At 72.9% G+C, this 88,061-nt stretch carries 86 protein-coding genes and 1 tRNA gene (1 of these 87 only partly in view); 43 read left to right on the top strand and 44 right to left on the bottom strand.

Annotated elements, in window-relative coordinates:
- Positions 1 to 167: the 5' portion of a MerR family transcriptional regulator gene (locus BLT76_RS22505; protein ID WP_090860555.1), read on the bottom strand. It extends 646 nt beyond the left edge of the window; the window shows 167 of its 813 coding nt (coding positions 1-167); its start codon is at positions 165 to 167; its stop codon lies beyond the left edge, outside the window.
- 80 nt (positions 168 to 247) lie between these two features.
- Here BLT76_RS22505 and BLT76_RS22510 point away from each other — a divergent pair, with 80 nt between their 5' ends.
- Both BLT76_RS22510 and BLT76_RS22515 read left to right on the top strand, forming a co-directional pair.
- A complete protein-coding gene (locus tag BLT76_RS22510; RefSeq protein WP_090860556.1) occupies positions 248 to 604 on the top strand; it encodes a nuclear transport factor 2 family protein in 357 nt (118 codons plus the stop codon).
- A 133-nt stretch (positions 605 to 737) separates the two neighbouring features.
- Positions 738 to 1,523 carry an SDR family oxidoreductase gene (locus BLT76_RS22515; protein ID WP_090860557.1) on the top strand — a complete coding sequence of 262 codons (786 nt, stop codon included), beginning with the start codon at positions 738 to 740 and terminating at the stop codon, positions 1,521 to 1,523.
- A gap of 290 nt (positions 1,524 to 1,813) precedes the next feature.
- Here the strand turns inward: BLT76_RS22515 and BLT76_RS22520 are convergent, their stop codons facing one another.
- Positions 1,814 to 2,623 carry an NAD(P)H-binding protein gene (locus BLT76_RS22520; RefSeq protein WP_090860558.1) on the bottom strand — a complete coding sequence of 270 codons (810 nt, stop codon included), beginning with the start codon at positions 2,621 to 2,623 and terminating at the stop codon, positions 1,814 to 1,816.
- Positions 2,624 to 2,797: 174 nt separating this feature from the next.
- Complete coding sequence (locus BLT76_RS22525) at positions 2,798 to 3,136, bottom strand: DUF1801 domain-containing protein (protein WP_090860559.1); 339 nt, start codon at positions 3,134 to 3,136, stop codon at positions 2,798 to 2,800.
- 53 nt (positions 3,137 to 3,189) lie between these two features.
- Between BLT76_RS22525 and BLT76_RS22530 the strand changes: the two genes are divergently transcribed.
- Entirely contained in the window at positions 3,190 to 3,888 is a 699-nt protein-coding gene (locus BLT76_RS22530; RefSeq protein WP_090860560.1) for an SDR family oxidoreductase, read from the top strand.
- On the opposite strand, the gene BLT76_RS22535 is transcribed toward BLT76_RS22530, so the two are convergent.
- The 4 genes from BLT76_RS22535 to BLT76_RS22550 form a co-directional block, all read right to left on the bottom strand.
- Entirely contained in the window at positions 3,841 to 4,581 is a 741-nt protein-coding gene (locus BLT76_RS22535) for a hypothetical protein (RefSeq protein WP_090860561.1), read from the bottom strand. The two genes, BLT76_RS22530 and BLT76_RS22535, sit on opposite strands and share 48 nt — an antisense overlap.
- Before the next feature lie 100 nt (positions 4,582 to 4,681).
- Positions 4,682 to 5,614, bottom strand: coding sequence for an oxidoreductase (locus BLT76_RS22540; RefSeq protein ID WP_090860562.1), 933 nt, complete (start codon positions 5,612 to 5,614; stop codon positions 4,682 to 4,684).
- Positions 5,611 to 6,417 carry a maleylpyruvate isomerase family mycothiol-dependent enzyme gene (locus BLT76_RS22545; RefSeq protein ID WP_090860563.1) on the bottom strand — a complete coding sequence of 269 codons (807 nt, stop codon included), beginning with the start codon at positions 6,415 to 6,417 and terminating at the stop codon, positions 5,611 to 5,613. The genes BLT76_RS22540 and BLT76_RS22545 overlap by 4 nt, the downstream gene beginning before the upstream one ends.
- A 26-nt stretch (positions 6,418 to 6,443) precedes the next feature.
- Positions 6,444 to 7,046: a LysE/ArgO family amino acid transporter gene (locus tag BLT76_RS22550; RefSeq protein WP_090860564.1), complete on the bottom strand. Its 603-nt coding sequence runs from the start codon at positions 7,044 to 7,046 to the stop codon at positions 6,444 to 6,446.
- A 70-nt stretch (positions 7,047 to 7,116) separates the two neighbouring features.
- Here BLT76_RS22550 and BLT76_RS22555 point away from each other — a divergent pair, with 70 nt between their 5' ends.
- Positions 7,117 to 7,992: a LysR family transcriptional regulator ArgP gene (locus BLT76_RS22555; RefSeq protein WP_090860565.1), complete on the top strand. Its 876-nt coding sequence runs from the start codon at positions 7,117 to 7,119 to the stop codon at positions 7,990 to 7,992.
- A gap of 253 nt (positions 7,993 to 8,245) precedes the next feature.
- On the opposite strand, the gene BLT76_RS22560 is transcribed toward BLT76_RS22555, so the two are convergent.
- Positions 8,246 to 10,105, bottom strand: coding sequence for an acyl-CoA dehydrogenase (locus BLT76_RS22560; protein ID WP_090860566.1), 1,860 nt, complete (start codon positions 10,103 to 10,105; stop codon positions 8,246 to 8,248).
- A gap of 197 nt (positions 10,106 to 10,302) precedes the next feature.
- Here BLT76_RS22560 and BLT76_RS22565 point away from each other — a divergent pair, with 197 nt between their 5' ends.
- Together BLT76_RS22565 and BLT76_RS22570 are read left to right on the top strand one after the other, a co-directional pair.
- Positions 10,303 to 11,199: a sulfite exporter TauE/SafE family protein gene (locus BLT76_RS22565; protein WP_090860567.1), complete on the top strand. Its 897-nt coding sequence runs from the start codon at positions 10,303 to 10,305 to the stop codon at positions 11,197 to 11,199.
- A 49-nt stretch (positions 11,200 to 11,248) separates the two neighbouring features.
- A complete protein-coding gene (locus BLT76_RS22570; RefSeq protein WP_090860568.1) occupies positions 11,249 to 11,707 on the top strand; it encodes an RrF2 family transcriptional regulator in 459 nt (152 codons plus the stop codon).
- Positions 11,708 to 11,719: 12 nt separating this feature from the next.
- Here the strand turns inward: BLT76_RS22570 and BLT76_RS22575 are convergent, their stop codons facing one another.
- Positions 11,720 to 12,637 carry a hypothetical protein gene (locus tag BLT76_RS22575; RefSeq protein WP_090860569.1) on the bottom strand — a complete coding sequence of 306 codons (918 nt, stop codon included), beginning with the start codon at positions 12,635 to 12,637 and terminating at the stop codon, positions 11,720 to 11,722.
- 106 nt (positions 12,638 to 12,743) lie between these two features.
- Here BLT76_RS22575 and BLT76_RS22580 point away from each other — a divergent pair, with 106 nt between their 5' ends.
- Positions 12,744 to 13,196, top strand: a complete 453-nt coding sequence (locus BLT76_RS22580) for a nuclear transport factor 2 family protein (protein ID WP_090860570.1) — start codon at positions 12,744 to 12,746, stop codon at positions 13,194 to 13,196.
- Here BLT76_RS22580 and BLT76_RS22585 read toward each other — a convergent pair.
- The 7 genes from BLT76_RS22585 to BLT76_RS22615 form a co-directional block, all read right to left on the bottom strand.
- Positions 13,183 to 13,602 carry an SRPBCC family protein gene (locus BLT76_RS22585; RefSeq protein WP_090860634.1) on the bottom strand — a complete coding sequence of 140 codons (420 nt, stop codon included), beginning with the start codon at positions 13,600 to 13,602 and terminating at the stop codon, positions 13,183 to 13,185. The genes BLT76_RS22580 and BLT76_RS22585 overlap by 14 nt on opposite strands.
- A gap of 10 nt (positions 13,603 to 13,612) precedes the next feature.
- A complete protein-coding gene (locus BLT76_RS22590) occupies positions 13,613 to 14,338 on the bottom strand; it encodes a helix-turn-helix domain-containing protein (protein ID WP_090860571.1) in 726 nt (241 codons plus the stop codon).
- Between the two features lie 7 nt (positions 14,339 to 14,345).
- Positions 14,346 to 14,978 carry a DUF2461 domain-containing protein gene (locus tag BLT76_RS22595; RefSeq protein ID WP_090860572.1) on the bottom strand — a complete coding sequence of 211 codons (633 nt, stop codon included), beginning with the start codon at positions 14,976 to 14,978 and terminating at the stop codon, positions 14,346 to 14,348.
- 21 nt (positions 14,979 to 14,999) lie between these two features.
- Complete coding sequence (locus tag BLT76_RS22600; RefSeq protein ID WP_090860573.1) at positions 15,000 to 15,995, bottom strand: hypothetical protein; 996 nt, start codon at positions 15,993 to 15,995, stop codon at positions 15,000 to 15,002.
- On the bottom strand, positions 15,995 to 17,182 hold the full coding sequence (locus tag BLT76_RS22605; RefSeq protein ID WP_090860574.1) for a C39 family peptidase: 1,188 nt from the start codon (positions 17,180 to 17,182) through the stop codon (positions 15,995 to 15,997). Before BLT76_RS22605 ends, BLT76_RS22600 begins: the two co-directional genes overlap by 1 nt.
- Before the next feature lie 286 nt (positions 17,183 to 17,468).
- A tRNA-Gly gene (locus BLT76_RS22610) sits at positions 17,469 to 17,544 on the bottom strand.
- A 27-nt stretch (positions 17,545 to 17,571) separates the two neighbouring features.
- Complete coding sequence (locus BLT76_RS22615; protein WP_090860575.1) at positions 17,572 to 18,339, bottom strand: SGNH/GDSL hydrolase family protein; 768 nt, start codon at positions 18,337 to 18,339, stop codon at positions 17,572 to 17,574.
- A 79-nt stretch (positions 18,340 to 18,418) separates the two neighbouring features.
- Here BLT76_RS22615 and BLT76_RS22620 point away from each other — a divergent pair, with 79 nt between their 5' ends.
- The 4 genes from BLT76_RS22620 to BLT76_RS22635 are packed head-to-tail and all read left to right on the top strand — an operon-like array spanning position 18,419 to position 21,495.
- A complete protein-coding gene (locus BLT76_RS22620) occupies positions 18,419 to 18,907 on the top strand; it encodes a SigE family RNA polymerase sigma factor (protein WP_170867211.1) in 489 nt (162 codons plus the stop codon).
- Entirely contained in the window at positions 18,900 to 19,895 is a 996-nt protein-coding gene (locus tag BLT76_RS22625) for a hypothetical protein (protein WP_090860577.1), read from the top strand. Before BLT76_RS22620 ends, BLT76_RS22625 begins: the two co-directional genes overlap by 8 nt.
- Positions 19,896 to 19,904: 9 nt before the next feature.
- On the top strand, positions 19,905 to 20,480 hold the full coding sequence (gene dcd / locus BLT76_RS22630; protein WP_090860578.1) for a dCTP deaminase: 576 nt from the start codon (positions 19,905 to 19,907) through the stop codon (positions 20,478 to 20,480).
- 58 nt (positions 20,481 to 20,538) lie between these two features.
- Positions 20,539 to 21,495 carry a siderophore-interacting protein gene (locus BLT76_RS22635; protein WP_244509530.1) on the top strand — a complete coding sequence of 319 codons (957 nt, stop codon included), beginning with the start codon at positions 20,539 to 20,541 and terminating at the stop codon, positions 21,493 to 21,495.
- A gap of 45 nt (positions 21,496 to 21,540) precedes the next feature.
- Here the strand turns inward: BLT76_RS22635 and BLT76_RS25980 are convergent, their stop codons facing one another.
- From BLT76_RS25980 to BLT76_RS22645, 3 genes are all read right to left on the bottom strand, one after another.
- Complete coding sequence (locus BLT76_RS25980) at positions 21,541 to 21,702, bottom strand: hypothetical protein (protein WP_170867212.1); 162 nt, start codon at positions 21,700 to 21,702, stop codon at positions 21,541 to 21,543.
- Positions 21,699 to 22,529, bottom strand: a complete 831-nt coding sequence (locus tag BLT76_RS22640) for a DUF4097 family beta strand repeat-containing protein (RefSeq protein ID WP_090860579.1) — start codon at positions 22,527 to 22,529, stop codon at positions 21,699 to 21,701. The genes BLT76_RS25980 and BLT76_RS22640 overlap by 4 nt, the downstream gene beginning before the upstream one ends.
- A gap of 81 nt (positions 22,530 to 22,610) precedes the next feature.
- Positions 22,611 to 23,156, bottom strand: a complete 546-nt coding sequence (locus BLT76_RS22645) for a toxin-antitoxin system HicB family antitoxin (RefSeq protein ID WP_139175810.1) — start codon at positions 23,154 to 23,156, stop codon at positions 22,611 to 22,613.
- Between the two features lie 158 nt (positions 23,157 to 23,314).
- Between BLT76_RS22645 and BLT76_RS22650 the strand changes: the two genes are divergently transcribed.
- The 3 genes from BLT76_RS22650 (at position 23,315) to BLT76_RS22660 (ending at position 26,001) form a co-directional block, all read left to right on the top strand.
- On the top strand, positions 23,315 to 25,048 hold the full coding sequence (locus BLT76_RS22650) for a sodium:solute symporter family protein (protein ID WP_090860580.1): 1,734 nt from the start codon (positions 23,315 to 23,317) through the stop codon (positions 25,046 to 25,048).
- A gap of 10 nt (positions 25,049 to 25,058) precedes the next feature.
- Positions 25,059 to 25,349 (top strand): hypothetical protein, encoded by a 291-nt coding sequence (locus tag BLT76_RS22655; RefSeq protein ID WP_090860581.1) that lies wholly within the window; start codon positions 25,059 to 25,061, stop codon positions 25,347 to 25,349.
- 70 nt (positions 25,350 to 25,419) lie between these two features.
- Entirely contained in the window at positions 25,420 to 26,001 is a 582-nt protein-coding gene (locus BLT76_RS22660; RefSeq protein ID WP_139175812.1) for a hypothetical protein, read from the top strand.
- A gap of 119 nt (positions 26,002 to 26,120) precedes the next feature.
- Here the strand turns inward: BLT76_RS22660 and BLT76_RS22665 are convergent, their stop codons facing one another.
- From BLT76_RS22665 to BLT76_RS22700, 8 genes are all read right to left on the bottom strand, one after another.
- Positions 26,121 to 29,939 (bottom strand): (Fe-S)-binding protein, encoded by a 3,819-nt coding sequence (locus BLT76_RS22665; RefSeq protein WP_211753170.1) that lies wholly within the window; start codon positions 29,937 to 29,939, stop codon positions 26,121 to 26,123.
- A gap of 348 nt (positions 29,940 to 30,287) precedes the next feature.
- Positions 30,288 to 32,354 carry an RCC1 domain-containing protein gene (locus tag BLT76_RS22670; RefSeq protein ID WP_090860583.1) on the bottom strand — a complete coding sequence of 689 codons (2,067 nt, stop codon included), beginning with the start codon at positions 32,352 to 32,354 and terminating at the stop codon, positions 30,288 to 30,290.
- An 81-nt stretch (positions 32,355 to 32,435) separates the two neighbouring features.
- Positions 32,436 to 34,901 carry an amidohydrolase family protein gene (locus BLT76_RS22675; protein WP_090860584.1) on the bottom strand — a complete coding sequence of 822 codons (2,466 nt, stop codon included), beginning with the start codon at positions 34,899 to 34,901 and terminating at the stop codon, positions 32,436 to 32,438.
- Positions 34,902 to 34,955: 54 nt separating this feature from the next.
- Positions 34,956 to 35,891: a DMT family transporter gene (locus tag BLT76_RS22680; RefSeq protein WP_090860585.1), complete on the bottom strand. Its 936-nt coding sequence runs from the start codon at positions 35,889 to 35,891 to the stop codon at positions 34,956 to 34,958.
- A 202-nt stretch (positions 35,892 to 36,093) separates the two neighbouring features.
- Positions 36,094 to 36,846 (bottom strand): IclR family transcriptional regulator, encoded by a 753-nt coding sequence (locus tag BLT76_RS22685; RefSeq protein WP_090860586.1) that lies wholly within the window; start codon positions 36,844 to 36,846, stop codon positions 36,094 to 36,096.
- 9 nt (positions 36,847 to 36,855) lie between these two features.
- Positions 36,856 to 37,230 (bottom strand): hypothetical protein, encoded by a 375-nt coding sequence (locus BLT76_RS22690; RefSeq protein ID WP_090860587.1) that lies wholly within the window; start codon positions 37,228 to 37,230, stop codon positions 36,856 to 36,858.
- 49 nt (positions 37,231 to 37,279) lie between these two features.
- Positions 37,280 to 38,455, bottom strand: coding sequence for an MFS transporter (locus BLT76_RS22695; protein WP_244509531.1), 1,176 nt, complete (start codon positions 38,453 to 38,455; stop codon positions 37,280 to 37,282).
- A 126-nt stretch (positions 38,456 to 38,581) separates the two neighbouring features.
- Entirely contained in the window at positions 38,582 to 39,880 is a 1,299-nt protein-coding gene (locus BLT76_RS22700) for a choice-of-anchor P family protein (RefSeq protein WP_090860588.1), read from the bottom strand.
- A 212-nt stretch (positions 39,881 to 40,092) separates the two neighbouring features.
- Between BLT76_RS22700 and hutH the strand changes: the two genes are divergently transcribed.
- The gene (gene hutH / locus BLT76_RS22705) at positions 40,093 to 41,664 is read left to right on the top strand and encodes a histidine ammonia-lyase (protein WP_090860589.1); all 1,572 of its coding nucleotides are present in this window, start codon (positions 40,093 to 40,095) and stop codon (positions 41,662 to 41,664) included.
- Positions 41,661 to 43,304 (top strand): urocanate hydratase, encoded by a 1,644-nt coding sequence (hutU, locus tag BLT76_RS22710; RefSeq protein ID WP_090860590.1) that lies wholly within the window; start codon positions 41,661 to 41,663, stop codon positions 43,302 to 43,304. The genes hutH and hutU overlap by 4 nt, the downstream gene beginning before the upstream one ends.
- A gap of 7 nt (positions 43,305 to 43,311) precedes the next feature.
- Here the strand turns inward: hutU and BLT76_RS22715 are convergent, their stop codons facing one another.
- Entirely contained in the window at positions 43,312 to 44,532 is a 1,221-nt protein-coding gene (locus tag BLT76_RS22715; RefSeq protein ID WP_090860591.1) for a hypothetical protein, read from the bottom strand.
- Between the two features lie 214 nt (positions 44,533 to 44,746).
- Here BLT76_RS22715 and BLT76_RS22720 point away from each other — a divergent pair, with 214 nt between their 5' ends.
- Positions 44,747 to 45,775: a M48 family metallopeptidase gene (locus BLT76_RS22720; RefSeq protein ID WP_170867213.1), complete on the top strand. Its 1,029-nt coding sequence runs from the start codon at positions 44,747 to 44,749 to the stop codon at positions 45,773 to 45,775.
- Entirely contained in the window at positions 45,772 to 46,038 is a 267-nt protein-coding gene (locus BLT76_RS22725) for a hypothetical protein (RefSeq protein WP_090860593.1), read from the top strand. Before BLT76_RS22720 ends, BLT76_RS22725 begins: the two co-directional genes overlap by 4 nt.
- Positions 46,039 to 46,053: 15 nt before the next feature.
- Here the strand turns inward: BLT76_RS22725 and BLT76_RS22730 are convergent, their stop codons facing one another.
- Positions 46,054 to 46,653, bottom strand: coding sequence for a TetR/AcrR family transcriptional regulator (locus BLT76_RS22730; protein WP_090860594.1), 600 nt, complete (start codon positions 46,651 to 46,653; stop codon positions 46,054 to 46,056).
- A gap of 106 nt (positions 46,654 to 46,759) precedes the next feature.
- Here BLT76_RS22730 and BLT76_RS22735 point away from each other — a divergent pair, with 106 nt between their 5' ends.
- The 3 genes from BLT76_RS22735 (at position 46,760) to BLT76_RS22745 (ending at position 49,104) form a co-directional block, all read left to right on the top strand.
- On the top strand, positions 46,760 to 47,527 hold the full coding sequence (locus BLT76_RS22735) for an SDR family NAD(P)-dependent oxidoreductase (RefSeq protein WP_170867214.1): 768 nt from the start codon (positions 46,760 to 46,762) through the stop codon (positions 47,525 to 47,527).
- Between the two features lie 67 nt (positions 47,528 to 47,594).
- Entirely contained in the window at positions 47,595 to 47,885 is a 291-nt protein-coding gene (locus BLT76_RS22740; RefSeq protein ID WP_090860596.1) for a DUF1330 domain-containing protein, read from the top strand.
- 58 nt (positions 47,886 to 47,943) lie between these two features.
- Complete coding sequence (locus BLT76_RS22745) at positions 47,944 to 49,104, top strand: glycosyltransferase (RefSeq protein WP_090860597.1); 1,161 nt, start codon at positions 47,944 to 47,946, stop codon at positions 49,102 to 49,104.
- Here BLT76_RS22745 and BLT76_RS22750 read toward each other — a convergent pair.
- The 7 genes from BLT76_RS22750 to BLT76_RS22780 all read right to left on the bottom strand — a co-directional run bounded on the left by BLT76_RS22750 (position 49,101) and on the right by BLT76_RS22780 (position 55,746).
- A complete protein-coding gene (locus tag BLT76_RS22750; protein ID WP_090860598.1) occupies positions 49,101 to 49,967 on the bottom strand; it encodes an HpcH/HpaI aldolase/citrate lyase family protein in 867 nt (288 codons plus the stop codon). The genes BLT76_RS22745 and BLT76_RS22750 overlap by 4 nt on opposite strands.
- Before the next feature lies 1 nt (position 49,968).
- Positions 49,969 to 51,069 (bottom strand): HpcH/HpaI aldolase/citrate lyase family protein, encoded by a 1,101-nt coding sequence (locus BLT76_RS22755; protein WP_090860599.1) that lies wholly within the window; start codon positions 51,067 to 51,069, stop codon positions 49,969 to 49,971.
- A 24-nt stretch (positions 51,070 to 51,093) separates the two neighbouring features.
- Positions 51,094 to 51,480: a cyclic nucleotide-binding domain-containing protein gene (locus BLT76_RS22760; RefSeq protein ID WP_090860600.1), complete on the bottom strand. Its 387-nt coding sequence runs from the start codon at positions 51,478 to 51,480 to the stop codon at positions 51,094 to 51,096.
- A 190-nt stretch (positions 51,481 to 51,670) separates the two neighbouring features.
- Positions 51,671 to 52,177, bottom strand: coding sequence for a DnaJ family domain-containing protein (locus BLT76_RS22765; protein ID WP_090860601.1), 507 nt, complete (start codon positions 52,175 to 52,177; stop codon positions 51,671 to 51,673).
- Between the two features lie 82 nt (positions 52,178 to 52,259).
- The gene (locus BLT76_RS22770) at positions 52,260 to 53,717 is read right to left on the bottom strand and encodes an MFS transporter (protein ID WP_090860602.1); all 1,458 of its coding nucleotides are present in this window, start codon (positions 53,715 to 53,717) and stop codon (positions 52,260 to 52,262) included.
- On the bottom strand, positions 53,714 to 55,030 hold the full coding sequence (locus BLT76_RS22775; protein WP_090860603.1) for a M20 family peptidase: 1,317 nt from the start codon (positions 55,028 to 55,030) through the stop codon (positions 53,714 to 53,716). Before BLT76_RS22775 ends, BLT76_RS22770 begins: the two co-directional genes overlap by 4 nt.
- Positions 55,031 to 55,140: 110 nt before the next feature.
- A complete protein-coding gene (locus tag BLT76_RS22780; protein WP_090860604.1) occupies positions 55,141 to 55,746 on the bottom strand; it encodes a nitroreductase family protein in 606 nt (201 codons plus the stop codon).
- A 10-nt stretch (positions 55,747 to 55,756) separates the two neighbouring features.
- On the opposite strand from BLT76_RS22780, the gene BLT76_RS22785 reads away from it, so the two are divergent.
- The 7 genes from BLT76_RS22785 to BLT76_RS22810 all read left to right on the top strand — a co-directional run bounded on the left by BLT76_RS22785 (position 55,757) and on the right by BLT76_RS22810 (position 64,240).
- Positions 55,757 to 56,983 (top strand): allantoate amidohydrolase, encoded by a 1,227-nt coding sequence (locus tag BLT76_RS22785; RefSeq protein ID WP_244509532.1) that lies wholly within the window; start codon positions 55,757 to 55,759, stop codon positions 56,981 to 56,983.
- On the top strand, positions 56,980 to 58,296 hold the full coding sequence (locus tag BLT76_RS22790; RefSeq protein WP_090860606.1) for a formimidoylglutamate deiminase: 1,317 nt from the start codon (positions 56,980 to 56,982) through the stop codon (positions 58,294 to 58,296). Before BLT76_RS22785 ends, BLT76_RS22790 begins: the two co-directional genes overlap by 4 nt.
- On the top strand, positions 58,293 to 59,477 hold the full coding sequence (gene hutI, locus BLT76_RS22795; RefSeq protein ID WP_090860607.1) for an imidazolonepropionase: 1,185 nt from the start codon (positions 58,293 to 58,295) through the stop codon (positions 59,475 to 59,477). The genes BLT76_RS22790 and hutI overlap by 4 nt, the downstream gene beginning before the upstream one ends.
- Positions 59,478 to 59,548: 71 nt before the next feature.
- Complete coding sequence (locus BLT76_RS25985) at positions 59,549 to 59,692, top strand: hypothetical protein (RefSeq protein ID WP_170867215.1); 144 nt, start codon at positions 59,549 to 59,551, stop codon at positions 59,690 to 59,692.
- Between the two features lie 44 nt (positions 59,693 to 59,736).
- Positions 59,737 to 62,661: a helix-turn-helix transcriptional regulator gene (locus tag BLT76_RS22800; protein WP_170867216.1), complete on the top strand. Its 2,925-nt coding sequence runs from the start codon at positions 59,737 to 59,739 to the stop codon at positions 62,659 to 62,661.
- A gap of 4 nt (positions 62,662 to 62,665) precedes the next feature.
- Complete coding sequence (locus BLT76_RS22805) at positions 62,666 to 63,457, top strand: ferredoxin family protein (RefSeq protein WP_170867217.1); 792 nt, start codon at positions 62,666 to 62,668, stop codon at positions 63,455 to 63,457.
- Positions 63,458 to 63,535: 78 nt separating this feature from the next.
- Positions 63,536 to 64,240 carry a DUF4232 domain-containing protein gene (locus BLT76_RS22810; RefSeq protein ID WP_090860610.1) on the top strand — a complete coding sequence of 235 codons (705 nt, stop codon included), beginning with the start codon at positions 63,536 to 63,538 and terminating at the stop codon, positions 64,238 to 64,240.
- 3 nt (positions 64,241 to 64,243) lie between these two features.
- Here the strand turns inward: BLT76_RS22810 and BLT76_RS22815 are convergent, their stop codons facing one another.
- Positions 64,244 to 64,960 carry an SDR family NAD(P)-dependent oxidoreductase gene (locus BLT76_RS22815; RefSeq protein ID WP_090860611.1) on the bottom strand — a complete coding sequence of 239 codons (717 nt, stop codon included), beginning with the start codon at positions 64,958 to 64,960 and terminating at the stop codon, positions 64,244 to 64,246.
- A 60-nt stretch (positions 64,961 to 65,020) separates the two neighbouring features.
- Between BLT76_RS22815 and BLT76_RS22820 the strand changes: the two genes are divergently transcribed.
- The 3 genes from BLT76_RS22820 to BLT76_RS22830 are packed head-to-tail and all read left to right on the top strand — an operon-like array spanning position 65,021 to position 67,868.
- A complete protein-coding gene (locus BLT76_RS22820; protein ID WP_090860612.1) occupies positions 65,021 to 66,349 on the top strand; it encodes a flavin-containing monooxygenase in 1,329 nt (442 codons plus the stop codon).
- Positions 66,346 to 66,972: a TetR/AcrR family transcriptional regulator gene (locus BLT76_RS22825; protein ID WP_090860613.1), complete on the top strand. Its 627-nt coding sequence runs from the start codon at positions 66,346 to 66,348 to the stop codon at positions 66,970 to 66,972. The genes BLT76_RS22820 and BLT76_RS22825 overlap by 4 nt, the downstream gene beginning before the upstream one ends.
- Entirely contained in the window at positions 66,969 to 67,868 is a 900-nt protein-coding gene (locus BLT76_RS22830; RefSeq protein WP_090860614.1) for an alpha/beta hydrolase, read from the top strand. Before BLT76_RS22825 ends, BLT76_RS22830 begins: the two co-directional genes overlap by 4 nt.
- A gap of 43 nt (positions 67,869 to 67,911) precedes the next feature.
- On the opposite strand, the gene BLT76_RS22835 is transcribed toward BLT76_RS22830, so the two are convergent.
- Together BLT76_RS22835 and BLT76_RS22840 are read right to left on the bottom strand one after the other, a co-directional pair.
- On the bottom strand, positions 67,912 to 68,373 hold the full coding sequence (locus BLT76_RS22835) for a type III secretion system chaperone family protein (RefSeq protein ID WP_090860615.1): 462 nt from the start codon (positions 68,371 to 68,373) through the stop codon (positions 67,912 to 67,914).
- A 13-nt stretch (positions 68,374 to 68,386) separates the two neighbouring features.
- On the bottom strand, positions 68,387 to 69,238 hold the full coding sequence (locus BLT76_RS22840; RefSeq protein WP_090860616.1) for a hypothetical protein: 852 nt from the start codon (positions 69,236 to 69,238) through the stop codon (positions 68,387 to 68,389).
- 142 nt (positions 69,239 to 69,380) lie between these two features.
- Between BLT76_RS22840 and BLT76_RS22845 the strand changes: the two genes are divergently transcribed.
- The gene (locus BLT76_RS22845) at positions 69,381 to 70,793 is read left to right on the top strand and encodes a cytochrome P450 (RefSeq protein ID WP_090860638.1); all 1,413 of its coding nucleotides are present in this window, start codon (positions 69,381 to 69,383) and stop codon (positions 70,791 to 70,793) included.
- Here the strand turns inward: BLT76_RS22845 and BLT76_RS22850 are convergent.
- Both BLT76_RS22850 and BLT76_RS22855 read right to left on the bottom strand, forming a co-directional pair.
- The gene (locus BLT76_RS22850; protein ID WP_090860617.1) at positions 70,777 to 71,901 is read right to left on the bottom strand and encodes a glycerate kinase; all 1,125 of its coding nucleotides are present in this window, start codon (positions 71,899 to 71,901) and stop codon (positions 70,777 to 70,779) included. The genes BLT76_RS22845 and BLT76_RS22850 overlap by 17 nt on opposite strands.
- A complete protein-coding gene (locus BLT76_RS22855) occupies positions 71,898 to 72,929 on the bottom strand; it encodes a LacI family DNA-binding transcriptional regulator (protein ID WP_090860618.1) in 1,032 nt (343 codons plus the stop codon). The genes BLT76_RS22850 and BLT76_RS22855 overlap by 4 nt, the downstream gene beginning before the upstream one ends.
- A 111-nt stretch (positions 72,930 to 73,040) precedes the next feature.
- Here BLT76_RS22855 and BLT76_RS22860 point away from each other — a divergent pair, with 111 nt between their 5' ends.
- The 10 genes from BLT76_RS22860 (at position 73,041) to BLT76_RS22905 (ending at position 84,160) form a co-directional block, all read left to right on the top strand.
- The gene (locus BLT76_RS22860) at positions 73,041 to 74,276 is read left to right on the top strand and encodes an amino acid ABC transporter substrate-binding protein (RefSeq protein ID WP_090860619.1); all 1,236 of its coding nucleotides are present in this window, start codon (positions 73,041 to 73,043) and stop codon (positions 74,274 to 74,276) included.
- Between the two features lie 6 nt (positions 74,277 to 74,282).
- Positions 74,283 to 75,167, top strand: coding sequence for a branched-chain amino acid ABC transporter permease (locus tag BLT76_RS22865; protein WP_090860620.1), 885 nt, complete (start codon positions 74,283 to 74,285; stop codon positions 75,165 to 75,167).
- Complete coding sequence (locus BLT76_RS22870; protein WP_244509533.1) at positions 75,151 to 76,242, top strand: branched-chain amino acid ABC transporter permease; 1,092 nt, start codon at positions 75,151 to 75,153, stop codon at positions 76,240 to 76,242. The genes BLT76_RS22865 and BLT76_RS22870 overlap by 17 nt, the downstream gene beginning before the upstream one ends.
- Complete coding sequence (locus BLT76_RS22875; protein ID WP_090860621.1) at positions 76,239 to 76,997, top strand: ABC transporter ATP-binding protein; 759 nt, start codon at positions 76,239 to 76,241, stop codon at positions 76,995 to 76,997. The genes BLT76_RS22870 and BLT76_RS22875 overlap by 4 nt, the downstream gene beginning before the upstream one ends.
- The gene (locus BLT76_RS22880; RefSeq protein WP_090860622.1) at positions 76,987 to 77,748 is read left to right on the top strand and encodes an ABC transporter ATP-binding protein; all 762 of its coding nucleotides are present in this window, start codon (positions 76,987 to 76,989) and stop codon (positions 77,746 to 77,748) included. Before BLT76_RS22875 ends, BLT76_RS22880 begins: the two co-directional genes overlap by 11 nt.
- 27 nt (positions 77,749 to 77,775) lie before the next feature.
- A complete protein-coding gene (locus BLT76_RS22885) occupies positions 77,776 to 78,924 on the top strand; it encodes a Gfo/Idh/MocA family protein (RefSeq protein ID WP_170867218.1) in 1,149 nt (382 codons plus the stop codon).
- Positions 78,921 to 80,096: a dihydrodipicolinate synthase family protein gene (locus tag BLT76_RS22890; protein WP_244509534.1), complete on the top strand. Its 1,176-nt coding sequence runs from the start codon at positions 78,921 to 78,923 to the stop codon at positions 80,094 to 80,096. Before BLT76_RS22885 ends, BLT76_RS22890 begins: the two co-directional genes overlap by 4 nt.
- Complete coding sequence (locus BLT76_RS22895; RefSeq protein ID WP_090860623.1) at positions 80,093 to 80,938, top strand: sugar phosphate isomerase/epimerase family protein; 846 nt, start codon at positions 80,093 to 80,095, stop codon at positions 80,936 to 80,938. Before BLT76_RS22890 ends, BLT76_RS22895 begins: the two co-directional genes overlap by 4 nt.
- Before the next feature lie 46 nt (positions 80,939 to 80,984).
- Positions 80,985 to 81,695 carry a hypothetical protein gene (locus BLT76_RS22900; protein WP_090860624.1) on the top strand — a complete coding sequence of 237 codons (711 nt, stop codon included), beginning with the start codon at positions 80,985 to 80,987 and terminating at the stop codon, positions 81,693 to 81,695.
- 137 nt (positions 81,696 to 81,832) lie between these two features.
- Complete coding sequence (locus BLT76_RS22905) at positions 81,833 to 84,160, top strand: PQQ-dependent sugar dehydrogenase (protein WP_090860625.1); 2,328 nt, start codon at positions 81,833 to 81,835, stop codon at positions 84,158 to 84,160.
- 69 nt (positions 84,161 to 84,229) lie between these two features.
- Here the strand turns inward: BLT76_RS22905 and BLT76_RS22910 are convergent, their stop codons facing one another.
- Entirely contained in the window at positions 84,230 to 84,709 is a 480-nt protein-coding gene (locus BLT76_RS22910; RefSeq protein ID WP_090860626.1) for an anthrone oxygenase family protein, read from the bottom strand.
- An 81-nt stretch (positions 84,710 to 84,790) separates the two neighbouring features.
- Between BLT76_RS22910 and BLT76_RS22915 the strand changes: the two genes are divergently transcribed.
- Entirely contained in the window at positions 84,791 to 85,774 is a 984-nt protein-coding gene (locus BLT76_RS22915; RefSeq protein WP_090860627.1) for an AraC family transcriptional regulator, read from the top strand.
- Here BLT76_RS22915 and BLT76_RS22920 read toward each other — a convergent pair.
- Both BLT76_RS22920 and BLT76_RS22925 read right to left on the bottom strand, forming a co-directional pair.
- Complete coding sequence (locus tag BLT76_RS22920; RefSeq protein WP_090860628.1) at positions 85,714 to 86,157, bottom strand: hypothetical protein; 444 nt, start codon at positions 86,155 to 86,157, stop codon at positions 85,714 to 85,716. The genes BLT76_RS22915 and BLT76_RS22920 overlap by 61 nt on opposite strands.
- A gap of 385 nt (positions 86,158 to 86,542) precedes the next feature.
- Entirely contained in the window at positions 86,543 to 87,796 is a 1,254-nt protein-coding gene (locus tag BLT76_RS22925) for an HNH endonuclease signature motif containing protein (protein WP_090860629.1), read from the bottom strand.
- Positions 87,797 to 88,061 lie beyond the last annotated feature (265 nt).

The raw sequence follows: 88,061 nt of genomic DNA on the forward strand, positions 1-88,061 counted from the left end.
CGCAGCCGGTGGATCACCTGCGCCGCGGGGATCTGGTCGGGCGAGTAGTAGCGGTAGCCGCTGGACGCATCCACCAGTTCGGGCTCGAGCAGACCTCCCTCGTGGTAGCGCCGCAGCGTGCGGATGCTGAGGTGCGTCAAGCGCGAGAACTCACCGATCGCCAACATGGGGTGAAGTCTGGACTCTCCCCCGGGGGGAGACACCAGTCCTTGACCCTCGCGCGGCCCGAGTGCCCAGGCTCGGACACATGGACACCAACACCCACCCCAACACCCCCCAGCTGCCCACCACGATCCGCACCTACCTGGACGCCCAGGAGTCGCGCGACGCCGACGCCGCTCTGGCCGTGCTGAGCCCCGGAGCCGTCATCTCCGACGTCGGAGAGTCCTTCAGCGGCGAGGACGACCTGCGTCGTTTCGTCACCGAGGCGGGGGCGGAGTTCACCGTCACCACCGAGGTCACCGGCGTACACCGCGACGGCGAGACCTGGGTGGTCGGCCACCACCTCGAGGGCGACTTCCCGGGCGGGACCGTGGACCTGGACTACCGGTTCGAGCTCGCCGGCGAGCGCATCGAGCGCGTCGACATCGTCGTCGCGCCGTGACCGCCGAGGAACCCGACGTCGCGCCGCAGCCACCGCCGCCGTTCGACCCGGAGCGCGCCCCCGGTGGTCGAGGTGCTTCGTCCCCGCCTGACACCCGTTCCGCACCGACATCACGCACGACGAGGAGGCACCCATGACGCACGAGAATCGCGACCGCCTCGACGGCCGCCGAGCACTGGTCACCGGAGGCTCGAAGGGCGCCGGCCGGGCCGTGGTCGAGCGGCTCCGCGAGATGGGCGCCGACGTCTGGACGTCCGCCCGGACCATGCCCACCGGGTACGACCGCCCCGACCGATTCATCGAGGCGGACACATCGACAGCCGGGGGCGCGGAGACCGTCGCCGCCCGCGTCGGCGAGGACGGAGCTCTGGACATCCTGGTCCACGTGGTCGGCGGCTCCTCGACACCGCCCGGCGGGTACGCCGTGATCACCGACGAGCAGTGGCTGGTCGAGCTGAACCTGAACCTCCTCGGGGCGGTGCGGCTCGACCGAGCGCTCCTCCCCGCGATGGTCGAGTCCGGGTCGGCGGTCGTCCTGCACGTCGGATCGATCCAGCGCGAGATGCCCCTCTACGAGGCGTCGCTGCCCTACGCGTCGGCGAAGGCCGCGCTGCGGACCTACAGCAAGGGTCTCGCGAACGAGCTGGCGCCCCGCGGCGTGCGGGTGAACACCATCAGCCCGGGAGGGATCCAGACGGAGGCCTACGAGAGCTTCGTGGACACCATCGCGAACGGTAGTGCCATGACGCGCGACGAGGCCCGGCAGAGCATCTTCGACGCCCTCGGCGGGGTTCCGTTGGGGAGGTTCGCCAGCACCGAGGAGATCGCCGACCTGGTCGGCTTCCTGGTCTCCGATCGTGCTTCGGCCATCGTGGGTGCCGAGTACGTGATCGACGGAGGGACCGTCCCGACCGTCTGAGGGTGGCACCCTCCCCACCTCACTGATCAGACCCGGTCGGACCCTTCCGGGACCAGCTCAGCACGAGAGTCGACACGGCTACGACCACCGCCACGACCACCGCCACGACCGCGGCCGCGGCGAAGGTGAGCCAGGCTGTGCGGGAGTGTCGGCGAGGCGACGCGTCCGGGGTGCCCGTGCCGTAAGTGGGGGCGGCTCGGGCGTCGCCGCTGGAGGTCCGCACTGCTCTGTCTCCGCTGATCGACGGACCGCATGCCCGCCCTCGTCAGCAGAGTCACGAAGACATGCGGTCAGAGCCCCTCGGAAGCGAAACCCTCGAGGGACCGGGCCCGTCGTCCAGTCACCTGCTCGACGGTGTCGGTGACCTCGGTGAAGCTGCCCCGACGTACCCGCTCGAAGGTCAGCACCGTCAGCTCGCGCTCGAAGCCCTGCAGCCCCTCGACCGCCTCGTCGATCGTGGTCTCCCGGTGGACCACCTCACGCCCGACGGCGTGCGAGAGCAGCTCGGCGGTGCGGGGGAGCGAGAGCGACTCGGGGCCGGTCAGCTCCAGGACCCGGCCGACGAGGTCGTCGTCGAGCAGCGCCCGCTCGGCGACGGCGGCGATGTCGCGGGCGTCGATCCAGGCCAGCTCGGCCCCGCCGCTCGGGAACGTGAGACTGCCCGCGCGGATCTCGTCGAGGTAGAACCGCGGGTCGGAGAACACCTGCAGGAACCAGCCGGGCCGCAGGATGGTCCAGTCGTGGCCGCTGCTGCGGACCACCTCCTCCGAGCGCACCGACCAGGCGATCTCGTCCGCGTTGCGCTCCGACAGCAGGACCACGCGGGTCCCCGGCGCCAGGTCGGCCAGCAGTCGGCCGATCAGCTCGGGCGCGTCCTCACGGTCCGGGCGTACGACGTACACCGCGTCGACGTCGGTCGTCGCCGCCGGCCAGCCGGCCGGGTCGTCCCACGAGAACGCGACCGGGGTGACGCCGTCGATCGTCACCGTGGTCGGGTCGCTGCTGCCGCCCCACACCTCGACCTCCGGTCGGGCGGCCAGCAGCTCGGCCAGTGGTACGCCGGTCTTGCCGCGGACGCCGGTCACCAGCACGCGGGTCATGTCTCCTCCAGGGGGCTCGGGGGCGGGTCGCTCCCAGCCAAGCAGGCGGGTCCCAGCGCGGGGCCGGCGTCCTACTTCCCCTGATCACCGGGAAAGTAGGACGTTCCCGGCCATCGCGTTGCCCGGGAACGTCCTACTTCCCCTGATCACCGGGTAACTAGGACTCCCCCCGGCTCAGCCCCGGTTCCGCGCCACGGCCGCGTGCACGAGCGCGGTGAACGCCGCCTCGTCGAGGGCGTCACCCTCGAACAGGTCGATCGCGCGGCGGGTGCCGGCGTCCAGGCTGGCGTTGAAGAGACCGGTCGGGTCGTCGAGCGACGCGCCCTGGGCGAAGGTCAGCTTGACCTTGTCCTTGTAGGTCTCGGCGGTGCAGATCAGGCCGTCGAGGGAGAAGGTCGGGACGCCGTCGGGGTTGGACGCCTTGCGCCACTTGGCCTCCTCGACCGTGGCCGGCTCGGCCGCCAGGATCAGGGTCCGCACCTGCTCGATCGCGTCGCTGCGCCAGTCGCTCATGCGGCGGACCCTACTCGCGTCGGCGGCTGGGGTGGATCCCCCAGAATGGGCGGATGACGAGCAGGATCGCGATCGTCGGTGGCCACGGGAAGACGGGGCGCGCGGTGGCGGCCGCGCTGGCCCGTCGCGACGTCGTCCCGGTGCCGCTCGGGAGGGCGGAATGGCCCGTCCTGGCCGACCACCTGGCCGTCTGCGCGGCGGCGTACGTCATCGCGCCCAACCTGCACCCCGACGAGCCGTCGTACGTCGCCGAGGCGCTCGCGGCGGTCGAGCAGGCGGACGTCGGGCGGGTGGCCTATCACTCGGTGGCGTCGCCGTACGTCCCCGCGATGCCGCACCATCTCGGCAAGGCCGTCTCCGAGGACCTGGTCCGGCGCTCGCGGCCGACCTGGACGATCCTCCAGCCCGGCGCCTACCTGCAGAACCTCGACCTCACCGCCGACCTCGAGATCCCGTACGACGTCGACGCGGTCTTCGGGTTCGCCGACCTGGCCGAGGTGGGGGAGGCCGCCGCGGTGGTGCTGACCGAGGACGGGCACGCGGGCGCGACGTACGAGCTGGCGACGCGGGTGGCGACGCCGGCGCAGCTCGCCGCCGAGGCCGGGTACGTCGCCCGCCGCGTCGAGCCGGGTGACGTGCACCCGTGGCTGCGGGCGATGTTCGCCTACTACGACGAGCACGGCCTGCCGGTCGGCACCGGACCCCTAGGGCTGCTCCTCGGTCGAGTCGGTCGAGTCGGAGGCCCGGCCTGATGCCTCGCCCCGCCGCTGCTCGCGCAGCTCGTCCTGCTTGCGCCGGCGCCGGATCTCGCCCCGCGCGATGACGACGGCCAGCACGATCGGCCAGACGTACTTGACCTTGTCGAGCAGCCATTCCACCCAGCCGGGCACGCTCACGTCGGGGAGGTCGGGCCAGGGGATCGACGGCAGGTCGGGCGTGGGGATCGATGGCAGGTCGGGGGTCGGGACGGACGGCAGGTTCCAGTCCGGCCAGGGGATCGAGACCGCGACGCGCGCCGCCAGCACCGCGAGCAGGATCGGCAGCACGACCTTCGCGACCCCGCCGACGGTGGCGATCAGCGCGTAGCGCGTGGGGTGCGCGCGGACCCGGTCCTCGTACGCCGCCGCCGGCGATCCCGGCTCGGGCACCAGGTCGACGCCGCCGACGCCGGCCAGCGACTTCAGGTCGCCGTCCTGGCCGGGGTCGAAGTACGTCGCCCGCCGCGGCTTCCCCATCCCGGAGAACCACACCCCGATCGAGCCGAGATCCGTGCGCTCCTCGTCGTCGGCCTTGACCCGGATCTTGTCCTCGGTGGACTTCTGCGTGCCGACGAGCTCACCGTCGACGTACCACTCGATCCGGCGGTTCACGCTGCCGTGCACCTCGACCAGGTGCGCGTGGCCGTCGACGACCAGCTCCCAGATCTGTCGCGGGTCGTCGGCCATGATCCCGACGCTAGGACCCGGACCGGGCCGCGCACATCGTTCGCGCGTCGCGCCGAACCCCGACTTTGGTCAGGGGTGCCCAGGCCCACCTGTCCACAGCTCAGGGGTAGCGGATCCCGGTGACGTCCTGGCTCAGCTCCCAGAGCCGGCGCTGGGCGACCTCGTCGTACGAGCGCCGGCTGCTGGTGACGACCTGCGGGACGCCGGCCATCTCGCCGAGCCCGGCGGGACCGCAGTACGTCGCACCCGGCAGGTCGGCCGTCGCGGCCATCAAGGTCGGCCAGGCGCCCGCGGCCGCGGACTGCGAGACGGCCCGGATGGCGGCGTCCAGGATCGAGGCCCGACCGCCGCGGGCCCGGCCGTACTGACCGTTCGCCGCCAGGTGCGTGCCGGCGAAGCCGGGGTGCGCGGCCAGCGCGCGGACCGGCAGCGACGCGTGCCGCAGGCGCCGGTCGAGCTCGTAGGTGAAGAGCAGGTTGGCCAGCTTGGTCTGCCCGTACGCCGGCCACTTCGAGTAGCGGCCCTCGACCCGCGGGTCGCCCAGTGGGGCGGAGCGCGCGTAGCGGTGGAACTGCGAGGACACCGTCACCACCGTCCCGGCGCCGCTCGCCAGCAGCTGCGGCAGCAGCAGCCCGGTGAGCAGGAACGGGCCGAAGTGGTTGGTCGCCAGCTGCAGCTCCAGGCCGTCCTCGGTCCGGGAGTACGGCGTCCCCATCACGCCCGCGTTGTTGACGAGCACGTCGATCGGGCCCAGCGCGCTCGCGGCGTCCGCGGCCCGTCGTACCGACTCCAGGGAGGCGAGGTCGACCTGCAGCCGCTCCAGCGCGGCGTCCGGCACCTCGGCCCGGATCGCGGCGTCGGTCTCCTCGACCTTGCTCGGGGTCCGACCGCTGAGCACCACGCGGGCGCCGCGGCGGGCCAGCTCCAGCGCGGTGTGGTGGCCGAGGCCGCCGACGCTGGTGCCGGTCACCACGACGGTGCGGCCGGTCTGGTCGGGGACGTCGGCCAGCGACCAGGCGGCATCGGACGTCACGGCATCGTCGCCAGCGCGTCGACGACCCGCTGACCCAGCTCGGCGTCGCCCTCGATCTCGACCGGCGCCGCTCGCCGGCCGCCCGCCAGGCAGATGAAGCTCTCCCGGTCCATCCGCAGCGTCGCGTCCGCGCCGTGCCGTACGACGGGCAGCGGCTCCCCGCGGCCGGTCCGCGTGACCGTCCAGGCGACCGGCTCGTGGCCCTCGATCTCCAGCACCACGACCGTCTCCGGCGCCGCGCCGACCTTCTTCACCAGCACGTAGCCGAGGCCCTCGGCGAGGTAGTCGGCCGTGTGCCGCGCGGCCGCCGAGTCGAGCCCGCCGGGCCGGCCGACCGCGCGCCGTACGTCCTGCTCGTGCATCCACACGTCGAGCGGCCGGTTGCGCAGCAGCGTCTCCCAGGTCCACGGCACGCCGCCGAAGATGACCGGCGGCCGGCCGAGCGGGTCGGTCGGCGGGTCGGCGCGCAGGGCGGCGTACCGCGCGTCGGCGGCGGTCCGGATCTCCGCGACGATCTCCGCCCCGGACCGGTCGCGCCGGTTGACCACCCCGATCTCGGTGTAGAGACCCATCAGCCCCGTGACGTGCGGCGGCTCGCCGACGTCGGCGGTCTCCTCGGGGGCGCCGGCCAGCCGGCTCTCGAGGTGGGCGGTGTGAGACGCGACCGCCCGGACGTCCCAGCCGGGCAGGTCGGTCGGCCGCGACCAATCCTCCTCGGGCAGGTCCTCCAGCAGGGCGACGAGGTCGTCGACCGCCTGCTTCCAGACCTCGACGTACGTCTCGAGCCGCTGCTGGTCGTCCATGCCCGCGACCCTAACGGCTGCTTGGTTCAGCCCAGCGCGAGTGAGACCGCGATGGCCAGCATGGTCACCCCGATCAGCACGTCCAGCACCTGCCAGGCCCGCGGTCGGGCGAGCAGCGGGGAGAGCAGTCGGGCGCCGAAGCCCAGCCCGGAGAACCACAGCAGGCTCGCCGCGCCGGCGCCGGCCGCGAACCCCCACCGCCCGTCGGAGCCGTGCGTGTTGGCGATCGAGCCGAGCAGCAGCACGGTGTCGAGGTAGACGTGCGGGTTGAGCCAGGTCAGGGCCGTGGCCCGCCCGACCGCCGAGCGCAGCGACGTACGACGGCCGCCGCCGGCCGTCAGCCCGGCCGCCTTCCGGGCCCCGAGCAGCGTGCGGACGCCGTACCAGGTGAGGAAGGCGACGCCGAGCCAGCGCACCACCTCCACCACCGCGGGCGCGCGCTCCACGACCGTGCCGATCCCGGCCACGCCGGCCACGATCAGCAGCAGGTCGGAGACCGCGCAGATCGCCACGACCGGGACGACGTGCTCGCGCGCGAGGCCCTGGCGCAGCACGAACGCGTTCTGGGCGCCGATGGCCACGATGAGGGAGAGGCCGGTCGCGAGGCCGGCGGCGGTGGAGTCGAGCACGGGGCGACGCTACGGTCGGATCGCCGGTGAAGGCCAGCGAAAGAATCTGCAGGACCATTAGCATCGCTTCATGCGTCCGCACCCCGACCAGCTCGCGGCCCTGGTCGCGATCGCCGACACCGGCACCTTCGACGCCGCGGCCCGCCGGCTGCACGTGACGCCCAGCGCCGTGAGCCAGCGGATCCGGGCGCTCGAGTCCGCGGCCGGGCGGGTGCTGGTCCGGCGCGGCACGCCCTGCCGACCGACCGGGGCCGGCGAGACCCTGCTGCGGCTGGCCCGCCAGACCGAGCTCCTGTACGACGAGGCGCGCGACGCGCTCGGGGAGGGCGGGCACCGCGTCGAGCTGCCGCTGGCGGTCAGCGCCGACTCGCTGGCCACCTGGTTCCGCGACGTCGTCGGCGAGGTCGCCGCCTGGGACGACAGCGTGCTGCGGCTGCACGTCGAGGACCAGGCCTGGTCGGCCGACCTGCTCCGCGGCGGCGACGTGCTGGCCGCGGTGACCAGCGACCCGGTCGCCGTCCAGGGCTGCGTCGTCGAGCGGCTCGGGTCGCTGCGCTACCGGCCCGCGGCCACCCCGGCCTTCGCGGAGCGCTGGCGCCGCGGTCGCAGCCACGACTGGGCCGCGATGCCGGTCGTCGTCTTCAACGAGAAGGACCGGCTCCAGCACGACGTGCTGGCGTCGTACGGCGTCGACGCCGCGGCGGTCGTGCACCGGGTCCCGACGAGTGCCGACTTCCACGAGGCGGTCCGCCTCGGGCTCGGCTGGGGGATGCTCCCCGAGCCGCAGCTGCTGCCGGACGTCGCGGCGGGCCGGCTCGTGACGCTGGGCGGTCGCGCGCGGCTCGACGTACCCCTGCACTGGCAGCGGTGGCGCCTCGACTCGCCTGCGCTGACCCGCCTCACCGACGCCGTACGACGGGCCGCCCGCGCGCACCTGCGCGCGTGAGCCGGTCCGGCCGCGGCGGATCCGGCCCGGCGGTGAGCTGTCCACCGAACGCCGATCGAGATCGGTGGCTGGTCCACCGCCGCCCGGGCGAGTCCGCGCGGCACGCCGGGTCCGCGGTGAGTGGCCCACCGTTCCGGCCCGGAGAACGGTGGATAGCTCACCGCCACCCCGGACCGCCCGCCGCCCGCCGCCCGCAAACGTACGACGCCCCCCGCCCGGACCGGGCGAGGGGCGTCGCGAGGACGAGCCAGCGTCAGAAGGCGCTCTCGTCGAGGTCCATCAGCGACAGGTCGGTCGCCTCGGCGATGGCCCGCTCGGCGGTGAGCCGCGGCAGGTTGGTCTGCGCGAAGAACTGCGCGGCCGCGACCTTGCCCTCGTAGAACGACTTGTCCTTGCCCGGGTCGCCCCCGAGCTTGGCCAGCGCGACCTCGGCCTGGCGCAGCAGCAGCCAGGCGCAGACGACGTCGCCGAGCACCATCAGCAGGCGGCTGGTGTTGAGGCCGACCTTGTAGATGTTGCGGATCTCGCCCTGGGCCGACATCAGCTCGTTGATGAGGTGGCCGACGATCGCGTTGGCGTCGTCGAGCGCGGTCGCGAGCAGCTGCCGCTCGCTCTTGAGCCGGCCGTTGCCCGCCTCGGAGTCGATGAAGGCCTGGATCTCACCCGCGAGGTGGCCCAGCGCGGCGCCCTGGTCCTTGACGATCTTGCGGAAGAAGAAGTCCTGGCCCTGGATCGCCGTGGTGCCCTCGTAGAGGGTGTCGATCTTGGCGTCGCGGACGTACTGCTCCAGCGGGTACTCCTGCAGGAAGCCGGAGCCGCCGAAGGTCTGCAGCGACTCGGTGCCGAGCAGCACCCACGAGCGCTCCGAGCCGTAGCCCTTGACGATCGGGAGCAGCAGGTCGTTGACGGCCGCCGCCAGGGTGTCGGTCTCGCCGGCGTGCTCGGCGAGCATCACCTTGTCCTGCCAGGTGGCGGTGTAGAGCACCAGCGCCCGCATGGCCTCGGAGAACGACTTCTGCGTCATCAGCGACCGACGTACGTCGGGGTGGTGGGTGATCGTGACCCGCGGCGCGGTCTTGTCGCCCGACTGGGTCAGGTCGGCGCCCTGGACGCGGGTCTTGGCGTAGTCGAGCGCGTTGAGGTAGCCGGTCGACAGCGTGGCGATGGCCTTGGTGCCGACCATCATCCGGGCGTTCTCGATCACCTGGAACATCTGCGCGATGCCGTTGTGCACCTCGCCGAGCAGCCAGCCCTGGGCGGGCTCGCCGCCGCCGACGGAGGAGTCACCGAAGGTGAGCTCGCAGGTGTTGGACACCTTGATGCCCATCTTGTGCTCGACATTCGTGACGTAGACGCCGTTGCGCTCGCCGGTCAGCTCGCCGGTCTCGTGGTCGAAGTGGTACTTCGGGACCAGGAACAGCGACAGACCCTTGGTGCCGGGGCCGCCGACGCCCTCGACGCCCACCGGGCGGGCGAGGACGAGGTGCATGATGTTCTCGGTCACGTCGGACTCGGCCGAGGTGATGAAGCGCTTGACGCCCTCGATGTTCCAGGAGCCGTCGGGGTTGGCGGTGGCCTTGGCCCGCCCGGCGCCGACGTCGGAGCCCGCGTCGGGCTCGGTCAGCACCATCGAGGTGTTCCACTCGCGGTCGACGATGTGCTGGGCGATGCGCTTGTCGCGCTCGTTGCCGTTGCGGTGCACGACGCCCGCGAAGGCCGGACCGGCGGCGTACATCCACACCGGGGCGTTCGCGCCGAGCACCAGCTCCGCGGTCGCCCAGACCAGGCTGGACGGGGCGGGGGTGCCGCCGAGGTCCTCGTTGATCTGCAGGCGCCAGTACTCGGCGTCCATCCAGGCGCGGTAGCTCTTCTTGAAGCTCTCGGGGAGCGGGGCGGTGTTGGTCGCCGGGTCGAAGACCGGCGGGTTCCGGTCGCTGTCGACGTACGACGCCGCGAGGTCCTCGCGGGCGATCCGGTCGACCTCGGCCAGCACCTCGCGGGCGGTGTCGGCGTCGACCTCGGCGAAGGGGCCGGTGCCGAGGACCTCGTCGCGACCGAGCACCTCGAAGAGGTTGAACTCGATGTCGCGCAGGTTGCTCTTGTAGTGGCTCACTGGTGCACACCTTTTCGTGATCGAACGTGTCGAGGAAGGAGCCAGCAGGGCGTACTACTGACCGGTAACTTAATGGTAGGTCGGCTCTCCCCGCCGTGCAACACCAGGTGTCCCCGAACCGCATGAACGCTCGCTGGACGGGTAACTGCATCGAATCGATCGACTAACTCGTCCCCGACCCCCTGGTGGCACCTGCGATGCGCAAGCTCCTCGTCCTCGGCTTCGTCGGCCTCCTCGCCCAGCTCGTCGACGGCTCGCTCGGCATGGCGTACGGCGTCACGTCGTCCACGCTGCTCCTGGCGGCCGGCGTCGGTCCGGCCGCGGCCTCGGCCGCCGTCCACCTCTCCGAGATCGGCACCTCGCTGGTCTCGGGCTTCTCCCACCACAAGCTCGGCAACGTCGACTGGCGCACGGTGGGCGTGCTCGCCGTCCCCGGCTTCGTCGGCGCCTTCGCCGGGGCGACCTTCCTGGCCAGCCTCGACGGCGAGGCGGCGGCGCCGTGGGTGGCCGGCATCCTGCTCGCGCTCGGTGGCTACGTGATCTGGCGCTTCCTCGTCCTCGGCGGTCGCCGCCCGACCTTCAAGGCGCGGCCCGGCGTGCGGATGCTGGTGCCGGTGGGGGTCGTGGGCGGCGCGCTCGACGCCGTGGGCGGCGGGGGCTGGGGCCCGGTCGGCACGACCACGCTGCTGTCGTCGGGACGTCTGGAGCCGCGCAAGGTCGTCGGCTCGATCGACACCTCGGAGTTCGTGGTCGCGGTGGGTGGCTCGCTGGGCTTCCTCTTCGCCCTCGGCTCGCAGGGCATCGAGTGGTCGTACGCCGCCGCGCTGCTGGTCGGTGGGGTGATCGCGGCGCCGATCGCCGCCTGGCTGGTCCGCCACCTTCCCGCCCGGGTCCTCGGCGTGGCGGCCGGGAGCCTGATCGTGCTCACCAACGCCACCACGATCACCGGCGCGGTCGGGGGGAGCGGTGCCGTCGTCACCGGGGTCGGGCTGGTCGCTGGCGGGCTCGGGGTCGCGGGGGTCGGCTGGGCGGTCGCCCAGGAGCGCCGGGCCCGGGCCGCGGGCGTCGCCGAGCCCGAGCTGGTGGACGCCTGACCGGGGCGTCGTCGAGTGTCTGGATCGACATTTCTGACACACTGGACCCATGCGAGTTTCCGCGAAGTCCGACTATGCGCTCCGCGCGCTGATCGAGATGGCGTCGCGGGCAGACGGTCGCGCGGTCAGCGCCGAGGAGCTCGGACGGCTCCAGGAGATCCCCCACGGGTTCCTCCAGGCGATCCTCGCCGACCTGCGTCGCGCCGGGATCGTGATGTCCCAGCGCGGCCAGTCCGGAGGCTGGCGGATGGGACGGGCCGCCGAGAGCGTCTCCGTCGCCGACGTCATCCGCGCGGTCGACGGCCCGCTCGTGTCGGTCTACGGCCTGCGTCCCGAGGCGGTGTCCTACAACGAGGCCGCCGACGTGCTCCAGCACGTCTGGATCGCGGCCCGGCGATCGCTGCGCGACGTCTTCGAGCAGGTCTCGATCCAGCAGCTCTCCGACGGCAAGCTCCCGAAGGCGGTCACGACGCGGACCGCCGACGAGGACGCCTGGCAGCCCCACTGAGTGGGAGGGCCGTCAGGCCCCTGTCGCGTCGGCCAGTCGGCGCTTGAGCTTCTTGCGCTTGCGCTGCAGCTTCTCGGCGCGCGCCTGCAGCTCGGCGTGCTGCCCGCGCAGGCGGGCCAGCTCGGCGACGGTCTCCGCGAGCGCCTCGCTGACCAGGTCCAGCCGGGCCTGCACGGGTCCGTCGTCGCCGGCGGGGTCCGTCGTGCGCGGGGCCAGGCCGCCGAGATCGCCGCGGACGTCGTACCCGCCCTCGGCGACGGCCTTGGCCCAGTCCTCGGCCGCCTCGCGGAGCTCCTCGACCGGGGTCAGCGACCCCGCCGAGCCGGCCAGCAGGCGCAGGTTCGCCAGGTCCAGGCCGGCCCCGTCGCCCTCGAGGAGGTCGTCGGGGACGGGGAGCAGGGCGGCGTCGAAGCCGACGACCTGCCCGAGCGCGGCCCAGGTCCCGGCCGGTGCCGCGGGGTCGGTCACCAGCACGTGCACGTGGTCGGGGGTGCGCACGTGCGCGGCCCAGCGGCCGAGGACGGCGGCCAGGTCGTAGTCGTCCGGGAAGAGCGATAGACGGGGGTCGGCCGGTCCGGCCGCCACCACGACGTGCACGTCGAAGCCGGGCAGGCGGTCGACCAGCAGGGCGATCTCGGCCCCGCTCGCGGCCGCGAGCAGGTCGTGTCCGACGACGACGTCGCCCTTGCCCTGGTAGGCGCGCCGACAGATCTCGGCCCAGGCGCCCTCGACGTCGCGCCGGCGCAGGCCCCAGGCCTGGTGGTCGCGGCGGATCTCGACCGCGGCCCGGAACATCTCGTCCGCCGACCGGGCCGGCTGCCCGAGGCCGGCGGCCTCCAGGCTCGGCGCGTGGGCGCGCAGGGCCGCGGGGAGGAAGGTCCCGCCGCCGTGCGGCAGGCCGACGATCAGGTACGCCGCTCGCTTGCTCATGCCTCGGACGGTCGCAGAGGCGGGAGGCCGCCCGTTGAACCTGGCGTGGCCCGCGAGTGAAACCAGGGCTAGAACACGTTCCAGTTTCGGGTCTACGCTGCCCCACATGATCACGTCGGACGCCATCACCTGGACCGCCCCGAACGACCTGCACCCGGCCCGCACCGCCTCGCAGCGGTCGTACTCCGCCGTGGCCAAGGGCGACCTCGCCGAGTGGCTGACCGTCTATGCCGAGGATGCCGTGCTCGAAGACCCGGTCGGGCCGTCGATGTTCGACCCCGAGGGCAAGGGCCACCACGGCCACGAGGGCATCTCCGCGTTCTGGAAGCTGGCCATCGAGCCGATCGCGACGTTCGAGTTCGAGATCTACGAGTCGTTCGCCAACCCCGGCAGCAACACCTGCGCCAACATCGGCCGGATCCGCACGTCGTTCCCCGACGGCAGCCACACCACGACCGAGCTGATCATGGTCTACGTCGTGCACGAGGACGGCCGGGTGGCCTCGATGAAGGCCTACTGGGAGCCGGACCGGACGATGGCGAGCTTCACCCCGGCGTGACGGCGGCCTCCTCCAGGATGCTCCGCAGCCGTCCCAGGTCGGCGGCGACCGTGCGGACGTCGTTCTCGAACTCGTCGTCGCTCAGCTCGATCTGACGGACGGTGAAGACGACCTCCGCGCCCTCGGGGTGCGCGAGGACCCGGACCGGGTTGGTCACCGTCGTCCCGCTCGGGAGGGTGACGTCGTGGTCGAGGACCCCGAGGTCGTTGGCCGGGACGAACCGGACCGTCACCCGGCCCATCGGCGAGTCGACCAGCAGGGTGTCGCCCTCGCGGGTGACCTCGGCCTGCGCGAGGCCGGCCGCCCAGGCGGGCAGGTGGTCGGGGTCGGCGGCGTACGCGTAGACCTCGGCGGGTGCGCACCGGATGACGGTGCTGACGTGCCGGCTGGCGGTCGGGGTGCTCATGGCCTCCACGCTAGGACGCCTCGCCTCGCCGGTCTTCCAGGAATCGGACGGGCGTCGAGCCGGTGAGGGCGCGGACCTCGTCGGAGAGGTGGGACTGGCTGGCGTAGCCGGCGGCCACCGCCGTTTCCCCGAGGGAGGTCGTCGGGCCCGTGATCCGGGCGAACCGCTGCAGCCGGGCCACCCGGGCGAAGGTCTTCGGGCCGTAGCCGACGGCCTCGTCGAAGCGTCGCTGGAGCTGACGGCTGCTGAGGCCCACGCGCCCGGCGACCTCGCGCACCCGGAGCCGGGGGTCGGCCTCCAGGAGTCGGACGGCGCTCGCGACGACGCGGTCGTCGCCGGTCCGGGGCAGGGCGGCGACCGCGGCCGCCAGGGCGGCCCGTCGTACGGCGAGGTCCGCGGCGCCGGCGCGCTCGGCCAGCCGGTCGGCCAGCACCTCCCAGGTCCGGCCGAGATCGCGGAGCGGCAGCTGCTGGTCGCGCACCGCGGAGGCCGGGACGCCCAGCACCGACCGCGCCGCGCCGGGACCGATCCGCACGCCGACGATCTCCACGGCGTCGGCGAGCGTCGCGTGTCGGGGCCCGGTGTCCGGTCCGGCGACCTCCAGGTCGCCGTCGGAGAACCAGACCAGGTCGACGCACCCGTCCGGGACGATCAGCGGGGCCGCGGGCTCCGCGACGACCCGGTCCCAGGTGCACGTCGTGCCCGGGCCGGCGGTCGTCGGGTGCTCGCGGTACATCGCGGACTCAGACGCTGGTGTGCCGGGCCACCCAGTCGACCAGCGGCCGCAGCGCCTGCCAGTCGGCGCGGACCAGGCCGAGCAGCTCGGGGGTGTGGATGACCGGCTCGAAGCCGAGCGAGCGGCCGACGGTGAGGGAGCGGTGGCGGAGCAGCTCGATGCGCGGGTGGTCGGCGTCGTACCCGCGCGGGGAGGTCTTCAGCCGGTCGCCGCCGACCTCGAAGTCCCGCATCTGGAGCTTGCGCAGCACCTTCTCGAGCTCCGGGCCGAACCGGTCGTGCGCCACCGCCTCGCGGAACGCGGCGAGCCGCGGCCCGCTGGCCTCGTAGAAGCCGGCGCCGGTGCGGACCCCGCGCGGCGAGACCTCGACGTACCAGCCGGTCGCCTCACCGACCCGGACGAACGCGCCCTGGTGGGTCTTGTACGGCGTCTTGTCCTTCGCGAAGCGGACGTCGCGGTAGGGCCGGAAGATCTTGGCCGGGCCGAACTCGGGCTCCAGGGCCGTGCACAGCGCGGTCATCGGCGCCTTGACCGCCTCGGCGTAGACGGCCTTGTGCTTCTCCCAGTACGACTTGGTGTTGTCGACCTCGAGGTCGTCATAGAAGTCGAGGGCCGCGACGGGGAAGCCGGTGAAGCTCATCCCCTCAGCCTACGGACGGCGTCAGCCGAGGACTGCAGTCACCTGCTCGTCGCCGCCCTCGGCGTACGCCGTCACCGTGAGCGCGTCGCCGCCGCAGCGCGGGGTCTCCAGGAACGCGGGCCCGGCCGGTGACTCGTAGACCACCTCGGCCGCGCTGCCGTCCCAGCGGACCAGCCGGGCGGGTCCGCTGTCGTCCTGCGGGTCGCGCACGAAGTACGCCGAGCCGCCGCACTCGATGAGCGTCCCCGAGGTGCCGGCGCCGAGCTCGACGACGTCGCCGGGACCGCCGGGCCCCTGCGCGAACAGGTCGACCCGCTCCACGTTGCCCTCGTCGCGGACCACCGACCAGACCGGGCCGGAGTCGAGGAGCAGGCCGTCCCAGGCGGTGCAGTCGGGGGCGTCGGGGAAGGGCACCACCTCCGTGCCCTCGAGGGTGCCGACGGTGCGGCAGGACGGGCGCTGGTCGTCGAAGGTCTGCAGGGTGGTGCCGGCGGCGGTGACCCGGGCGCCGGTGAAGCCGTGCCGCTCCGGGGCGCACCAGCCGGCGCTGGCCTCGCCGGAGGCCAGGTCGACGGTGGCCAGGCAGTAGGCCCCGGCAGGGTCGACCGTCGCGTGCACGAGGGAGTCGGCCCCCAGGGCCCAGCTGCCACCGGTGGTCGTGGGCACCTCCGAGCCGCCGTCCAGCACCGTCTTCTCGCCCGACTCCAGGTCGGTCAGCACCGCGCGCGCCGGCTCGGTCTCCTGCGGGTCCTGCTCGACCACCAGCGAGTGGGTCTCGGTCAGGAAGGTCTCGCGGTGGGTCGCGCCGGTCAGGTCCGTCCCGCGGGCGTTCAGCGTGTGGGCCCGGTCGGCCGGACCGGGCACCGGCTGCCAGTCGGGGGCCGGGGCGGCCGCCGCCTCTGTCGCAGCCTCTGTCGTCGCCTTCGTCGGCGTCGGCTCGGCCTGCGGGGACGACGCGTCGTCGCCCGAGCAGCCGGCGAGCACGAGCAGGAGCGCGGGGACGGCGTACCGGATCATCAGACGCCGATGTTCTGGTGCGGGTGGGCCAGGTTGGCGCGGTAGCTCTTGTAGGCGCTGCGCCACTGCACGCGCTCGACGTACGGCTCCGAGGGGTCGAAGCGCTGCTGGTCCCACGGCTCGAAGTAGGAGATCGCCAGCGGCCCGCCCGGGCGCTGGCGGTAGCCGCGGCCGACCTGGAAGTGACCGGACGCGTCGTCGTCGAGGTAGGGGTAGTAGCGCTTCAGCAGGATCGGGTGCAGCACGACGGGCGCGCGGTAGTCCGCGACGTGCCGCTTCAGCAGCGACGACCACTGGCGGAAGCTCCAGTCGCCGATGTCGAGGACGACGTACGGGCCCGCGCGGTCCGGGCGGTCCCAGCCGGTGGTGGCGTTGATCGTCGACACCATGCTGGAGATCGCGGTGCCGGAGGTCGTGGTGCCGAGCCGCCGCGCCCAGCGGCTCTGCGCGGCCTTCTCGCCGCGCCACCCCCAGGCGATCATCTGCATCGCCGTCGGGCCGCACCAGTAGGTCCGGATCTGCGAGCTCACCTGGCTCGCCCGCAGCACCCGGGCGCTCGCCGGGTACGTCGCGGCCTTGGTCGTCGGTGCGCCCGCGGTGGCGCGGGCCTCGGGGTGCCGCCTCAGGAAGCCGTTCGGGAGGGGGACGCCCTGCAGCTCGTGGCGCAGCAGCCAGACCTTGGCGACCGACCGGGCGGCCGCGGTCAGCTCGGCCCGCTCGAGCGCCGTACGACGCGCCGCCGGCAGCGCGGCGGTCCGCTCCAGCCGGGCGGCGGTGTCGAGGTCGCCGGTGGTCTCGACCGCGGACCGTCGGGCGGTCACGGCGGCCTGTCGAGCCGCCGTCGCGACCCGACCCCGTACGTCGGCCTCGCTGTCCGTCGTCCAGCCGGTGCCGAGGCAGTAGCGCTGCCCCTCGAACTCCGCGCAGCGGGTCAGCGCGCCGGCGAGCGCCGCGGGCGTGGCCCGCGCGGTCACCGGCGGCGTCTCCGCTAGGACCCGCTCGATCTCGCTCGCGGCCTCCGGGGTCACCCGGCCCAGGCCGGCCGTGGCCGCCGGGCGGGCGTCGTACTGCTGGCGCCCGGAGGGCGTGATCGCACCGTCGTCGTCATCGCCTCCCCGGGGGACGAAGGGGGCGACGGCCAGCAGGAGAGCGAGCGCGCCGATGGCGATCCATCGTGGGCGTGACATCCGAGAGACTCCGAGCGTGGGGGAAGAGGGAGCCCTACCACCATCCCCATCAGTCACACGAGTGTCAACTGCACCACCTGTCACAGACCTCCCGCCGAGTCAGCAGAAGTAGGGGGACGAGTCAGCACCAGTAGTGCTGACTCGGCAGAACGCGCCTGGCCCCGGTACGAGGAGCCGGGGCCTGTGAGGAGAACTGGAGCGGATGACGAGACTCGAACTCGCGACATCGACGTTCGGGGGAGTGTCGCGCTCTCCCGGGGGGCCTTGTCGGACTGGCGGAAAGAACTGGAGCGGATGACGAGACTCGAACTCGCGACATCGACCTTGGGAAGGTCGCGCTCTACCAACTGAGCTACATCCGCACGCCGGGTCGGACCGGCGGGAGGATGCTACCCCAGGTGGGGTCGGCCGAGGACGGGGTACCTCGGGTCGAGGCCGTCGCCGGAGGAGCGGCCGGTCACCCGCCGGTGCACCCACGGTACGGCGGACTCGCGCACCCAGGCCTTCGATGCGGCCCGCTGCTCGGCGCGGCTGAGCGGGACGATCTCGCGCAGGGGCAGCGGCTCGAGGGTGTGCGGGACGCCGAGCGTGTCGAGCACCTCCACGGCCATCCGCTGATGGCCCGCGGGTCCGAGGTGCATCCGGTCCTCGTCCCAGAGTCGCCAGTCGTCGTACTCGCTCAGCCGCCAGAAGTCGACGATCGTCGCGCCGTGCCGCTCCGCCACCTCGCGGACCAGCTCGTTGTAGACCGCGAAGCGGCCGCGGAGCAGCCGGAACGTCGGGGACCGGCCCGGGTCGAAGGCGGTCCACACGACCAGCCGGGCCCCGGTCGCGGCCAGCTTGCCGAGCGCGTCGTCGTACCGCTGCACGAGCGCGTCGAGGTTCACGCGCGGGCGCAGGATGTCGTTGGCGCCGGCGTAGATCGTCACCAGGTCGGGCTGAAGGGCGATCGCGGGATCGACCTGCTCGGCGATGATCTGGTCGAGCTTGCGGCCCCGGATGGCGAGGTTGGCGTACCCGAAGTCGGGGGACGCCTGGGCCAGCACCTCTGCGACCCGGTCGGCCCAGCCGCGCAGCTCGTTCGGGCGGGCGGGGTCGGGATCGCCGACGCCCTCGGTGAAGGAGTCGCCGAGGGCGACGAAGCGGTGGAACGGCATGCGTCCATTCTCCGTCGGACCGGTTCTCAACGTTCCTGGGGCTCCCCGCGTTGAGGATGGGACAGGAGAGAGGGAGCGGATGGTGCGGGACGAGTTCGAGGCGTTCGTCGAGGCGGAGACGCCGCGACTGCTCGGGCTCGCGCACGCCCTGAGCGGCAATCCGCACGACGCCTGGGACCTGGTGCAGGAGGCGCTGGTCCGGGTCGGCGTCCGGTGGCGCAGGCTGGCGACGGAGAACCCGGGCGGCTACGCCCGCCCCACGCTGGTGCGGCTCAACGTGGACCGCACGCGGCGGCTGCGGCGCGAGCGACCCGGCGTCGTACCGGACCGGGTCGCGCCCGTCGTGAGCGACACGATCCTCGAGCCGTGGCTGGCGGACGCTCTGGCGTCGTTGACGCCGCAGCAACGGGCGGCCGTCGTCCTGCGGGTGTTGGAGGACCTCGACCACGAGGGCATCGCCGCGCTCCTGGGCTGCTCCGCCGGTACGGCGCGCACGCACCTCTCCCGTGGACTCGCCCGGATGCGCGAGCGGGCCGCGGCCCGCGAGGAGGTGGACGCCGGTGACTGACGACTGGATGGACGACCTGGAGGACTGGGCCGGGGGCGTGCGGCCCGTGGGGGATCCGGTCGCCCCGGTGCGCCACGCCGTACGACGGCGCCGCCGGAGGCGTGCGGTGCTCGCGAGCGGTGGGGCGGCCGTGTTGGTCGCGGCGACCAGCATCGGGATCACGGCCCTGCCAGGAGCGTCGTCCGACCGTGGCGGTCCGCCGCCCCCGGCGGCCACGAGTGCCCCGGTCGAGACCCGCTTCAGCTGCGGCGACAACCCGGTCTTCGGGGATCCGCCGCCGATCCCCGACCGGGAGGCCCAGCAGCAGGTGGTCGAGCGTCTCGGGAGGCTGAGCTCGATCTGGGTCCGGCATGCGGAGGCGACCGCGATGGGGGTCGTCGCCCTGGTCGGAGAATCGTCGGGCGACGTGGGGTCTACGGTCGCCCCGGAGGTCGTCGATCGGCTGCGCGGCCTGGGCGCCTCGCTCGTCTACGAGTGGGACCCCACGAGTGCGTCGACTGGGGTCGACGCCAGCGGGCAGGTGCGAGGGGTCCTCGGCTGGGCGCTCGACAGGACCTTCCGGGAGGTGCGTCGAGCGACCCGCGAGATCCCGGGGAGTGCGGGACTGGCCTACTGGACGAGCGCGGGCGCGATCCGGATCGCCTGGAAGGCGCCGGTGCCAGACGCGGTCGCCGCACTGGCGGGCCCGCGTCCGGACGGCACGCGGGTCGTAGTGGCGGAGGTCGAGTATTCCGAGCGTGACGTGCGGCGGGCGCAGCGGCAGCTGAGTCGATGGCTGAGGAGCAGTGGTCGCTGGGACGACTGGTCCACGTCGTACGGGTGCGGCGACGGCAGCGGACTGGTGGTCGGGATGGTCCCGGAGGTCACCGACCGCGCCGGGCTGGCCGAGCAGATCGCCGATGAGGTCGGGATGCCGGTGATGGTGATCGCGGAGGAGCGTCCCATTCCGGCCGGTGGACTGCCCGTCGCGCCGGACGCTGACCGGTAGGTTGTGCGCGTGCTGCTGTCAGACCGCGACATCCTCGGCCAGATCGACGAGGGCCGGATCGCCCTGGACCCCTGGGACCCGGCGATGCTGCAGCCGTCGTCGGTCGACGTCCGGCTGGACCGGTTCTTCCGGGTCTTCGAGAACCACAAGTACCCCCACATCGACCCGGCGGCCGACCAGTCCGACCTGACCCGGGAGGTGGAGCCGGACGGCGACGAGGCGTTCATCCTGCACCCGGGGGAGTTCGTGCTCGGGTCGACGTACGAGGTCGTCACGCTGCCCGACGACATCGCCGCGCGGGTCGAGGGGAAGTCGTCGCTGGGCCGGCTGGGCCTGCTCACCCACGCCACGGCCGGGTTCGTGGACCCGGGCTTCTCGGGCCACGTGACGCTCGAGCTGGCCAACGTCGCGACGCTGCCGATCAAGCTCTACCCCGGCATGAAGATCGGCCAGTTCTGCTTCTTCCGGCTCTCGTCGCCGTCGGACCACCCGTACGGCTCGGAGAAGTACGGCTCGCGGTATCAGGGCCAGCGCGGCCCGACGCCGTCGCGCTCGTTCCAGAGCTTCCACCGCACCTCGATCTAGCGGACCACCTCAGGTAAGGTGACCCTAACTTAGGTTCACCTAAACGATTGAGGCACCCATGACCACGCTCGCCGCCCCCGACCTGCCCATGCTCCTGGAGGAGGTCGAGGTCGTCCGCGTCGACCGGCTCTCCCCGAGCTTCGTGCGGATCGAGCTGGGCTCACCCGCGCTGGCGGAGTTCGGCGTCGAGGGCCACCTCTACGACCAGCGGATCAAGCTGGTCTTCCCGGACGGCGAGGCGCCGCTGCCGCCGCTCGGCGAGATCGACGAGGCCTTCATGGCCACCTGGTTCGAGCGGCCCGCTGAGGAGCGCGGGCACATGCGCACCTACACCGTCCGCGACGTGGTCGGCTCCGGCGCGGACACCCGCCTGGTGGTCGACTTCGTGCTGCACGGCGCCGACGGGCACGGCGAGGCCGGTCCCGGCTCGCGCTGGGCCGACCGGGCCGCGCTCGGCGACCGGATCGTCACGCTCGCGCCCCGCCGTGGTGCCGACTTCGGCGGCATCGAGTTCGTCCCCGGTACGGCGGGCCGCCTGCTGCTGGTGGGCGACGAGACGGCCGTCCCGGCCGTGGCCGCGATCCTGGCCGTCCTGCCGCCCAACGCCCGCGGCGCGGCCTTCCTGGAGGTGCCGGTCGCGGCCGACGTGCAGACCCTCCAGCACCCGCAAGGGGTCGAGGTGACCTGGCTGCCCCGCGACGGCAGCCCGCGCGGCGAGCGGCTGCACGCCGCCGTCCTCGAGCACCTCGGGGCGCCGCTGCGGCCCGTCGAGGTCGGCGACGACGAGATCGACCCCGACCTGTGGGAGACCCCGTCGTACTCCTCGTCCGGCGAGGACGTCGGCGAGCACGTGGTGCACGTCGGGCACGACCTGGACGACCTCTACGCCTGGATCGCGGGGGAGTCGAAGGTCGTCACCGCCCTGCGTCGCGCGCTGGTCAAGGACCTGGAGGTCGACCGGCGGCAGGTGGCCTTCATGGGCTACTGGCGCGAGGGTGTCGCGATGCGGTCCTGACCCGGGCCGCGCGCTGCCGAGCGCGCGGATGGTCAGGAACACGGCCTAGCCCTCGAGGCGGTCCGCGACCCGGCGGAGCCGGTCGGCGAGCCGGTGCCGGCGCGGCACGGACGGGACCCGTGGGGCGGAGGCGCGGGCGATCCGCTCGGCGATCTGCTGGCGGGCCTGGCTCTCGACCGGCCCGTACGACGCGCGCACGGCGCTCACGCCCGGACCAGGACGACGTCGCCGCTGACGGTCTTGGCGCGCAGCTCGACGTACGGCTGGCCCTCGGTGGGCTCGCCGGTGCCGCCGATCGTCGAGCGGATCGCGCCGCTCACCGTGGTGATGTCGGTCCACACGGGCACGCCGTCCGGTACGCCGACGCGCACGTCGCCCGACGCGCCCTTGACGGTCACCTTGCCCCGGTGGGCCGTCCCGACGACCAGGTCTCCGCTGCCGGTGCTCAGGGTGACCTCGGTGCTCGACTCGCGGACCTGGAGGTCGCCGGAGCCGGTCTTGACGGCGGTCGGGCCGGCCGCGTGGTCGACGGTGACGTCGCCGGAGCCCGTGGAGACCACCAGCGCGGCTGCGACGTGACCGAGGGTGATCTCGCCCGAGCCGCTCTTGACCCGCAGGTCGGCGTCCGCCACGTCGATGCGGACGTCGCCGGAGCCGGTCTCGACCAGGCTCGGCCCACCGAGGGAGGCGACCCGTACGTCGCCCGAGCCGCTCCGGAGCTGGCCCGCGCCGACCGGGCCGTCGAGCAGGACGTCGGCCGACCCGCTGCGCACGGCGACGTCGCTGGTCTCGGGGACCGTCACGTCGACCTGCAGCGACGGGTCGCCGCCGAAGAGGCTCCGCTGCCGGGGCGCGACGACGGTGATCCGGCGCCCGTGCTGCTCGACCCGGACCTGGTCGGCCTCGCGGCCCTGCACGCGGACCTGGGTCGTGGCCGTCTCCGTCGCGCGGACGTGGACCACGCCCTTGCCCAGCTCGACGAAGAGCTGGACCGGCTCGGGTGTCTCGAAGGTGTGCTCGGCGTGCTCGCTCATGGTGTCTCCATCCGGGAAGTGGGTGTGCTCGTCCGCGGGGCCGGCGTGCTGCCGGTCCCGGGTGGGTGTGGGGAGTGGGTGCTACTGCCAGCCGGTCATCCGCCGGCCGCCGGGGCGCTTGCCGCCGAACGGGTCGTTGGCCCCGCCGAGGAACGGGATGCTGGACAGGTCGATGTCGACGTTGATGGCGTTCTCGCGAGTGGCGTGTCGGACGACGTTGACCAGCCAGGTGTTGAGGGAGTGGCCCGACCGGGCGGCCAGCTCCTCGGCCCGGGCCTTCACCGACTCGGGGATCCGCAGGGTGATCCGGGCGACCGAGCCGTCGTCCTCGGGCTCCTCCGGCGCGGGCGCGGCCGGGGCCGGCGTGTCCGGGGCGGAGGCCGGCGTACCGGCGTCGACGACGAAGTCGAGCTCGCGCCCGCTCAGTCGTACGTCGACCCCGCCGGCCGGCATCTCGGCGGTGATCTCGGCGGCCGCCTGGGAGACGGCCTCCATGATCGCGAGCCGGGCCGCGGGGTCGATCGCGAAGCTCAGCCGCTCGGCCAGCTGGCGGGACTCCTCGCCGGCCCCCTCGGCGGCGGCCAGCAGATCGCGGCGCAGGCTCTCGACGTACGGCGTGATGTCCATGCGCACCACTGTGACACCACAGTGGTGTCACGTCAAGAATTGATGACGTCACCCTGGCGTCAGGATGACGTCCAGTTTGTTGTCCGAAACAACGGGGAACCCGATCCGGTGGTCCATCCGGGGACACGCCGCCGGATCGGTGCACGAAAGGCTCTTCCATGACGAGTCCGCTCGCGAGCGACACGATCATCTCCGCGCATGCGGTCGACTACCTGATCATCGGCCTCTACTTCGCCGTCGTCCTCGGCATCGGCGTCATCGCCCGCCGCCAGGTCTCCGACTCGGTCGACTTCTTCCTCTCGGGCCGCTCGCTGCCGGCCTGGGTCACCGGTCTGGCCTTCATCTCGGCCAACCTCGGGGCCGTCGAGATCATGGGCATGTCGGCCAACGGGGCGCAGTTCGGGCTGCCGGCCGTGCACTACTTCTGGATCGGCGCGATCCCGGCGATGCTGTTCCTCGGCGTCGTGATGATGCCGTTCTACTACGGGTCCAAGGTGCGCTCGGTCCCCGAGTTCATGTTCCGCCGGTTCGGCACCGGCGCCCACCTGGTCAACTCGATCTCGTTCGCGGTCGCCCAGCTGCTGATCGCCGGCATCAACCTCTACCTGCTCGGCACCATCATCCGGGCCCTGCTCGGCTGGAACCTCACCGTCGCCCTGCTCGTGGCCGCCGCGATCGTGCTCTCCTACATCACCCTCGGCGGGCTCTCGGCCGCGATCTACAACGAGGTGCTGCAGTTCTTCGTGATCGTGGCGGCGCTGCTCCCGCTCACCCTGATCGGCCTGCACCAGGTCGGTGGCTGGGGCGGGCTGAAGGACAAGATCACGGAGAACGCCGGCGTCGGCGCCGCCCCGCCCGCTGCCGACCAGCTGAACTCGTGGCCCGGTACGGCGCTGACCGGGTTCGACTCCGACCTGCTCTCGGTGATCGGCATCGTCTTCGGTCTCGGCTTCGTGCTCTCCTTCGGCTACTGGACGACGAACTTCGTCGAGGTCCAGCGCGCGATGGCCACCGACTCGATCTCCTCGGCCCGCAAGACGCCGATCATCGGTGCCTTCCCCAAGATCCTGGTCCCGTTCATCACGATCCTGCCCGGCATGATCGCCGCCGTCCTCGTCACGGAGATCGCCGACACCAAGGCCGGCGAGACCGTCTCCGGTGGTGCGGGCGGCACCGTCCAGTACAACGACTCGCTCATCCTGCTGATGCGCGACCTGCTGCCCAACGGCCTGCTCGGCGTCGCGATCGCCGGCCTGCTGGCCGCCTTCATGGCCGGCATGGCCGCCAACATCTCCGCCTTCAACACGGTCTGGTCCTACGACCTCTGGCAGCGGTACGTCGTCAAGGACCGCGACGACTCCTACTACCTGAAGGTCGGCCGGCTCGCGACCGTCGGCGCCACCGTCGTCGCGATCTTCACCGCCCAGCTCGCCTCGAACTTCTCGAACATCATGGACTACCTCCAGACCCTGTTCGGGTTCTTCAACGCCCCGCTGTTCGCGACCTTCATCCTCGGCATGTTCTGGAAGCGGATGACCGCCACCGCCGGCTGGACCGGCCTGGTCAGCGGCACCCTGGCCGCGGTCTTCGTGGCCTTCATCTCCACCGACGTGCTGGGCAGCCTGAGCCAGGGCTGGATCTCGTTGTCCGGCCAGGGCGCGTCGTTCGTCGCGGCCGGCGCCGCCTTCGTGGTCGACATCGTGGTCAGCATCGTCGTGTCGTTGGCGACCAAGCCGAAGCCGCCGGAGGAGCTGCGCGGCCTCGTCTACTCCGAGACCCCGCGGGAGGACCTGGTCGACGCGAACGAGGCGTCGTACCCCTGGTACCGCCGCACGATGCCGCTCGCCGGCGTCGCGCTCGCCATGGTCATCGTCCTGAACTTCGTCTTCTGAGGAGGACCCCGTGTCCGAGAACAGCACTTCCCAGACCAGCGCCCCCGGGCGCAAGCACCAGGCCGGTGCCCTCGACATCCGCAACATCATCGGCGGTCTGATCGGGGCGTACGGCGTGATCCTCACGCTGATGGGGCTCTTCGGCGATCCCGAGACCGAGAAGACCGGCGGCCCGAACGCCAACCTGTGGGCCGGGATCGTGATGCTCGTCGTCGGCGTCGCCTTCATCGCCTGGGCCCTCCTGCGGCCGGTGCTCGTGCCCGAGCACACCGACAAGGACGACGTCGCCAAGGCGCCCTGACGGCGCGTCCCCGTCCACAGTCCGGGTGCGGCGTCTGTGCGTCGGGGCCCGGGCACGGCAGAGTGTCCGCGTGGACGTGGGGCAGCTGATGGCGGAGCAGGGCGGCGTGCTCGCTCGCTACCAGGCGCTGATCGCCGGGATGAGCGACGCCGAGGTGGACGCGCGGGTCGCCGACGGCGCGTGGTCGACCGTCCACCCCGGCGTGTACGCCGTCCACGGCGCCCCGTTCTCCTGGCACGAACGGGCCTGGGCGGGCGTGCTGGCCTGCTGGCCCGCCGCGCTGACCCACGAGTCGGCCCTCCGGGCGGCGGAGGGTCCGGGCCGACGGGGTCGCGACGAGTCCGTCGTGCACGTGGCCGTCGCCCGCGGTCGCAGCGTCACCACGCCCGCGGGCGTGGTAGTGCACCTGCTGCACAAGTTCGACCCACGGGTCTCCTGGGAGGCCGGCCCGCCTCGGATGCGCTACGAGGAGGCGGTCGTCGACTGCGCGGCCGAGGCAGACACCGACGACGACGTCCGGGCCCTGCTCCTCGACACCTGCGGCGGCCGCGGCCCGACCCGCGCGCTGGTCCGCGAGGCGCTGGCCCGTCGTACGAAGCACCCGCGTCGCGCCCTGGTCAACCGGATCCTGCGGGAGCTCGACCGCGCCTGAGCCGCCCTGACGCACCGGGGTGCGCTGACTGGTCCGACCGAGAGACGCGGAAACCCTGACGCACCAGGTACGTCAGGGTCTTCACGGCCGCGGGCCGAACTACCCCGAGCCGCCGTCGGTCAGAGATCGAAGAGCGAGCTCGCCTCGTGGATGTCGACGTCCGTCTTCGGCTGGTGGGCCTCGCCGCTGCTCGCCGGCCGCGGCTTCTCCTCGGGCTTCTCCTCGGACTGCGGCTCGGCTGCGGCCTCGGGCTCCGCCGGCTCCGGCTCGGGGTCGACCTCCTTCTCAGCGACGGGCTCCGACTCCGACTCGACGGTCGTCTCGGGCTCGTCGCTCGCCGCGGCGGTGGCCGCCGCGCTGAGGTCGGCGCCGGGCGACTCCGACTCGGCGGCGGACTCGGCGGCGGGCTCGGCTTCCGGCTCGGCCTCCGCCGTGGTCTCCGGCTCCGGCTCCGGCTCGGCCTGGGCCTGGGGCTGGGCCTCGGCCTTCGCCGCCGGGGCGGTGACGGGCTCAGGCGCCTCGATGTCGAAGAGGGAGTCGAGGCTGTCGAAGTCCACGTCGGTCGCCGGGGTCGCCGCGAGTGCGCTCGAGGCGACCGGGGTCGACGTCGCCTGCGGCTCCGGCTCGGATGCCGCCTCCGGCTCGGGCTCCGCCTGGGCCTCGGGCTCCGGCTCGGGCTCCGGCTCCGGCGTGGCTTCGGCCTCCGGCTCGGGCTCTGCCTTCGCGGCCGGAGCCGCGACCGGCTCGGGTGCCTCGAGGTCGAAGAGGGAGCCAAGACTGTCGAAGTCGACGCCGGTGGCCGGAGTGGCGGCCCGGGTGGTCGTCGCGGCGGCCGGCGCGGCGTCGGCCTCAGCAGCCGGCTCGGGCTCCGGCGTGGCCTTGGGCTCCACCTCGGCCTCGGGCTCCGGCTCGTCAACGGGCTGGGCCGGAGCGGCCGGCTCGGGCGCGGTGACCGGCGCGGGCGCGGCGATGTCGAACAGCGAGCCACCCGACCCGAGGTCGACGGCCGGCTCGGCCTTCGGCTCCGGCGCGGCCGGGGGCTCCTCAGCCGGCTCGGGCTCGCTCGAAGCGGCGGGCTCGGCGGGCTCGTCGGCCTGGATGTCGAACAGCGAGCCGCCGGAGCCGAGGTCGGCAGCAGGCTTCGCCTCGGCCTTCTCGGCTGCCGGTTCGGCGGCGGTCGGTTCGGCGGCCGGCTCCGGCTCGGCCTTCGCGGCCGGCTCGGGCTCGTCCCCGCCCAGGTCGAACAGCGAGCCGCCCGACCCCAGGTCCGCGCTCGGCTCGGCCTTCCTCTCGGCCTTCTTCTCGGGCTCCGGCGTGGGCTCCGCCGTCGCGGCCGGCTCGTCGGCGGGCGCGGGCTCGGCCTCGTCGCCGCCCAGGTCGAAGAGCGAGCCGCCCGACGAGGTCGGCTTGGCGGCCTGCGCCTCCTCGGCCGGCTCCTTCTCCTCGGTCGCGGTCGCGGGCGCGGCCTTCGCCTCGGGCTCGTCGAACATCGACGAGGCGTCGTCGAAGAGCGAGGAGCCACCGGAGGCCTTGGCGGCCGGGCCGGCGTCCTCGGTGTCGACGACGGTGTCCTCGGTGATGGTCTCGTCACCGGCCTCGGGCTCCGCCTTGGTCTCCACCGGCTTCTCGGCAGGAGCGGGGGCAGCCTTCGCCTCCGGGGCGGCAGTGGCCGACGAGCCCGGCGCGGCCTTGGTCGCCATCTCGCCCTTGACCGACGCGAGCAGCATCTGCGCGACGTCGAGGACCTCGACCTCCTCGCGCGCCTCGCCCTTGGCCTGCTGGGCGGTCAGCCCGTCAGAGAGCATGACCCGGCAGAACGGGCAGCCGACGGCGATCTGGTCGGCGCCAGTGCCGACGGCCTCGACGGTCCGGTTGAGGTTGATCCGCTCGCCGAGGTTCTCCTCCATCCACATGCGCGCGCCACCGGCGCCGCAGCAGAAGGACCGCTCGGAGTTCCGCTCCATCTCGACGACCTCGGCGCCGGGGAGGATCTGCAGCAGCTCGCGCGGGGGCGTGTAGACGCCGTTGTGGCGACCGATGTAGCAGGGGTCGTGGTAGGTGATCTTGCGCTGGTGCGCGCCGGCACCGTCCTTCACCGGGGTCAGCTTGCCCTCGCGCACCAGACGGTTCAGCAGCTGCGTGTGGTGCACGACCTCGAGCTCGACACCGAACTCCTTGTACTCGTTCTTCAGGGTGTTGAAGCAGTGGGCGCAGGTCGAGACGACCTTCTTGACCTTGTACTCCTTGAACACCTCGACGTTCTGCTGCGCGAGGCCCTGGAACACGAACTCGTTGCCGGCGCGACGGGCCGGGTCACCGGTGCAGGTCTCGCCGTTGCCGAGGACGCCGAAGCTGACGCCGGCGATGTCCAGCAGCTCGGCCACGGCGCGGGTGGTCTTCTTGGCGCGGTCCTCGTAGGCGCCGGCACAGCCGACCCAGAACAACCAGTCGACCTCGTCGAGCGACTCGACCGTCTCGCCGACGACCTTGACCTCGAAGTCCAGTCCCTTGGTCCAGTCCATCCGGGCGTTGGGCGACATGTTCCACGGGTTGCCCTTGTTCTCCAGGCCCTTGAACAGGCCGTTGAGCTCCGCGGGGAAGTTCGACTCGACCAGGACCTGGTGGCGCCGCATGTCCATGATGTGGTCGACGTGCTCGATGTCGACGGGGCACTGCTGGACGCAGGCACCGCACGAGGTGCAGTTCCACAGCACGTCGGGGTCGATGACGGCCGCGCCGTTCTCCGGGTTGTAGAACCACTCGCCGTCCTCGAGCCCGTCCATCCGGCCGCCGGTCTCGCCGACCAGCGGCCGCTCGACCTCGCGGGTGAGGGTGTCGTTGCCCTCGAGCAGGGCGGCCTTCGCCTCGTCCCCCTCCGCCTGGAGGTACGGCGCCTTCGCGTAGGCGTGGTCGCGCAGCGCGGTGATGAGCAGCTTGGGCGAGAGCGGCTTCTCGGTGTTCCAGGCCGGGCACTGCGACTGGCAGCGGCCGCACTCGGTGCAGGTCGTGAAGTCGAGGATGCCCTTCCAGGAGAAGTCCTCGATCGCCCCGACGCCGAGCTTGGAGTCCTCGTCGAGGTCGTCGATGTCGTCGAGGGTGATCGCCTTGCCGTCGCTGGTCAGCGGCTTCATCCCGCCCAGCGCCGTACGCCCACTGCCCTCGCGCTTGAACCAGATGTTCGGCCAGGCGGTGAACCGGTGCCAGGCGACGCCCATCGTCAGGTTGGACGAGATGACGATCAGCCAGGTCATCGCCAGCAGGATCTTGATCATCGCGATGACGATGATGATCGTCTCGAGCGAGCCCTCGTTGCCCTCGACGCCTGCGGGGAAGAGCGCGTCGCCGACCAGCGAGCTGATCGGGAAGTGGAAGCGGTCGAAGTCCTCGGGGTGGTCGCTCGCGATCTGGCCGAGGTTGTACTCCGCGCCGCGGATGAACAGGATCGCCGAGCCCTCCAGCAGGGCCATCGCCTCGACGAAGTAGGCCTGCCAGAAGTTGGAGCCGTAGAAGCGGCTGCCGCGGCCCTTGCGCCGCGGGTGGTTGAGCTGGCGGTAGACGATCAGGAAGACGATGCCGACCGTGCTGAGCAGGCCGAGGCCCTCGCTGACCCACTCGTAGAGGAAGAAATGGCCGATCAGCGGGAGCGCGAACTCGGGGTCGAACAGCTGGAAGTAGCCGGTGGCCACCGCGCCGCTGAGGACGATGAACCCGGCGTACACGAACCAGTGCATGATCCCGACCCAGTGCCACTGCAGCATCCGGGTGTGGCCGAGGCTCTCCTTCACCAGCGTCCAGGTACGGCGACCGGGCTGGTCGGAGCGGTTCATCGCCGGGCCGCCGATGCGGACCGTCCGGTAGATGCTGCGGACGGCGATCGTCGCCATCACGACGGCGACCGCCGTGATGGCCAGCGAGACGATGATGGCGAAGGTCTGCACGGGTGGGGCTCCTCGTCGTGATGCGCGGCACACGGCCGTCCGCGAGCCTAGAGGCCAAAGGATGGTGCGTCAGTGCCCGAACGGCGTGAGAAACATCCTACCGATCGGTAACTTCACTGTGCCCGTGGGGCTGATGCAGGCGAGCCGTCACGGCGAAGGTGCTGCCGAGGGCTGCGGTTCGCGGTCGGGGCTCCCCCTGGGGGCAAACGTCCGAGAAAACGCCGCTGAGGGCCTCGGCCGTGGCTGTTCGCCCCCACCGCGCGCCCCGGTCGGCAGCGTCCCCCGCGCCGGCCCGACCCTTCCTGCTCTGAGCCGTGTCCGATCGGCCGTTCGCCGAGCTGTCGCGGGCTACTTCCGTCGTACGACGCGCAGCGTGCCCGTGCCCGAGCGGTCGGCGACCGAGCCGACGACCTTGACGGAGCGTTTGCCCGGCTTGCCGGTGACCTTCAGCGCGACCTTGCCGAGGCCGGCCGCGGTCGCCTTCCCGGTGAGCCGCTTGGCGGCCACCGTGACCGTGAAGCGCTCGCCGCCGGCGAGGCCGCGGACCGTGATCGTGGCCTTCTTACCGACCGTCGCCTTGGCGGGGACCGTGATCTTCAGTCGGACGGCGCCGAGGGAGACGGCCGCCGTGGCGGCGGACGTGGCCGTGGCGGCGGTGTAGCCGGGCGCGCTGCTGACGACCCGGACGCTGAGGCGCCTGCCGAGGTCGGCGGCCGCCGGACGGTAGGTGCGCGCGGTGGCGCCGGCGATCGGGGCGCCCGCGCGCAGCCACTGGTACGACGTCGCGGTGGCCGCCGCCGGAGCCGACGCCGTCGCGGTCAGCACCTGACCGACCCGTGGCCTCCCGGTGATCGAGACCGTGGGGGCGGTGAGGGTCCCTGCCGTGACGGTGATCGGCTCGCTCTCGTCGGAGGCCGGCTCGTAGCCCTCCTTGTAGGCCGTGACGTTGGCGACGACGTCCGCCCCGAGCAGGTCCGCCGTCAGGGCCAGCGTGGCGCCGTCGCCGACCTTCTCGGGGAACTCCTCACCCTCCTCGGTGGACCGGAACCATGTCACCTCGACGTCGTCCGGAGCCGGGCTGGCGACGGTCGTGACCGCGGTCAGCGTGCCCCCGACCTGCGGGGTGCCCTGCACGTTCAGGGTGGGCGCCGTGGCGAACTGCCGCTGGGCGACGTGGTCGGTCTCGGCGGAGGTCGCCGTACCGGAGAGGAAGCCGTCCTTCTCGGCGGTGACGGTCACGCTGAGGGTGCCCCAGTCCAGAGCGTCCTGGGCGGTCGGGGTGTACGACGGGGCGTCGGTCCCGACAGCCTTCGTGGTGCCGTGGGCGTGCAACGTCCAGGCGTAGTGCAGGTCGTCCGGGGTGGACGACCACTCGCCCGGGGTGGCGGTCAGCTCGGTGCCGAACTCGGGCACGCCGCTGATGGTGGGCGCGGCGGTGTTGGCGAGAGCGGCGTAGGTGACGGCCGAGTGGTAGCGGTCCAGGTCGACGTCGACGACGGGCAGATCGGCGCGGAGCGGCGGCAGCTCGGTCCGCTCGCGGTTGCCCCAGGTGACGACGGAGCCGTCGTCCAGGACCGCGGCTGCCCACTGCATGCCGGCGGAGACCGCGACGGCGTGACGACCGACCGGGAGCTCCGGGACCTGGTCCTCGCCGTTCTGGTAGCTGCCCCAGCTGACGATCTCACCGTCCTGGGTCAGACCGAGCGCGAAGTTCACGCCCACGTCGACGGCGCTGTAGACGTCGTCCGCGCGCTCGGCCGGGAGCGGTGCCGACTCGAAGTAGGTGCCGTCCAGCGCGTAGCCGGCCGACAGGACGTGACCGTCCGCGGTCATCGCCACCGCCGCCGCGGAGTTGATGTCGACGCTGGCGACGTCCGCCGCGGCGAGCGCTGCGGGGTCGAACACGTACCGGCTCGCGGCGGTGCCCCAGAACCGCAGCTGGCCTTCCGAGGTGACGCCGACGGCCGCGTTGCCCACGGCGGCCAGGTCGCGGTAGGTCTCGGCCAGGTCCTCGGCCGGGATCTCCGGTGCCGAGCCCCACGAGCGCAGGCGACCCTGGTCGTCCAGACCCAGGCCGAACGAGGTGCCGCCGGTGACGTCGATGATCGGCCTGTCGAACGCAGGGGCGGTGAGTAGCGCCCGCTGACCTGAGTCCTTCCATGACGCCACGCTGGTGCGCACCTGGCCGTCGAGCGTGATGCCGTAGCTCGCGTCGTAGGTGAGCTCGACCCGCGAGTAGGGCAGCGCCGGAAGGCGAGCGTGGTCGCCGTCCGTCCACTCGTCGACGACGTACGCCGGAGACACGGAGTCCCCACGGGCGGCGGAGACGGGGGCCGCGGTGACCGTCGGAAGCAGCGCGAGGCTGGGCGCGATGAGGGCGAGCAGGGTCAGGCGGCGCGGGGTGCGCAGGTTCACGAGGTTCCTCCGAGGTCAGGCAGGACCGCCGATCCCATCACCGATCGGCAGTCGCGTCCTCGGTTTGAGGAAAGCTCCCGGTCAGCGGCGTACCCGCACCGCCTTGACCTTCCCGCCCTTCGTGAACCGGATCGACACGGGCACCTTGCGGTCCTTGGCCGTCCGCGCGCAGACCTGGTACGTCGTCCCGAGCCGCTGATAGGGCTGGCCGACGGCCTTCATCACGGCCCGCGTGGTCATCCCGCGGCGGACCAGCCGCTTCACGCGGGCCACGCTCTTGCGCAGCCGCGGGTTGCGGCAGGAGTCGGGGCGCACGCCCTCGGCCCGCTCCCACATCTGCAGGTAGGCCTCCGCGCCGCGGGACATGTCGTCGACGATCGCCTGCCCGGCCCTGCCCCCGGCGACCTTGCGCAGGTCCTCGATCCAGTCGGGGTAGAGGCCGTACTGGGCGACGCCGTCGACGTTGATGTCGTAGACCCGCTGGCCGGCGCGCTGCTTCTTGACGGTCACGCCGCCGAGGCCCTTGAAGGGATAGCGAACGGGGTTCTTGACCTTCGCGCCGCGTGGGTCGCCCTGGGCGCCGAGGCCGTTGATGTCGGCGCCGAAGCCGATGCCCCAGTAGTAGCGGGGGTCGGCCCAGCCGACGTGCTCCTTCCACTTGCCGACGAAGCCGGTCGAGTCGCCGGCGTACGGCGTGATGAAGCCGCCGGACCGGTAGATCCGCGGGTAGGTGTCGGGGGTCGACCAGGAGTGGCTGGACAGCACGCCGGAGTAGCCGATCTCCTCGATCGTGTCCATCGAGGACTGGCGGGCATTGACGCTCATGTGGTCGGGGTCGAAGAGCATCTTCCGCTTGGCGAGCCCCTTGATGGTGTGCTCGCCGAGGGTGGTGAGGCCGCGGCTGTTGCAGTGGTCCGGCGGCGGGTAGAGCGGCAGCGCCAGGTTGGGCAGCAGGCCGAGGGAGTCGACGAGCTGCCCGACCGCGCCGAAGAGCGCGTCCTGGGTGCCGGCGCTGATGTCGGGTACGGCGAGCTGGTTGTTGTCGTGCGACCGTCCGTCGGCCGGCTCGCAGTGCTCCATGTCCCAGAACGACCCGGTCTCCAGGAAGTTGCCGAGGTTGACCACCGGGCCGATCGCGCCCTGGTCGCCGGCGACGCCGGCCAGCGCGTTGTCGAACTTGTTGACCAGCTCCATCTGGCGCACGCCCATCCGGTGCGCGGCGTCGAGCTGGCGGTCGATCTCGGCCGCGCTGCACTGGGGCCGGTCGAGCTTGACGGTGCAGCCGAACGGCACCGAGGTCTCGATGCCCATGACGACCGCCATCTTCCCGGCGTTGATGACCTTGCGGGCCTCCCACGGGCTCTTCACGATCCGGTAGAAGCCCTTGCCGGGACCGCCGAACTGGGCGTCGATGTAGTCCTGGAGCTCGTACATGTTGCGGGCCTGCCGGCGCACCGACGTCATGTCGTCGCAGGTGGCGTACTCGGCGCTCTTCTTCAGCGGGTAGAGCATGCACAGCTGGTTGTTCTCGACCAGCAGGTTGACGAAGATCCGCTGCCCGCCGCGCCACGCGCGCTCCAGCCAGCGGTAGTAGGTGCCCTCGTGGGTCAGCGACTCCGGCGCCGGCCAGTCCTTGAAGGTCGGCCAGCCGACCGGGTCGTGACTCGGCTCCCCGGAGAGCAGCGACTCCAGCAGTGCGCCGTACCCGCCGGTGGCGCGGTGGTCGGGGCAGTCGACCAGGGCGTACGGCGCGCCGTACCGGTCCCAGGGCTTGCCGCAGTGGGCGGCGCCGCCGAGGAACTGGAAGGCCATGCCGTGGGTGTGCGCGTCGACGAGGCCGCGGACCTCCTGGAAGGAGGTGACGCCGGCGTAGGGGTTGCCGTCGATGTCGATCTGGGACTCGGGGTACGCCGCGCACCCCGTCGTACGACGGAGGTCGAAGGCGGTCGCGCCGCCGATGCGCAGCGCGCCGGTGCCGTTGCGGAAGGCCATCCGTCGGCCGGCCCTCGCCGCCCGCCACTCGACGACGGGGGAGGGCTTGGCCGCCCGCTCGCCGCCGGCGGCGAGGAACCCGCGGTCGGCCGTGTAGAGCAGGTAGGTGCCGAGGTCGGTGGGCTTGAAGAAGATCCTCCGCCCGGCCAGCCGGTAGCAGCCGTTGGCCATCGCGTAGCGGTCCTGCGGGCGGGCGCGGCGCTTCTGCATGACCGGCACGGTGGTCAGCCGCGGGTCCCTCAGCCGCCGCTGGCTCGCGACGTACGACGCGGCGATGCGCTTCTCGGCCGCGCTCGTCGGGTCCTGGGTGTCCACGCTGACCTCGGACGCCCGCGACAGCGAGTTCTTGGTCGCGGGGTCGTTGTGGGTGTGCGGCGGGGTGCCGGCCGGGTCGACGTGGGGGAGGCCGGCGGCCGCCTTCTCCGCGTTGAAGCCGGCCGCCAGGGTGCCGCTCCGTTCGCCCGGCACCTCCGCGACGACGAGCGCGGTGACCACCAGGGCCGCGGCGGTCGCGCCGGACACGAGCAGGTGCAGATAGGGGCGGGTCGAGCGCATCCAGGCCTCCCAGGCTGGCAGGAACGGGTTCTACCTTCCCGTCCAACGAGCGGCTCAACCCGGCGGTACGGCCGGCTTCCGTCCCAGTCCGGCCACGGCGAGCAGGATCAGCGCGGTGCCGAGGACCGCCAGCGGCCCGAGCCGCTCGCCGAGGAAGATCGCCGCCACCACGGCCGCGGTGACCGGCTCCAGGAGCGTGGCGACCACGGCCGCGCTGCCAGGCGTGGTGCGGAGCCCGGCGTACAGCAGGCCGTAGGCCAGCGCCATGGTCATCACCCCGAGGTAGAGCAGGGTGCCGAGCGCGACCGGGTCGGCGGTGAGCACCGGGCTGCCGGACAGCGCGCTGAGCGCGGCGACGGGCAGCAGGGCGAGCGCGCCGACGGTGGTGGTGGTCGTGGTCAGCGCGAGGGGCGAGCTGGTCTGCGCGAGCGGTCGGCCCAGCGCCGTGGTGAGGGCGTACGCCGACCCGGACCCGACCGCGAGCAGCAGCCCGAGGAGCGGGTGCGGGCCGGTCTCGCCGGCGTGCGCCGTACCGCTCACGAGGAGGAGGCCCGTGAGCGCCGCCCCGAGGACGAGCAGGTGGCCGGCGTCGGGGACGCGGCGGTCGCGGACGGCCTCGCCGAGGGTCAGCAGGACGGGCGCCAGGCCGAGGCTGACCACCGTCGCCACGGTGACGCCCACCTGGACGACGGAGGCGAAGTAGAGGGCCTGGTACGTCGCGGTCGCCGTCCCGACCAGGGCCGCCTGCCAGGGATGGGTGCGCAGCAGCCGGACGACCCCCGCGACCTGGCGAGTGAGGACGAGGGCCGCGGCCAGCACCAGCGCGGCGACGACCATCCGCCAGGCGCTGATGACGAGGACGGACATGGGCAGGACGTCGCGGACGACCTGGACGGCGAGGCCGCCGGTGCCCCACAGGACGCCGGCCAGGGAGACCTGGACCAGGCCCGCGCGGGCGGACAGAGGAGAGGCAGGGGTGGATCGGGACATGCGGGTGCTCCTGGGTGGGTGCCGACAGGGAGGTGTCGGAGCAGCCCCGGGAGAGGCGCTCCGGTCAGACGACCGGAGGCGGCAGGATGCCGAGGGGGAGCACGCGGGAGTTCACGGGAGAAAGGGTAGCCGGGCCGCGCCGGCTGACCCGTCGAGCGACGCCAGATGGTCGGATCCTGGGCGTCGGGGCAGCCATCTCGCGTCACTCGACGACGAGACCGCCCAGCCGGCGGGTGATCAGCTCCGCGGTACGGCGTACCTCGGCGCTCACCGACGGCGGGTCGGTGCTGGGGTAGGTGACGGCGACGCCCGCGACCGGGTGGCCGTTGTGGTCGACGACCGCGACGGCGACGCTGGCCAGGCCCGGGGTCACCTCGCCGTCCTCGGTCGCCCACCCGCGCTGGCGGGTCTCGGCGAGCAGGGTGCGCAGGGCACCGGGGCTCTGCGGGCCGGCGCCGTGCCGGTCGGTGAAGGCGGCGGCGTCGGGGTAGAGTGCGCGCACCTGCGGGCGGGGCAGGCCGGCCAGGATGGCCCGGCCGCTCGCGGTGAGGTGGGCGGGCAGCCGGACGCCGACGTCGGTGACCAGCGGCGGACGTCCCGGGGCGCGCTCCTCGACGACGTACAGCACGTCGCGGCCGTGCAGGACGGCCAGGTGCGCGCTCTCGCCGGTGCGGTCGGCCAGGGCCGCGACCGCCCGCCGGGCGATCCGCTGCAGGGGCGCCTGCCGCGAGTAGCCGCTGCCGACCTCGAAGGCCGCGAGTCCGAGCCCGAAGCGCCGCTCCTCGCCGAGGTGGGTCACGAAGCCCTCGTCGACCATGGCCCGCAGCAGGTGGTACGCCGAGCTGCGCGGCAGGTCGCACGCCTGGGCGATCCGCTCCAGGGGCACGGGGTCCGGCTGGCTGGCCAGGAAGCGCAGCACCCGCAGCGTGCGGGTCGCCGCGGGCACCTGGCTCATGCCGGGAGGTTAGACCTCCTTGCGGTGGCTCCCCGTCGGGGCCGGCGAGATGTCGAGCTCGTCGGACTTGCGGTGCGGGTCGAGTCGATCGGCCGCGCGAAGCACGTCCTCCTGCTTGGCCTCGGCCTGGGCCAGCTCGCGCTCGGCCTCGGCAAGCCGCTCGTCGGCGAGCTTGGCCTCCTCGTGGGCGATCGCGGCGTCCTCGGCGCGCACCTCGACCTCCTGCTGGGTGGAGACGATGTCGCCGGTGTGGGCCTGAGCGGCGGCTCGCAGCTGACCGGCCTCGGCGCGGTCGCGCTCCAGCTTCCGCTTGCGGCTCAGCACCAGCAGGGTGACGAGCACCGCGACGGCCACGATGGCGATGGCGATCCAGACGTAGAGCATGGCTCCTCCTCGAGTCCCGGGTCCGGTACCCGCCGCGGTCCGGCGCCAGTCAGGAGAGCTCGCGCTCCTCGCCGACCGGCACCAGCGGCGCGGCCAGCACCGGGAACAGGGCGGCCACGCCGAAGGCGGCGGCGTACCCGAGGTGGGTCACCGCGAGCCCGGCCACCGGCGGCACCGCCGAGGCGGTCACGAACTGGGCGGTGTTCTGGAGGCCGAGGGCGCGCCCGGACCAGAACGGTCCGGCCCGCTCGGCGACGGCGGTGAAGGCCAGCCCGTTGTCGGCGACCGTCAGGACGGTCGCCAGCACGACCAGGGGTACGGCGATCGCGAGCTCCTGGCCGGCCGCGGCCCCGAGCAGCCCCATGGTCACCGCGGCGGCGACCGCCACCCAGCGCAGCGGCCGCATCCGACTGGCCACCACGTCGGACAGGTGGCCGGCGGCGATCCGGCCGAGCGCACCGGCGACCTGGGCGCCGGCGACCAGCCCGCCGGCCGCCGCCGGCGACCAGTCCCGGTCCTGCACCAGCCACACCAGCGCGAAGGTCCAGACGACGAACTGCGGGACGACGAGGAGCACCGAGACGCCGTGGATCCGGGCGAGGTAGCCGTTCTCGCGGTAGGGGTTGGGGGCGTCGCCCGCCACCCGGGCCGGACGCGGCGGGTCGAGCACGACGGCTGCGACGACGAGCGCCGCCAGTGCACAGGCGATCGTCGGGACGAGCAGCGCGGCCTGGATGCCCGAGCGGTCGGCGACCACGGCGATGCTGACGGCTGCCACCCCGACCCCGACCGGCTGGGCCATCTGCCGGATGCCCATCGCGAGGCCGCGGCGCTGCGGCGGGAACCAGCCCACCACGACCCGGCCGCTGGCGGCGTTGGTGCTGGCCGCGGCCCCGCCGGCCAGCAGCAGGGCGAGCGCGATGGGGACCAGGCCGTCGACCAGCACGCTGACCACGCCCGCGACGGCGGTCGCGGTGAGGCCGGTGAGCAGGACCCGGCGCTCGCCGACCCGATCGGTGAGCGCACCCCAGGCGACCAGGGTCAGCATCACCCCGACGGTGGGGGCCGCCGCGACCAGGCCGGCCTCCGCGAGGCTCAGCCCCTCGCGGTCGTGGAGCACGGGGATCAGGAACGCCGGGCCGTGCATCATCACGGCGGCGGCCGCCTGCGCGAGGGTGCTGGCGGCCAGCATCGCCCAGCGGCGCAGGGTGCTGACGTCGTCCACGCGGCCCAGTCAACGCGCCGCGGACGTCGTACGACGGCCCGTCTCACGCCCGGGCGCTGTGAGGTTGCGGACACGACGACGCCGGCCGCCCCGAGGGGCGACCGGCGTCGTCGGAGTGCAGGAGGATCAGCGGCCGCTGGGCATGATCTTCAGCTTGGCCTGGCCGAGGTTGATGATCCCGCCCTGGCCTCCCAGCAGGGTGATGCGGACGGCGGTGATCTCACCGCCGTTGCGGGTGATCGTCTTGACCAGGGTCTCGATCTTCGCGACGCCGGGGATCTCCAGGCCGTTCAGCTCCGGCAGGGAGTAGGTCTCGCCGTCGACGGTGATGCCCGCGACCTGGGACCCGCTGAAGTTGACCACCGGCTTCTTGCCCTTGGCCCGGGAGACGTTGACCCGGCCCTTGATCGCGTCGATCTTCAGCGCGCCGTTGCCGAGGTTGATGCTGCCGACCGAGGACTCCTCGAAGCCGCGCGACACCCGACGGCCCTGGATGCCGAGCTGCGAGGACCGGGCCACGCCGAGGTCGAGGATGCCGGGGAGGTCGACGCCCGCAGCGGAGGACGAGCGCACCTTCCCGTCCGTGCCCTGGCAGGGCATCGTGACCCGCTGGGTGCGGCCGGTGCCGACGATGCCGGTGAGCAGCTCGGTCTTGGTGGCGTTGGCCGAGCCGGAGAACAGGCCCGACTGGATGCCGCGGGTGATGTAGGCGACGGTGCGGCCCACGACCACGGTCGTCTTGGTCGGGATCAGGGTGATGGTCAGGCCGTTGGCCCGGGCCCGGGCGAAGTCCTTGCCCTTGCGGCGGAGCTGGTCGCCGATCGCGACCCGGAGCAGGCCCGGCACCACGATCGGCCGGTTCAGGGTGGGCAGCGGCAGCACCTGCGCCTGACCGCCCGGCGCGCGGAAGACCAGCTTGGCCAGCGTGGTCTCGGTGTCGGCGCGGTAGCCGGACTTCGTGGCGCTCGCCTTGGAGACCGACGTGACGCCCTCGATCGAGAGCCGCCCCAGCTGGGTCTCGGCCAGGACGATCTCGGCGACCTTGTGGACGGAGATCGACGCGACCTCGTTGGCGGTCTTGACGGTGCGCACGTTGGTGCGGACCCCCGAGATCCGGCCGAGGCCGGGGATCTGGACCTCGGCGACGTTGTTGCTGCGGTTCAGGCCGGTCTTGTTGGTGCAGCCGATCACCTCGAGCGCGGTGGCGCCGGACGCGGCCGGCACCTGCCCGCCGATGATGCGGGTGCCGTAGCCGTGGGCACGGAACGCGTAGGGGGTCGGCTGCTTCTTGGCCTTCTTCGGCTTGGCCTTGGCCTTCGCGGCCACGGACGTCTGGTCCGCGGGGCCCGCGACGGCGCTGGACGGAGCGGTCAGCACGGCGGCCGCGAGGACCAGCGCAGTGCCGAGAGGGATGAACCGGCGCATGGGGACTCCTAGATCGATCTCGGGTGGCGTGGCCCCACCCCCCACAGGAAGTCCGACGCCGTCGATGTCAGCCCAACGTGCCCGGGCTCGAAAAGTTACAAACGTGGTGTCACGGTCCAGGGAGAACGTGTTCCAGTCGCACGTCTCGGATCCGAGATGCAGAGGCGCCTCTCGTCCTGGCGGTCCAGGCGGGGCGGGCCTTGGATGGGCACATGCCCCCCTCCGTCACGGTCGACATCGGCCCCCTCTCGTTCGCAGATGTGGTGGCTGTCACACGCGACGCTGCCGCGGTAAACCTCGGCGACGACGCCGTCGACGCCATCGTCCGCGCCCGGAGGGTGGTCGAGGACCTCGCCGCGGCCGCGACCCCGTCGTACGGCGTCTCGACGGGGTTCGGTGCGCTCGCCACCCGGCACATCCCGGCCGCGCTGCGCGAGCAGCTCCAGCGCTCGCTGGTGCGCTCGCACGCCGCCGGGTCCGGTCCCGAGGTCGAGCGCGAGGTGGTCCGCGGGCTGATGCTGCTCCGGCTCTCGACGCTGGCCACCGGGCGGACCGGCGTACGGCTCGAGACGGCGCAGCTGCTGGCCGACCTGCTGACGCACGGCATCACGCCGGTCGTGCACGAGTACGGCTCGCTCGGCTGCTCGGGCGACCTCGCGCCGCTCTCCCACTGCGCGCTCGCGCTGATGGGTGAGGGGCAGGTGCGCGACGCCGCGGGGACGCTGCTGCCGGCCGCCGAGGCGCTGGCCGCCGCGGGCCTGGAGCCGGTCGAGCTGGGTGCCAAGGAGGGGTTGGCGCTGATCAACGGCACCGACGGGATGCTCGGGATGCTGGTGCTGGCGATCGAGGACCTGCGCCGGCTGCTGCGCACCGCCGACGTGGCCGCGGCCATGTCGGTCGAGGGCCAGCTCGGCACCGACCGGGTCTTCGCCCCCGAGCTGCAGGCGATCCGCCCGCATCCCGGCCAGGCCCTCTCGGCCGCCAACCTGACCGCGGTCCTGCGCGACTCCGGGGTCGTCGCGTCCCACCGCGGTCCGGACTGCAACCGGGTCCAGGACGCCTACTCGCTGCGCTGCGCCCCGCAGGTGCACGGCGCGGCCCGCGACACCGTCGAGCACGCAGCGCTGGTGGCCGGGCGCGAGCTCGCGTCCGCCGTCGACAACCCCGTGGTGATCTTCGCGGCGGGGGTCCTCGGGGGCGGAGCCCCCGGGCGTGTGGAGTCGAACGGCAACTTTCACGGGGCGCCGGTCGCCTACGTGCTCGACTTCCTGGCCATCGTCGCGGCCGACGTGGCGTCGATGAGCGAGCGTCGTACCGACCGGTTCCTCGACCGGGCCCGCAACCACGGGCTGCCGCCGTTCCTCGCCCACGACCCCGGCGTCGACAGCGGCCTGATGATCGCCCAGTACACGCAGGCCGCGATCGTCTCCGAGCTGAAGCGGCTGGCGGTGCCGGCGTCGGTCGACTCGATCCCCTCCAGCGCCATGCAGGAGGACCATGTGTCGATGGGGTGGTCGGCCGCCCGCAAGCTGCGCCGCTCGGTCGACGGTCTGACCCGGGTGGTGGCGATCGAGGTGCTCACCGCAGCCCGGGCGCTCGACCTGCGCCGCCCGCTCGAGCCGTCGCCGGCCACCGCCGCGGTGATCGACCTGCTGCGCGCCGCCGGTGTCGAGGGCCCCGGCCCCGACCGCCACCTGTCCCCCGAGATCGAGACCGCCGTCGGCCTCGTCGCCTCGGGCGCCGTCCTGTCCGCTGTGGAGCACGTGATCGGAGAGCTGTCGTGAGAGAGGTGCGCGCCCCGAGGGGCACGACGCTGAGTGCCGGGTCCTGGCAGACCGAGGCGCCGCTGCGGATGCTGATGAACAACCTCGACCCCGAGGTGGCCGAGAACCCGGCCGAGCTGGTCGTCTACGGCGGCACCGGCAAGGCCGCCCGCTCCTGGGAGGCGTACGACGCCATCGTCGCCTCCCTGCGTTCGCTGGCCGACGACGAGACGCTCCTCGTGCAGTCGGGCAAGCCGGTCGGCGTCATGCGGACCCACCCCTGGGCGCCGCGGGTGCTGATCGCCAACTCCAACCTGGTCGGCGACTGGGCCAACTGGGAGGAGTTCCGGCGGCTGGAGGACCTCGGGCTGACGATGTACGGCCAGATGACCGCCGGCTCGTGGATCTACATCGGCACCCAGGGGATCCTGCAGGGCACCTTCGAGACCTTCGCGGCGGTCGCCGACAAGCGGTTCGGAGGGACCCTGGCCGGGACGATCACGGTCACCGCCGGCCTCGGCGGGATGGGCGGCGCACAGCCGCTGGCCGTCACCATGAACGACGGCGTGGCCATCTGCGTCGAGGTCGACGAGGCCCGGATCCAGCGCCGCATCGACCACCGCTACCTCGACGTACGCGCGTCGTCGCTGGACGAGGCGCTGGCGCTGGCGGTCGAGGCGCGCGACGCGCGACGGCCGCTGTCGATCGGGCTCCTCGGCAACGCCGCGTCGGTGCTGCCGGAGCTGGTCGAGCGGGGCGCGCCGGTCGACATCGTCACCGACCAGACCTCGGCGCACGACCCGCTGTTCTACCTGCCGGCGGAGGTGCCGTTCACGGAGTGGGCGGAGCGCCGTACGGCGGACCCGGTCGCCTTCACGGCCGCCGCGCGGGCGTCGATGGCGACCCACGTGCGGGCGATGGTGGAGCTGCAGGACCGCGGCGCCGAGGTGTTCGACTACGGCAACTCGATCCGCGACGAGGCGCGGCAGGGCGGCTACGACCGGGCGTTCGCGTTCCCCGGCTTCGTGCCGGCCTACATCCGCCCCCTGTTCTGCGAGGGCAAGGGGCCGTTCCGCTGGGCCGCGCTCTCCGGCGACCCCGCCGACATCGCCGCGACCGACGAGGCGATCCTGGCGCTGTTCCCCGACAACGAGCGGCTCCACACGTGGATCCGGATGGCCCAGGAGCGGGTCCACTTCCAGGGGCTGCCCGCGCGCATCTGCTGGCTCGGGTACGGCGAGCGCCACCTGGCCGGCCTGAAGTTCAACGAGATGGTGGCCAGCGGCGAGCTGAGGGCGCCGGTCGTCATCGGCCGAGACCACCTCGACTGCGGGTCGGTCGCGTCGCCGTACCGCGAGACCGAGGCCATGCTCGACGGCTCCGACGCCATCGCCGACTGGGCCATCCTCAACGCCCTCGTCAACACCGCCTCCGGCGCCACCTGGGTGTCGTTCCACCATGGCGGCGGCGTCGGCATGGGCCGCTCCCTGCACGCCGGCCAGGTCGTCGTCGCCGACGGCACCCCGCTGGCCGCCGAGAAGATCGAGCGGGTGCTCACCAACGACCCCGGCATGGGCGTCATCCGGCACGTCGACGCCGGCTACGACCGGGCGCGCGAGGTCGCTGCCGAGCGGGGGGTGCGGGTGCCGATGAGGGAGTAGCCGGCCGTCAGGGCCGGAGGCGGACCTTCAAGGACCGGCTGTGCGAACCCAGGACCCCTGCCGAGCCGGCGACGACGGCGACCACGCGCTGCGCCCCGGCCTTGCGAGGTGTGAGGCGGATCCGGGCCACGCCGGAGGCGCCGACCCGTCCCGACCCGAGGACCGCGCCGAATCTGCCGCCACGGAGGACCTCGCGGACGCGCACCCGCTGCCGGTGGGCCGGAGAGACCCGGACGACCGCAACGCCGTGTCCCCGGGCGGTACGACGGACACGGAGGCCGACAACGGAGAACACCCGCACGGCGACACTCTTCTCCGACCAGGTGTAGGGCCGGTCGGCCGCGCTCCCGTAGCTCCAGCGGTAGCGGGTGCTACGCGAAGGCCGCACGGTGGTGGAGGCGGTTCCGTCCGCGGTCGTCCGCAGGGTGGCGACGACCCGTTCGCGGGCTGAGCCCGACGGCCGCGCCCACAGCTGGACCGGGGCGCCGGCCAGCTCGGCCTCGCCGCCGTTCCAGACCTTCGTGCGAAGCGTCACCGCCTCGCCGTAGGAGATCGGGTCCTCGGCCGGGCCGTTCAGCGTCGGGCGTCGGAGGCCGCGAAAGTCGGTCACCGTCGTGCCCGACGCGGTCCCGACCACGACATCGTCGATCTCGAGACCGCCGGACCGTTCGCCCCGGCAGCCGGTCCCGACGACGATGAGAGCGGATGGGTAGTCGTGATCCGGGCGGCTACGGAGGAACTCGTCGACCGTCGCCACGTCGAGGAGCTCGTCCTCGTCGTCCAGCCACGTCAGCTCGGGCTGGACCAGGAGGTCGATCTCGGACCCGCCGTCAATCCCCGCGTCCGTGATCGATCCGCTCCCGGTGATCCCCGCGAGAGGGATCTCGACCCGGACCGTGAGGTCGCCCGGCACGTAGGTCCGCAGCGCCACCCGATAGGTCGTCAGCGCGTCGAGCATCGGCACGGCGTGGGCCAGCGCGAGGGTCCCTTCGTGGCCCGGGGAGAGCGCCAGGGCGTCCTGGGTGAAGTAGTAGTGCGGCTCGCCGACCGCGTTCGGCGGTGTCGAGCAGACGTCCAGCCGGGACGTGAACCCGGGTGGCAGGTCGGTGTTCTGGCCACCGCGCCAGATCTCGACCCGCGGGGCGGGCGCGGGGTCGGCGCCGGCCGGGACGGTGCCGAGCAGGCTGGACAGGACCAGCAGGACGAGGGGGGCGGCACAGCGACGCACGAGGGATCCTCCGAGAAGGGAGTGGGGGTTCAGGGACCGTAAGCGGTCGAGGGCCCGCCTGTCCGCGGAACGCCGTACGCGGGAGGTGTCGTTCAGCTCCCGCGGGCGGTGAGCTGCGCGGGCCGTGCGTGGGGGGCGACCCTGGAGCTGGTCGGTTGCGCCGCGCTCCGGTGATCCGTCTGCGGGGCCTGTCCCGGTGTGTCAGGGTGACCCCGTGACCAACCAGCCGGCGCGCGGACGCGTCGTACTCCGGGACATCAGCTCGCGGGCGTGGGAGCACCCCGCCGACCGGGGTGCGCTGGTCGCGCTGCGCAAGCTGAAGGGCTTCGACACGGTCCTGAAGGCGGTGTCGGGGCTGTTCAACGAGCGGGCGGTCCGGCTGGTCTTCCTGGGCTCCGCCGTCCGGGCCGACGAGCGGCAGTTCGCGACGCTGCACCGGCTGCTGGGCGAGGTCGCGGAGACCCTGGACGCGCCCGACCTGCCGGAGCTCCCGGAGCTGTACGTCGCCGCCAACCCGGTGCCGAACGCGCACACGCTCGGCATGAACAAGCCGTTCATCGTGCTCACCTCCGGCCTGGTCGACCTGCTGGAGGAGGACGAGCTGCGGTTCGTCCTCGGCCACGAGCTCGGCCACGCGATCAGCGGGCACGCCGTCTACCAGACCCTGCTGCAGCGGCTGCTGACCCTCTCCGGGGTCTTCGCGTCGATCCCGATCGGCGGGCTGGGCATCCGGGCCATCGTGGCGGCGCTGCACGAGTGGTCGCGCAAGGCCGAGCTGTCGGCCGACCGGGCCGGGCTGCTGGCCACCCAGGACCCCGCGACGGCGTTCCGCGTGCACATGAAGCTGGCCAGCGGCGGGCTGCTCTCCGACCTCGACCAGACGGCGTTCTTCGCCCAGGGTCAGGAGTACCTCGAGTCCGGCGACCTCCGAGACTCGGTCCTCAAGCTGCTGCTCATCGAGAACCAGACGCACCCGTTCGCCGTCGTACGGGCTGCGGAGCTGCGGCGCTGGGTCGACTCCGGGGACTACACCGCGCTCCTCGGCGGCGCCTACCCCCGCCGCGTCGACGACGCCACGGCGACGGTCACCGACGCGGCCCGCGACGCGGCCCGCAGCTACTCCGAGACGTTCCAGCAGAGCCAGGACGCCGTCGGCAAGCTGGTCCACGACGCGGCCGGCTTCCTCGGCAGCGCCAAGGTCTGGTTCGACGAGCAGGTCCGACGGGCCCGCGGGACCGAGTGAGCCTCCGCGAACTCTTCGACCGGCTCCCCGAGGGCTGGTCCGAGGTCGCGTACGACGGCCGCCGCTACGGCGTGACCCGCACCGTGCGACTCGGCGGGCGCCAGCAGAGCGTGTACGCCGAGGAGCTGGGCGGGACGGACGTCGTCAGCGCCAACCTCTACCTCCCGCGCGACGGCGAGGAGGCGTTCCGGCCCTGCGAGATGCCGGCCCGGAAGGTGGTCGCGTTCCTGACCGGTCTGGACGTGTCGACGCCGGGCTCGTGAGGTCGGCTTGTCGGATCAGGACGTCGGCCAGGCCGCCATCGCCAACTCCGCGGTGTCGGTGAGCTCGGCCGCCGTGGCCCCGTCGCGAGCCCGCTGCGACATCCCGTGGAGGACGGTCGTGAAGTACGACGCGAGCCTCGCCGGGTCGGTCGACGCCGGCAGCTCGCCGTCCTCGCGGGCGGTCGTGAGCCGCTTCTCGAAGGTCGCGACGTCGGCGTTGCGCAGGTCACGCATGTAGGTGGCGACGTCGACGTCGGCCGCGGCCGCGCTACACAGCAGGTTCCCGGCGGGGGTCTCGGGGTCGGTGTACATCGCGGCCGCGTCGATCAGGACGCGACGGAAGGCGTCGTACGCCGTGGGCTCCCTCGCCATGGCGGCCCAGACGAGCTCGCCGGCCGGAGACCGGCCGTACGTCTCGACGACCTCGTTGAACAGCGACCTCTTGTCACCGAACGCCGCGTAGAGGCTGCCGGGTCGGATGCCCATCTCGCGGGTCAGGTCGCTGATCGAGGTGCCCTCGTAGCCGTTCTCCCAGAACAGCCGGGTCGCGGCCTCCAGCGCCGCCGCGCGGTCGAAGCTCGGCGGTCGGCCGCGTCGCGTGTCCGGAGGGCTCATCCCTTCATTCTAGAGCGATCGTTCCAGAGTTCGTTACACCTTTCTTGGTCGAATGCTCAACAAGACGTAGTCTCACCTTGAACGATCATTCAAAAAAGGAGAGATCATGTCAGGACCACTGCAGGACAAGGTCGCTCTCGTCACCGGCGGGAGCCACGGCATCGGCCGGGCGATCAGCGAGCGCTTCGCCCGGGACGGGGCGATCGTCGGGCTCGGCTTCGGCCACGACGAGGCGGCGGCGCGGGAGGCGGTCGAGCGGATCCGCGAGGACGGCGGGCGCGCCTTCGCCGTACCCGCCCAGCTCGGTTCCCGCGGCGATGCGGTCCGCCTCTGGGAGGCCTTCGACGCGGCGAGCGGGAACCAGGTGCCCGACGGACGGCTGGACATCCTCGTCAACAACGCCGCTGCGGGGAACTTCGCCCGGCTGGCGGACCTGACCGAGGAGGACTTCGACCGCCTGGTCGCGGTGAACGTGAGGGCGCCGTTCTTCGTCACCGGGCTCGCCCTGCCGCGCCTGCGCGACGGTGGCCGGATCGTCAACATCTCGAGCCGCGCGGCGACCGTCGCGAGCCCGGAGCTGATCGCCTACGGCACCACCAAGGGTGCCCTCGACACGTTCACCCGCCACCTGGCCCAGGACCTCGGCCCGCGCCGGATCACGGTCAACGCGGTCTCGCCCGGCGTCGTCCTCACTCGCAACAGCGACTACCTGGTGGCGGATCCGGAGCTCACGGCGCAGGCGACGGCACGCGTCGCACTGGGTCGGCTCGGGGAGTCCGACGACGTGGCGAGCATCGTCGCCTTCCTGGCCTCCGACGACGGTCGGTGGGTGACCGGTCAGGTCGTCGACGCCTCGGGTGGCACCGCGCTCTGACCGGGCCCCCGCGCCCGTGCAGCGGCCTCGCGTCGTCGCCGGCCCGCCGGCGCGGCAGGATGGACCCATGAGCGCCTACTGGATCAGCATCTACCGGGAGATCCTCGACGAGTCGAAGCTGGGGGCGTACGCCACCCTCGCCGGTCCCGCCCTGGAAGGGGCCGGCGGCACCTTCGTCGCCCGCGGCTTCCCCGAGCAGGTCTACGAGTCCGGGGAGTCGACCCGGACCGTCGTCATCCGCTTCGACTCCGTCGACGCGGCCCGGGCCGCCCACGACAGCCCGGCGTACCAGGAGGCGCTGGCCGCGCTCGACGGCGGCGCGGTGCGCGAGATCCGGATCGTGCCCGGGCTCGACTGACCTCGGGTTCCCCAGTTTCGGGGCTGCGCCGGCGGCCCGGGACGGGGACGATGGGGCGATGCGCGTCCTCGTCGCGTCCACCGCGGGGTCCGGCCACTTCGGACCGCTGGTCCCCGTGGCCCGGGCCTGCGCGGAGGCCGGCCACGACGTGGCGGTGGCGGCGCCCGCGTCGTTCGCCGACGAGGTCACCGGGGCCGGTTTCGTGCACCTGCCCTTCGCGGACGTGCGGCCCGAGGTCCTCGGCAAGGTCATGGGTCGGCTGCCGTCGCTGTCCACCGAGGACGCCAATCGGGTCGTGGTGGCGGAGGTCTTCGGCCGCCTCGACGCCCAGGCCGCGCTGCCGGGCGTCGCCGCGACGATCGAGGAGTGGCGGCCGGACGTCGTGCTCCGCGAGCCGACCGAGCTCGGCTCGCTCGCGGCGGCGCTCGCGGCCGGCGTCCCGCAGGTCGTGGTGGCGGTCGGGGTCTCGTCGCTCCTCGCGCGGGTCACGGATCTGCTGGCCGAACCGCTGGCCGAGCTCGACGAGCTCGCCGGGCTCCGGCCGGGCGCCTGCTCTGCTGCGATCCGCGCCGGCACCACCCTCACCAGCGTGCCGGCCGTGCTCGACGAGGCGATCACCTCCGAGGTCCCGTACGACGGCCCCGTGATCCGCTACCGCGTCCCCCCGGCCACCGGCCCCGGCCGGCTGCCCGGGGAGTGGGGCGATCCCGACCATCCGCTGGTGTACGTGAGCTTCGGGTCGGTGGCCGCGGCGCTCCCGCCGTTCGCCCGGGTCTACCCGGCGGTGCTGGAGGCCCTGGCCGACCAGCCGCTGCGGGTGCTCCTCACGACCGGCCGCGGCGTCGCGCTCGACACCCTCGTCGTCCCGCCGAACACCCGGGTCGAGCAGTGGTGGCCGCAGGACGACGTGCTGCCCCTCGCCTCGGTGGTGGTGGGCCACGGCGGCTTCGGGACGACGATGGCCGCGCTCGGGGTGGGGGTCCCGCAGGTCGTGCTCCCGCTGTTCGCGATGGACCAGTTCGTCAACGCCGACCACGTGGCGGCGGTGGGCGCCGGCATCGAGCTCCTCGGGGGCGTGGACGCGGTCGGCGACCTGCCCGCAGCGCTCTCGACCGTGCTCGCCGACCCCCGCCACCGGCAGGCGGCCGGCGCGGTCGCCGACGCGATGGCCGCGCTGCGGCCGGTCGAGGACGCCGTGCGGATCCTCGAGAGGATCTAGGCGTCCAGTGCCCGGATGGCCTCGTGGATGTCGAGCGTGCGCCGGGCCGACTCGACGTGCAGGTTCTCGACCATCCGGCCGTTGAACGTGACGACCCCGGAGCCCGCCCCGTCCTCCCAGGCCTGGATGAGCCCGCGCGCGTCGGCCACCGCCTGCTCGGACGGCGCGAAGGCGGCGTTGGCGCCCTCGACCTGGCCGGGGTGGATGAGGGTCTTGCCGTCGAAGCCCATCTCGCGGCCCTGGCGGCACTCGGCGAGGAAGCCGTCGGTGTCCTTCACGTCGTTGTAGACGCCGTCGACGATCGCGATCCCGGCGGCGCGGGCGGCGAGCAGCGCGGTGTGCAGCGACGGCAGGATCGGCGCACGACCGGGCACGTGCTCGGCGTACAGCTCCTTGACGAGGTCGTTCGTGCCGAGAACCAACACGGCCAGCCGCTCGGAGGCGCGGGCGATCGCGAGGGCGTCGAGGATGGCCACCGGCGTCTCGATCATCGCCCAGAGGCGGGTGTGCTCGGGCGCGCCGGCGGCCTCCATCGCGGCGACCAGGCCGCGGACCTCCTCCGCGCTGTTCACCTTGGGTACGACGATCGCGTCCGGCCCGGCCTGGCTGGCCGCGACCAGGTCGTCGTCGTGCCACTGGGTGCCGATCCCGTTGACCCGGATCGTCAGCTCGCGGCGGCCGTACTCGCCGGAGCGCACGGCGGCCACGGCCGCGGCCCGCGCGTCCACCTTGGCGTCCGGGGCGACCGCGTCCTCGAGGTCGAGGATGACTCCGTCGACGGGGAGGGTCTTGGCCTTCTCGAGCGCCTTGGCGTTGGAGCTCGGCATGTAGAGCACCGAGCGGCGGGGACGGAACTCGCTCATCTCAGGCCTCCTCGGCGATCGCGTCGTACTGCTTCTTCAGCTCCGGGTCGATCGCGGCCAGCTGCTCGGCCAGCTCGACCATCACCAGGCACTGCTTGAGGGAGGCGTCGTCCTCCATCTTGCCGTCGAGCATCACCGCGCCCGTGCCGTCGCCCCCCAGAGCAGACATCGCGGCGACCACCCGGCGCGCGTGCGCCACGTCCTCGACGCTGGGGCTGAACACCTGGTTGGCGATGGCGATCTGCTTGGGATGCAGGCTCCAGGTGCCGACGCAGCCGAGCAGGAAGGCGTTGCGGAACTGGTCCTCGCACGCCGTCACGTCGGCGATGTCGCCGAACGGGCCGTAGTAGGGGTAGATGCCGTGCATGGCGCAGGCGTCGACCATCCGGGCGATCGTGTAGTGCCAGAGGTCCTGTTGGTACGTCGGCCGGTGCGCGTCGGGCTGGTCCGGGTTCGGGTCCTGACGCACGAGGTAGCCGGGGTGTCCGCCGCCGACGCGGGTGGTCTTCATCCGCCGGTCGGCGGCCAGGTCGGCCGGGCCGAGGCTCAGGCCCTGCATCCGCGGGGACGCGCCGCAGATCTCCTCGACGTTGGCGACTCCGCGGGCGGTCTCGAGGATCGCGTGCACGAGGATCGGCCGGTCGAGCCCGGCCTTGGCCTCGAGCTGCGCGAGCAGCCGGTCGACGTAGTGGATGTCCTCGGCGCCCTGGACCTTCGGCACCATGATCACGTCGAGCTTGGCGCCGATGGCGGGCACGAGCGTGGTCAGGTCGTCGAGCGCCCAGGGGCTGTCGAGGCTGTTGATCCGGGTCCACAGCTGGGTCGGCCCGCTCTGCCCACCGAGATTGGCGGTCTCCGACGCGATCCTCACCAGGCCCTCACGGGCCGCCAGCTTGTTGTCCGCCTTGACCGCGTCCTCGAGGTTGCCGAGCAGCACGTCGACGCGGCCGACCATGTCGGGGATCTTGGCGGCCATCTTCGGGTTGCTCGGGTCGAAGAAGTGGATCGCCCGGCTCGGGCGGGCCGGGATCTCCGTCGGGGGCGTCGGCGCACCCACCGCCAGAGGTCGGAAGAAGTCCTTCGCGCTGCGTGATCCGCTCATGCGCGGGAACGTAGCAGCGGGTGGTTACCCGCCGGTATGACGTATCTCTCGGCGGGCCAGGACCACGTCGTCGAGCGCCGCCCGGAAGGCGGGCAGCTGCTCGCTGAGCCGTCGTACGGCGTCGTCGGTGAGGTGGAGGAGCTCGAGCGGGGTCAGCGCCACGATGGTCGCCGTGCGCAGGGTGTGGTTGACGATCGCCGTCTCGCCCATGATGTCGCCGGCGCCGAGCCGGGCGATCTCCTCGCCGCCGCGGCGTACGGAGACCTCGCCGGACAGGATGATGTAGGCCTTGTCGGCCGGGGTGGACTCACCGATGGGCGACCAGCCCTCCGGAAGTCTGAGCCGGGTCGCGGCCGCGCTGATCCGCGCGACCTCGGGAGGCGTGAACGCCTCGAAGAACGAATCTGCCATCTGCCTGTGCCTCTCGGAGCCGGGGCTCCCTCCCGGTTCCCATACTCGCGGTACGGGCGCCGTTCGGCCAGAGGTGGTCCGGGTGACGGTCGGCACGTCGCGGGCCGCGCCTCCCGGGCGGTGAGCTGTCCACCGTCGGGTCGGCCGGATCCGTGGACCACTCACCGCCGCCGCGGCGCAGGCCGACACGTCAGCGGCGGCGCTGCCACCAGCGGCGTCGGGGCGGCTGCGCCGCCTGCGTCGTACGGCGGGCCGCGGCCCGCTCGGCCCGGCGCTCCCGCCAGGCCGCGACGGTCGCCTCGAGGTCGCGCGGCATGGTGACCAGGGGCGGTCCCTCGGGCAGCCGGTAGCGGGCCGCGACCACCCGCTGGTTGAAGTCCTCGACCGCGGCCCGGACCTCGCGCTCGCTGGCGATCGTGTCGAGCCGGTCGTCGAGCTCGTCGTCCTCCTTGCGCAGCTGGACGCTCGGCGGCAGGACCACGAGGCGCTCGCGCTCGACCAGCTTCTTCACCCACCAGTCGGGGTCGTGGCTGCTGCCGAGATCGCCGATCGGCTTGCCGGCGCCGGGCAGGTCGTCGAAGTCGCCGCGCTCCATGGCGACCCGGATCTGCTGGTCGACCCAGGTCTGCTGCTGGGCGATCCGCGCGGCGGCCGCGGCGCGGCCGGTGCGCTGGTCGGTCTCGCGCTCCTCGCTCATGCCCTCCGAGGATAGTCCGTCACACCGTGGTTGCTTACTGGTCGGTAACCAACCCTGGTGTGGCGGACTACCCCGACGGCCCTCAGACGACGACCGGGCGCTCGACGTCCTCGTCCTCGGCGACCTTCGGCATCATCAGCAGCACGCCGGCGGCGATCAGCGAGGCCACGGCGCAGACCGCCCAGACGGTGAGGTAGCCCGACAGCGGGGCCTTGCCCTCGTCGGGCCCGTCGAGCGAGCCGGTCGCGGTCAGGGCGATCGCGAAGACCGCGGAGGCGATGGCGCCGCCGACGGTCTTGGTCGCGTTCGTCATGCCGGTCGCGAAGCCGGTGCGCTCGGGCGGGGCGCTGGCGGCCGCGGTCGCGGGCAGCGCGGCGACCAGGGCGCCCGAGCCGAGGCCGATGACCGCCATGTTGGTGAGCGCCTGCGCGGTGGTGTCGTGCATCGCGAGCCACATGCCGTAGCCGAGCGCCACCAGCAGCGACGAGGCGACCAGGGCCGCCCGCGGGCCGAGCAGCCGGCTGCTCAGCGGCAGCGTGAAGGCGCCGATGGCCAGGAAGATGACGTAGACGCCGATCAGCGTGGACACGAAGCCCGAGCTCGCCCCGAGGCCGTAGCCGGCGGAGTCCGGGTCGGTCTGGGCGAAGGTCGAGAGCGGGATCTGGGCGCCGAGCACCGACATACCGAAGAGGAACGCGGTCAGCTGCACCGGCCACTGGGCCGCCGACGAGAGCAGGCGTACGTCGATCAGCGGCTCGTCGAGGCTGTTCTCGTAGCGCACGAACGGGACCAGGACCGCGAGCCCGGCCAGGACCAGCAGCCAGGCGACGACGCTGCCGGCGCCCTCCAGCCGGACGACGACCAGGCCGGCCATCACCAGGCCGAGCGCGGCGGTGATCAGCGCGAGGCCGCCGTAGTCGATGCCGCCGCTCGCCTCGCCCGGCGCGTCCTCGATGCCCCACCAGATGAGCCCCAGGCAGATGGTCACGACGATCGCCGGGAGCATCAGCAGCACGGTCATCGAGGTGGCCTCGACCAGGGCGCCGGAGGTGAGCGCTCCGACGATGACCGACAGCTCCAGCGCGCCGACCAGGATCGCGGCCGAGCGCCGGGTGAGCCGGGTCTGCTGACCGGTCCCCGCCGTACGGCGATAGATGATCGCGACCTCGAGCGGCAGCCAGACGACGTACGCGCCCTGGATGGCCCAGCCGATGAGGAAGGTCGTGAAGTTGGGCGCGAAGGCCAGCACCCAGGAGCCGAGCGCGGTGACCGCGGTCGAGAGCAGCAGCACCTTCTTGTGGCCGACCAGGTCGCCGAGCCGGGCCAGCAGCGGCACGCAGAGCGCCGAGACGATCAGCTGGGCGGCCTCGAACCAGTTGACGTCGCCCTCAGGGATGCCGAGGTGCTCGGCGATGTCGGGGTAGATCGGCGTGTAGTAGCCCTGCAGCACCCCGCTCGCGACCTCGACGCAGACCAGGAAGCCGACGATGGCGAAGAGGCCGTGCACCGGCTTCAGGCCGGTGCTGGAGGTCTGGGTCACTGCGGGAGCCTCTCGATCAGGTGGCGGTACCAGCGGACGCCGTCGAGGAAGGCGTCGACCCCGAGGTGCTCGTCGTACGAATGGATCGCCTGGCGCTGCGCCTTCGTCATCCGGAACGGGGCGAACCGGTAGACGCGCTCGCAGATCGCCGTGAAGTGGCGGGCGTCGGTGGCGGCCATCATGACGTACGGCGCGGGCACGGCGTCGGGGAAGATCTCGCTGATCGAGCGCTCGATCAGCTCGAAGGCGTCGTCGCGCGGGGAGATCGGGCTGGGCTCGTTCTGCTCGACGACGCTGATCTCGACCTGGTCGTCGCCGATCGCCTTCCGCACGTGCTCCAGGACGCCGGCGACGGTGTCGCCGACCATGATCCGGATGTTGACGCCGGCCTTGGCGGTGCCGGCGATGACGTTGAGGGCGGGGCTGCCCGACAGCGTGGTGACGGCGAACGTCGTCCGCGCCATCGCGGCCGGCTCCGGCCCGGCGGCCAGCAGCGCGCGGGTCAGCAGCGGCTTGATCCGCTCGGCGCCGGCCATCAGCGGGCGCAACGGCAGCGGGGCGTGCGGGGCCATCCGGCGGAACAGCTCGAGGGTCGGCTCCGGGACGCTCGCCGGCATCGGGCTCCTCTCGAGCCGGGTGATGGCGCGGGCGATCCGGGCGGTCGGGCCCCACTTCGCCGGGGTGCTCGCGTGCCCGCCGCGGCCGGTCGCGGTCAACTCGAAGGACGTCACGCCCTTCTCGGTCACGCCGACGACCCCGATCGGGGCGCCGACGCCGGGGAAGGCCTCGCTGGCGATCGCGCCGCCCTCGTCGAGCACGAACCAGGGCCGTACGCCGCGCCGCGTCAGCTCGTCCACCGCGAGCCCGGCCGCCACGCCGGCGATCTCCTCGTCGCAGCCGAAGCTCAGCCAGACGTCCTGGGCGGGGGTGTGTCCGTGCTCGAGCAGCGTCTCGACCGCCTCGCAGATCCCGGCCACGCAGCCCTTGTCGTCGAGGGTGCCGCGGCCCCAGATGCTGCCGTCGACGATCTCGCCGGAGAACGGCGGGTGCTGCCACTCGCCCTCCACCGGGACGACGTCGAGGTGGGCCATCAGGACGACCGGCCGGGCGTCGGCGGCGCCGGGCCAGCGGAAGAGCAGTCCGTGGGTGTGGATCCGGGTCAGCTCCAGCCGCTCGTGGAGCAGCGGGAACTGCCGCTCCAGCTCCTCCAGCAGCCGGTCGAACGCGTCGGTGTCCACCAGTTGCGGATCGCGGTGGCTGACCGTCGGGATCCGGACCAGCGCCTGCAGCTTCGCGACCGCCCTGTCATCCATGGGCGGCACGTTACTTCTCGGGCGCCGTACTTCTCCCTCGCCGCTCTCGGATCCGAGACGGCCGGGCGGGGTGGCGGCTTGTGGCCCTCGGGTCCGGGCGGTCTGCTGGGTCAGTGACCCCAGCTGCCCCGGTGGACGACCTCGTCGAGGGGCCTCCTGCGTCGGCGGGCCGGGGAGCCCGGGGCCCCGCCGTCGGCCGGGTGACCCAGGGTGATCACGCCGATCGGGTCGTGGTCGTCGGGGATCCCGAAAGCCCGTCGTACGGCGTCGTCGGCGTGCGGGGGGACGCCGAAGAAGCAGCCGCCCAGCCCCGCGTCCACCGCGGTCTGCAGCACCAGCAGGCTGGCCATCGCGGTGTCGAGGTGCCAGAACGGCATCGGCCAGCGGGCCTCGTCGCGGTCGGTCCAGCCCTTGTCGGGCCGGGCGTAGCGGTCCAGGTAGGCGGCCTTGCTGCTGCACGGGACGATCACCACCGGCGCGGTCATCATGCCGCGCAGCCAGCTGTCCGGCTCCTGGTCGAGGTCGGCCGTGGCCGCCCAGAAGCGCCGTACGTCGTCGGGGGTGTCGAGCACCAGGAACCCCCAGCCCTGGCTGAACCCGGCGCTCGGCGCCCGGGTCGCGTTGGCCAGGGCCCGGTCGACGAGGGCCGGGTCGACCGGCTCGTCGGTGTAGCGACGGACCATCCGGCGGCGTCGTACGACGTCCTGGAACTCCATGGAGGAAACCTTGCCCGATGACTTCGAGGCCATGTGGTCCGACCTCACACCGGTCGGCCGGTCGACCACCAGTGGGGGCTACTTCCGCCAGCCGTTCCTGAGCGCCGAGCGGGAGCTGGCCGCGTGGTTCGTCGAGCAGTGCGCCGCCCGGGGCCTGCGGGTGGAGACCGACGGCTTCGGCAACACCGTGGGCTGGTGGGACGTCCCGGCCCCGGTGGTTGAGGAGGTTGCGCAGCAACCGTCTCGAAACCCCCGCAGCCCCACCGCCGGCGCCGTCCTGACCGGCTCCCACCTCGACTCGGTCCTCGACGGCGGGGCGTACGACGGCCCGCTCGGCGTGGTCTCCGCGCTGGCCGCCGTCGACCTCCTGCGCGAGCGCGGCGTCGTCCCGTCCCGACCGCTCGGCGTCGGGGTGTTCGCGGAGGAGGAGGGCTCGCGCTTCGGGCTCGCCTGCCTCGGCTCGCGGCTGGCGACCGGGGTGCTCGCGTGGGAGGACGCCCGGACGCTGACCGACCGCTCCGGGATGGCGCTCGCGGACGTCGTACCCGGTGGGTCGTCGTCGCTGCTCGCGGACGTGGGGACCTTCGTCGAGCTGCACGTCGAGCAGGGCCGCGACCTGGTCGACCGCGACGCGGCGGTCGGGGTGGCGAGCGAGATCTGGCCGCACGGGCGCTACCGCGTCGACGTCACCGGGGCGGCCAACCACGCGGGGACGACCCGGATGGAGGACCGGGCGGACCCGATGCTGACCTTCGCGATGACCGCCCTCGCGGCCAACAAGCAGGCCCGGCTCTCGGGGCAGCGGGCGACCTTCGGGCGGGTGTCGGTGGAGCCCAACGGGACCAACGCGGTGCCCTCCCGGGTCACCGCGTGGCTCGACGCCCGGGCATCGTCCGACGACGCGCTGGCCGCGCTCGTCGAGGTCGTGACGCGGCAGGCCTCCGAGCGCGCGGCGCGCGACGGCACGGCGGTGGCGGTCACTGCCGAGTCGGTCTCGGCGTCGGTGGCCTTCGACCCCGCGCTGGCCGCCGCGCTGGCCGACCCGCGCGGCTGGCCGGTCATCCCGACCCAGGCCGGCCACGACGCCGGCATCCTTCAGGCCGCGGGGATCCCGACCGCGATGCTCTTCGTCCGCAACCCGACCGGCGTCTCCCACTCGCCGCTGGAGACGGCCGCCCTGGCCGACTGCCTGCTCGGCGTGGCCGCGCTCGCCGACGTGCTCGAGGGGCTGCTGTGACGGCGTACCTGCTCGAGCGGGCCTGGATCGGCGACGCGGTCGTCGACGACGTGCGGGTCGAGATCGAGGGTGGGCGGTTCACGGGGGTGGATGTCCTACTTCCCCGGTTCACCGGGAAAGTAGGACATCGCCTCCCCGGCCTCACCCTCCCCGGCCTGGCCAACGCCCACAGCCACGCGTTCCACCGGGCGCTGCGCGGACGGACCCAGCGCGGGGGCGGGACGTTCTGGACCTGGCGCGAGCAGATGTACGACGTCGCCGGGCGGCTCGACCCGGACTCCTACCACCGGCTCGCGACGGCCGTCTTCCGCGAGATGGCCGCGGCGGGGATGACGACGGTGGGCGAGTTCCACTACCTGCACCACCAGCCCGACGGCACGCCGTACGACGAGCCGCACGCGATGGCGCTCGCGCTGGTCGAGGCGGCCCGGACCGCCGGGATCCGGATCGCGCTGCTGGACACCTGCTACCTCAGCAGCGGGTTCGGGGCGCCCCCACGACCGGCGCAATTGCGCTACTCGTGGGGCTCCGCGGCCGTCTGGGCCACACAGACGGCGCAATTGCGCCGGTGGGGGGAGGCGCAGCCGCACGTCGCGGTCGGCGCGGCCATCCACTCGGTGCGGGCCGTGCCGCGCGCGGACCTGCCGACCGTGGTCGAGGCGGCGCGGGGCGGGCCGCTGCACGTGCACCTCAGCGAGCAGGTGCAGGAGAACGACGACTGCCGCGCGGCGTACGGCGTCACCCCGACCGCCCTCCTGCAGGAGGCGGGCGCCCTCGGTCCGGACACCACCGTCGTGCACGCCACCCACCTGACCGACGCCGACGTCGAACGGCTGGGGACGACGGGGACCACCGTCTGCATGACACCCACCACCGAGCGCGACCTGGGCGACGGCATCGGTCCGAGCCGGGCGCTGCACGACGCGGGCGCCCGGCTGAGCCTCGGCAGCGACAGCCACGCGGTCGTGGACCTGTTCGAGGAGATGCGGGCGGTCGAGCTCGACGAGCGGCTGGCCACCCAGCGGCGTGGCCACTGGTCCGCGGCCGAGCTGCTGGCGGCCGCCACCCGCCACGACAGCCTGGGCTTCGCGGACGCCGGCCGGATCGAGGTCGGCGCCCGCGCGGATCTCGTCACCCTCGCCACCGACACCCCGACCACCGCCGGGACCGGCGCCGACGAGCAGACCGCCGTCTTCGCCGCGACCGCGGCCGACGTGACCCACGTCGTGATCGACGGCCGGGTCGTGTACGACGGCGACCGCGCCGCGGTCGGCCGGGCCCTCCACGACGAGATCCAGAGGCTGATGGGATGACCGCCACCCTGTTCACCGGCATCGCCGAGCTGGTCACCAACGACCCCGAGGCCAACGACGCGGGGGCCACCGATCCCGGGGCCGACGACCTGCTGGGCGCGATCGAGCACGCCGCGCTCGTCGTCGAGGGCGGGAAGGTCGCCTGGGTCGGCCCGGCCCGGGACGCCCCGGCCGCGGACGCGTCGTACGACGTCGCCGGCCGGGCGGTGCTGCCCGGCTTCGTCGACTCGCACAGCCACCTGGTCTTCGCGGGCGACCGATCGCGGGAGTTCGCGGCCCGGATGGCGGGTGAGTCGTACGCCGCCGGCGGCATCCGCACGACCGTCGCCGCGACCCGGGCCGCCACCGACGAGCAGCTGACCGCGCACGTCGCCCGGCTGGTCCGGGAGATGCAGCGCCAGGGCACCACGACCGTCGAGATCAAGAGCGGCTACGGCCTCACGGTCCGCGACGAGGCCCGCAGCCTCGCGGTCGCGCGTCAGTTCACCGACGAGACGACCTTCCTCGGCGCGCACGTGGTCCCCGACGGCGACCCGGGGGAGTACGTCGACCTGGTCACCGGCCCGATGCTCGAGGCCGCCCGCCCGTACGCCCGCTGGATCGACGTGTTCTGCGAGGAGGGCGCGTTCGACGAGGACCAGGCGCGGACCGTCCTGGCGGCGGGCGCGGCCGCCGGGCTGCGCGGACGGCTGCACGCGAACCAGCTCGGCCCCGGTCCCGGCGTACGCCTCGCGGCCGAGCTGGGCCTGGTCGCCGTCGACCACTGCACCTACCTCGCCGACGCCGACGTCGACGCGCTGCGCGACAGCGGCACCGTGGCCACCCTGCTCCCGGGCGTGGAGTTCTCGACGCGCCAGCCCTACCCCGACGCCCGCCGGCTCCTCGACGCCGGCGTCCGGGTCGCGCTGGCCAGCGACTGCAACCCCGGCTCGTCGTACACGAGCTCGGTCCCGTTCTGCATCGCGCTGGCCGTCCGCGAGATGGGGATGACGCCCGCGGAGGCCGTGCACGCCGCGACGTACGGCGGGGCCGCGGCCCTCGACCGCGACGACGTCGGCCGGTTGACGGTCGGCAGTCGGGCCGACTTCTTCGCGATCGACGCCCCGAGCCACGTGCATCTGGCCTACCGGCCGGGGGTGCCCCTGGTCGCTGGCACCTGGGTCGGAGGCCGTCCGATCTGAGGTAGGCGGACAGCCGGTCTAAGGCACCAGCCCGATGTGCGCGCCTACCTCAGGCGACGAACCTCGGGGACATGACCGACAACACCGCCTTCCTGAAGTCCGAGCTCGCCTACCGCACCCACCGGATCAAGACCGGGGTCGTCGGCCGTCGCCGTGGCCATGTCCGCACCCCGTGGTCCCGCCGACCGGCCGACGCGAGCGACGACGCCCGCTGAAAAAGGTGACCGCACTGTCGGTGGCGCCCCCGATGATGGGACGCATGGCCACCCCGCGCACCACCCCGACCGTGATGGTCGGGCGCGACGCCGAGCTCGACGAGGTCGCCTCGTCGCTCGGCGTCGGCGGGGGCGAGCCCGGCGGCGTCGTCCTGCTCTCCGGTGACGCCGGGGTCGGCAAGACCCGGCTGCTGATGGAGCTGCGCGACCGGGCGCTGGCCGAGGGTTGGCAGGTGCTCGCCGGGCACTGCCTCGACTTCGGCGACAGCGCGCTGCCCTACCTCCCGTTCTCCGAGGTGATCGGTCGGCTGCTCGTCGACCGGCCGGACGTGGTCGAGAAGGTCGCGACCACCCACCCCGCCCTGGCCCGGCTCAAGCCCGGACGCCGGATGATCGGCGCCGACGAGGACGCGTCCGCCCTCGACCGCGGCGACCTGTTCGAGGCCGTGCACGCGCTGCTCGGCACGGCCGCGGGCCAGGCGCCGCTGCTGCTGGTCGTCGAGGACACCCACTGGGCCGACCGGTCCACGCGCGACATGCTCAGCTTCCTGTTCTCGCGGCCGTTCTCGGCCCCGGTCGGGGTGGTCGCGTCCTACCGCTCCGACGACCTGCACCGGCGCCACCCGCTGCGCCGGCAGGTGGCGGAGTGGTCGCGGCTGCGCGAGGTCGACCGGGTCGCCCTCAGCCCGCTGCCCGACGACGCCGTACGCGCCCTGGTGGCCCAGCTGGCGCCCGCGGGCCTGGACGCCAAGGAGTTGGCCGGGCTGACCCAGGACGTCGTCGACCGCGCCGACGGCAACGCCTTCTTCGTCGAGGAGCTCACGAGCGCCGCGACCGTCGGCGACCTCGGCGACCTCGCCGACGTGCTGCTCGTCCGCCTCGACCGCCTCGACGACACCGCCCGCCAGGTCGTCCGCACCGCCAGCGTCAGCGGCCGCAAGGTCGCCCACGACATGCTTGAGGTGGTGTCCGGTCTCGACGCCGCCGCCCTCGACGAAGGCCTGCGCCGCGCCGTCGAGATGAACGTGCTGGTGGCCGAGCACGGCCGCTACGCCTTCCGCCACGCGCTGCTCGCCGAGGCGGTCTACGACGACCTGCTGCCCGGCGAGCGGGTGCGGCTGCACGGCCGGTACGCCGCGGCACTGCGCGACGGCGCGGCCCGCGGCGCCGCCGCAGAGCTGGCCCGGCACGCGCGGCTGGCCACCGACCTCGACCTGGCCCTCGACGCCAGCATCCGCGCCGGCCACGAAGCGAGCTCGGTCGGTGGCCCCGACGAGGCGGCCTACCACTACCAGCAGGCGCTCGAGCTGCTCGCCGAGCCGAGTCGGTTCGCCCGGGCCGACGTCGAGGTGTCCAAGCTGGTCGTGCAGGCGGCCGATGCGCTCAACGCCAGCGGCGACGCGGAGCGGGCGGTCGCCCTGATCGACGCCCACCTGGAGCGTCTCCCCGAGGACACCACGGACGCGGCCCGCTCCCGGATGCTGATGGCCCAGGCCAACGCGCTCTACGTCATCGAGACCGTGCGCGACCCGGCCGCGGTCTCCGCCCGGGCCGTCGAGCTCGCCCCCGAGGGCGACAGCCCGCTGCGGGCCCGGGCGCTGGCGGTGCACGCCCGGGTGCTGGCCGGAGGCGGGCGCTACGACGAGGCGCAGGCCGCCGGGATGGACGCCCTCGCGCTGGCCGAGAAGCTCCAGCTGAGCGACCTGGTCGCCGACGCGGTGACCACGTTGAGCCTGCTGAAGAAGGCCGGCCCCAAGGAGGGTCTGCGCGCAGCGCTCGGGGACGCCGTCGCGCAGGCGGAGGCCACCGGTGCGGTGCTGTCCGAGGTGCGCGGGCGGTTCCTGCTGGGCCGGTCCTACGAGGACTGGGCCGAGTTCGCGGAGGCCGAGCGGTGGTTCCGCAGCACCATCGACGTCGCGCTGGCGGCCGGGCTGCCGTGGGCGCCGTACGCGTTCGAGGCGCGGTGGCAGCTCGCCTGGGTGCTCCACGTCCAGGGCCGTTGGGACGACGTACTGACGCTGACCGACGTGGCCGACCTGACCCCGCCGGCGATCCCACGGGCGCTGCTCGACTCGATCCGGCTGCTGGTGCGCCAGGCCCGCGGCGAGGACATCACCGCGGAGGTGCAGGCGCTGCGCCGGCTGTGGGAGCGCGAGGGCGGGATCGCCATCCAGTCCGCCGAGCTGCAGACCGTCTGCGCCGGCCGGAGCGGGGACGCGGCCGCCGTCCTGGCGGCGTACGACGAGGCCGTCACGGTGCTCGGCCGGATCTGGCACGAGTGGTTCAGCGCCCGGGTGCGGCTCGCAGCGGTGGCCGTCGCGGAGCTGGCGGCCCTGGTGCCGCGGATGAGCGCGGCCGAGCGCGAGCGGGTCGTGGTCGACGTCGAGCGGCTGCACGGCGACGGGCACACGGTGCTCGAGCGCTACGCCGACCCGTCCGGCCACTGGGGCCCCGAGGGCCGGGCCTGGGTGAAGCGGCTGGACGCCGAGACGCTGCGGGTCCGCTGGCTCGCCGGGGTCGACGCGCCACCGCTCGACGTGCTGCTGGAGGTCTGGCGCGAGACGGTCCAGCTCTTCGACGACTTCGGGCACGTGCACGAGACGGCCCGGTCCCGCGCCGCGCTCGCCGCGATCCTGCGCGCGACCGGCGACGTCGCCGCCGGCCGGGTCGAGGCAGACCTGGCCCGCGACGCCGCCCGCGCCCTGGGCGCCCGACCGTTGCTCGAGACGCTGGCGGCGCTGGGCTCCGGGCCCGCGCGGGGCGACGCCGCCCCCGACACCCTCACCGCGCGGGAGGCCGAGATCCTGGCCCACGTCGCCGAGGGCCGGTCCAACGGCGAGATCGCCAAGCAGCTCTTCATCAGCGCCAAGACCGTCTCGGTGCACGTCTCCAACATCCTGGCCAAGCTCGGTGCCTCGGGCCGCACCGAGGCCGCCGCGATCGCCCGCCGCCGGGGTCTGCTGTCATAGCCCGGTGATCTGCTCCGCGCTGTCCGCCGCCGACGGCGAGCCGCAGGCCGGGACCGCGCCCACCGACGCCGAGTGGCTGTTCGTCGAGCACCCGGGACCGTGGGGCGCGAAGGCTGCCGACGACCTCGGGCTGTCCGTTCCTCGCGTACGGGTGCAGCTGATCCGCCGCCACGGTCGGTCCTCGCCCGAGTCCGGCGTCCGGCTCTTCGCCGCGACGCTCGGGGCCGAGGTCTCGGTGCGCACCGCGGTCGTCCCGTCCCTGGCCGCGCTCGACGACGCGACCTGGACGCCGTACGACGAGCCGTTGCTCCTCGTCTGCACCAACGGCCGCCGCGACCGCTGCTGCAGCGAGCTCGGCCGCCCGGTGGCGGCCGCCCTCGCCGAGCGCTGGCCGGACGCCACCTGGGAGACCACCCACCTCGGCGGACACCGGTTCTCCGGCACCCTGCTCGCCCTGCCCGCGGGCGTCGCCCTGGGCCGGCTGTCCGTGGCGACAGCGGTGTCCGCGGTCGAGGCCCTGCTCACCGGTTCGCTGCCCGACCTCGGCCTGGTCCGCGGCCGCGCCGGGCTGCCCGGTCCGGCGCAGGCGGCCGAGCTGGAGCTCCGCCGTACCGCCGGCCTGACCGGGCTCGACGACGTCTCGGTCACCGGGACTGCAGGCGACGAGGTGACGCTCCGGACGGCCTCCGGCGAGCGCCGGGCGACGGTGACCACGACGCGGGGCGAGCCCCGTCAGCAGTCCTGCGGGGACGCGAAGCTGAAGGCGGCGCCGTCGTACCTGGTGGCGCTGCGGTGAAAGGTCGGTGAACCGCGTGTGACGCCCGGGGCGGGAGGCGAACGGGTGGCCTAGGTTCCGCTGGACCGAAGGAGCTCGATGACCACCCGACGAAGCGCGCGCGGAGCGCTGATCACCCTCGTGCTGGCCGCGTTGCTGGCCCCACTCGGCTGCTCGACGACCGAGCCCGCCGACCTGGCCGGCGGGCCGCAGGTGGCGGACGGCGCCACGGCGGCGGTGCCGGAGCGGCAGTCGCCGCCGGTCGAGCCCGCGCCGTCGGCGGCACCGGCCACGAGCGCTCCGCCCACTCCGGTGGCGACCGAGGTCCGCCGGGTGTCGAACTGCCTGTCCGACGCCCTCGGGGAGGTGAGCCAGCGCGAGCGGGTGCTCCCGGACCGGATGAACGCCGCGGGGACCAGCCCCCTGATGGCGACCGACGTGACGGTCGTCAACGTCTCCGCGGAGGCCTGCTTCCTGTCGGGTTGGCCCGGGGTGACCCTGATCGGGGACGGGCTGGCCCACTCGTCGGTCGAGGGGGAACCTGCGCCCGCGGCCGACCACGAGACGGTGCCGCAGCAACGCGTCGAGAACCTCGCGGGAGACGCCCCGGCCATCGAGCTCCCACCGGGTGGGAGCACGTCGTTCAGCGTCCTGTACGACGGGGTCGTCTGCCTGGAGCCGGTGTGGCGGATGGATCTGCAGGTGGTGGGCGACCCCCGACCGATCGAGGTGGCGCGCACCCAGATCTGCAACTCCGACCCGGTGCAGGTCGGGCCGTTCGGCACGGTCGTCGACGCGGAGTAGGCCTCAGCCGAACGCGCGCGCCACGTGTCCCAGCAGGTCGGGGTAGCGCTGCAGGTGGGCGCCGCCGTTGAGGTCGAGCACCTCGCCGGTGAGCCACTCGGCGCGCGAGATCCACACGACCGCCGAGGCGACCTCGGCGGGCGTGCCGGCGCGGCCGAGCGGGGTGTTGGCGAGGTAGTCGTCCTCGGTCCCGGGGATCCCCATCGCCGGCTCGGTCAACGGCGTGACGACCAGGCCGGGGGAGACCGCGTTGACCCTGATCCCGCGCGGGCCGAGCTCCAGCGCCGCGACCTCGGTGAGCATGGCCAGGCCCGCCTTGGCCGAGCAGTACGCCGCCATCCCCGACCCCGGCTGTCGCGCGTTGAGCGAGGTCAACGACGTGATCGAGCCGCCGGGTCCGAGCACGCGGGCGGCGTGCTTGAGGACCACCAGCCCGCCGGTCAGGTTGACGTCGACGACCCGCCGGAACTCCGCCACGTCGTGGTCGGCCACGGCCATCAGGGTGCTGACGCCGGCGCTGTTGACGACGACGTCGACCCGGCCGTGGTCGGCGACGACCCGGTCGAGGAGGGCGCTCACCGACGGCTCGGAGGTGACGTCGACCTCGGGCAGGTCGGCCACCACGACGGTGCAGCCGTCGGCCTCGAGGGCGGTCGCGCAGGCGGCCCCGATGCCGGACGCACCCCCGACCACGACGGCGACGCGAGAGGGATCGGACACGGCGTACCTCCTGGCGGGAGTCAATTGACGCGTGTCAACTTAGGGCCTAGCGTCCCCGCCATGCCAGCACCCACCACCCCGCCGACGACCGCCGTCATCGGCGCCGGCATCAGCGGTCTCACCTCGGCCAAGATGCTCGGCGACTACGGCGTGCCACACACCGTCTTCGAGACCTCCGACCGGGTCGGCGGCAACTGGGCGTTCGGCAACCCCAACGGGCACAGCTCGGCGTACCGCTCGTTGCACATCGACACGTCCAAGCACCGGCTGTCCTTCAAGGACTTCCCGATGCCGGACAGCTACCCCGACTTCCCGCACCACACCCAGATCAAGGACTACCTCGACGCGTACGCCGACGCGTTCGGGCTGCGCGAGCGGATCGAGTTCGAGAACGGCGTCCAGCACGCGGAGCGGCTGCCCGACGGCGGTTGGGAGATCACCGACCAGGCCGGCGCCACGCGTCGCTTCGACCTGCTCGTGGTCGCGAACGGTCACCACTGGGACCCCCGCACCGCCGAGTTCCCGGGGGAGTTCACCGGGGAGTCGATCCACTCCCACCACTACATCGACCCGACCGAGCCGCTCGACTTCAAGAAGAAGCGGATCCTGGTCGTCGGCATCGGCAACAGCGCCGCCGACATCGCGGTCGAGCTGTCCTCGAAGTCGCTGCAGAACGAGGTCACGCTCTCGACCCGGTCGAGCGCCTGGATCGTGCCGAAGTACATGGGCGGGCTGCCGGCCGACAAGTACTTCGCCACCATCCCCCAGATCCCGCTGCACTGGCAGCGCTGGGTGCTGCAGAAGATGCAGGTGATGGCCGGCTCGAACCCCGAGCTCTACGGCCTGCCGAAGCCCAACCACAAGTTCTTCGAGGCGCACCCGACGCAGTCGGTCGAGCTGCCGCTGCGTCTCGGGTCGGGCGACATCACGCCGAAGGTCAACGTCAGTCGACTCGACGGGAGCACCGTCCACTTCGAGGACGGCACGTCCGGCGACTTCGACATCATCGTCTACGCCACCGGCTACAACATCACCTTCCCGTTCTTCGACGAGGGCTTCCTCAGCGCCCCCGAGAACCACATCCGGCTGTTCAAGCGGATGTTCAAGCCGGGCCTCGACGACCTGGTCTTCATGGGCTTCGCCCAGGCCACGCCCACGCTGTTCCCGTTCGTGGAGGCCCAGGCCCGCCTGCTCGGCGCGTACGCCGTCGGCCGCTACGCCCTGCCCGACCCCACCGAGATGGAGCGGGTGATCGACGCCGACCAGCAGAAGTTCACCGGACACGTCCTCGACCGGCCGCGGCACACCCAGCAGCTCGACTACTTCGTCTACGAGCACGACCTGCGCACCCAGGAGATCCCGGCCGGCCTGAGGCGGGCCTCCGCATGACGGTCACCCGCGGCGACCGCCGTCGTACCGCCCTGCTCGCGGCGCTCGACGAGCACCTCCGCGACGCCGGCCCCGGCGCCCGCCTCGAGGACATCAACGTCGCCGACCTCTCGCGCCGCGCGGGCGTCACGCGCTCGGCGTTCTACTTCTACTTCGACAACAAGGCCGCCGCCGTCGCCGCCCTGATGGACGAGATGTACGACGAGGCGTGGGGCGCGGCAGACCTGCTCGGCGGGGACGGCTCGATGCGCGACCGTACGGCGGCCGCGATCCGACGGGTCTTCGAGGGCTGGGGGCAGCGCCCGCACGTCTACCGCGCCATGCTCGAGGCGCGCGCGACCAGCCCGGCCGCCCGCGAGCGCTGGGACGCCCACATCGCCTCGTTCGTCGAGGTGGTCGCGGCGGTGATCGACGCCGAGCGAGTCGCCCGCCAGGAGACCGGCGGGCCGCCCGCGCTGGCCATCGCCACGGCGCTGCTCGACGTCAACGACCGCACCCTGGAGCGGCTGGTCCGGGCCCCGGATCGGGCCGACGACGGGACCGAGGACGGGTTCGACTGGGAGACCCACGTCGACGCGGTCGTCCACCTCTGGCTGAGCACCATCTACGGGAGCACCCGATGACCTACGACTCCGTCACCTTCACCTCCGGCGGCGTGACCTGCGACGCCTGGCACTTCACCGGCACCGACGAGCTCGCGACCTCCGCCGGCCGACCGGTCGTGGTGATGGCCCACGGCCTCGCCGGCACCAAGGACTCCGGCCTGGAGCCGTTCGCGGTCGGGTTGGCCGAGGCCGGCCTCGACGTCCTCGCCTTCGACTACCGCGGCTTCGGCGCCTCCGGGGGCTCGCCGCGCCAGGTCGTGTCGATGGCGGCGCAGCTCGAGGACTACCGCGCCGCGATGGCGGCGGCCGCGCGGCTGCCCGGCGTGGACCCGCAGCGCCTCGTGCTCTGGGGCGTCTCGCTCGCCGGCGGGCACGTGCTCGCCGCCGCCGCCCACCGCGACGACGTCGCGGCCGTGGTCTCGCTGACCCCGCTGGTCGACGGCGTCGCCGCCGGTCGGCACGCGCTGGCCCACCACAAGCCGTCCTCGATGCTGCGCTCCACCGTCGAGGGCGTGCGCTCCCGGGTCGGCGCCCAGCGGCTCATGCCCGTGGTCGCCGCGCCCGGCGAGCTCGGCGCGCTGACGCTGCCCGGTGCCCGCGAGGACTACCTGGCCATCGCCGGCCCGACCTGGCGCAACGAGGTCGACGCGGCGGTCGGTCTCGAGCTCGGTGGCCACCGGCCGATCAAGGAGGCCAAGCACGTCCGGGCCCCGCTGCTCGTCCAGATCGCCGACTTCGACCGCAGCGCCCCGCCGTACGCCGCCGCCAAGGCCGCGTTCAAGGGTCGCGCCGAGGTTCGCCACTACCCCTGCGACCACTTCGACGTCTGGCCCGGCAAGGACTGGTTCGAGCCGGCGCTGGAGCACCAGGTGGCATTCCTGCGGCGGCACCTGGCCGCCTCGGCCGTGTCGTGAGTGCTGACGCTCTGTCGTCGAGGCGGAGTACGGCGGCCGCTCGTCAGCCCAGGTCGGGCAGCGGGACCCGGTTGCTGAGGGTCGGCGTGTAGGCGTCGAGCATCTCGATCGTGTGGTCGGCCATCCGCGCGAAGACCACGGGGTCCAGCACGGTGCCGGTGACGTCGATGCCGTTGGAGAACCGCAGCTCGCCGTCGGTGAGGTCGAGCTCGAACTTGCCGACCGCGAGGCCGTAGTTCACCGCGGCCACGGCCACGGCCGCCTCGGTGCGGGCGTCCTCCGCGACGGTGTGCGGAAGCACGCCGTAGAAGATGGCCTGGCCCTCCAGCGGCTCGATCTGGATGTAACAGGTGTAGCTCCGCTCGCCCTGCAGCTCCAGCGACCAGATCAGCTGGTCGGGAAGCTGGGTCAGGCCCCAGCCACGGTCGATCACGACCTGCGTGATCGCCGCCTGGATGGACTCGACGGTGCGGTCGACGGCGTTGCTGTCTGCAGGCTCGGACACGGTGGCCAGCTCCTCAGGGGGTCTTCGCGGGGACGGTGGGCAGGCTCACCGTAGCCGTGGACGACGACGCGACGGGCGGCGTCGTGGTGGTGGCGACGGGCGTGGTCGAACCGGTCGTCGGGGTCCCGGTCGTCGGCAGGGTGAGGGTGGCCAGGTACTTCGCCTTGCCGGTGGTGTCCCACGCGGTCTTGGCGGTCGTCGCTTCGAGGAGGGCGGCGACGTGCGTCGCGCTCATCTCGTAGGTCTCGGCCACCATCTCGCCGTCCGCCCACTTCCAGTGCACACCGTTGCCGGGCTTCGGCTTGCCGTCCTTGTCCATGTGGGCGTGGATGACGATCTCGGGAATGCCGTCGATCTCCTGGCTCACGGAGAACTCGTCGGCGTGGTGCTTGTCGTGCGAGCTCTTGTAGGTGTCGCGAACTTTGCCGGCCTTCAGTGTCGACGCGTGCGTCGCCAGGATGTAGTCGCCCCAAGCCTTCGCGATCTGCTTGCGGAACGGGATCCCGCTCTGGTTGTGGTCGAAGGCGAGGAGCTGTGCGCGCGCCTGGGCGAGGGTGTACGCCGTCCCGGGCTGCGGCTTCTTGCCCTCCGCGATCTGAGCGTCGGTCGGTGGTTTGGTCGCCGTACCCCCGCCCTTCTTGCCTGCGCGTCGGATGACGGGTCCGGCGCCGTCGTCCGGCAGCCGACGCAGCCGGTCGAGCGGACCGCCCGCGACGGTGCCGCCGCCGGGGTCGCGGCCGAGCCCGGCCGTCGTGCGCATCACCGGCAGCGCGACCGGGGTGCTGATCGTCGAGACCGGTGGTGCCGGAGCGGGGGCAGGCCGAGTGGAGGTGCTCGCGCGGGTGTGGAGCTGCTCGTGCGTCATGTCGGATCTCCCGTCAACGACCCCCCGGTCCTCGCACCCTAGGCGTCCCGGGCGGCTCGCGCTGGGGTATGGCCGAACCTTGTCCGTCCGTGGTCTCGCGAGACTGTTGACACCTGTTCAACAGCAGCCCAGCATGTCGTGGGTGGCCACCCTGGAGGAGACGCCCGACACCCGCGCCCTGACCGACGCCCGCCTGCGCCGGATGAGCGGCACCGGCAAGGCGCCGAAGGTCGACATCGACGCCGCCGTGCTGCCGCCCGGTCCGCGCTGGCCGGTGCTCCTGCAGACGGCCGGGCTGCTGCGGTTCCGGCACGCGTTCCACCCCTGGCTGCAGCGGAGGTACGGCGACGTCTTCACCGTCCGCCTGGTCCCCGGGGGCCGTCCGCTGGTGTTCTTCACCCGCCCCGAGCACACCCGGGAGATCTTCGCCGCGGATCCCGAGCTCTTCCACGCCGGCAAGGGCAACGCGATCCTCGGACCGATCATGGGCGAGCACTCGCTGCTGCTCCAGGACGGTGCCGACCACAAGCGGGCGCGCAAGCTGATCATGCCGGCCTTCAACGGGCACGCGCTGCGCGACTACCGCTCGCTGGTCACCGACCTGGCCCGCGACGAGGTCGCGCACTGGCCGGAGGACCGGACGTTCCGCAGCCTGGACCGGATGAACACGCTCACCCTCGAGATCATCCTGCGGGTGGTCTTCGGGGTCACCGACGAGGAGCGGCTGCGCGCGCTGCGGCCCCGGGTGACGGCGACCGTCGACATCAGCCCCGGCATCCTGCTCGGCTGGGGCTACCCGCGGCTGCAGCGCTTCGGGCCGTGGAAGCGGACGGTCGACAACCAGGCCGAGCTCGACCGCCTGATGTACGCCGAGATCCGCGAGCGCCGGTCGGCCCCCGACCTGGCCGAGCGCACCGACGTGCTGTCCCGGCTGATGCTGGTCCACGACGAGGACGGGCAGGACGCGCTCGACGACACCGAGCTGCGCGACCAGCTCGTCACGCTGCTGCTCGCCGGCCACGAGACGACCGCGAGCGCGCTCTCGTGGGCGCTCTACGAGATCGGCCAGGACCCGGCGCTGCTCCGCCGTACGCAGCAGGCGGCCGACGAGGGCGACGACGTGTGGCTCGACGCGGTGCTGAAGGAGGCGATGCGGCTGCACCCGATCATCCCGATGGTGGTCCGCACGCTCATGGAGCCGGCGACCATCGGCGGCTGGGACCTCCCCGCCGGCACCACGGTCGGGCCGTCGATCATCGTGTCCCACCAGCGCACCGAGGCCTACCCCGATCCCGAGGCCTTCCGCCCCGAGCGGTTCCTCGGCCAGAACCCGCCCCCGAACACCTGGATCCCGTTCGGCGGCGGCGCCCGGCGCTGCATCGGCGCGGGCTTCTCGCTGATGGAGGGCGTCGCCGTGCTCCGCGAGGTGTTCACGTCGTACGACGTCCACGCCGTCGGCCCGGACCGGCCCAAGGTCCGCAACATCACCAGCGTCCCGCGCGACGGCGCGCGGATCCGAGTGGCCCGGCGGCCAGGAGTCAGCGCCGGGCGGTGAGGTCGGGGAGCGCACGGCCGACCTCGGCGCCGACCGCGGCGAGCAGCCGGGCGGCGTCGCGCATCGACACCGCGGGGTCGGCCTCGAGGTCGGTCAATGACCAGGTCGCCGCGAAACCGGCGCCGCGGAGCTCGGCCGGTGTCAGGGTGGTCCGGCCGCACACGGCGATGGTGGGGACGCCCAGGCGGCTCGCCGCGGTGAGCACCCCGACGGGCGTCTTGCCTCGCAGGCTCTGCTCGTCGAGCGAGCCCTCGCCCGTGATCACCAGGTCGGCGCCCAGGACCGCGTCGTCGAAGCCGACCAGTCCGAGGACGGTCTCCACCCCGGAGCGCACCTGCGCATCGAGCAGAGCCAGCGCGCCGAACCCGGCGCCCCCGGCCGCCCCGGCGCCGGGGTCGGCGCGTCGGTCGGTACCGGTCGTCGTGGCGACCAGGTCGGCCCACCGGGTCAGCCCGCGTTCCAGGATCCGTACGTCGTCGGGGCCCGCGCCCTTCTGGGGCCCGTAGACCGCCGCCGCGCCCGCCGGTCCGAGCAGCGGGTTGTCCACGTCGGAAGCCAGGGTCACCCGGACTCCGTGCAGTCGTGCGCGCAGGGGACGCACGTCCAGGGTCGCCGCGCCCGTGAGGGCGCCGCCGCCGGGGGCGAGCGGACGGCCGGCGGCGTCGAGGACCCGGGCGCCGAGGCCGACCGCGATGCCGGCGCCGCCGTCGGTCGAGCAGCTGCCGCCGACCCCCAGGAGGATGTCGGTGCAGCCGTCGGCGATGGCGGCGGAGACGAGCTCGCCGGTGCCGAGCGTCGTGGCGCCGAGCGGGTCGAGTCCGGACGGCAACCGCAGCAGGCCGGACGCGTCCGCCAGCTCGACCACGGCGGACGTTCCGCGCCGGGCGTACGCGGTCCGGACGGGAGCGCCGGTCGGACCGGTGACGGTGACCGGGACCCGGGCGTGTCCGGCGGCCAGCGCGGCGTCGAGGGTCCCGTCGCCACCGTCGGCGACGGGGACGCGTGTCACGCTGGCCGCCGCGCCGGCGAGGCCGCGGCCGAGGGCCTCGGCGACCTCGGCCGCGCTCAGCGATCCCTTGAACTTGTCGGCGGCGATCACCACTCTCATCCGGGCACCGGCCCGGTCGAGTCGCGCACGACGAGGGTGGCCGGGATCCGCTGGCGCCGCGGTCGCTTGCCGGGCTCCTTCAGGGCCAGCGCCAGGGCGCGCGCGCCCATGTCGACCATCGGCAGCCGCACGGTCGTGAGGCCGGGGGACAGGTCGCCGGCGACGGCGACGTCGTCGAACCCGGTCACCGACATCCGTGTCGGGACGGGGACGCCCGCGACGCGCAGCTCGGAGAGGCACCCGATGGCCATGTCGTCGTTCAGCGCCACGACGGCGGTGGTGTCGGGGTGCTCCGCGAGCACCCGCCGCGCGCCCTCGCGCCCGCCCTCCCGGGTGAACGCCGCCTCGACGACCGGGACCTCGGACGGGTCCAGACCGGCCTCGACCAGCGCCTCGTGCACACCGCTGAGTCGGTCGGCCACCGTCGTCAGGGCGGTCGACCCGGCCAGGACCGCGATCCGGCGGTGCCCGAGCCCGAGGACGTGCTCGGTGACGGCGCGGCCGCCCTCGACGTTCTCGGGCAGCACCGCGTCGACGCCCAAGTGGTGTCGTCCGATGACCGCGACCCGGCCCCCGGCCTCGCTGAAGCGCTCGAGCTCGTGGCGTGCCGGCAGCTCCACGGTGGGGTCGACGAAGCCCGAGCCGGCCACGATGATCGCGCCGACACGGTTCGCGACCATGCTGCGGATCTGCTGCAGCTCGGCGTCCGGGTCGCGCCCGGTGTGGCAGATCTGCACGGTGCGGCCCTCGCTCGCCGCGACCCGGAGGACGCCACTGGCGATCTCGGAGAAGTAGGGGTCGCCGATTTCGTGCACGACCAGGCCGATCGTGGCCGTCGATCCGCTCGCCAGGGAGCGCGCGTGCAGGTTGGCGACGTACCCGAGCTCGACGGCGATCTGGCGCACCCGGTCGGCGACCGCGGGGCTCACCCCGGGCGTCCCGGAGAGCGAGCGCGAGGCGGTGGCGATGGACACCCCGGCGGCGGCGGCGACGTCGACGAGACGCGTCTGGGCGAGCGAGCGCTTCATCGAGACCTCCGGAAATTCGTCGGCTTGTGACCGTTGCCACAGCGAGCGTGATGTGTGTAGCGTCACTGTAAACGCTTACGTAAGCGCTTTCATAGACCTGAGGAGCACTCGATGATCGGTAACCGGAAGACGCGACGCGGCGCTCTCGCCGCGACCGCCTGCCTGGCGCTGGCCACCAGCCTCGGCGCCTGCGGGCTCGACTCCGGCGGCAGCAGCGAGGGCAACGACGACGAGATCGTCATCGGCGTCTCGCTGCCCCTGACCGGTGACTTCAGCGAGCCCGGCAAGGGCGTCCAGCGCGGCTACGAGGCCTGGGCCTCCTACGTCAACGACAACGGGGGCCTGCTCGGCAAGCAGGTCCGGCTGGAGATCCTCGACGACCAGTCGAGCGCCGACCGGGTCGCCTCCGACTACGAGAAGCTCATCAACCAGGAGAAGGTCGATCTGATCTTCGGGCCCTTCTCCACCCGCTTGGTGGTGCCCGCCGCCCAGGTCGCGAAGGACTACGGCTTCCTCTTCGTCGAGCCCGCCGGTGCCGCCGAGGAGGTCTTCACCCAGGGCTTCGACAATCTCTTCTACGCCGCGCCCGCGATCGCCGACGACCACTACAACCTGCTGGCCGAGGAGATCATCGCGATGCCGGAGGCGGAGCGGCCGAAGACCGCCGCCTACGCCACGATGGACGACCCGTTCGCGCAGGGGACGGCGTACGGGCTGAAGGACAAGCTGGAGGCGGCGGGGATCCGCACCGTCGCCGACGAGGTCTACCCGCCCAACACGACCGACTTCAGCAGCATCGCGGCCAAGATCGCCGACACCGAGGCCGACATCGTCGTCGGGGGCACCCAGTACCAGGACGCGGTCAACCTGATCGTCGCGCTGCAGCAGCTGAACTTCCAGCCGAAGATGGCCGCCTTCTCGACGGCGCCGACCAACCCGGAGTTCCCGGAGGCGATCGGGGCCAAGACCGAGGGGATCCTCTCGCCGACCGGCTACACCCCGGATGCGACGTACCCCGAGAACCAGACCTTCGTCGAGTACTACACCGAGATGCACGGCGGCCCGCCCGCCGAGGACGAGGCCAACGCCTGGACCACGGGCGAGGTCGTGGCGGCCGCGGTCGAGGCCAGCGACTGCGCCGACCCGTCGCCGGAGTGCCAGCAGCAGCTCATCGACCACCTGCGGGAGGCCACGGTCGACACCGTGGTCGGTCCGCTGAGCTGGGACGCGGAGGGGCGCCCGGAGAGCGCCCACCTGATCCAGCAGTACGTCGACGGGAAGATCCGCATCGTCCTGCCGAAGGACCAGGCCGAGGCCGACTTCGTGGCCGTGAAGCCGGCGTGGTGACCTGACGTGTCCGGATCCCTGCTCCTGCAGAGCGTCATCCTCGGGCTGCTGCTCGGGGGTCTCTACGCGCTGCTCGCCGCTGGCCTGACGCTGTACTTCGGCGTGATGCGGGTGGTGATGATCGCCCATTCCGCCTTCCTGATCCTGGCCGCCTACCTCGCCTGGTGGTTCCAGCGCGAGACCGGCCTGGACCCGCTGCTGTCGCTCGTCGTGACGGTGCCGCTCTTCTTCGTCGTCGGGTTCGTGATGCAGCGGCTGCTGCTGGCCCGGCTGCGGCCCGCGACCCTGACCATGATGTCGGTGCTGCTCACCTTCGCGATCGCGCTGACCATCGAGGGACTGCTGGGCTACGTCTTCTCGGGCACGCAGCGCCGGATCCAGCTCGACTACTCCGGCTCCAGCCTCGAGGTCTTCGGCGCCAACATCGCCGTGGTCAAGCTGATCGCCTTCGGCCTCGCCGCCGTGGCCCTGCTCGGCCTGTGGGCCCTGATGAAGCTGACCCGGTTCGGTCAGGCGCTGCGAGCCACCATCCAGCACCCCGAGGCGGCCAGGCTGCTCGGCATCAACACCGACCGGATCGCCGGCTTCGGCTTCGGGCTGGGGCTGGCCACCGCCGCCATCGGCGGTACGGCGCTCTCGCTCGACTCCACCATCTACCCGTCCCTGCACTGGCACTGGATCGGCCCGCTGATGGCGATCATCGTGATCGGCGGCCTCGGCAGCATCCCGGGCGCGGCGATCGCCGCGATGCTGCTCGGCGTCTCGCAGAGCCTGCTCCAGGTGCCGCTCGGCACGACGTGGGCGCAGACGGTCTTCTACATCGCCCTGTTCGCCACCTTGATGGTCCGCCCCCAGGGATTCTTCGGAGGTCGTCTTGCCCAGCGCTTCTAGCACCCGTACCGGATTCGACACGGCCCTGCTCGGCATCAAGGGCCTGGCCCTGGTCGCCGCCGGGGTCCTGGTCCTCGCCTTCCCGCAGCTGGCGCCCGACGCGTTCATCCTGTCGGTCGGCGTCGTGATCGCCAGCTACGCCGCCCTCGCCGTGTCGTGGAACTTCGTGGGCGGCTTCACCGGCTACATCTCGCTCGGCCACGCGGCGTACTCCGGCCTCGGGGGGTACGGGACGGCCCTGCTGATCCTGGAGGCCGGCTGGAACCCGTGGCTCTCCCTGGTCGGGTCCGCCGTCGCCGTCGGGGTCCTGGCGCTGCCGATCGGCTTCGCGTCGCTGCGGGTCCGCGGGGCGTCGTTCGTGATCGTCTCCATCGCGCTGGTCCTGATCCTGCTGCTGGTCAGCCAGAGCTGGTCCGACGTGACCGGCGGCTCGAACGGCCTGCGCGTCCCACGTCCCTTCGGGGAGGACGTGCTGCGACCCGAGCAGCACGAGCGGTTCTTCTACCTCCACGTCGGGCTGATCGTGATCGCCCTGGCGGTCTGGTGGGCCATCGACCGGTCCCGCTTCGGGACCGGCCTGAAGGCGATCCGCGAGGACGAGGACAAGGCGCAGGCGCTCGGGGTGCCGACGTTCGCCTACAAGCTCACGGTGTTCGTCATCTCGGCGTTCTTCACGGCCTTGGCGGGCGGCATGTACGCCTTGTGGTTCGGCTCCCTCGACCCCATCTTCCAGTTCTCGATCCTGGTCGGCTCCTACATGGTGCTGATGTCGCTGCTCGGCGGCATCCGCAGCCTGCTCGGCCCGGTCGTGGGCGCCGTGATCGTGGGCTACTCGCTGGAGTACTTCAAGTCGGCGTACGGCGACACGCAGTTCCACCTCGTCGCCCTCGGGCTGCTGCTCGCGTTGGTCGTGCTCTTCATGCCCGACGGTGTGCTCCCTGCGCTCGGCTCGCTCGTCGACCGGATCCGGCCCGACAAGGCCACCTCGATCCGCGAGATGACCGCGGCGGAGCTGGTGGAGAAGAACAAGGAGATCGACGAAGCCCGGCGCGAGCCGGAGGAGGTGTCCCGATGACGACCACCCAGGCCCCGCCCGCCGTCCGCTCGTTGGAGACGGTGGAGCTGCGCAAGTCCTTCGGCGGCGTGCACGCCGTCGACGGCGCCACCGTCACCTTCCGACCCGGCAAGATCAACGCCCTGATCGGGCCGAACGGCTCGGGCAAGACGACCTTCTTCAACTGCGTCACCGGGATGATCAAGCCGGATTCCGGAGAGGTGACCTACCAGGGCGCCGACATCACCGGGAAGGCACCGCACCGGATCGCGGCCGCGGGCGTCGGTCGCAGCTTCCAGCTGTGCCGGATCTTCCCCCGGATGACGGTGCTGGAGAACATGCTGGTCGGTGTCCGGCCGGAGGGCCTGCTGCACCGGCTGCGGGGCTCGCGCAACGCCGACGACATCGCCAAGGCGCGCGAGCTGCTGCGCCGGGTCGGCATCGACCACCTCGAGTCGTCCGAGGCCCGCGACATCTCCTACGGCCAGCAGAAGCTGCTCGAGCTGGCCGGGGTCCTGATGACGGACCCCGAGACGATCATGCTCGACGAGCCCGCCGGTGGGGTGAACCCGGCGCTGATCGGACGGATCGGCACCCTGGTGCGTGAGCTGAACGCCGAGGGCCGCACGTTCGTCATCGTCGAGCACAACATGGACATGGTCATGAGCCTGTCCGACCACGTCGTCGTCTTCGACCGTGGTCGTCCCATCGCCGAAGGGACGCCTGCCGAGGTGCAGGGCGACCCGCGAGTCCTGGAGGCCTACCTTGGCATCTGACGCCCCCGCCCCCGAGTACCTCCTCGAGCTGAAGGACGTCGAGGCCGGCTACGGCCGGGCGGCCCTCGTCCTGCGCGGCCTCACCGTGCAGGTGCCGCCGTCCAGCATCGTGTGCCTGGTCGGCCCCAACGGCGCCGGCAAGTCGACCGTCCTGAAGGTCGCCAGCGGGATGCTGACACCGCGGTCCGGGAGCATCCGGGTCAACGGGGTCGACGTCACCCGCAACGGGCCCCAGGACATGATCCGCTCCGGGCTCTCGCACGTCCTCCAGGGCCACTCGGTGTTCAAGGAGATGACCGTCGCCGAGAACGTCGGCCTCGGCGCCTACACCGTGCGCGACAAGGCCCTGATCGCCGAGCGGACCGACTTCGTCAAGACGCTGTTCCCGGTCGTGGCCGACCGCTGGACGGCCCTCGCCGGAGCCCTCTCGGGCGGTCAGCAGAAGCAGGTGGAGTTCGCCCGCTCGCTGATGGTCAGCCCCCAGGTGGTCCTCCTCGACGAGCCGAGCATGGGCCTGGACCCCAAGACGACGAGCAAGGTCTTCGAGCAGGTGGTCCGGATGCGCGACGCCGGCATCGCCGTCCTGCTGGTCGAGCAGAACGCCCGCCGGGCGCTGGAGACGGCCGACATCGGCTGCGTGCTCGACCTCGGCAAGGTCCACATCACCGGGCCGGCCTCCGAGCTGCTGGCCGATCCGCAGCTCGCGGAGCTCTACCTCGGCGGGCGCCCGGCCGCCGTCCCCACGACCTGACCCCCGATCTCGGAAGAGAGACACAGCATGAGCGTCCGCACGCAGCGCATCGTCATGAACGGCGTCACCGGCCGGATGGGCTACCGCCAGCACCTGGTCCGGAGCATCCTGGCCATCCGCGACGAGGGCGGCCTCGAGCTGCCCGACGGCAGTCGGCTCCAGGTCGAGCCGGTCCTGGTGGGCCGCAACCGCGACAAGCTGGCGGAGCTGGCCGACCGCCACGACATCGCCGAGTACACGACCGATCTCGACGAGGCCCTCGCCGACGACACCGCGTCGGTCTACTTCGACGCCCAGGTCACGTCCGAGCGCAAGAAGGCGATCCTCAAGGCGCTGGCGGCCGGCAAGCACGTCTACACCGAGAAGCCGCTGGCCGAGACGGTCGAGGAGGGGCTCGAGATCGCGGAGGCGGGCGCGGCCGCCGGGACGATCAACGGCGTCGTGCACGACAAGATCTACCTGCCGGGCCTGGTCAAGCTGAAGGGGCTGATCGACAGCGGCTTCTTCGGCCGGATCCTGTCGGTGCGCGGCGAGTTCGGCTACTGGGTCTTCGAGGGCGATCTCACGCCGTCGCAGCGGCCGAGCTGGAACTACCGGGCGGCCGACGGCGGAGGCATGGTCCTCGACATGTTCTGTCACTGGAACTACGTCTTCGAGCACCTCTTCGGCCGGGTCGACTCGGTGATCGCCAAGGCCGTCACCCACATCCCGGAGCGCTGGGACGAGCACGGCGAGAGGTACGACGCCACCGCCGACGACGCGGCGTACGCGATCTTCGAGGTCGGTGACGCGATCGTGCAGATGAACTCGTCCTGGGCGGTCAGGGTCGAGCGCAAGGAGCTCGTGGAGTTCCAGGTCGACGGCACCCATGGATCCGCTGTCGCCGGCCTGTTCGGCTGCCGGGTGCAGCCGCGGGTCCGGACTCCCAAGCCGGTCTGGAACCCCGACATCCCGACCGACCAGGACTTCCGCTCGCACTGGGACGAGGTCCCCGACACCCAGGAGTTCGGCAACGGCTTCCGGGCGCAGTGGGAGCACTACCTGCGCGACGTGGTCGCGGGTCGCCCGCACCCCTACGACTTCATGTCGGCCGTGCGCGGGCTCGAGCTCGTCGAGGCCGGCCTGCGCTCCTCGGCCGAGGGCCGCCGGATCGTCCTGGAGACGCGAACCTCGTGAGCACCCTGACCACCGTCACGCTCGACCTGCCCACGGCGGACGGCTGGCGCCGGCGGGCACTGGCCGAGCCGGGTGACTGGGCCGAGCACCCCCAGCCGTACGCCTCCCGGGTGGCCTTCGCGGCCGCGCACGTCGCGGCGGACCCCCGCGGCGCCAACGTGCCCGGGGCCCCCGCCGTCGTCGACTGGGACGCCACGCTGGCCTTCCGGCGCGAGCTGTTCCGCTTCGGCTTCGGCGTCGCCGAGGCGATGGACACCGCCCAGCGCAACATGGGCCTGGACTGGCCGGCCGTGCAGGAGCTGGTGCGTCGCAGCGCGGACCAGGCCCGCTCCCTCGGCGCCCGGATCGCCTCCGGGGCGGGCACCGACCAGGCCGCGCCCGGGTCGCTGCGCACCGTCGAGGAGGTGCTGGCGGCGTACGTCGAGCAGGTGTCGTACGTCGAGTCGACCGGCTCGCAGGTGATCCTGATGGCCTCGCGCCACCTGGCCGCCGTGGCCGCGGGGCCGGACGACTACCACCACGTCTACGGGCGGCTGCTGGAGCAGGTGCGCGAGCCCGTCGTGCTGCACTGGCTGGGAGAGGCCTTCGACCCGCAGCTGCGCGGCTACTGGGGCTCGACCGACGTGGCCGCGGCCACCGCGACGTTCCTCGACCTGGTGCACGCCCATGCGGCGAAGATCGACGGGGTCAAGGTGTCGCTGCTGTCGGCCGAGCACGAGACCGGACTGCGGGCCGCGCTCCCGGCCGGGGTGCGGCTCTACACCGGCGACGACTTCAACTACCCGGAGCTGATCCGCGGTGACGGCACCCACCACTCCGACGCGCTGCTGGGCGCCTTCGCGGCCGTCGCCCCCGCGGCCTCGGCCGCGCTGACGGCCCTGGACGACGGCGACCTCACGGCGTACGACGCGGCGATGGGGCCGACCCTGCCGCTCTCGCGGCACGTCTTCGAGGCGCCGACCTTCCACTACAAGACCGGGATCGCCTTCCTGGCCTGGCTCAACGGCCACCAGCCGGGGTTCACGATGGTCGGCGGTCTCCAGTCCGCCCGCGGGGTGCTGCACCTGAGCCGGCTCGTGGAGCTGGCCGACGACGCGCGGCTGCTGCGCGACCCCGACCTGGCGGCGGCGCGGATGACCGACTGGCTCCGGGTCCAGGGGGTGACCCCGTGACCGGGGCGTCGCCGGTGGCTCGCCTCTCGCTCAACCAGCGCACCACCGCCGAGTGGTCGCTGCGCGAGGCGATCGACGGCTGCGTCCGCGCCGGCCTGCCCGCGATCGGCGTCTGGCGCGAGCCGGTCGCGGAGGTGGGCCTGGACGTGGCCGTCCGCTGGGTGCGCGACGCCGGGCTGCGGGTCTCCAGCGTCTGCCGCGGCGGCTTCTTCACCGGCGCCGACCCGGACGCCCGCAAGCTGGCGCACGAGGAGAACCTCCGGGCCCTCGACGAGGCCGCCGCGCTCGGCGCCCCGACCCTCGTCCTGGTGCCGGGCGGCCTGCCCGACGGCGACCGCGACCTGGTGGCGGCGCGAGAGCGGGCGGCCGAGGCCGTCGCGGCGCTGGCTCCCGAGGCCGGTGTCCGGGGGGTGCGGCTCGGGATCGAGCCGATGAACCCGATCTACGCCGCCGACCGCGGTGTCGTCTCCACGCTGGCCCAGGCTCTCGACATCGCCGCCCTCCTGCCGGTCGAGCAGGTCGGCGTCGTCGTCGACACCTTCCACCTGTGGTGGGAGCCCGACGTGCACACCACGATCCGGCGCGCCGGTGCGCGGATCGCGTCCTACCAGCTGGCCGACTGGATCACCCCGCTGCCGGCCGACGCCCTGCTCGGGCGCGGTCACGTCGGTGACGGTCACGTGGACTTCGCCTCCTTCACCCGCGCCGTCCACGCGGCCGGCTACACCGGCGACGTCGAGGTCGAGATCTTCAACGCCGACGTCTGGGCCGCGCCCGGCGACGACACGGTCGCGACCCTGACGGACCGCTACCGCGAGCTCGTGGAGCCGCACCTGCACTGACTCCCCCGCACGACCGTCGTCCCACTCCTGCTCGGGAAGGAACACGATGAAGAGAAGAACCCTGCTGGCGCCCGTCCTGGCCGCCGTCCTCGCGGTGCCGCTGCTCGGCACCGCGCCGGTGGCCAGCGCCGTACCGCCCGGACACGGACGACCACGCCTCGCGGTCGTCGTACCGTCGGCGACGCCGCGACACTGGGACCCGCTCACCGACGAGAAGTGGACCTTCGACCGTCGGCACCGGGAGGTGGTGCTGACCGAGGCGGGCACTCCGCCCGAGGGTCCGCGGCGGCCCTTCGAGTACGCCGTCGTGCGCACCGGACCCGAGCTCGGCTCGTTGACCTACCGTGCCGAGGTCCGCATCGACGAGGACGTCAGCGTCGACAACCGTGACGTGGTGCTGATCTGGAACTACCGCTCGCCGACGCGCTTCTACTACGCGCACCTCTCGCAGGACAACACGATCTATCCCCACAACGGGATCTTCGTCGTCGACGACGCCGACCGGCGCCGCATCGACGACCAGTGGACCGGCAGCGTCGGCGCGCCGCCCGCCATCGACGACGCCGACTGGCACGACGTCCGTCTCGACTACGACGCCCGCAGCGGGCGGGTCGCCGTACGGCTCGACGGGGCACGCGAGCCGCTGATGACCGCGACCGACACCACCTTCGCCGGTGGTCGGGTCGGCTTCGGGTCCTTCGACAACTACGGCCGGGTCCGCGACGTCGCCGTCGTCGGCCTGCGCGCCCGTCCGTAGCCCAGAACCGCACCGGTCCCCGCGCGCGCTCCGGCAGGAGGGCGGGCGAGGACCGGTGGGGCCGCCGGTGGCAGCCGGCGGCGTCCTTCTACAGGAGATCCCCACGGTAGCCGCCGCGGGGAGGAAGAGAGTCCCTCATGGGCAAGTCACGCTGGTGGGTGACGGCCGCGGCCGGTGCGCTGGTCGTGGGTCTGTTCACCCCCACGCCGTCGATCGGGAGCGCCGTACCGGCCGCCGCCGACGGCACCCCGATCGCCGACCCCTATCCCGACAAGCCGCTCCGGTCGTCGCTGGGCCTGGTGCTCGAGGAGCACCACCAGTTCCCCGCCTCGGAGCCCACCCCGGCACCAACCGACTACCGGCTGATGCGCCACAACCGCATCAACTACATCGGTGACATCCCGGACGGCACCCGACGGCAGTACGTCCCGGACCTCAACGGCCCGCTCTACCTGCTGGACCGGGGGCGCGAGCACCGCTACCTCGACATCAAGGCGCAGTTCCCGAGCTTCTACTCCGGTCGCGGCATGGGCAGTGGCTTCGGCTTCGTGTCCTTCCACCCCGACTTCGAGGACAACGGCCTCTTCTACACGGTGCACACCGAGAAGACCGCCGACATGACGACGCTGCCGGCGACGACGTACCCGGCCCAGACGCCCACGTTCAGCCACAGCGTCGTCACCGAGTGGACCGCGCGCAACCCCGACGCCAACGTCTTCCGCGGTACCCGCCGCGAGGTGTTGCGGCTCGGGTTCGCCAGCCAGATCCACGCGATCCAGCAGATCGACTTCAACCCCACGGCCGAGCCGCGGGACGACGACTACGGCCAGCTCTACGTCGCGATCGGCGACGGCGGCATCGGCCTGACGACCGACCAGCCGCAGACCCTCGACAACCCCTACGGCAAGATCTGGCGGATCGATCCGCGCGGCACCGACGGCCCCACGGGCAGCTACGGCGTCCCGCGGTCCAACCCGTTCGTCGGGGACGCGGGCGCCCTCGGCGAGACCTGGGCGATCGGCATGCGTGACCCGCACCGGTTCTCGTGGGACCCCCAGGGCCAGCACCGGATGTACCTCGGTCACATCGGTCAGCACCAGGTCGAGGCGGTCTACGAGGTCCGGCCGGGGGACAACTTCGGCTGGAACCCGCGCGAGGGCCGCTTCGTGTACGACAACGACGACCAGTGCAACCTCTACCCGCTGCCCGCAGACGATGCCCAGCACGGCTACGTCTACCCGGTGGCGGCGTACGACCACGACGCGCCGGCCGGCTGGCCGTGCACGTCCGACAGCGGTCACGGCATCAGCGGTGGGCAGGTCTACCGCGGGAAGCTGCCCGCGCTGCGGGGCAAGTACGTGTTCGGCGACCTGGTCGACGGACGCGTCCTGTGGGCGCAGGCCGGCCAGATGCGTCAGGAGACCGGCCGGGAGGCGACCCTGCACGAGATGCAGCTGTGGACCACCGACGGGGAGCGGCTGCGGATGACCGACCTCGTCGACGACCACCGCGTCGACCTGCGCTTCGGTGTCGATGCCCGCGGCGAGCTCTACCTGCTGGCGAAGGCCAACGGGAAGGTGTGGAAGGTCGTCGGGACCCGCCACACCCCCTGGAAGGACGAGACGCTGCCCGCGCTGTCCGACTCGGTGGTGGCGGCGTACGACTTCGAGCACCCGTTCGCGGTCGACGGCGCGAAGGAGGAGGACCAGGGCCCGTCGCGCACGCTGCTCGACCTGGTCAACGGAGGCGAGGACATGCGGGTGCGCGACGGCGCCTACCCGGGCAGCCGGAGCTCGATCCAGACCCAGCAGGTCAACCCGACGGTCAACGGCAACGACGACTGGAAGGCGGGCGTGTGGGGGCAGGACGGGGTGGCCTCGCTGGACCGCTTCGCCGGCGCCGAGCAGGCCACGGTCATGGGCTGGTTCAAGATGAACGGCACCGGCCCGGCACTGAACTCGACCACGCCCGACCCGACCGACCGCTACAACGCGATCGGCCTCGCGGGGGTCCTCGCCGGCAACTCCGACGGGCACGGCGTCCGGGCGCTGCTGGAGCTGATCAACGTCGACGGGGAGCTGAAGCTGGTGGCCCTCGGTCGGCGGCTCGACGACGGCTCGTCCTCGACGTACGCCGCCTCCGCGGACTGGCGCTCGCTGCTGCCCCGCGGTCGCTGGGTGCACCTGGCCGCGACGTTCGACTACACGACCGGCGAGATGGCGCTCTACCGCAACGGCAAGCCGGTCGACGGGTTCTACACCTCGACCTCCGACCCGTGGCAGGTCGACGGCACCGGCACCTCCGACACGCTGCCTCGGGGCATCAAGATCGGTGGGTCGTTCCCGCAGAACACCCTCGAACGGAATCCCTGCGACTGCCGCATGGACTCCCTGGTGTTCCTCGACAAGGCCGCCTCCGCCGGGCAGGTGCGGCAGCAGTACCGCCGCTACCTCGCGGGCTACTGACCCGACGGCGCGGATGAGATCGCCGGGTCGGTGCGGTTCGCACCGGCCCGGCGAGTCCGTCCACCAGCCTCAGCTGCGGAGCGCGGCGACGGCCAGGCAGGCCACGGACGCGGTCGAGGTGAGGGTGCGGACGGCGTTCCAGCGCCGCCAGGTCGACTCGAAGTCGGCGCGGACGGCGGCCAGGTCGCGGATCGAGTCGACCGGCCCGGCGGCGGCGAGGGCGTCGTTGAGCGGCACGTTGAGGGCGCCGGTGACCACCACGGTGGCGACCGCGAGACCGGCCCCGGCGACCACCCACCACCGGGCGCTCCCGTGCGTCGCGAGCACCGCTGCTCCGGCGAGCGCCGGGGCACCGAGGAAGCTGGCGAGGAAGACCGGGTTCACGATCGCGACGTTCATCTGCTGCATGGCGTGCACGAACGTCCGGTCGTCGACCCGGCCCAGGCCGGGCATCACGCCGCTGGCCCAGGTGTAGTAGGTGCCGGCCTGGAGACCGCCCAGCACCAGGGCGGCGGTCAGGACGGGGACGCGGAGGTCGTCGAGGCTCATGCCCTCATCGTGGGGCGCCCAGTCGAGACGATCCATCGCTGGTGGTGCCGGATCCATACGCCAGCGTCTACGCTCGGCCGCATGGACGGCCTCGCCGCGCTGCTCGACGGCCCCCGTGCTCGGGGCGCCTTCCTGGTGCGCTGCCTGCTGGACCCGCCCTGGGCGGTCCGGCTGGAGGACGAGTCGCCGCTGTCGGTGACCGCCGTCGTCCGCGGGCACGCATGGGCGGTCCCGGACCGCGGCGCCGCCGTACGGCTCGAGGTCGGGGACGTCGTGATCGCGGTCGGGACCGACCACTGGAGCGTCGCCGACACCCCCGGCGCGGAGCCCTTCGCCCGGATCCTGCCGGGCCAGGTGTGCGTGACGCCGGACGGTCGCGAGCTCGCCGAGGAGCTGCACCAGGGCGTGCGGAGCTGGGGCAACAGCGCCGCCGGCGAGACGGTGCTGCTCACCGGCGCCTACCTCCTCGAGGGCGAGGTCAGCGGCCGGCTGCTCCGGGCGCTCCCCGGCCTGCTCGTGCTGCGGGCGGCCGACCTCGACTCCCCGCTGGTGGCGCTGCTGGCCGACGAGATCGTCAAGGACGCCCCGGGTCAGGACGCGGTCCTCGACCGGCTCCTCGACCTGCTGCTGATCACGCTGCTGCGGGCCTGGTTCGCCCGCCCCGACGCCGACCCGCCCGGCTGGTACGTCGGCCAGGGCGACCCGGTCGTCGGGCCGGCCCTGCGGCTGCTCCAGCACCACCCGGAGCGGTCTTGGAGCGTCGCCGAGCTGGCGGCGGCGGGTGGGGCGTCGCGGGCGGCGTTCGCGCGGCGGTTCGCGGCGGTGGTCGGCGTACCGCCGATGGCGTTCCTGACCGAGTGGCGCCTGGCCCTGGCCGCCGACCTGCTGCTCGAGCCCGACGCGACGGTGGCGGGCGTGGCCCGGCAGGTCGGCTACGCGACGCCGTTCGCGCTCTCGACCGCCTTCAAGCGCGCCCGCGGGGTCAGCCCGCGCGAGCACCGGCGTCAGGCCGCCCGCGATCCCGGCTCGAACGTCGCCGCCACCGCGTCGAACACCTCGCAGTAGTCGGCGTAGTCCTCGCGCGCGACCGTCCCGGTGAGGGTGATCCCGGTGCCGCCGAGCAGCCACGACCACTGCTCGCTGACCAGGTCGGTGGACCCGAGCCGGTGCGCGAACCGCGCGTAGACCACCGGCCGTCCCTCCAGCTCGAACGCGTCCTCGTCGTCCACCTCGAACCCGACCAGCTGCCCGGCCAGCTCGCCCATCGCGTCGGCCCGCCACTGCTCGAGGTCGTCGTCGACCGGCGCGCACCGCAGCACCAGCTCGGGCGCCACGCCGCTCTCCGGGAGTGTGGCCGCCCGCGCGTGCACCAGCACGCCGTGGTCGGGGTCGGAGCGCCGCCGCCAGCGCGGCGGCAGGGCGATGGTCAGGTCACGGAGTCTCGTCATGACCGGGCAGCATCGCCGTACGGCGGGGGCGGTGAAACCGGGCCGGTCCGCGCCTGTGGAGAAGGTCGGGAACCACCGACCGAGGTCCGGGGGAGAGTGGCCCCGCTGGGCGCCGTCGAGTGCAGCGAGGGCGGGCCGTCCGAGGCCGCTCCGCCGTGACCGACGCCCTGTCGCGGGTCACGGTCCTCGACCCGATCGCCCCGTGGATGCCAACCGGCGAGTGTGGGAGCGCGCCGGGTTCCTCGTAGTGCTGCCACTGGAGGACGGAGGCGTCCTGCCCGCTGGGACCGTCCTGGCTGCGGACCGCGAGTCCGGAACCATGGCCGAGCCGGGTTCGACCGTCACCGTCACGGCGGCGCGCCCGTAGCCCCTCGGGCTGTGGCCGTCAGGGCTGTGGGGTGGCGGTGCCGGTGTGGTCGCGAACGAACGTCAAGCCGTTCGGACTGCGCCAGACGAACGTCGTGTCGTCGACCTTGTCGTAGCGCCAGCGCGTATGTGTCTTCGCGCGGTGATGTCTTCGGCAGAGTGGGGCGATGTTGCAGTCGCACGTGGCGCCGCCGTGGGCGGCTGGGTCGCTGTGGTCGTGGTCGCAGGACCTCGATCGCCTGCGACACCAGGGGAACACGCAGGAGTGCTGGAGCAGGGCCTGGCGTTCCTTCAACCGGTCGGGGACCTCGTAGGCATCCACGTGCACGTGACCGGTCAGGTCGATGACCGGCTTGATGACGACCTGACTGTCTCCGTCCTGGCACCAGCTCTTGACCTGCTCGACCGAGATGAGGGTGCGGGTGTTCTCGACGCGGGCGATGGCGGCGTCGGCGAGGTGGACGTGGACCACGACCTGGCGGGGCCGTTTGCGGTCCGGGTCCGGCTCAGCATTGAGATCGAGCGTGAGCTGGCGTCGAGCCAGGTCACCGATCGCGATGGAACGGCGCACGTCGAGCGACAGGCCGTCGGCGATCGTGGCGAGGTGGGTCGCACCCCGAGAGACGGCGTCTTCGAGGTCGAGTGCGTCGACGAGGTCGAGGGTCCCGCGGACTTCGACGTGGCCGTCGTAGGAGACCTGCTGGGTCTCGATGTCGAAGTGCCGTACCTCGGCCGCATCCCGGGCGCGCTGGGCAGCGGTCTCCGGGTCGAAACGGACCCGGGCTTCTTCGATGGTCCGGTCGAGCTGGGCAATCGAGATCTTGTGCGCCACTGAGGCGACGTGAAGGTCGACGAACTCGGCGCCGTCGAGTGGGAGGTCGATGGTCTCGGCGGCGATGCGGCGGGCTTTCCAGACCGGGAGGTCCAACGATTGGACGCGTTCGTAGACCCTGGGGAGTCGGTGGGCGAGCTCGACGGCGTGGCCGAGGTAGATCCGCCCGGAGTCGGACGACAGGCCGAGTGCGGCGGAGAACTCCAGCACGGAGAACTCCGCGATCAACGGTGCGCCGGGGCCGGCGATGGCCATCTCGTCCTCGCAGCCGGGGATCCAGACGGCGGCGGCGTCGTGGAGGGAGTCGGTGGAGTGCATGCCGGCCCAGGTGACGGCGGCGGCGAGCTGGTCGGCCTCGGCCTGCAACTGGGCAGATCGTCGGGCGCGGACGAAGGCGAGCACCGCGGGTGCGGTGTCGCAGTCGTCGAGGTCCCGAGCCATGCGCCCATTCTACTCGAACACATTATCGAATGCGAGGGTTGTCCACAGCCTAGTTCGAACGGTCGACCCCAGGTGACCGAAAGCCAGAAGCAGCCTCGTGATGGCCCTTGATCACCGCGGACGGTGAGCCCCCTTCTTTCTGTAAATGTCTTCGAACCGGCCTGGTGCACCGAGCAGACGTCACGGCAGGGGCCGACCTACCGGAGGTTGCTTGCTGGCTGCGGGGGTCTCGACGGGCGTTCAGGACTTCGTCCTTCACTGCTCG

Origin of the sequence: Nocardioides lianchengensis (assembly GCF_900101465.1) — a bacterium.
Classification (GTDB): domain Bacteria; phylum Actinomycetota; class Actinomycetes; order Propionibacteriales; family Nocardioidaceae; genus Nocardioides; species Nocardioides lianchengensis.

Excerpts from the sequence above, each read along its gene's own strand:
- BLT76_RS22510 (WP_090860556.1), top strand. The coding sequence starts at position 248 with ATGGACACCAACACCCACCCCAACACCCCCCAGCTGCCCACCACGATC.
- BLT76_RS22515 (WP_090860557.1), top strand. The coding sequence starts at position 738 with ATGACGCACGAGAATCGCGACCGCCTCGACGGCCGCCGAGCACTGGTC.
- BLT76_RS22520 (WP_090860558.1), bottom strand. The coding sequence starts at position 2,623 with ATGACCCGCGTGCTGGTGACCGGCGTCCGCGGCAAGACCGGCGTACCA.
- BLT76_RS22525 (WP_090860559.1), bottom strand. The coding sequence starts at position 3,136 with ATGAGCGACTGGCGCAGCGACGCGATCGAGCAGGTGCGGACCCTGATC.
- BLT76_RS22530 (WP_090860560.1), top strand. The coding sequence starts at position 3,190 with ATGACGAGCAGGATCGCGATCGTCGGTGGCCACGGGAAGACGGGGCGC.
- BLT76_RS22535 (WP_090860561.1), bottom strand. The coding sequence starts at position 4,581 with ATGGCCGACGACCCGCGACAGATCTGGGAGCTGGTCGTCGACGGCCAC.
- BLT76_RS22545 (WP_090860563.1), bottom strand. The coding sequence starts at position 6,417 with ATGGACGACCAGCAGCGGCTCGAGACGTACGTCGAGGTCTGGAAGCAG.
- BLT76_RS22555 (WP_090860565.1), top strand. The coding sequence starts at position 7,117 with ATGCGTCCGCACCCCGACCAGCTCGCGGCCCTGGTCGCGATCGCCGAC.
- BLT76_RS22565 (WP_090860567.1), top strand. The coding sequence starts at position 10,303 with ATGCGCAAGCTCCTCGTCCTCGGCTTCGTCGGCCTCCTCGCCCAGCTC.
- BLT76_RS22570 (WP_090860568.1), top strand. The coding sequence starts at position 11,249 with ATGCGAGTTTCCGCGAAGTCCGACTATGCGCTCCGCGCGCTGATCGAG.
- BLT76_RS22575 (WP_090860569.1), bottom strand. The coding sequence starts at position 12,637 with ATGAGCAAGCGAGCGGCGTACCTGATCGTCGGCCTGCCGCACGGCGGC.
- BLT76_RS22580 (WP_090860570.1), top strand. The coding sequence starts at position 12,744 with ATGATCACGTCGGACGCCATCACCTGGACCGCCCCGAACGACCTGCAC.
- BLT76_RS22585 (WP_090860634.1), bottom strand. The coding sequence starts at position 13,602 with ATGAGCACCCCGACCGCCAGCCGGCACGTCAGCACCGTCATCCGGTGC.
- BLT76_RS22590 (WP_090860571.1), bottom strand. The coding sequence starts at position 14,338 with ATGTACCGCGAGCACCCGACGACCGCCGGCCCGGGCACGACGTGCACC.
- BLT76_RS22595 (WP_090860572.1), bottom strand. The coding sequence starts at position 14,978 with ATGAGCTTCACCGGCTTCCCCGTCGCGGCCCTCGACTTCTATGACGAC.
- BLT76_RS22600 (WP_090860573.1), bottom strand. The coding sequence starts at position 15,995 with ATGATCCGGTACGCCGTCCCCGCGCTCCTGCTCGTGCTCGCCGGCTGC.
- BLT76_RS22605 (WP_090860574.1), bottom strand. The coding sequence starts at position 17,182 with ATGTCACGCCCACGATGGATCGCCATCGGCGCGCTCGCTCTCCTGCTG.
- BLT76_RS22615 (WP_090860575.1), bottom strand. The coding sequence starts at position 18,339 with ATGCCGTTCCACCGCTTCGTCGCCCTCGGCGACTCCTTCACCGAGGGC.
- BLT76_RS22620 (WP_170867211.1), top strand. The coding sequence starts at position 18,419 with ATGGTGCGGGACGAGTTCGAGGCGTTCGTCGAGGCGGAGACGCCGCGA.
- BLT76_RS22635 (WP_244509530.1), top strand. The coding sequence starts at position 20,539 with ATGACCACGCTCGCCGCCCCCGACCTGCCCATGCTCCTGGAGGAGGTC.
- BLT76_RS22640 (WP_090860579.1), bottom strand. The coding sequence starts at position 22,529 with ATGAGCGAGCACGCCGAGCACACCTTCGAGACACCCGAGCCGGTCCAG.
- BLT76_RS22645 (WP_139175810.1), bottom strand. The coding sequence starts at position 23,156 with ATGGACATCACGCCGTACGTCGAGAGCCTGCGCCGCGATCTGCTGGCC.
- BLT76_RS22650 (WP_090860580.1), top strand. The coding sequence starts at position 23,315 with ATGACGAGTCCGCTCGCGAGCGACACGATCATCTCCGCGCATGCGGTC.
- BLT76_RS22675 (WP_090860584.1), bottom strand. The coding sequence starts at position 34,901 with ATGCGCTCGACCCGCCCCTATCTGCACCTGCTCGTGTCCGGCGCGACC.
- BLT76_RS22680 (WP_090860585.1), bottom strand. The coding sequence starts at position 35,891 with ATGTCCCGATCCACCCCTGCCTCTCCTCTGTCCGCCCGCGCGGGCCTG.
- BLT76_RS22685 (WP_090860586.1), bottom strand. The coding sequence starts at position 36,846 with ATGAGCCAGGTGCCCGCGGCGACCCGCACGCTGCGGGTGCTGCGCTTC.
- BLT76_RS22690 (WP_090860587.1), bottom strand. The coding sequence starts at position 37,230 with ATGCTCTACGTCTGGATCGCCATCGCCATCGTGGCCGTCGCGGTGCTC.
- BLT76_RS22700 (WP_090860588.1), bottom strand. The coding sequence starts at position 39,880 with ATGCGCCGGTTCATCCCTCTCGGCACTGCGCTGGTCCTCGCGGCCGCC.
- hutH (WP_090860589.1), top strand. The coding sequence starts at position 40,093 with ATGCCCCCCTCCGTCACGGTCGACATCGGCCCCCTCTCGTTCGCAGAT.
- BLT76_RS22730 (WP_090860594.1), bottom strand. The coding sequence starts at position 46,653 with ATGAGCCCTCCGGACACGCGACGCGGCCGACCGCCGAGCTTCGACCGC.
- BLT76_RS22735 (WP_170867214.1), top strand. The coding sequence starts at position 46,760 with ATGTCAGGACCACTGCAGGACAAGGTCGCTCTCGTCACCGGCGGGAGC.
- BLT76_RS22740 (WP_090860596.1), top strand. The coding sequence starts at position 47,595 with ATGAGCGCCTACTGGATCAGCATCTACCGGGAGATCCTCGACGAGTCG.
- BLT76_RS22745 (WP_090860597.1), top strand. The coding sequence starts at position 47,944 with ATGCGCGTCCTCGTCGCGTCCACCGCGGGGTCCGGCCACTTCGGACCG.
- BLT76_RS22750 (WP_090860598.1), bottom strand. The coding sequence starts at position 49,967 with ATGAGCGAGTTCCGTCCCCGCCGCTCGGTGCTCTACATGCCGAGCTCC.
- BLT76_RS22755 (WP_090860599.1), bottom strand. The coding sequence starts at position 51,069 with ATGAGCGGATCACGCAGCGCGAAGGACTTCTTCCGACCTCTGGCGGTG.
- BLT76_RS22760 (WP_090860600.1), bottom strand. The coding sequence starts at position 51,480 with ATGGCAGATTCGTTCTTCGAGGCGTTCACGCCTCCCGAGGTCGCGCGG.
- BLT76_RS22765 (WP_090860601.1), bottom strand. The coding sequence starts at position 52,177 with ATGAGCGAGGAGCGCGAGACCGACCAGCGCACCGGCCGCGCCGCGGCC.
- BLT76_RS22775 (WP_090860603.1), bottom strand. The coding sequence starts at position 55,030 with ATGGATGACAGGGCGGTCGCGAAGCTGCAGGCGCTGGTCCGGATCCCG.
- BLT76_RS22780 (WP_090860604.1), bottom strand. The coding sequence starts at position 55,746 with ATGGAGTTCCAGGACGTCGTACGACGCCGCCGGATGGTCCGTCGCTAC.
- hutI (WP_090860607.1), top strand. The coding sequence starts at position 58,293 with ATGACCGCCACCCTGTTCACCGGCATCGCCGAGCTGGTCACCAACGAC.
- BLT76_RS25985 (WP_170867215.1), top strand. The coding sequence starts at position 59,549 with ATGACCGACAACACCGCCTTCCTGAAGTCCGAGCTCGCCTACCGCACC.
- BLT76_RS22800 (WP_170867216.1), top strand. The coding sequence starts at position 59,737 with ATGGCCACCCCGCGCACCACCCCGACCGTGATGGTCGGGCGCGACGCC.
- BLT76_RS22810 (WP_090860610.1), top strand. The coding sequence starts at position 63,536 with ATGACCACCCGACGAAGCGCGCGCGGAGCGCTGATCACCCTCGTGCTG.
- BLT76_RS22820 (WP_090860612.1), top strand. The coding sequence starts at position 65,021 with ATGCCAGCACCCACCACCCCGCCGACGACCGCCGTCATCGGCGCCGGC.
- BLT76_RS22825 (WP_090860613.1), top strand. The coding sequence starts at position 66,346 with ATGACGGTCACCCGCGGCGACCGCCGTCGTACCGCCCTGCTCGCGGCG.
- BLT76_RS22830 (WP_090860614.1), top strand. The coding sequence starts at position 66,969 with ATGACCTACGACTCCGTCACCTTCACCTCCGGCGGCGTGACCTGCGAC.
- BLT76_RS22840 (WP_090860616.1), bottom strand. The coding sequence starts at position 69,238 with ATGACGCACGAGCAGCTCCACACCCGCGCGAGCACCTCCACTCGGCCT.
- BLT76_RS22850 (WP_090860617.1), bottom strand. The coding sequence starts at position 71,901 with ATGAGAGTGGTGATCGCCGCCGACAAGTTCAAGGGATCGCTGAGCGCG.
- BLT76_RS22855 (WP_090860618.1), bottom strand. The coding sequence starts at position 72,929 with ATGAAGCGCTCGCTCGCCCAGACGCGTCTCGTCGACGTCGCCGCCGCC.
- BLT76_RS22860 (WP_090860619.1), top strand. The coding sequence starts at position 73,041 with ATGATCGGTAACCGGAAGACGCGACGCGGCGCTCTCGCCGCGACCGCC.
- BLT76_RS22875 (WP_090860621.1), top strand. The coding sequence starts at position 76,239 with ATGACGACCACCCAGGCCCCGCCCGCCGTCCGCTCGTTGGAGACGGTG.
- BLT76_RS22885 (WP_170867218.1), top strand. The coding sequence starts at position 77,776 with ATGAGCGTCCGCACGCAGCGCATCGTCATGAACGGCGTCACCGGCCGG.
- BLT76_RS22900 (WP_090860624.1), top strand. The coding sequence starts at position 80,985 with ATGAAGAGAAGAACCCTGCTGGCGCCCGTCCTGGCCGCCGTCCTCGCG.
- BLT76_RS22905 (WP_090860625.1), top strand. The coding sequence starts at position 81,833 with ATGGGCAAGTCACGCTGGTGGGTGACGGCCGCGGCCGGTGCGCTGGTC.
- BLT76_RS22910 (WP_090860626.1), bottom strand. The coding sequence starts at position 84,709 with ATGAGCCTCGACGACCTCCGCGTCCCCGTCCTGACCGCCGCCCTGGTG.
- BLT76_RS22915 (WP_090860627.1), top strand. The coding sequence starts at position 84,791 with ATGGACGGCCTCGCCGCGCTGCTCGACGGCCCCCGTGCTCGGGGCGCC.
- BLT76_RS22920 (WP_090860628.1), bottom strand. The coding sequence starts at position 86,157 with ATGACGAGACTCCGTGACCTGACCATCGCCCTGCCGCCGCGCTGGCGG.
- BLT76_RS22925 (WP_090860629.1), bottom strand. The coding sequence starts at position 87,796 with ATGGCTCGGGACCTCGACGACTGCGACACCGCACCCGCGGTGCTCGCC.